This window comes from Streptomyces sp. NBC_00390, assembly GCF_036057275.1.
Lineage (GTDB): Bacteria > Actinomycetota > Actinomycetes > Streptomycetales > Streptomycetaceae > Streptomyces.
This window is the reverse complement of the sequence record NZ_CP107945.1, coordinates 3,837,854-3,951,480: the sequence shown is the minus strand read 5'-3', so window position 1 is coordinate 3,951,480 and position 113,627 is coordinate 3,837,854. Positions and strand designations below refer to the sequence as shown.

Sequence of the window (113,627 nt, the reverse complement as noted above, 5' to 3'; positions counted from 1 at the left end):
GCGTTCACGCCGCGCACCGTCGAGCGGCTGCGCCCTTATGTCCACTCGCTCGCCTCCGAGCTGGTGAGCGCGCTGGTCGCGGAGGGCGGCGGCGACCTGCTGACCGCGGTCGCCGAGCCGCTGCCGGTCGCCGTCATCGCGGAGATGCTCGGCATCCCGGAGTCCGACCGCGGGCAGCTGCGGCCCTGGTCGGCGGACATCTGCGGAATGTACGAGCTGAACCCCTCGCAGGAGACGGCGTCCGCGGCCGTCCGGGCGTCCGTCGAATTCTCCTCCTACCTGCGGGAGTTGATAGCGGCCCGCCGCAAGGATCCGGGTGAGGACCTGATCTCGGGTCTGATCGCCGCGTATGACGCGGGCGACCGGCTCAGCGAGCAGGAGATGATCTCGACCTGTGTCCTCCTCCTGAACGCGGGCCACGAGGCGACGGTGAACACCACGGTCAACGGCTGGTGGGCGCTCTTCCGCCACCCAGACCAGCTCGCGGCCCTGCGCGCCGACCGCTCGCTGTTGTCCACAGCTGTGGAGGAGCTGATGCGCTACGACACCCCGCTCCAGCTCTTCGAGCGCTGGGTCCTCGACGACGTGGAGATCGACGGCACCACGATCCCGCGCGGCTCCGAGGTCGCCCTCCTCTTCGGTTCGGCCAATCGTGACGCGGACGTCTTCGCCCATCCCGACACCCTCGACCTGTCCCGCGAGGACAACCCGCACATCTCCTTCAGCGCGGGCATCCACTACTGCATCGGCGCTCCCCTCGCCCGCATCGAACTCGCAACGTCCCTGGCGGCGCTGCTGGACCAGGCCCCGGCGCTGCGCCTCGCGGTGGAGCCCGAGCGCAGTGCGAACTTCGTGATCCGCGGTCTGAAGGAGCTGCTCGTCGAGGTCTGAGCCCGGCGGGATCCGGCCTGATCCTCAAGACAGGGCCGTGGTCCACACCGCGGCGCAGGCCGCGGGTCCGCGCAGGCGGGCAACGGCCCATGGCGGCGCCCGGTGATGGCCCAGGTTCCGTGGGAAGCGCAACCCCGGACCGGGCTCGGCGACGGCCGCGGGAAGCACGCCCCAAGGCCGTGCGGGACGATGCTTCCGGGGTGCCCCGCGCCCTCACGACGTCAGTCCTTGACACCGTCGGCCCGGGCGCCCCACGCCCTCACGCCGCCGGCAGCGTCAGCCCCCACGCCCCCTGCCGCATCGTCCAGGTCCGGGTCCGGACCGGACCCGTGATCAGGGCGTCCGCGCGGTAGCGGAAGTCCGCGCCGGAGACCGTGACCGTCAGGGCCCGGGCGCGCAGTGGTACGGACCCGGCGTCGTGCTGCACGGTCACCTCGGCCCGGCCGCCGTCCGTCCGGACCGTCACGCCCTCCACCGGCTGGTCCAGATCGGTCAGCAGCACCCCGTCGGCCTCCACGCGCAGCCGGTGCCGGCAGGGAGGGGGCGCGGGCGGGGCGGGCCGGACCAGGGTGCGGACCAGTGAGCGGCAGGCGGTCCACACCGACGCGCCGTGCCCCTCGGCGTCGTCCCGCGCCGGATCCCGCACCGCGGGGATGGCGAGATCGCCCAGCACCACGCCGTCGCTCTCGTCGACCAGCAGATCCAGCCGCCGTACGGCCCCGTCCAGCACCGCCCTCGCCGCCGCGACAGGCCCGGCGGGCACGCCCAGCGAGTGCGCGAGCTGCACGGACGCGCCCACCGGCACCAGTGCCAGCGCGTCGTCGCCGAGGCGGCGGTCCCGGTGAAGCAGGGTCACGGCCCGCAGCAGCGCCCGGTCGTCACCCACCACGACGGGCCGTCGCGGCCCCCTGCGGGCGAGTGCCCGGGCGAACTCTTCGTGGCTCGCGGGGAGGCAAATTTTCGCCTCCGACCCGCCGCACAGCACATCCTTCGCAATTCGCACGGACTCGCCGTCAATTCGGCGGGCGACCGGGTCGATGACCACCAGCAGCTGGTCGTGATCCGACACCTCGGTCCTTCCTCGGGTAGCATCTTTGTGCAAGAGCCCCTTGCGCTATTGCGCCAGGGGCTTCGTCTATTCCGGGGCAACCGGTCCGAAGACTCAGGCACGGCTCAGGCCCCCTGACCTTGGTCTTGCCCCGCCCGGAAGGGGTGTACGCCTGTGCCCGCACTTGTGCTGCTCGGTGCTCAGTGGGGTGACGAAGGCAAGGGAAAGGCCACCGATCTCCTTGGTGGGTCCGTTGATTATGTGGTGCGCTATCAGGGTGGCAACAACGCCGGCCACACGGTTGTCGTAGGTGACCAGAAGTATGCGCTGCATCTCCTCCCTTCCGGAATCCTCTCGCCGGGGTGCACCCCGGTCATCGGCAACGGTGTCGTGGTGGATCCGGCGGTTCTGCTCTCCGAGCTGAGCGGGCTGAACGACCGCGGTGTCGACACGTCCAAGCTCCTGATCAGCGGAAACGCCCATTTGATCACGCCGTACAACGTCACCCTCGACAAGGTGACGGAGCGGTTCCTTGGTAAGCGCAAGATCGGCACGACCGGCCGCGGCATCGGACCGACCTACGCGGACAAGATCAACCGCGTCGGCATCCGCGTCCAGGACCTGTACGACGAGTCGATCCTGACCCAGAAGGTCGAGGCGGCGCTGGAGGCGAAGAACCAGCTCCTCGCCAAGGTCTTCAACCGCCGGGCGATCGAGGCGGACAAGATCGTCGAGGAGATGCTCCAGTACGCGGAGCAGATCAAGCCGTACGTCGCCGACACCACGCTGATCCTGAACAACGCCATCGACGAGGGCAAGGTCGTCCTCTTCGAGGGTGGTCAGGGCACGCTGCTCGACGTCGACCACGGCACGTATCCCTTCGTCACCTCCTCCAACCCGACCGCGGGCGGCGCCTGCACGGGCGCGGGTGTGGGCCCGACGAAGATCAGCCGGGTCATCGGCATCCTCAAGGCGTACACGACCCGCGTCGGCGCGGGCCCGTTCCCGACCGAGCTGTTCGACGAGGACGGCGAGGCGCTGCGCCGCATCGGTCACGAGCGCGGTGTCACCACCGGCCGCGACCGCCGCTGCGGCTGGTTCGACGCGGTCATCGCGCGCTACGCGACCCGGGTCAACGGTCTGACCGACTTCTTCCTCACCAAGCTGGACGTGCTGACCGGCTGGGAGCAGATCCCGGTCTGCGTCGCCTACGAGATCGACGGCAAGCGGGTCGAGGAACTTCCGTACTCCCAGACCGACTTCCACCACGCGAAGCCGATCTACGAGTACCTGCCGGGCTGGTCCGAGGACATCACCAAGGCGAAGACCTTCGACGACCTGCCGAAGAACGCGCAGGACTATGTGAAGGCGCTGGAGGAGATGTCGGGCGCCCCGATCTCGGCGATCGGCGTCGGCCCCGGCCGGACCGAGACGATCGAGATCAACTCGTTCCTGTAGTACCGCTGGTACGGCTCACCGGCAGGGGCGTCCCGCATGGTGCGGGGCGCCCCTGCCGTCTGCCCTCGAGCGAGGCGGGTGCCGCGGCCGGTCTGTCCGGATCCTGCCCGGCGGGGCCGTTCAGGGGTGCTCGAAGGCCTGCAGTACGCCGCCGACGGCGAAGCACAGCGCTCCGGTGAGCGTCCCCCAGTCGGCCACGGTCGCGCTCACCAGGTTGCCGGTGCCCGGCACGGTGAAGTCCGCCAGCGCCGCCACCATGAAGAGCGCGGATCCCAGCTGGTTGACCGCGACGATCCACCAGCCGAGGTCGTGCACGCGCAGGCTCGCCCGCCCGTGGCTCACCTCGGCCAGGGCCAGCTGCCCCGAGATCAGGAACAGCACGCAGCCGATGACGTCGGGTGCCCAGACCAGCCGGTTCGTCTGCCGGGAGGTGAGTCCTTCCAGGAACGAGTCGAGCAGGTTGACGGCGAACACGAGCGTCCCGGCGAACAGCAGGAACGTGCCGAGCCAGTCGATCCGCATCGGTTCGTAGCTCCACCACCGCCACGGGACGGGCTCCAGTGTGTCGGAACCGCTGCGCCGGCGAGGAGCGTTGACGGCCTGGAGCAGGGAGGCGTAGCCGCCGGTGTTGAAGAACAGCCCTCCCGCGAAGTAGATCGACACGCCTGCCGTCGGGCTGCTCGACGTGAGTGCGTACGCGGCGCCGAGCGCGAACAGCGAGCCGCCGATCGTGAACGCCACGGCGGCGATGGTGTTGAGCCTGCCCAGTCGTTTCAGGGACCGAGTGTCCGCCGGATGCCGTACGGCTTTCGCGTCCTCGGCGGCCCGTACGGTGAGCGCACCGAGTTTGCGCACCGCGCGCGACTCCCAGACCGCGATGTCACCCTCGGCGTTGCGCCAGGTCAGCTTGGTGGTGAACGGCCCTGCGCCTTCGGCGAGCTCCTCGGTGCGACCCACGCGCGCCAGCGTAGAGCGCTCCGGGCGGGAGGCGATGGAGGACCTGCTCGGGGCCGTGTCACCGGCGCCTCGTAGGCTCCCGCCCATGAGCGACGGGGAATCCGGCAGACGGGTCATCGACGGGCGCTTCGAGCTGGAGGCGCGGCTCGGTGGCGGCGGTATGGGCATGGTGTGGCGAGCACGCGATCTGGTGCTGGACCGGGCCGTGGCCCTCAAGGAGGTGCGGCCGCCCGATCCCGGGCTCGCCGAGTACGACCCGGAGGCCGCGGCGATGCTGCGGGCCCGCGTGCTGCGGGAGGCGCGGGCGCTCGCCCGGGTCGACCATCCCAACGTCGTGACCATCCACCACGTGGTGGACGGCGGCGAGTACACCTACCCGTGGCTCGTCATGGAGCTGGTGACCGGCGGATCGCTCCAGGACCGGCTGGACAAGGGGCCGATGGCGCCCGCGGAGGCCGCCAGGGTCGGGCGGGACGTGCTGGCCGCGCTGCGGGCCGCGCACGACGTCGGCATCCAGCACCGTGACGTGAAGCCCGCCAACGTCCTGATGCGCCCCGACGGGCGCCCCGTCCTCACCGACTTCGGCATCGCCGCCATCCGGGAGTCGACCGCGCTGACCGCGACCGGGTCCATCATCGGCACGCCCGACTACATGGCCCCCGAGCGCATCTCCGGCCAGGACGGGGGGCCTGACGCGGACCTGTGGTCGCTGGCGATGATGCTGTACGTCGCGGTCGAAGGGCATCATCCGCTGCGCAGGGGGACGACCCTGGCGACCCTGGCCGCCGTCCTCAGTGAGGAGCTTCCGCCGCCCCGCCAGGCGGGTCCCCTCGCCGGGGTCCTGGCCGCCGTGCTCACCAAGGACCCGGCCGCGCGGCCGGACCCGGAGACGGTCGACCGGATGCTCGCGGATGCGGCACAGGGCAGGGACAGCGCCCCGGGCGCCGCCGGCGCCACCACGTCGTACCGGCTGACGCCCCCGCCCGGACCGGCGACCGCGCCGTCCGCACCGGCCGGGTTCGGCCCGCCGACGGGCTTCGGTCCGCCCATGGGCTTCGGTCCGGCGGCTCCGCACGATGCCGTGCCGGGCCCCATGGGGTCGCCGACCCCCTACCCGGCAGGCCCCACGCGGCAGACGCCGCCGCCCGGACCTGCGCGGCGCCGCATCACGATCGCGTCGTCGGTGGTCGGGACCGTGCTCGCCGGCGTCCTGGTGTGGACCCTGCTGCCGGACGGCGGTGAGAAGGACCGCGACACCGCGTCGAGCCCGCCGGGCTCGTCGTCGACCGGGACGAAGACCCCGACGCAGGAGGCGCCCACGGCCACCCGGTCGGCGTCGGCACCGGCGTCGCAGGCCGACGCGAAGACCGATCTGCTGACCCCGGACGGCATCCGGACGGCGGTGAAGGAGATCAAAGCCGCGACGGGCACGAACCGCGCGTGCGCCTTCAACGTCTACGAGGACCACGTGTCCGCGGAGATCATGGTCAAGGGCAGCGACAAGAAGTACGACAGCTACACCTACCGCCCGGGCAAGGGCGTGGAGAAGGGCATCATCAGCAGCTCGATCATCGGCGGCGATCGCCCGTTCAGCCTGGACGACTTCGACTGGGATGTCGTCCCCGCCCTGCTGAAGCGGGCCGAGAAGGACCTGAACGTGAAGAAGCCGACCATGCGTTACATCTTGGTCAATCCCGCCGACGACACCTTCGGTGATCCGCTGAACCTGGCCGTCTATCACACCGACGACTACGTCTCCGGCTACCTGGAGGCCGACCTCAAGGGCAAGGTGACCCGGGTCATGCCGGCCGAGAACTGACCGGCCCGTCGGCTACGCCTGGGCGGCGTGGCCGACGAAGACCGCCCAGGCCTCGGGGGCCACGGTGAAGACCGGGCCCTCGGGGACCTTGGAGTCGCGGATGTGGACGGTGTGGGGGCAGGCGGCGACTTCGATGCAGCTCCCGCCGCTGTCGTCGCTGTACGAGGACTTGTGCCAGCCGATGGCGACCTCGATGCACTCGCCGCCGCTACTGTCGCTGTAGCTGGACTTGAACCAGCGCAGGGTGCTGCTCATCTCTGCTCTCCCGCCAACTGCTCGATGAGGCCCAGTGATTCACGCCGATCCAGGGCCTGTGCCCGGATCCTCGCATACCGCTGCGTCAACGCACTCACCTTTGCGGGGTCCTTGATCAGCAGGCTCTCGCCCTGCATCTCCAGGTAGACCAAGCGGTCGTGCTCCGGGGTCTCCACCAGTTCCATCCCACCTCGAGCGCCCGCATACTCGCCGCTCAAGCCCGCATCCAGCGGCAGCACCTGCAACGTCACGTTACGCTGCCGCGCACACCCCGCAAGGTGCCGCATCTGGCCACGCATGATCTCCTCGCTCCCGATCGTCCGCCGCAGCACCGACTCCTCCAGTACCACCTCGATCAGCGCCACCGGCTCCCGCTCGAACAGCGCCCGGCGGGCCATCCGTGCCTCCACCAGCTCCTCCACCCGGTGCTCGGGCAGCGGCGGGTAGCCACCGCCGATCAGCGCCCGCGCGTACTCCTCCGTCTGGAAGAGTCCGTGCACGACCAGCGTGGCGTACAAGTGCAGACCCAGCGCCTTCTGTTCCAGCAGCGCGTAGTTCTTGAACTGGGCCGGGTACTTGTCCAGCCGTACGTACTCCCGCGCCTGCTCGAACAGGCCCAGCCCGTCCCCGAGGGCCGCCTCCAGCTGCACCAGCATCGCGTCGCTCGCCGGCTGCGCACACGTCTCCATCGCGCTCACCGCCGACGCCGTGAAGCCGATCCGGTCGCCCAACTGCTCCTGTGTCCAGCCCTTTCTGGCCCGCATCCTGCGTGCCATGCCGGCAACCAGCCGCGTCGTCGGACCCGCCGATTCCTTGTTCTCCGAACGCGCCATTTCCGATCACCTCCCGACTCGACCGGACTCAACCGGTCACAACCCGTCCCTGCCGAACTCGACCCGGAACTACTGGCGTTGCCGCAGGTCAACCTCTGTGTGACGGCATGCCGTGCGCCATGGAAAACGCTAAGGGGAGATCGCCAGACTGGACGGGTGGATACACAAAGTCGCGAGGCGAACCTCGACTGGATTCCCGATTCCGGATTCCGACTCCGAAAGGCCGGAGTGCAATTCGACGCCGTCCGGGTCACGGGTGACGACGGCCACCGACTCGTCGACCTGATGGACCACATGACCGGCGGCGAGCCCGGCCCGGTCGTCGTCGATGTGAGCGGCCGCCGCTGTGCGTACTTCCTGCTCCCGCCGGGCAGCACCACCCGCCGCTCCTGGCCGCGCGGCGCGCTCTGCTACAACTCGGCCAACGGGTACGAGAGTTACGTTCCGGTCCCAGCCCTGCGCGGGCGCACCTGGCCGCTGCTGTGGCGCTTCCCACCCGTCATGGCCGACCGCTTCGTCCATCCCGTCCTGCTGCGCAGCGCCGTGATCACGCTGCTCGGCTGAGTCCCCCGGACGCGGTGGTCACTGGCGGTAGTACTCCCCGGGTTCGCCGTCCGCGCTCATCCCGTACACGAGCAGCCGCTCCTTGCCCTCGAAGCGGTCGACGCGCAGATACTGCGATGTCGGACTCTCCACGCACTCGGAGTCCGACGCCGCCTCGTCCAAGGTGGAGGGCCCCGCGACGAGGTAGGTGCCGACGCCCGCCAGGACGGCCGTGCCCGCGCAGTGGAACGAGCCGCCGGTCGGTTCTCCGGTCTCCTCGTCCGTCCGCGGGTTCGTGTTGTCGAACCGTACGAGCGGCGCGCCGACAGGGCCCTGCGTGATCGTCACACGGCGGTCGAACAGCTCGGCCTGCCCGGGTCCCCATTCGGGACCCGACTCGTCCTCCTGCCACACGCCGACGAACGTCGCCGGCACGATGTCGGGACCGCTCTTCGACTTGCGGAAGGTCGACGTCACCGTTCCGGACCGCCACTCCAGCACGTCGGGGGAGCGGACCGTGAGCGTCTGGTGCGCGGCCGGGGTGCACTGCTTCTCGGGCACGCTCACCGTCACATCGCTCTCGCCGAAGACGATCCGGTCGCTGTCCGCGGAGACGAGCACGGACCGGCCCATGCACAGGCGTTCGCCGGTGACCATCACGTACACCGCGGCCTTCTCACCGGACTTGCCCTGCGTGATCTCGATGCGTCCGGTCGCGTACGGCGCCTGGGCGGTGCCGTCGAGCACCCCTTCCCACGCGCCGAGGAACACCGCGGGCACGTTCCCGGCCTTGGACTTGGTGGTACTGCCGCCGGAGGACGACGGGGTACGCGCCGCGTTGTTGCTGCCGTCGTCGCGCTTGGCGCCCTCCGGCCAGAACACGGCCGCGGCAACGCCTCCCGCGGCGAGTACGGCCGTCGCCACGGCCGAGGCCACCACCGCCGTACGCCGCCGGCGGCGCGGAGCCGGTGCGCCGGGTTCGTCGGCCGGCGTGGCGTCGTCCCGGCCCGGTACGGGCGTGTCCGCGTCCAGCAGCTGTGCCGCGCTGCGCCCGAGCCCGGCCAGCACCCCCGCGGGCAGCCAGGTGTCCCCGGCCCCCGGGTCCGTCGCGGCGAGCACGGAGGCGGACGGGCGGCGCTGCGGGTCCTTGTCGAGGCAGGCCCGGACGAGCGGGCCGAGCTCGGGCGGCAGGCCGGTGAGGTTCGGCTCGTCGTGCGCGATACGGAACATCATGGCGTGCGCGCCGCTGTCCGCGGACCCGAACGGCGCCGTCCCGGTCGCCGCGTACGCCAGCACCGCACCCAGGCAGAAGATGTCCGACGCGGGCGTCACCCTCTCGCCCCGCACCTGCTCGGGCGACATGAAACCGGGCGATCCGACGACCGCGCCCGTGCCGGTCAGCCCGCCGTCGGTGACGGTGTCCACGGCGCGTGCGATGCCGAAGTCGATGATCCGCGGCCCGTCCACGGTGAGCAGGATGTTGGAGGGTTTGAGGTCCCGGTGGACCAGGCCCGCGGCGTGGATGTGCGCGAGTGCGTCGGAGAGCCGGTGCGCGAGCGCCTGCACGGTGACGGGCGGCAGCGGCCCGAACTCCTCGCCGACCACGGTCCGCAGCGACGGCCCCGGCACGTAGGTGATGGCCACCCAGGGCGCATCGGCCGAGGTGTCGGACGCGATCACGGGAGCGGTCCCGGCCCCGCCGACCCGCTCCAGCGAGGCCACCTCGCGCGCGAACCGGCGCCGGAACTCGTCCTGTTCGGCGAGCTGTGCGTGCACGAGTTTCACGGCGACGGTACGCCCGCCCTCGGACCGTGCGAGATACACCCGTCCCATGCCGCCTGAGCCGAGCCGGCCGATGAGGCGGAACGGGCCGATGCGGGAAGGGTCTTCGGGAGTAAGCGCATCCACTCGGTGATCCTCGCACGATCCCGTTGTCGTGTGCGCGACGTTGCGGGCCGGGGCCGTGATCGTGTCCGGGCCCTCCGGTGAGCCCGGTGGGAGCGGACTCCGGACCCTCGCTCGGGATCCTCGCTCGGATCCTTGCTTCCGGGTGAACACGGCGGCCCGGCGGCACGTATAGACGTAGGACCAGTCGGACGACCTTGGGGCCGCAGATGAGGCACGCACGGCGCAACCTCCAGCGGCTCGCGCGGCTGGCGGCCATCGGCGGACTCGTCTCGGGCGGGCTGATGGTCTCCAGTGCCGTGGCGAGTGAACCGTCCCCGGGGGCGGGCGCCACGGCCGAGGCGGCGCAGGTCGTCTCGCGGCTCGGGACGTCGCGCACCGCGGGCAACTGGATCGGGGCCGACGGCCGGCCGGTCGTCGCGGTGACCGACGAGGACGCTGCGGCGGAGGTGCGGGAGGCCGGTGCGAAGCCCAAGGTCGTGCGCTACAGCATGGACCGGCTCCGCTCGGCGACCGAGGCCCTCGGCGAGGCGCCGAAGGTCACCGGGACCGCCTGGCATGTGGACTACGCGACCAACCGGGTCGTGGTGCAGGCCGACAGCACCGTCTCCGCCGCGGACTGGTCGAGCCTGACCGGCCTTGCCGAACGGATCGGCGGCTCCGTCCAGATGGAGCGGACCGCGGGCACCTTCACCACCAGGGTGAACGGGGCCTCCCCGATCTTCGCGGGCAACAGCCGCTGCTCGGCGGGGTTCAATGTGACCGACGGACAGCAGTCGTTCATCCTGACGGCCGGACACTGCGGCCCCGTCGGCACCACGTGGTTCGTGGACCGCCAGGGCGACGCCGGACCGCTCGGCACGACCACCGTCTCCAGCTTCCCGGGCAACGACTTCTCCCTCGTACGGTACGAGGGCGGCGAGCCCTTCGGCGGAGCCCAGCCGGACGTCGTGGAGATCGGCGAGGGCCGGGGCGTACGGATCACCGCCGCCGCCGATCCCGTGGTCGGGCAGCGGGTCTTCCGCAGCGGCAGCACGTCGGGCTTCCGCTCCGGGGAGGTGACCGCGCTGAATGCGACGGTCAACTACCCCGAGGGCACGGTCACCGGCCTGATCCAGACCACGGTCTGTGCCGAGCCCGGGGACAGCGGGGGCCCGCTCTTCGCCCAGGGCCTGGCGCTGGGCGTGACCTCCGGGGGCAACGGGGACTGCACGAGCGGGGGTGTCACCTACTTCGAGCCGGCGACCAAGGCGCTGGCCGACCTCGGGGTGAGCCTGGCGGGCAGTGCATCGGCCGCTCAGGACGGCGCCGGTGCGGGTGCGCAGGCGCAGGTGCCGCCGCCGGCCGCCGCCGAAGCCGGTGCGCCGGGAGCGGCCGGTACGCCCGCGTCGCCGGGCGGGGAGAGCGGATCGGTCACCGTGGACTCGATCGCCGCCGGTCTCGGGCCCTTGGGCGCCCTCGGTCCAGGGATCGGGGTCATGGTCGCGAGCCTGATCCTCCTGGTGGCCAGCCGCTGGATCCAGTCTGCGCAAGGACGCAGGAACTACCGCGACCACTACTCCCAGTTGTGGGCCTGAGGCAGGATCATCCGGTCTTCCTGTAGGTGAGCGGTTCGCCGCCCGAGCCGACCAGCTCACGGACGATCGTCGTGCCGTCGGGCATCGCCAGACGGCTCCACTGGCCCGGCGAACAGCTCACCGGATCCCCGAACGTGACCTGGGTCGGACCCAGTTCGAGGGGCGGGCCCGAGGCGCGGAGCGTGGCGGACCAGCGGCACTCGTAATTGGGGCCGGAGCCGCTCAAGGTCATCACCTGCTCGCCCGTCGAGCCCTGCGTGATCGTCATGCTGCGGGTGTTGGTGCCGTCGGCCGTGTCGAACGTGGCCTCCCAGCTGCCGAGGTACTCGGCCGGCACCGTGCCCGAGGCTGCGGAGGGGGACGACGAGGGCGAGGGGCCGTCCGTGGCCGGGGTTCCGGACGGGGTCGCGCTCTTGGCGGTGGCGGTCGGCTCGGGGCCGGCCTTGGTGCCGTGGTCGTCCTTGGACATGAACGCGTACACCGCGGTGCCCGCGCCGACCGCGACCACCAGGGCGACGGCTATCAGCGCGAGCGTGCCGCCGCGCGAACTGCCGGGCTGCGGCGGGGGAGCGGGGGCCGGGAGAGGAGTGAAGGCGGGTGTCGCGTACTGCGGGTACGGCTGTTGCGGGTAGCCGTACGCGGGCTGCGGCGCCGGGGCAGGCAGGGGCGGCGGCGGAGGTGACGGCATCGGCGTCGGGGGTGTCGAGGGCGCCGTGATCGTCGGCTGGTGCGGAGGCGCGGGTGCGGGTGCCGGGGCGGGCAGTGGTGTCCGTGGCTGCTCGAACTCCAGCAACTGCACCGCATGACGGCCCAGTTGGGCTGTCAGCGCCCCCGGCAGCCACGGCTCGGTGTCCGCGCCGTCCGTCGTACGCTCCAGGATCTGCGGCAGCGCCGGCCGGGCCCCGGGATCCTTGTGGAGACAGTCCCGCACCAGCTCGCGCAGGCCCTCGGGAAGCCCGTCCAGGTCCGGTTCCTCCTGCGCGATACGGAACAGCTGCGCATGCACACCGCTGTCCGCCGCGCCGAACGGCAGCCGCCCGGTCGCCGCGTACGCGAGGACCGACCCGAGGCAGAAGATGTCGCAGGCGGGGGTGACCCGGTCGCCGCGCACCTGCTCCGGGGACATGAAGCCGGGGGAGCCGACGAGTGCGCCGGTGCGGGTGAGGCCGCCGTCGGTGACCGTCTCCAGGGCGCGGGCTATGCCGAAGTCGATGACGCGCGGACCGTCGATGGTGACCAGGACGTTGGACGGCTTGAGGTCGCGGTGGATGAGCCCGGCCGCATGGATGTCGGTGAGCGCGTACGCGAGGCCCGAGGCCAGGAAGCGGACCGAGCGTTCGGGCAGCGGGCCGTGCGGTCCGCAGACGACGGTGTGCAGCGCGGGCCCCGCGACATAGCCCGTGGCGACCCAGGGGACGCGCGCCTCGGTGTCCGCGTCCAGCACGGGCGCGGTCCACTCCCCGCCGACGCGCAGGGCGGAGCGCACCTCGAGGCGGAAGCGGCTGCGGAACTCCTCCTGCTGGGCCAGTTCCTGCCGTACGAGCTTCACGGCGACGGTCCGGCCGCGGTCCGAGCGGGCGAGATACACCTGTCCCATGCCGCCCGCGCCGAGCCGGGCCAGGAGCCGGTAGTCGCCGATGTGCTGCGGATCCCCAGCTGACAGCTGCTCCATCGCCGTGCGGTCCTCCCCCGTACCCGATGTTCGACGGACCGAGGATAGTGCCACCCGCAGGGGCCATTCAGGTCAGAATCCGACCTGTTCGCCGCCTACGGTCGGTCTCATAAACGCGACCGGATCCGCGCCGACCCTTTCCGGGTGGCCTCCGCCCGGCCGGATCCCGCGCGGTGGCGCGGATGCTGCCCGACCGGAGCCGATCCTTTCCGGGTGGCCTCCGCCCGGCCGGATCCCGCGCGGTGGCACGGATGCTGCCCGACCGGGCACGTCCCGCAGGGGATGCCGCCCGGTCGGCCGGGCACGTCCCGCAGGCCCCGATGCCGCCAGGCCGGCGCGCCCTGCCCGGTGGACGGCCGCCCGGCCCGGTCAGGCGGTGTCGGTCTCCGTGGGCCCGCCGACCCCTTCCGCCTCGATCGCCGCCATCGCCTGCGAGAGCTGCTCCAGTGCGTGTGCCGTCTCGGCGAACTCCTCGGGGCCGAGGGCCTCCAGCAGCCGGTGCGCCAGCCGTGCATGCCCCGGGTCGATCTTCTGGATCGCTTCCCGGCCGAGTTCGGTGGCGTGCAGCAGCTTGGCGCGGCGGTGGGCCGGGTTGGGGCGGTACTCGGCCAGTCCCTGCTCGGCCAGCACATCGGCGACGCGCTGCACGCTCTGGCGGGTGATCCCCATCGTGCGGGCGATCCCGGCGACGGACTGCGGCTCGCGCACCACCGCTCCGAGCACCTGCCAGCGCGCCGCCGTCAGTCCGGCCTCACGGGCCAGGCCGTCCGAGACGGTGAGGAACTGGCCGTTCAGGCGGAAGACGCCGAGCGCCGTGCGCGTCAGCAGCTCCTGGGGATCATGCGGGTCTCGCGTGCTCATGACGACAGGATCTCGTACGCCGACGCGTCCGAGTCGCGGAACAGCCGGTACCAGGCGTCCAGCTTCTCGCCCTCGTACACGCCGAGCCTGGCGAAGACCTCGCGGGCGAACGCGACGGGTTCGGTCGGGCCGGCGGTGATCAGATCGCCGTCGGTGACGGCGTCCGCGTCGCGGTAGTGCTCACCGCCCTTGTAGCCGGTGGCGTCGAGGTAGAACGGGACGGCGCTGGTGTGGGCGCGGTCGTCGAGCAGCCCCTCACGGGCGATCCCGGCCGTCGCACCGCAGATCGCGGCGACCGGCACGGCCGCGTCGAGGAAGGCGCGCGCCTTGGCCGCGAAGGGCGCGAGGTCGTCCCCGGTGTCCCACAGGTGCGCGCCGGCGAGGATCAGCATCCGGCTGTCGGCAGGGTCGAGCTCGTCGAGTGCCAGATCGGGCTGGATACGCAGGCCCCCCATGGTGGTCACCGGCTCGGTGGTGGGGCCGACGGTCCGCACGGTGAAGCCGTTCTGGGTGAGGTGGGCGGTGATGTGGCCCGTCTCCCAGTCGGCGAAGGTGTCGTACACGGCGAGATGAACGGTGGTGCTGGTCATGGAGCCCTCCGGACGGGTGCGGTGTTCCGATGACAGAAGACTGTCATGACGACAGTATGCTGTCAAGTGGTGGGATGGGTGTCTCCGCCCGCACGACACATCGCCGATGAAAGAGGCAGAGGGCATACAAAGTGGCCATGTCGGTCTCCATCCGCGCGTCCTTACCCTGGCGCGCATGACCCCTCAGCCCCTCACCTCCCCCGATCCGCAGGCCGGCGCCGCCGTCAAGGCCGCCGACCGCGCGCATGTCTTCCACTCGTGGTCCGCCCAGGGCCTGATCGACCCGCTCGCCGTCGCCGGTGCCGAGGGGGCGTACTTCTGGGACTACGACGGGAACCGCTACCTCGACTTCACCAGCGGACTCGTCTACACGAACATCGGCTACCAGCACCCGAAGGTCGTCGCCGCGATCCAGGAGCAGGCCGGAAAGCTCGCCACCTTCGCGCCCGCGTTCGCCGTCGAGTCGCGCTCCGAGGCCGCACGCCTCATCGCCGAGCGCACCCCCGGCGACCTGGACAAGATCTTCTTCACCAACGGCGGCGCCGAGGCGATCGAGAACGCCGTCCGGATGGCCCGGCTGCACACGGGCCGCCCCAAGGTGCTCTCGGCCTACCGCTCGTACCACGGCGGCACCGCCACCGCGATCAACGTCACCGGCGACCCGCGCCGCTGGGCCAACGACAACGGCACCGCTGGTGTCGTGCACTTCTGGGCGCCGTTCCTGTACCGCTCACCGTTCTACTCCGAGACCGAGGAGCAGGAGTGCGCCCGCGCGCTGACGCACCTCGAGGACACCATCGCCTTCGAGGGGCCGCAGACCATCGCGGCGATCGTCCTGGAGACGATCCCGGGCACGGCCGGCATCATGACGCCGCCGCCCGGCTATCTCGCGGGGGTCCGCGAGATCTGTGACCGGTACGGCATCGTCTTCGTGCTCGACGAGGTCATGTCGGGCTTCGGCCGTACGGGCAAGTGGTTCGCCGCCGAGCACTTCGACGTCACCCCGGACCTGATGACCTTCGCCAAGGGCGTCAACTCCGGTTATGTGCCGCTCGGTGGTGTCGCGATCTCCGCCGAGATCGCCGAGACCTTCGACAAGCGCCCCTACCCGGGCGGACTGACCTACTCCGGCCACCCGCTGGCCTGCGCGGCCGCGGTCGCCACCATCCAGGTGATGGAGGAGGAGAAGGTCGTCGAGAACGCGGCCCATCTGGGCGAGACGGTGCTCGGCCCGGGCCTGCGTGAACTCGCGGAGCGCCACCCGTCGGTGGGCGAGGTGCGCGGCACGGGTGTGTTCTGGGCGCTGGACCTGGTCCGCGACCGCGAGACGCGCGAGCCGCTGGTGCCGTACAACGCGTCGGGTGAGGCGGCGGCGCCGATGGCCGCCTTCGCGGCGGCCTGCAAGAAGAACGGCCTGTGGCCGTTCGTGAACATGAACCGCACGCATGCGGTCCCGGCGTGCAACGTGACGGAGGCGGAGGCCAAGGAGGGCCTGGCGGTCCTCGACGCGGCGCTCTCGGTCGCGGACACGTACGTGGCGTAGCCGGGGGCGCTGCGCTCAGGACGCTCGCGCCCCGGTCGCCGACGGGCCGGTCTTCCGCTCACGAGCGGAAGACCGGCCCGTCCGGCGTTCTGCGACGCTCCCCCACGCCCCGCGGGTGTGGGAGGCACCTCGCCTCGGAGTCGTCCGGGGTACGGGGCGGGCCGACTCGGCCCGCCGGTGACGGAGGCGCCGCAGAGCGGCGGCGCCGACGCACGTGTGCCGTGCCCGGACGGACCGGGCACGGCACACGGCCGCGCATCGGACGCTTCAGCGACCGCTCATCGGACGCCTCAGCGACCGCTCGCCGGCGGCCGGATCGGCAGCACTACTTGCTGAGGATGTTCCTCGGCGCGCCGGTGAGGGCCTTCTCGCTCTTGAACCGGGTTACCGCGAGCTCCGACGGTTCGGTGAGCTCGACCCAGTCCTCGTCCCAGACGAACTGCTGCCCCTCGACGTCACCGTGCGTCTCCCACACCTCGCCGTCGGTGGTGAGCACCTTGGCGAAGGCCGAGTTGCCCTGGGAGGTGATGGACGCGGCACACGGGTTCTCGGGGAAGTTGTCGTTGGGCGGTCCGTCGCTGATGTTCTCCCAGACGTACGGTCCCTCGGCCTCGAAGTCGAGGCCGTCGCCGTCCTCATCGAGGTCCGGGGCCCCGTTGCCGTTCCAGTCCATGGCGCCCTCGTGGAGCCGCTGGCCGACGAAGTACTGCCCGCCGGTGAGCACCACGCTGAACTCTTCGGCGTTGCTGGGAGCGTAGCTGTCGATGTCGGAGCACGGTCCGGCGTCGCCTGTCGCACCGGTGGGTCCGGTGGGCCCGGTCGGGCCCGTCGGTCCGGTGTCGCCGGGGCCGCCGCCGGGTCCGGTGGGTCCGGTCGGTCCGGTGTCGCCGGTGTCACCGGTGGGTCCGGTCGGTCCGGTCGGTCCGGTGGGGCCCTTCTTGGCGGGCTTTTCGGGCTTGCACTTGTCTCCGCTCTCCACCACCAGGTGGCCCTGGCGGTCGTACCACCTGTCACACCTGTCGTCCTTCGACGTGGGTGCCACGGTCACCGCGGCCGCCGTCCGCTGGGCCGGCGCTGCCGCCGTCGCAGGGGTGCTGAGGCCCACCATCACGAGGGCCAGCGACGCGAGCGCGCCGCCGGTGAGCACTTTGCCCCGCTGGGGGAGCGGACCGAGGCCGGACCCGTTCCTTCTGTCAGGACTCATGGTGTGTCCTACTTTCTTTGTGTGTGCTGTGCGAACTGGTCACTCGAGGTAGATCCAGGGCCGAGGCCGTTCCGGGCCTACCTCCGGCATGATCCGTTCGCGTTCGCAAGCAGTACGGGAGGCGCGCACGGTGATCAACACAACGGCCGAGCGCGGTCGGTCCGATGGGGCTAAGCAGCGGCGCGCCGCCCGGCATGACGATGTCTTGCCTGTCGGCGCGCTCGGGTGCGGTTCGACCGACCGTGAACAGCGGTCGGCGTTCAGGCCTGTTCGAGGCAGCCGACTATCGGACTGTGTGACCGCGTGAACCTTTCCCGGCCTTGCGGGCACCAGGGGTTTACACATTCCCCGCCTCACCGGAGCTGATGTGACGCGACCATCGGCCGGCCGGCCTCACACCCCCCGTTCCACCTCCAGGAACCGCCTCTTGCGCGGCCCCCGGTACAGCAGTGCCTCCCACCCCAGCCGCCCCAACGCCTCGGCGCACGCCGTCAGTTCTGCGTCCTCCGAGTGGGCTGCCCCGCTGCCCGCCGGTCCCAGCCAGTCCACGTACACCGTGTGGGGGCGCTCGCCTGCCCGGACCCGGTAGCCCGTCGCCGTACGGCGCCCGTCCGCATCCATGCCCGAGGGCGCAAAGCCCGACGCCTCCAGCGCCAGGGCCACCGCGCGGACCGTCCGGTGCAGTTCCCAGGCGGCCGGGACGGCGGCCGGGTCCGCCGCGTCCGTGTTGGTCAGGCGGCGGATCTGCAGCATGCCCTCGAACGCCGTCCGCACCTCCGCGGCCCGGCCCGTCCCGGCGAGCGCCGGTCCGTCACCGGTGGCCGGCTCGAACCCGTCCGTCATTCCGGCCTCAGCTCCTCGTGCCGCCGCTGGTGAACGTATGCCCCGCACCCCGTGGCGCGGCCCTGGCCTATCGTGTCCGGGACCCGGAAAAAGGAGAAGGCCACCATGCCCGGCAACGGCGGCAGTACCTCTGTCACCCGCAGCACACTGCGACAGCAGATCGCGGACGCGCTGCGGGACGAGGTGCTGGCGGGGCGGCTGAAGCCCGGGCAGGCCTTCACCGTCAAGCAGATCGCCGACCAGTACGGCGTCTCGGCGACCCCGGTCCGTGAGGCGCTCGTCGACCTCTCCGCTCAGGGACTGCTCGATTCCGACCAGCACCGGGGCTTCAAGGTGCACCAGTTCTCGGTCGCCGACTACCGCAGCATGGTCGAGGCCCGCGCGCTGGTCGTCGACGGAGCCTTCCGCAGAGCCTCCGGGCGGGGCACCCTCATGGACGCGCAGGCCATGCTGTCGGTGCGCCGCCGGGCCGAGGAGGCCGCCAGGGCGGCGCGCGCCGGGGATCTGGACATCCTCATCGGCTACGACATCCGCTTCTGGCGCGAACTCAGTCAGATCGTGGAAAATCCGTACATCATCGACTTTCTGCACAAACTGTGCGTTCAGGCCTGGGTGTTCGCCGTGCCGTATCTGCGCGCCGACCCGCGGCTGCGGGACTGGCTGTGGGCCGGACACGAGGACGTCGTGCACGCGGTCGCCCGGGGTGACGAGAAATCCGTTCGCGCGGAGATCCGCGCGTACAACGACCATGCGCTCGCGTGGGCGGACCGGCTGGAACGGTGAGCTGAGGGCATGAGTATCGACGGGGGCACGAGCGCGGCGGTGAGCGCGGGCTTCGGCGTGGACGTACGTACGGACCTGGGCGCAAGCGTGGATCTGAGCGTCGTCGTACCGGCGTACAACGAAGAGGGGCGGCTGCGGCCGACCCTGGAGGCGATCTGTGCCTATCTGCGCGCCGATCCGGAGCGCTGGGGCAGCTGGGAGCTGATCGTCGTCGACGACGGCTCGACCGACTCCACCGCGAAGATCGCCCAGGAGGCGGCCGCCGACGAACCGCGTATCCAGCTGATCACCGGCGGGACCAACCGCGGCAAGGGCCATGCGCTGCGCCGCGGCGTGCTCGCCTCCTACGGCCGCCGTGTGCTGTTCACCGACGCCGATCTCGCGACGCCCATCGACGAACTCGCCCGCCTCGACGAGCGGCTCGCGGCGAGTGCCGGCGACGCGGCGATCGGCTCGCGCGCCCACCCGGAGTCGCGGATCGAGGTGCACCAGCGCCGTACCCGCGAATGGCTCGGCAGGATGGGCAACCGCCTGATACGGGCCGTCGCGGTGTCCGGCATCCAGGACACCCAGTGCGGCTTCAAGCTCTTCGACGGCGACAAGGCGCGGGCCGCGTTCGCCGACTCACGGCTCGACGGGTGGGGAATCGACGTCGAGATCCTCCGCTTCTTCCGGCGAGCGGGCTGGCAGGTCACCGAGGTCCCGGTCCGCTGGTCGCACGTGTCCGGCTCCAAGGTCCGGCCCGCGGACTACGGCAAGGTGCTGCTGGAACTGCTGCGGCTGCGCTCCCGGGCCGTGCGCCGCGTGGACGTCGCCGTCGCCGCGCTCTTCCTGCTCGCGTCCGTCGTGCTCTACAAGGACCTGTGGGCGGACCTCGGCGACGCCTACCTGCGTGACGCCGGCCAGGACCAGAACCAGTGGGAGTGGTTCTTCGCGGTCACCGCCGACAATGTCGTCCACCTGCGCAACCCGCTGTTCACCACGCTGCAGAACAACCCCGACGGCGTGAACCTGATGGCGAACACCGTCATGCTCGGCCTGTCCGTGCCGCTCACGCCCGTCACCCTGCTGCTCGGGCCGGCGGTCACCTGGGCACTCGTGCTCACCCTCGGCCTGACCGCGACCGCCGTCTCCTGGTACCGGCTGATCGCCCGGCGACTGGTGGCGAACCGGTGGGCGGCCGCGCTCGGCGGGGCGTTCGCGGCCTTCGCGCCGCCGATGGTCTCGCACGGCAACGCGCACCCCAACTTTCTCGTCCTGTTCATGATCCCGTTGATCGTCGACCGGACGCTGCGGCTGTGCGAGGGCCGCAACGTCGTACGCGACGGCGTGCTGCTCGGCCTGTTCGCGACGTACCAGATCTTCCTCGGCGAGGAGCCGCTGCTGCTGGCCGCCGTGGGCATGCTGCTGTTCGCGCTGTCGTACGCGCTGGCGCGGCGCGATGTGGCCCGGGCCTCCTGGCGGCCGCTGCTGCGCGGCATCGGCATCGCGCTGCTGGTGTGTGTGCCGCTGGTGGCGTTCCCGCTGGGCTGGCAGTTCTTCGGGCCGCAGAGCTACAAGAGCGTGCTGCACGGTGACAACGCCGGCAACAGCCCGCTCGCCTTCCTGCAGCTCTCGGGGCGCGCGCTGATGGGCTCGGACGCCGGGGCCGACCCGCTCGCCATGAACCGCACCGAGCAGAACGCCTTCTACGGCTGGCCCCTGATCGCGCTCGCGACGGCGATCGTGATCCGCCTGTGGCGGCTCGCGCTCGTCAAGGCGCTGGCGTTCACGGCGGTCGCGGCCGCGCTGCTGTCGCTCGGGCCGAAGTTCCGCATCCCGTACACGGACATCGTCCTGACCGGGCCCTGGCGGGGACTCGCCCATCAGCCGCTGTTCGAGTCGGTCATCGAGTCGCGGGTGGCGATGATCTGCGCGCCGGTGCTCGGTGTCCTGCTGGCGCTGGCGGCCGACCGCCTCGCGGCGCCGCGGGAGCGGCTGATGCGGGCGGCCGGGTTCGCGGTGCTGGCGGCGGCGCTGATACCGGTGGTGCCGACGCCGTACCCGGTACGGGAGCGGATCGAAATACCGGCCTTCATCGAGCACGGCGCCTACCGCCGGTACCTCGCCGCCGGCGAGTCCCTGGTCGCCGTGCCGCTGCCGAGCCCGGGCAGCGCGGAGGCATTGCACTGGCAGTCGTCCACGGGTCTGGACTTCAAGGTCGCGGGCGGGTACTTCAACGGGCCGTGGGGCCCGGACCGTATCGGCATCTACGGGGCGACCCCGCGCCACACCTCCAACCTCCTGGGCGAGGTACGCAACACCGGCCGGGTGCCGGAGATCGGCCCCAACTGGCAGGCGCAGGCCCGGGCGGACCTGGCGGCGTGGAAGGCGGGCGTGGTGGTGCTGGCGCCGCAGTACAACGACGGGCCGCTCTACGACGCCGTGTCGAAGCTGATCGGGCGGCCCGGTGAGCGAGTGGCAGGCGTGTGGGTATGGGACGTGGGTGCACCGAACCCGCCACGCGGCTGAGCTGGGCCGACCGGCGCTCTTCGCGGAATGTACCTGGCGCACTACGCTGTCCCGACCATCGCACGCTGTACCCCGTACCTGTTGGAGAGCGAGCCTGTCTTGGCCTGTGACCTTTGGTTGGTCCCCCTCGTCGATGTGCTGTGCCACAGCCCCGACAACCCCTTCGCCGAAGAGATCGCTTCCTACGACCAGGCGCTGACCGCTGCGGGTCTGCCGACGGTCCCCGTCTTCGCCTATATGCCGGGTCTGTCGGGTGATGTCGCCCCGGTGGCCGGGTTCGACTACGACGCGCTGCACTTCCTGCGGCGTGCCTATCTGCTCCAGCTGTGCGGTCTTGCGGTCACTCCGGTCGACGAACTGGGCGGCGACTACGAGCAGTTGCTGGAAATGTTCGAGACGACCGCCCAGCAGTCGCACCTGGTGTGGCACTACGACCATGCGGGCGCGTACGTCCCCGTGGACTTCGCGAACCCCCTGTTCAACGACGAACTGCTCGCGGGCGGCGGCCCGCTCGGCTCCACCCAGGGCCTGCTGCGCGAGCTGGAGTTCGTCGCCCCCTCGATCGGCATCGACCCGGTCAACCCCCCGGCCGCACCCGAACCGCCGACCCGGCCGACCTCGCTCGAGGAGCCGGCCGGCCCGATCCCGTACGACGAGAGCCCGTTCGCGCGGGAACGGCATGTGTGGCTCGGGCTGCACGCGGCGGCGACGCGGAGCCTGGGACAGGGCTCCATGATCATTTTCAGCTGATCGCGCCCGCGTCAACGGGCCGGCCGTATGCGGCGGGGGATGCGCCACCGGCCGGAAAGGGCGCCGGTAAAGGCGCCGCGGCTCCGGTTCCTTGCCTCGTTGTCGCCGTCTCTTCACCTCCGTCTGGTAGCACATGACGTATGTCACAGACGAACACCCCCACCGCGGGGGAGACCGCGGACGAACTTCCCAGGCCGGAGCGTTTCGCGGACGTCAAGGGCTGGTTCTGGTCCGTCGACCAGCTGCTCTTCGACTGGTTCCTGACCCGTCAGCGTGAGACGGACCAGAAGGGCGATCTGCTCGAACTCGGTGCGTACCTGGGCAAGAGCGCGATCTTTGTCGGCAGTTATCTGAGGGAGGGAGAGGAGTTCACGGTCTGCGACCTGTGGGACTCGCCGGCACCGGACGACTCCAACAGCGCGGAGATGGACCGCTCGTACGCGACGCTGACGCGGCGCGCCTTCGAGGCGAACTACCTTTCCTTCCACGACGAGCTGCCGCTCCTGGTGCAGGCCCCGACCTCGGTGATCACCTCCAGGGTCCGCGCGGGCAGCTGCCGCTTCGTGCACGTCGACGCCTCGCATCTGTACGAGCACGTCCACGGCGACATCGCGGCCGCGCGCGAGCTGCTGGTGCCCGACGGCATCGTGGCCTTCGACGACTTCCGGGCCGAGCACTGCCCGGGTGTCGCCGCGGCGGTGTGGGGCGCGGTCGCCACCGACGGCCTCAAGCCGATCGTGATCTCGGGCACCAAGCTGTACGGGACATGGGGCGACCCGACCGCGGCCCGTGAGGAACTGCTCGCGTGGCTGGAGACGCGGACGGACATGTGGCACGGGGTGGAGGAGGTGGCCGGTCTGCCGCTCATCCGTATCAAGGGCCCGAAGGCCCAGCCTCCGACCCCGCCCGTCTCGCGCCACGAACCGCTCGCGAAGCGGGCGTCGAAGAAGCCCGGACCGAAGGCGGAGCCGGCGGCCGCCACTGTCCCGCGGCCGGCCCCGCGCCCCCGCCCCTCGGCGGCCCGCCGCCTGGCGAAGGACCTGCTCCCCCCGATCCTGACCCGCGCGCTGACGTCGTCACGCCGTAGCTGAAGGCCGCGCAGGCCCCAGGACCTGCCCGGTCCGGGTGGGGCGGGCGGGGAGGCTCCCCACTCGCCCCACCAGAACCACGGACCTCCCGCCGGCCCTGTCCGTGGCATGACCTACTCTGCGATCAGGTGCCCAGCGACTTGCTGCTCGGCGACTCCATGTCGGTGCGCGTGACGGTCAGCGGGGTGCCGGCCCTGACCGTCGCGGCCCCCGCGTGCCCGGATCCGCGCGTCCTACGTCAACGGCAGCTCCGGCGACACGGTGAACTCCACCACCCACGGCGCCTGGAAGTACATCTACTTCTCCAACTGACCCGCCTCGACCGGACCGGCCCCGGAGTTGCGCTCAGCGCGGCTCCGGAGGCCGCCTGTTGGGAGGCGGTCCGTGGCCGGTGCTCAGCGCGGCGGCTCCGGGGGCCGCTGCCTCGGCATGTTCGGGCGCGTGCCCGGCGGCAGCGGGAAGCGGCCCTGGATGACGCCAGGCGTCGGCGCCGCCGCGTCCGGGCGGGACGGCCCGCCCAGGGAATGCATCACCCGTGGCGCCGGGCCCGCGCGGAAGTCGACCATCCAGTCCACCGTCTCCGAGCGCACCAGCTCCGAGACGTCCTCCGAGAAGCGCCGCAGCACGCCCAGGCAGCGCTCCGCCGCCTCGCTCGCCGTGCCCTCCGTGGGGCCCAGCACCTCGCGCACGCTCTCCGACGCCCAGTCGAACTGCAGCTGCTGCAGCCGCCGCTGCACCGCCTGCGCCGTCGCGACGCTGCGCATCCAGCCCGAGGTGAGCCCGAAGTACCGGTCGCAGCCCAGGCACGCGGCGCCGACCAGCAGCGACAGATAGCCCCAGCCCACGGCCCCGTCGACGGCCCCTGCCAGATCCAGCAGCGGCAGTGCCGCACCCGCGATCGCGCCCAGTGCCGTGCCGAGACGCAGCAACCGCGCGTGGCGCCGCTTGCGGGTCCGGTCCGCGAGATACCAGTCCGCCGTGCGCAGCGCGTCCGCCTCGACCCACCGGTACAGCTCGTCCAGCCGCTCCGCCGGCTCGCCCCAGTCGCCGAGTGGGAACGCGCGCCCGGTCAGGTCACCCAGCGGCGCTTCGCCGCCCTCCTCCCGGGCAGACCCCCCGGGCTGCATCTCCGGCTGGCTCACCGGTGCACTCCTCTGCGCTCTGGTACGGACACGTCCTCAAAAGATGGTGACGTTACACCCTGTGACGTACGGTGCGCTCGTGCGTTCTGGTGTGCATGCCCTTCCTACCGCCGAATGGTGGGCTGTGGGCCGGAAAACCGGGTATTTCCGCCCGCATGAGGGTCTTGATCAGGTAGAGGAGCCCAGCGCCACTCACTCGAAAGAGTTGGTCGCCGTCGGGTGGGGCAGGTGCCCCGGCGACCACGTAGGCTCGGCTTACCGAACATTCGTCGTCGACATGCCAGGAGTGACCGTGATTCCCGGTGGTGGCCAGCCCAATATGCAGCAGTTGCTCCAGCAGGCCCAGAAGATGCAGCAGGACCTCGCCCGCGCCCAGGAGGAGCTCGCGCAGACCGAGGTCGAGGGCCAGGCGGGCGGCGGCCTGGTGAAGGCCACCGTCACCGGCTCCGGCGAGCTGCGCGGCCTCGTGATCGACCCCAAGGCCGTCGACCCGGAGGACACCGAGACGCTGGCGGACCTCGTCGTCGCCGCCGTACAGGCCGCGAACGAGAACGCGCAGCAGCTTCAGCAGACCAAGCTCGGCCCGCTCGCACAGGGACTCGGCGGCATGCCGGGACTCGGTTTCTAGCAGCAGCTCCCGCGGCTGCTCTTCTAAGCCTCACATCCACCAACTACCGTTAGCACCAAGCACTCTCGGGAGAGGCGTTCCGTTGTACGAAGGCGTGGTTCAGGACCTCATCGACGAACTGGGCAGGCTGCCCGGCGTCGGTCCCAAGAGCGCGCAGCGGATCGCCTTCCATGTCCTGCAGGCCGAGCCCACCGATGTGCGCCGTCTCGCGCACGCGCTGCTCGAGGTCAAGGACAAAGTGCGCTTCTGTGCGGTGTGCGGCAATGTCGCCCAGCAGGAGCAGTGCACCATCTGCCGTGACCCGCGCCGCGACCTGTCGGTCATCTGTGTCGTGGAGGAGCCGAAGGACGTCGTCGCGATCGAGCGGACCCGCGAGTTCCGGGGCCGCTACCACATCCTCGGCGGCGCGATCAGCCCGATCGAGGGCGTCGGCCCCGATGACCTGCGCATCCGTGAGCTGCTGGCCCGCCTCGCGGACGGTGCGGTCACGGAGCTGATCCTGGCCACGGACCCGAATCTGGAGGGCGAGGCGACCGCCACGTACCTCGCACGCATGGTGAAGCCGATGGGACTCAAGGTCACGCGGCTGGCCAGCGGTCTGCCCGTGGGGGGAGACTTGGAATACGCCGACGAGGTCACGCTCGGGCGTGCCTTCGAGGGGAGACGACTGCTCGATGTCTGACGCCATGCTGCACGCCGTAGGCCAGGACCCGGACGACTTCGCGGTCCAGATCGCCGATTCGATCGAGTCGTTCATCGTTGCGACCACCGAAGTGGCGAAGGGCGACGAGCCCGACAGTGCGGTGCCGTTCCTGCTGCTGGAAGTCTCCCAACTCCTGTTGACCGGCGGCCGACTTGGCGCGCACGAGGACATCGTTCCGGACGAGCGGTACGAGCCGGACGCCGGGCCGGATGTGGACGTCGACGACCTGCGCGAGCGGTTCGCCGTCCTGCTCGATCCGGTGGACGTCTTCTCCGAGGTCTTCGACCCGTACGAGCCGCGCAAGGCGCCGGTCCCCAGCCGGATCTCCGACAGCCTCGCGGACATCGTCACCGACCTGCGGCACGGCCTGGCCCACTACCGGGCGGGCCGCACCACCGAGGCGCTGTGGTGGTGGCAGTTCTCGTACTTCTCCAACTGGGGACCGACCGCGTCCGCGACCTTGCGCGCCCTGCTGTCCCTGGTCGCCCATGTCCGCCTCGACCAGCCGCTTCAGGAGCTGGACGGCCTGGACACGGACGAGGACCTCCCCGAGGACGCGCTGGCGGAGGAGGCCGGCAAGGTCATGGTGGAGGAGATCGCGGCCCCGCTGGGCCTGCGTACGGCACGCTGATCCGGTCGTCACGCTGATCCGGTCGTAGCGGCAGGTCGTAGCGGAACAGAGACCGTCCGAACCGTCCCGCCTCTGTCGGCACGCTGATACTTTTCGGCCACCGTCGAGGTACGAGCCGGGGAGCGGACGCAGTGGCACAGGGGTGGGCGGGTGCGCGCCTGCGGGCAGGCGTGGCGGCGGGCGCGGTGGTGCTGACGGCCGGGCTGGTGGGCGGATGCTCCCCGGACGGCAAGAATGCGGCGGCGCAGTCCCCGGCCCCAGGTTCCACGTCCTCGACGGTTTCCGCCTCACCCTCCGGCTCGCCCTCGGCATCCGCGTCGCCGTCCCCTGCCGGCTCGCCCTCGGCGACCCCTGCGACGCCCGTGCGGACGTCCGCCGTGCCCACCCGGCCCGCGCGGCCGGTCCCGGCGACGTTCCTGTCGATGTACGCCACGACCGCCGGCGGCCGGCTCCAGGTGCCCCGCGGCGGGGCCGCCCAGGAGTTCACGATCACGGTCCGCAACGGCAACGCCCGGACGTACGGAGCACTGGTCGTCGCGTTCCAGATGGAGATCGCCATCAGCTCCGAGGGCCCCGCGGCGCCGCAGAACGGCATGGTGCTCGAGCGTCGCGATCCGGCCACCGGTGCCTGGCGCGCGGTCGAGCTGCGGGTGGCCAACGACGCGCTGCCGCCCTCGCTGCACAAGGGCGGCGCCCCGCTCGCCAAGGACGCCGTCCGTACCGAGCGCTACCGCATCAGGGCCACGAAGGGCGGCCCGGCCGTGTCCATGCCCTTGATGATCACGGCGGTCGACACGACGGCCGGGCAGGGGACGTCCTATGACCGTGCGTTTGCGGCCCGCACGTCGCTGACGGTCTCCACGCGTCAGGGCTGACACCCGGGGCTCCTGTCGTGTGAGCCGGGCCACACCTTCGCGTACCCCGTGCCGGTGGGGGCAGGAGTCGGTCCGAGCGGCCGTGAGCGACGCTTCTGGATCACAAAGTGAGCGGGACATCTCAGGATGTGACATCACAGAGGCGAAGCGCGGCCGCTCGTTAGACTGAGCCGACCGCAGTGAAGACTGCACAAGAAACCGAGCGAGGAGCGCACGTGGGCCTTGTCGTGCAGAAGTACGGAGGCTCCTCCGTTGCCGATGCCGAAGGCATCAAGCGTGTCGCCAAGCGAATCGTCGATGCCAAGAAGAACGGCCATCAAGTGGTCGTCGTGGTTTCGGCGATGGGCGACACGACGGACGAGCTGATCGATCTCGCCGAGCAGGTATCTCCCATGCCTGCCGGTCGCGAATTCGACATGCTGCTGACCGCCGGAGAGCGGATCTCCATGGCGCTGCTGGCCATGGCGATCAAAAACCTGGGCCACGAGGCCCAGTCGTTCACCGGCAGCCAGGCAGGCGTCATCACCGACTCGGTCCACAACAAAGCGCGCATCATCGATGTCACGCCGGGCCGGATCCGTACCGCGCTGGACCAGGGCAACATCGCCATCGTCGCCGGTTTCCAGGGGGTGTCCGCGGACAGCAAGGACATCACCACCCTCGGCCGCGGCGGCTCGGACACGACCGCCGTCGCCCTCGCCGCGGCGCTGGATGCCGAGGTCTGTGAGATCTACACCGACGTCGACGGCGTCTTCACCGCCGACCCGCGCGTCGTGAAGAAGGCGAAGAAGATCGACTGGATCTCCTTCGAGGACATGCTGGAGCTCGCCGCCTCCGGCTCCAAGGTGCTGCTGCACCGCTGCGTCGAGTACGCACGCCGATACAACATCCCGATCCACGTGCGCTCGTCCTTCTCCGGGCTGCGCGGCACCTGGGTCAGCAACGAGCCGCAGGGAGACCAGCAGGTGGAGCACGCCATCATCTCCGGAGTCGCCCACGACGTCTCCGAGGCCAAGATCACGGTCGTCGGGGTGCCGGACAAGCCGGGCGAGGCCGCGGCCATCTTCCGGACGATCGCCGACGCCGAGATCAACATCGACATGGTCGTCCAGAACGTCTCGGCGGCCACCACGGCGCTGACGGACATCTCCTTCACCCTGCCCAAGACGGACGGGGCCAAGGCCATCGACGCCCTGGAGAAGGCGAAGAGCGCGATCGGCTTCGACTCGCTGCGCTACGACGACCAGATCGGCAAGATCTCCCTGGTCGGCGCGGGCATGAAGACCAACCCCGGCGTCACCGCCTCGTTCTTCGAAGCGCTGTCGGACGCGGGCGTGAACATCGAGCTGATCTCCACCTCGGAGATCCGTATCTCGGTGGTCACCCGCGGCGACGACGTCAACGAGGCCGTGCGCGCCGTGCACACCGCCTTCGGTCTCGACAGCGACTCCGACGAGGCTGTCGTCTACGGCGGCACCGGGCGATGATCCACAAGCCGACGCTCGCGGTCGTCGGAGCGACCGGAGCAGTCGGTGCGGTGATGCTCCAGATCCTGTCGCAGCACGCCGACATCTGGGGCGAGATACGACTCGTCGCCTCGCCGCGCTCGGCCGGCCGCAAGCTGGCCGTGCGCGGCGAGGAGTGCGAGGTCGTGGCGCTGGGCGAGGACGCCTTCGATGGCGTCGACGTGGCGCTCTTCCTGGTGCCCGGCGAGGTGTCCGGGCAGTGGGCACCGGTCGCCGTGGCCAAGGGCGCGGTCGTCGTCGACAGCTCGCCCGCCTTCCGGCTGGACCCGGACGTTCCGCTGGTCGTTCCGGAGGTCAATCCGCATGCCGTACGGGTCAGGCCGCGCGGCATCGTCGCGAGCCCCCACGACACCACGCTCACCCTGCTCCCGGCGCTGGGGGCGCTGCACGCGGAGTTCGGGCTGCGTGAGCTCGTCGTCTCCTCCTACCAGGCCGCCAGCGGCGCGGGGCGCGACGCCGTGGCCGCGCTGCGCACGCAGCTGTCCATGGTCGCCGGGACCGAGCTGGGCGCGGGCCCCGGCGACGTACGCCGCGCTCTGAGCGACGAGGACCTCGGGCCGCTGCCCGCGCCGCTCGCGCTCAACGTGGTGCCGTGGTCCGGCACGCCCGAGGAGGGCGGCTGGTCCTCCGAGGAGCTGGGACTGCGGGCCGAGACCCGCAAGATCCTCGGCCTGTCCGGGCTGCGGGTGACGGCGACATGTGTCCGCGTCCCCGTGATCACGACACACTCGCTGTCGGTGCATGCCCGCTTCGAGCACGAGGTCACCGTGGAAAGGGCGCACGAGATCCTGGCGACCTCGCCCGGCGTGGTGCTCTACGACGACCCCGGCGCGGGCGACTTCCCGACACCGGCCGATGTGGTGGGGACCGATCCCACCTGGGTGGGGCGGGTACGGCGGTCGCCGGACGACCCCTGTGCCCTGGAGCTGTTCGTGTGCGGTGACAACCTGCGCAAGGGGGCCGCGCTGAACTCGGTGCAGATCGCAGAAGCGGTGGCCGCGGAGCGGGCCGCGGCCGGCTGACAGACGTGCGGCGTGACCTGACGGCCGGGCTTTGTAGGATCTGAGGGCACCCTGTGATCCAAGGTCCAAGGTCTGTACCACTTGAACTGGAGCGTCAGGATGTTCGATTATCGCATTCCCCCTTGCTGCAACCGGTAGTCGGGCGGGAAGCGTCTATGCGGTTGCCTCGATGCGGTGCCGCGACACATGGGGCATTTGGGGCATCGGGGAAGAACGAGTGCGCATGAGGGCAGACGGTGCACCGCCAAAAGCGGTGGCGTACGCGTACAACCCTGGCGGGGGGAAGCGTGTCCAACAGGCGTGGCAGAGGTACTCGACATTGCAAGGGTGGTCCCGGTCCGCGGCGCTTCGATGCGTCCGGCCCGCAGGACCCGCCCGCCCGGCGGCCTGCCGGTGATCGCACCCATGCCCGCTCCGCGGACCACCCGCGTCCCGACACCGCGGCAGGGCGCTGACGACGCCATGACTGCCGGTACCACGGTCGATCACCTCACCGAGACCTACCGCGCCCACTACCGGTCGCTGCTGGGTCTCGCCGCCCTGCTCCTGGACGACACGGCCTCCTGCGAGGACGTGGTGCAGGAAGCCTTCATCCGCGTGCATTCCGCGCGCAAGCGCGTGCGCGATCCGGAGAAGACCCTTGCCTATCTGCGGCAGACCGTGGTCAACCTCTCCCGCTCCGCGCTGCGCCGCCGCATCCTCGGCCTGAAGCTGCTCTCCAAGCCGATGCCGGACATGGCGAGCGCGGAGGAGGGTGCGTACGACCAGCTGGAGCGGGACGCATTGATCAAGGCGATGCGCGGGCTGCAGCGGCGACAGCGTGAGGTGCTGGTGCTGCGGTACTTCGCCGACATGACCGAGGCGCAGGTCGCCGAGACCCTGGGAATCTCGCTGGGTTCGGTGAAGGCGTACGGCTCACGAGGCATCGCGGCGCTGCGCGTCGCCATGGAGGCCACGGCATGAGCGGGCACAGGCGCAGCTTTGAGCGGTACGGGCCGGACGGGCCGTTTGACGACCGGACTGGGAACGAGATTGTGAACAACGGGCCGGATACAGAGCCGGGCAACGGCCTCGGCGGAGATCGAAGCGGCGGTTCGGGCGCGGGGCGGGGCGGCTCGGGAGCGGGCTTCGGCGGCCCGGGCGACCTGGGAGACCCGGGCGATGGCCTGGGCGGTGAGGAAGCCGCTCTGCGGCGTCTGCTGCACGGCGTGGTCGAGGACATCGAGCCGTCCGACGGAGCCCTCGACCATCTGCGCCGGGCGGTCCCCGCACGGCGCGCCCGCAAGCGGCAGGCGCTCGTCGGCATGGCGGCCGCGGCGCTGCTGGTCGGCACCGCGGTACCCGCCTTCGTCCATGTGGCGGGCTCCGGTGCCGGTGACAGCGCCAACCCCGTCAACGCCGGGCACGGCGAGCAGGCCCACGGCGGCACCGGCGACGATCCGGACGCAGGCGACGCCGGCAAGGGGACCGAGGGTCCCTCCGCCGGCGGCGAGGGCAACGAACAGGGCGAGGGCAACGGCACGACCGAGCCGGGCGAGCAGCCCAGCGGTGCCGGAGACGGAGCATCGGGCGCGGCCCAGTCGCCGGGCGCCGGCGCCGGGAGCGCCCCGGTCTGCGACTCCACCCACCTCGTGGTCATCTCGGCGCAGACGAACGCACCGGACGGCGAGGGCAAGGTGTACGGCACCTTCCGCGTCGCGAACAACTCGCAGAGCGAGTGCGCGGTCAGCACCAGCGATGTCACCTTCTCGGTGTCCGGTGCCGCCGACCCGACCAAGATCACGATGGCTCGCCATGTCACCGGCGATGCGGCAGGCGCACTGCCCGACCCCTCCCAGGAACTGCCGACAGTGGTGCTGAAGCCGTCCGCGGCCTACGAGGTGAAGTTCGGGTGGGTGCCGTCCGACAGCTGCCCCACCACCGACCCCTCGCCCGACCCCTCGCCCTCGGACGGCACACCGGGTGACAGCAGCGGCACGGGCACGTCGGACCAGACCACGACGCAGCTGTTCGCGGACGGCGGCGTGCAGGACGGAAGTGTCACGGTGTCGCATCCCGCCCAGGGCGGTGCGGCAACTGCCACGACCACGGTCACGAACGCCTGCGCAGGCACGATCTACCACACCGGACTGCTGCCGGGGCAGTGACGAGGCACCACGGGTGAGGGGGCGGGACCGCGACCGCGGTCCCGCCCCCTCACGGCTGTCCGGCACGGGCGGGTGTGCACACGGACGGGTCGGACGGCCGGTGGACAGCCGCCGGTGTGCAGACGCCGGTGTCAGGCGGTCTCCGGCTCCAGGCCGAGCTCCCGGTCCCTGGCCGCCTCCGCCTCGCGCCGCGCCAGCCGGAACCACATGAAGAGCACGAAGCCGGCGAACGCGAACCACTCGCCGGTGTACCCGAGGTTCTGGAACGCCTTCAGATCCAGCCCGCTGTTCTGCGGCGCGGCCGCCGGGACGGCCGTCAGGCCCCGGTCCGCCTCGGTGAGCGTGATCCATGCGTCGTACACGTCGTCCGGCACCATGTTCACCAGCGAGGCCGCGCTGATCATGCCCAGCTGGCCGCTCGGCAGCCCGCCCGTCGCGCGCACCCCGTCGGTCCCCACGGTCTCGGACGCCTGCAGCGCGCCGGTGACCGTGACCCGGCCCGTGGGCGCGGCCGGAGCCTTGCCGCCCTCGGCGAGCCAGCCGCGCACCACGGGCAGCGTCCGGCCGCTGTCGGTCCTGAGCAACGTCAGCACGTACGAGCCGCGCCGGCCGTCCAACTGCCGCTCAGGCACGAGGAACTGCTTCCCGTACGTCCCGCCGGCCGTCGCCGGCCGGCCCGACGTCTCCTTGTCGACGGGCAAGAGCTCCTCGATGGGCGCGGCCCGCTCCTCTTGCACCGCACCGGTCTGCTGCTCGGCCGCTCGGTGGCTGTCGACGCGGTCCTCGAACCTGCCGAGCTGCCATGACCCCATGAAGATGCAGAAGGGGATCGCCAGCACGACGAAGACATTGATCCCCCACCAGCGAGGGGTCAGCAGGAAGCGGTACACCCCTCCACGGTACGGAACCCGCCCGTCCCGGCCGGGTGCGGGGTCCGCGAGGAGCCGGTCGGCCGTCCGTCCGCCGCCTGCCCGGCCCGTCCGGAACGCGGTCGATGTCCTGTCTGCTGCCGACCGGGGCCGGGGCCCGGCCGAGCGGCACCCGGGCTCTTGCCTCAGCCCAGATGCCGCTCGGCGAACTCGATCTCCAGCCGCACCTGCTTGATGCGCTCCTCCACCACCAGCGAGCCGTGTCCCGCGTCGTACCGATACACCTCGTGGACCGCGCCGCGCGCAGCGAGGCGGTCCACATAGTTCTCGACCTGACGGATCGGACAGCGCGGGTCGTTCACCCCCGCCGAGATGTAGACCGGTGCGCGGACCGCGTCGACATACGTCAGCGGGGACGAGGCCGTCCACCGCTCGGGAACCTCCTCCGGAGTGCCGCCGAGGAGCGTACGGTCCATGGACTTCAGCGCCTCCATCTCGTCGTGGTACGCCGTGACATAGTCCGCGACCGGGACCGCGGCCAGACCCAGCGCCCAGGCATCGGGCTGGGTGCCGAGCCCGAGCAGCGTCAGATACCCGCCCCAGGAGCCGCCCGCCAGGATCAGCCGGGCCGGATCCGCGAGACCGGACGCCACCGCCCACTCGCGGACCGCCGCGATGTCCTCCAGCTCGATCAGCCCGACCCGGTGCTTGAGGGCGTCCGTCCACTCCCTGCCGTAACCGGTCGAGCCGCGGTAGTTGACCCGTACCACCGCGTACCCGTGGTCGATCCAGGCCGCCGGGCCGGCGGCGAAGGTGTCGCTGTCGTGCCAGGTCGGGCCGCCGTGGATCTCGAAGACCGTCGGCAGCGGACCGGTCGCCCCCGCCGGTTTCTGCACCAGTGCGTGGATACGGCCCCCCGGCCCCTCCACCCAGGCGTCCTCGACGGGGACCGACTCGGGAGCCGTCATGCCCGGAGGGTCGAGGACGACACCGCCCGCGGTCGAGCGCACCTGCGGCGGCAGGGCCGCCGACGACCACAGGTACTCCACCGAACCGTCGGGGCGGGCGGTCGCGCCCGAGACCGAACCTGCCGGCGTCCCGATACGCGTCAGCTCGTGCGCCGCCAGGTCGTAACGCCACAGCTCGCCGCGCGCCTCGACGCTGTGCGCCACCAGCAGCCCGGAGCCGTCCGGATACCACTCGGCGTTCACGTCACCGGGCAGATCGATCGCCAGGTCGCTCTCCTCACCCGAGGCGATGTCCCAGATCATCGGCTCCCAGCGGCCCCTGCGCTGATGCCCGACGAGCAGCCGGGTGTCCCCGTCGACCGGTGCGAAGCCGAGGACCTCGAGCCCGAGCTCCACCGTGCCGTTCTTGGTGTCGTCGAGCTCGGCGACCGTCGTCCCGTCCAGCCGCAGCACACGCAGGGCGGAGTGCATCGCGTCCCCGTGCTCGGTGTGCTCGATCGCGAGGAGCGTGCTGTCGTGCGACAGATCTCCGACCCCGGCCGACTCCCGGTGCCGGTAGATCTCGGCCGGTGCCTCGCCCGCCCGTACGACATGGATGGTGCTGCCGTCCTCGTCGGTGGAGCGGCCGATCACCGAGGTGATGCCGTCCCGGCCGATGGCCAGACCTCCGGGATAGGAAGGTTCGAGGCCGGGGGCCGCCGGCTCGTCGTCCCCGCCGCCGAAGGGCTGGCGCATCCAGATGCCGAACTCGTCCCCGTCGGTGTCCGCGAACCACCAGATCGCCTTGCCGTCGGGGGTGAGCACGCCGTCCGTCGTGCCGTTCGGCCGGTCGGTCACCTGGCGCCGGCTGCCACTGGCCCGGTCCCATGCGTACAACTCGTACGTCCCGGTGGCGTTGGAGACGAAAAGGGCGCGGTCGGGCGCGTCCTCGGCCCAGTCGGGCAGTGAGACGCGCGGTGCCCGGAAGCGCCTCTCCCAGTCGGGTACCGCGGCCTCGGCGGTCAGGTCGGACGGGTGGGGCGTAGTGATGGCTGCGTCGCTCATGCCCCCAATGAAACCGGAAAATGTCCAGGCCAGCCGCAGCCTGTGGACAACTTCGTCGGCACACGCTCCGGGCCGATTGTCGGTGGCCGGGTGCACACTCGCCGTATGACCGTACTGCGCAAGACAGTTGAGACGTATTGGTCGGCCGCGGAGTCCCGGGACTGGGCGGCCTTCGCGGCGACCCTCTCGGAGGGTGTGGTGTACGAGCTGCCGCAGACGCGTGAGCGGATCCGCGGCCGGGAGCGGTATGTCCGGTTCAACCAGGAGTATCCGGGTGACTGGCACATCAGGACCGAGCGCGTGGTCGCCGACGGGGACCAGGTCGTCACCTGGGTCCATGTGACGGTGGGCCTGGAGGAGATGTATGCGATCGTGTTCTTCACCGGTGACGACGAGGGCCGGATCACCTCGGTCACCGACTTCTGGCCCGAGCCGTACGAGCCGCCGGCGGGCCGCGAGCATCTGGCCGAGCGTTACTGACCGGCCTTGGCCGCCGAGGGTGAGGGCGACGGCGATACGGCAGGATCACCGACCCAGGGGAGGCTCATGAACACCGCACAGCCCCAGCCGCCGGCGTCCACGCCCGGCTGGACATCCGTCACGGCGTACGAGAACGTGCCGGGCTGTCTCCACCCCCTGGCCGCCCTGCGCGCTTGACTGCGTGACCGCGGCATCGACTGGATGCCCTTCGCGGCCGACGACATCCGGTGGGGCCTCGCCTGCGGGCCGGGCCCCGACGGTCGCTGGCGGGGCTGGTTCACTGTGAGTGTCCGCGACGACGCCCTGCGGGCCCTCGGACTCCACCCGGATCAGCCGACCGCGCAGGTCATCGGAGCCCCGCCGCCGGGCTGGTGGCATGCGACCGCCGAACGGGCCGCGTCCGGGCGGTGGTTCATGTGACCGGACGGGCGGCGGTGCAGGAGACCGAGCGCCGGCTAACGGGGTGCGTCCTCGTCGGCGCGGCACACGGCGACCGCCGCCGAGTAGCCGGCGTCGGTCGGCAGATCGGCGATCAACCAGCCCTCGTGCGAGGCGGGTTGCGGTCCCGCGCCCACGTAGTTCAGCGACAGGTCCTCGTTCAGGCCGACGCCCATGGCCTTCAGCAGGGCCTCCTTGCGGGTCCAGCACCGGTTGAAGGCCTCGGCGTGCCCGGCGGCGGGCACCGCGGCCAGCTCGGCGCGCTCCTGGGGGTGCAGCTGCTGAGCCACATCTGCGGCCGTGGCCGCTTCCGGAACCGCCTCGACATCTATCCCCACAGGCACCGACGCGAGAGCGATCATCACCATGCCCGTGGTGTGCGACAGCGAGAAGTGCACAGCCCTGTCCGGCACATGGGGCCGCCCGTGCGGTCCGCCGCAGTGCGCGCACGGTTCACGGAGCAGGGTGACCGCCTCCGGGGCCAGCCCGAGCCGCTGTCCGAGCAGCCGGCGCAGGGTCACATGGGCGACCGCGTACGCATCCCGGTCGCCGGGCCGGCGGAACCCGGCCAGCCGTGCGGACTCCTCGGCATCCAGGAGCCGGCGGTGCGCGGCGGCGTCCCGGGCGTGGTCGGGCACCCGGCCGGACCACAGCAGCTCCAGCCCCGGGAGCAACCGTGAAGCGTCACCGATGGGCATGTCGAGCGGCATCTCGTCCTCCGGCGGCGTCGGCCTGGGCAATATGCATCGACCGTACTCCACCGGAGCGGGGCCGGCCCGGAGCGGGCCGGGCCCCAACCAGCCGGTACGGCTCAGATGTTGACCCCGAAGTCCTGCGCGATGCCGCGCAGGCCCGAGGCGTAGCCCTGGCCGACTGCGCGGAACTTCCACTCCGCGCCGCTGCGGTACAGCTCGCCGAAGACCATCGCGGTCTCGGTCGAGGCGTCCTCGCTCAGGTCGTAGCGGGCGAGCTCGGAGCCGCCTGCCTGGTTCACCACGCGGATGAACGCGTTGCGTACCTGGCCGAAGGACTGCTGACGGGTCTCACCGTCATAGATGGAGACCGGGAAGACGATCTTGTCGACGTCGGCCGGGACGGCGGCCAGGTTGACCTTGATCTGCTCGTCGTCCCCCTCGCCCTCACCCGTGATGTTGTCGCCGGTGTGCTCGACCGAGCCGTCCGGGCTCTTGAGGTTGTTGAAGAAGACGAAGTTGCCGTCGCCGGCGACCTTGCCCTCGGCGTTGGTCAGCAGGGCGCTGGCGTCGAGGTCGAAGTCGGTGCCGGTGGTGGTCCGGACGTCCCAACCCAGGCCCACGGTGACCGCGGTCAGGCCCGGGGCCTCCTTGCTGAGTGAAACATTGCCGCCCTTGGACAGGCTGACACCCATGGAAATCCCCTGCGCAATCCGGCGCGGGCCGCGCCATTTGACGATTCCTTTGCCCAACGGGGCAACGATCGACCTGCCACCGTGGTTCCCCGTCCGGCGTCAGGAACGCCCGTTCCGCCCAGCCCGCTCACTGAGCCGGGCGCGCATCTGCTGCGCAAGCGCGGTGGCGGCGGCCGTGAGGAAGACGAAGGAGTAGAGGATCTGCATCATCGTCACCACGCGTGAGATCTGGCCCGACGGCGTGATGTCGCCGTAGCCGACGGTCGCCAGCGTGACGATGGTGAAGTACAGCCCGTCGGTGCGCGTGTACAGCCCGTTGAACTGGCCGGGATGCGAGGCCAGGGCGTAGTACGTACTCGCGAACACCATCACGGTGAGACACATCAGCAGCGGAATGACCATGCCCGGACGGGTGTCGGGGCGTTCGAGCAGTACGTCGCTGACCTCCTTGAGCAGCAGGGCCGCGATGGTCACGAGCGCCAGGACGAAGAGCGTCCAGCTGAGGACGGGCCGGTCCGGTCCGAGCCTGTCGATGGGGAGCAGGTAGTACGCCGTGGTCATGGCGGCCATGAGGCCGAGGCCGAGCACCCAGCGTCCTGTTGTCCCGATCCGCAGCACCCAGCGCCCCACCGTCCCCGGGTCGGATCTGCGGTCCGCCACCTGTGCCTCCCGCCGGAGTACCGCGCTCTGCCGCCGCTGCTGTGGCCCTCCTACGATCGACCCACCCGGCCGCCGGCCGCCACCAGGCGGCGTCCGAACGGCTCACTCGTGGCCGATGGGCGGCTGCGATGCGGCCTCCGGACGTGTCGCCAGCTCTCTGACGATCAACGCCACCACGACACCGAGGACGATCAGCGGCATCTGGCTGTGGGCGTCGGAGCCCATCAGCAGCACCGTCAGGACGGCGCTGCTCACCGGCAGCCCGGTGACCGCTGCCGTCGCCGTCGCCGTGCCGATGGTGAAGCCGGCGGTGGTACCGAGTCCCGGGAGCCCCGAACAGGCGATGCCGACCGCGCTGCCGAGCATGAGGGCCGGGAAGATCGGGCCGCCGCGCAGGGCCCCCAGGCTGATCCCCCAGGCCAGGCCCTTGCATGCGACCAGGGCGACGAGCGCTCCGACGGACCAGGCGTGCGGATGCGCGGCGAGATCGGCGATGGTGGCCTGCCCGGACAGCGCCGCTTCCTCGGGGGAACGGCCGGTGATCAGGGCGTACGCGGCGATGCACACGCCGACCGCGAACGCGCACAGGACGGTGCGTACGGCGGTCTGCCGACCGGTCCATCCGGCGGTGAGACGCCCGAGCCGCCGGCCCATCGTGATGATCAGCGCGATCAGCACCGCCATGGGGATCCCCCACAGGAAGTCCCCCGCGTCCGGATTGGCGTCCGGCGGTACCTCGGGCAGCCTGAGGGCGCCGATCGACAGGCCCGTCCAGCTGCCGAAGCCGGTGAACACCAGCCCACCGACCCCGGAGGCGATCAGGCACGGCAGCACGAGGGCGACCAGTTGCGGCCCGCCCAGGCCGGCGGCCTCGATCACCAGCAGGACGGCGACGACCGGGCCGCCCAGGATCGTCGAAATGGCCGTGGTCGACCCGGCGGTCGCGAGGATCAGCGCGCTCTGAGGCTCCGCCGTCCGTTTCGCCGACCGCACGGCGAGCAGCGCGAGTCCGCTGCCCAAGGCCATCAGCGGCGCCTCGGGGCCGAGGACGACTCCCAGCGGAAGCGTCGCGAGCGCCGCCAGCGCGACGCCCGGCAGCGCGCTCGGACCGAGAGGCGGGCCGCCGATCCCCAGCACCGGCAGGTGCCCGCCCCCGCCCGGCAGCCGGGTGATGACGGGCGCGAGGATCAGCCCCGCCAGCAGCAGCGCGGGCAGCGGCCACCACCAGGGTGCCCGGCCGTACCCGAGATCCTCCGGGAGGGTGTGCCAGACCCAGTGCTGCAGCACGTGCTGCAGGCTCACGAAGAAGAAGGCGGCCAGCGCGACGGGCACGCCCACCAGGACGCACAGCACGAGCAGCCGTACGTAGCTGGAGGTGAGCAGCAGCCCCCGCAGGGTCGGTGGTCCGGCCTTGTCCGCCCCAGCCCCTGGTGCCTGGGCGGATGTGCCGGACATCGGGTCTCCTCTCATCTGACCGCCGTCAGTCAACGGCCCGCCGGGCTGCTCGCCGGCCGGACGCCGCCGGTCTCCGGCCTCTCGTCACCCGAACGGCCTACGTCACCTGGTGGGGGGCGGACCGCGGCCGGAGTCTCGGAACCAGGCAGTGCCGAGCGCCGGCCCTACGGCCGGCGGAGGAGAGGTGGCCGGACATGAGCAGCCAGGAATCGCAGAAGGCCATGGGCAACCCGTTGGCGGGCGGTCCCACCGGACAGACCAGCGGCCCCACGGGGACCACACGCCGAGCAGCACCTGACGGCAACAGCGGCTGGGTGAGCGGTGGCGTGGTGTTCGCCGGAGTCCTGATGCTCTGCAGCGGTGTGTTGGCCGCGATCCAGGGCATCGCGGCGATCGCCGAGGACGACGTGTACGCCCGCATCGGCGACTACGTGTTCAAGATGAACCTCACCGGGTGGGGCTGGCTCCATCTGATTCTCGGGATCATCGTCGCCGTGGTCGGCGGAGGGCTGCTGAGCAACCAGCCCTGGGCGCGGGTGGTCGGCATCGTCGTGGCGTCGCTGAGCCTCATCGCCCAGTTCCTGTTCCTGCCGTACCTGCCGATCTGGTCGGTGGTCGTGATGGCGATCGACGTGTTCATCATCTGGGCACTCGCGTCCTACCACGCCGGCAACCGCGCGGCCACGGCCTGAGCCCCGAGGGGCATTGCTCAAGAGGCCTCGACGGCAGCCTTGATGCGCCGCCCGAAGGCATCGGCGTCCTTGCGGGCGGCGCTCAGGGCGAGCCCGACGATGAGCTTGCCGATCCCGTGGCCCTCGAGAACGTTGTGGATACGGACCCGGGTCCTGCCGTCGGGCAGGGCCTCGAGGTCGTAGCCGCCTTCTCGCGCGGTCACGCTGTTCTTCGAGATCTCGTTCCAGCGGATCAGCCGCGGCGGCTCGAACGCGCTGATGCGGAACTCGCGCTTGGTCGTCATCCCGGCGTCCTTGACCGTGCTACGGAAGACGGTGCCCACCGTGGTCGGGCCGTCCGGTGTCCGGGTGATCTCCAGGACCCGGGGACTGAACTTCGGGTCGTTGCGGCCGTCGGCGAGAAAGGCGAACACCTCCTCGACGGGCCTGTCGATGTCGACCGTTGCCTCGAACTGTCCGGCCATGTCTGTGTCCGCTTCTCCGTCGGGGCGCCGCAGCGGCTGGGGTGCGTGCATCGTGTCAGAAAGGCGGACGGGGATCGGGCAAACCCGCCGCTGTCCGTCCTGGCGGGACGATGCTCCCGTCAGACGACCGGCCCTGACGCCTGCGGCCCCGATGCCTGCGGCCCTGCCGCATGCAGGTCGGGCCGCCTGCGGATACGTGCCGCGAGCACGGCGACGTCGTCCTCGGCGTGACGGACGTCGAGGTGCGTGAGCACCTCGCCGAGTATCTGCTCCGCCCCGGCCCCGGGAGGCACCCGGAGCCCGGCGAGCCGGGCCAGGGAGACATCGATGTCCTCATCACGCCGCTCGACCAGGCCGTCGGTGAACAGCAGCAGCGTCTCGTCGGGCGTGACGGTGCGGGTGGACAGCTCGTAGCCGCCGAGTCCCGTGCCCAGCGGGGGCCCCACCGGCACATCCAGGATCTCGGCGGTGCCGTCCGCCGAGAAGATCGCGGGGGGCAGATGGCCGGCGCTCGCGAAGGCCGCGACCTCGCGAGCCGGATCGACCCGTACGAGCAGACAGGTCGCGGGTCGCCGCTCTGCCTCCTCGGACACGGTGGTGTCCAGCTGGCGCAGGACCCGGTGGGGCTGCAGATCGGTGGAGGCGACATAGCGCAGCGCGGTGCGGTAGGCGTTCATGTCGACCGCGGCGTCCAGACCGTGGCCCATGACATCACCCATGACGAGCAGGGTGCGTCCGAAGTGCAGCCGGACCGTCTCGAACCAGTCGCCGCCGACCACGATGCTGCTGCTGCCGGAGGGCAGGTAGCGCGTGGCGATCTCCAGATTCGGGTGGGGCCGCCCGGGCTCGGCGAGCAGTGCACGCTGCAGCCGCAGCGCGGTGCGCCGGACCGTGGCATGGCGCCGGGCGTGTCCGATGTGCACGGAGGCCAGCTGCGCGGCGTGACGGACGACGGCCGCCTCGTGATCGCTGAAGCCGCTGCCGGCCCGGACCACGACGAGCACCCCGTACACACGGTCGCCGGTCAGCAGGGGTACCGATACGGCACCCAGCAGATGCTGCCCCGCCACCACCGACGTGCTGGTGACCGGCCCTCTCCGGTCCGGGGCCCGTACGGAACCGGATCCGGCGCTGCCCGAGCTCCGCGGCCGGGCATCCTCGGCGAACAGTGCCTCCAGGAGCTCGCGCCTGCCCGCCGTCGCAGCGCGGGTGAGGGCCGCCGGGGAGAAGGCGTCCACGGAAACCGCTTCCTCGCCGAGCAGATCCACGGCTGCGGCGTCACACAGGTCCGGGTGGAGAAATCCGACCAGCTGCTCGCAGGTGGTGCGCTCGTCGAGCGTGGTGCCGATCAGCTGTGATGCCCGCTCCATCGCCCGCAGCCGGGTGGCCAGGGCCTGCCCGACAGCGCTGTCCAGGTCTTCCTGCTCGCGCTGCACACCATCCATCACACGTCGCACCCCCACCCGCAGGCAACCCAAGTGAGACGCTCCGCCATGCGGGACCGCGGTCCGGTCGGGGCAAGGGCAGTGATCGCCCAGCCGGCCGTGGTCTCGACCTGGCAGGGGCATGAACCGTGGTGATGCCGCACGGCCCGGGTGGCCCGCGGCGGTCTCCGCAGGCCACCCGGGCACTCTCGGGGCCGGGACCCTCCGGTCCTCGGCTCGCAGGCGTTCCGGCCCAGGGGTCAGGCCTTGATGTTGACGACCTTCATGTTGTACGGGTAGCCGGAGGAGCCGCAGTTGAGCGTCGCCGCCTTCTCCATGCCACGCGTGCGGTAGCCGGGGGTGCCCTTGTAGGGGCCCCTGGCGCCGCCCGGCCCGCCGCACCAGGCCTCGATGTTCCAGGTGCCGTTGCCCGAGCGGCACATACCAACGGCCTGGTGGTCGTTGGTGTGCGACACCCATGCGGTGCAGCCGGTCGGGCCGACGGCGGCCTGCGCCGACGGCGCGATACCGAACGTCATGCCCGCGGCCAGCAGGCCTATCGCCGACGCGCTCGTGCCGAACTTCTTCAGTGTGCTGGTCATGCACGCTCCCCGTATCGAACGGATCTTTCAATACGCGAAGGTAGTCAGGAGCGATCATGGAGCGCGTCCTACCCAAAGACGAGCGGGATCGGACGTCAAGGAGTATTGACATTTCCCAACTTCCCGTCTAGTCCGGGTAGTTGTGAACCAGTGCGCGATTCTCGCCGTTCCGGTGTCGTCCGGCAGGAAGCTGTGGGCGATGTGTTCAGTCGGTGCCGAATTCCATCGCGGCGCGGTCGAGCATCTCCTCGTCGCCGGAGACCTCGCCGCGCGAGGCAATGGCCTCGGCACCGCCCTGCGGCATCGCGCCGATCAGTCCGGTCGAGGCCGCCTGGGCGGCACCGACGAGCGCGGCCTGGCCGGTGCCGACCATGCCGAGGCCCGCGTACTGCTCGAGCCTGGCGCGTGAGTCGGCGATGTCGAGGTTGCGCATGGTGAGCTGGCCGATCCGGTCCACAGGGCCGAACGCCGAGTCCTCGGTGCGCTCCATCGACAGCTTGTCCGGGTGGTAGCTGAAGGCCGGGCCGGTGGTGTCGAGGATCGAGTAGTCCTCACCGCGCCGCAGCCGCAGCGTGACCTCGCCGGTGACCGCTGAGCCGACCCAGCGCTGCAGCGACTCGCGCACCATCAGCGCCTGCGGGTCGAGCCAGCGGCCCTCGTACATCAGCCGGCCGAGGCGCCGTCCCTCGTTGTGGTACTGGGCGAGGGTGTCCTCGTTGTGGATCGCGTTGACGAGGCGTTCGTACGCCGCGTGAAGCAGTGCCATGCCGGGCGCCTCGTAGATGCCGCGGCTCTTCGCCTCGATGATCCGGTTCTCGATCTGGTCCGACATGCCCATGCCGTGGCGGCCGCCGATCGCGTTCGCCCCCATCACCAGGTCGACCGGGGAGGCGAACTCGTCGCCGTTGATCGTCACCGGGCGGCCCTGGTCGAAGCCGATCGTCACGTCCTCGGCGGGAATCTCCACCTCGGGGTCCCAGAACCGCACACCCATGATCGGGTCCACGGTCTCGACACCCGTGTCCAGGTGCTCCAGGGTCTTGGCCTCGTGGGTGGCGCCCCAGATGTTGGCGTCGGTCGAGTACGCCTTCTCGGTGCTGTCGCGGTAGGGCAGCCCGTGGGCGAGCAGCCACTCCGACATCTCCTTGCGGCCGCCGAGTTCGGAGACGAAGTCCGCGTCCAGCCAAGGCTTGTAGATGCGCAGGTGGGGGTTGGCGAGCAGGCCGTAGCGGTAGAACCGCTCGATGTCATTGCCCTTGAACGTCGAGCCGTCGCCCCAGATCTGTACGTCGTCCTCGAGCATCGCCCGAACCAGCAGGGTGCCGGTGACGGCACGGCCGAGCGGCGTGGTGTTGAAGTAGGCGCGCCCGCCCGAGCGGACGTGGAAGGCGCCGCAGGCGAGTGCGGCGAGGCCCTCCTCGACCAGGGCCGCCCGGCAGTCGACCAGGCGCGCGATCTCGGCGCCGTAGGTCTTTGCGCGGCCGGGCACCGAAGCGATGTCGGGCTCGTCGTACTGGCCGATGTCGGCGGTGTAGGTGCACGGGACGGCACCCTTGTCGCGCATCCATGCGACGGCGACCGAGGTGTCGAGGCCGCCGGAGAAGGCGATGCCGACGCGCTCGCCGGTGGGCAGTGAAGTGAGAACCTTGGACATAGAAAGAGTATGCATAACAATGCATGGCCATGCAACGCCTGAGCTCCTCCGTCCACCGGCCCGCGCGGGAGCCGGCGCAGACGCCTCGCGCCTCGGCCGCCCGGGGTGAACCGGCGTGGTGATCAGCACGCCGCCGGCGAGCGTGCCGATCGACAAGGCTCCCGCGGTGAGTGCCGAGACCGCGCGCCCCGCAGCTCATCGGCTGTGATGACCGGCTGGTGAGCGGTCATGGCCACGGTGCGTTGCTCCGGACGTGAGGTCCGTCTCCGTCCTGTGCATCGGGCAGGCGAACGGCTCAGACCTCGGCCGTCCGCTCGCGGATCTCTTCGGGCGTGAGCCGGCCAACTGCCGTGGACGCTGCTGACGTTCGTTCAACTCCGACTGAGGGCTTGCAGTGGAACACCGGGGTTGGATGCCTCGAGTGGAGTTCTGTGGACGCCGGTGAGCTCGTCGCCCTCGACGCGGATGCCGGTCTCTTCCCGAACCTCGAGGGCTGCATCTTCGTGCGGGCTTCAACGAGTTCGAGGACTCCGCCCGGCGCTCCCAGGTCCCGTTGCCCGCTCGGCGGATCGCCAGAGCCTCGGGTGACCTGGGCCGCGCAGGGCTACCTCCACGAGGGAGAGGGCAGAGTCGCCTGGAGCAGGTCACACCAATCGCTCCTCGAGTAAGGGCCGTTCGCTCGTAATCGGGTCGAGGATGCGCGCCCGCCCTGGCACGCTGGCGGGATGCTGCTCAAGCTGACGGGGTCCAGTTGTTCGGGTAAGACGACGCTTGCCTATGCGGCGGCCGACCGGCTTCGTCAGGTGGCTGTGCACGACTTCGATGAACTCGGGGTGCCGGCGGACGCCGATCTGCGCTGGCGCCATCGCATGACCGAGATGTGGGTGCGGCGCGCACTGGAGTATCAGGATCGTGGAATCGACCTCCTGCTCACCGGGCAGTCCCCGTTGGGCGAAGTCCTGGCCGCGCCTTCCGCGCCGCTGCTGGACGGCATCGCCGTGTGCCTGGTCGACGTGGCCGACGAGGCCCGGCGGGACCGGCTCACCCGACGGGATCCCGGCCGGTGGGACGCTCAGGCGGTGGACGCCTTCCTCGGCTGGGCCGCATGGCACCGCAAGCACGCCCTCGACCCCCGTCATCGGCCCGACGTCATCATGGAGGACAGCTGGCCAGACATGGTCTGGCAGCGCTGGAGCGGGTGGAATGCCGAGGCCCCCTGTTGGCGCACGCAACTGCTCGACACCACGGATCAGCCGGTCGCGGACTCCGTGGACCGGATCGAGCAGTGGATCGATGAGCAACGTTACGCGCACCGGTCCGGACGGCTTGCCCTGAGCCGCGGGTGGGCCGGCTGACTGGTCCGGCTGCGGGCGGAGAGCGTACGCCGAAACCCACTGGCGCCGGCTGTGCGGCCGGGGGGATCATCCGCGGTCATGGGTGTCGTGCTGGTTCTTGGGGTGTCCGGTTCGGGGAAGTCGACGCTCGCGGTCGAGCTCGGCAGGCGAGACACGGACTTGCACCATCCTCCGCACGCCCAGGTGCCGGTGTTGTTATGGGGTGTTGTCGGCGCAGACGGCGTAGGGGGTGGCGGTGATGTCTTGTGTGGTGGGGTTGGTGAGGGAGACTTGCCAGGTGTCGTTGACCGGTTTGCTGGTGAGGTTGCTGGGTGCGGGGCCGGTGAGTTCGAATCCGCCGCCGGTGATGACGCTGCCGACGGGGCAGGCAGCTGTCGAAGCGGGGACTACTGCGACAGCCACCCCGAAGGGCTGGGTCCCGACGGGGACGGTGGCGGTGACCGTGTTCGTGCCCGTGTCGATCACCGACACACTGCTCGCGCTTTGGTTGGTGACGTAGGCGAAGGTGCCGGGAGCGGCTGCTGCGGGCGTGGCCGCCGCGACCGGGAGGGCCAGGCCGGCCAGCACCACAGCCACCGCGGCAACGCGGGCCCGTACCCGTACCCACCACAAACCCTCACGCCTACGGCGCGGGACCGCAGCCGACTCCCGCGGCACCTCAGCGACGGCAACACCCGACATCAAAACCTCCTCAGCACACCGCACCGCACTACTCGATCCGACCCCGACCGGAATCCCTGACAGGAAAACGACACGACAATCCGCAACCGAACGGCACAGCTCGCCCACACCGCGGCATCGGCGAACCGTGCCGACGCTAACCCCGGCGAACAGCAGCGGGGCTGCGCGGGGATCATGCTGCGGCCCCGCTGTCGACGGGCATCTCGGCCAGTCGCCACTCCAGCATCCCGTCGGTCAGCCGGACCGCCTTGCGGCCGTGGGCGTGCAGCAGGCGCACGGCGTCGTGGGCCAGGACGCAGTAGGCCCCGCGGCAGTAGGCGACCACCTCGGCGCCGTCCGGCAACTCCGCGATCCGCTCGGCCAGTTCATCGAGCGGGATGGACAGGGCTCCGGGGATGTGCCCGGCGTCGTACTCCTCGGCCGGGCGGACGTCGAGGACGACGACTTCCCCCGCCTCGGCGCGGGCCAGCAGTTCTTCGCGGTCGACCTCCTCCGCGTCGTCGGTGCCGAGGTAGGCGGCACGGGCGGGCTCGACACCGGCCTGATGGGTCTGGGCGACCTGGCGCAGCAGGGCGTAAAGGGTGGCGACGTCGTCCCCGGCAAGGCGGTAGTGGATGCGTACGCCGTCGCGGCGGGTGGCCACGAGCCCGGCCTGCTTGAGGGTCTGCAGGTGGGCCGAGACGGTGGTCAGGTTCAGTCCGGCCGCCTTGGCGAGCGCGTCGACGGGACGCTCGCCCTGCGCCAGCAGATCGAGCAGCTCCAGGCGCTTTCCACTGCTCAACGCCTTGCCGGTCCGGGCGAAGGCGTCGTACAGCGCGGCTTTGCGCGCAGGATCTCCCATGGCATCCTCCATCATTCCATGGAATATTGTAGCTAAGGGTGGGCGCTGGAGCGACCTGCACCTTCCGTGACACCTGGAGGACCTGATGGGCTTCGCCGACGATCACCTGATGCCGCTGGTCGATGAGGGGCTGGGCAACAGCGCCTACCTCGTCGACCTCGGCGACGGACGGGCCCTGGCCGTGGACGCGAGCCGCGACCTGCGCGCCCTGCGGGCGGCCGCCGACCGGCGCGGCCTCACGGTCGCGTACGCCGCCGACACCCATCTGCACGCCGACTTCCTCTCCGGGGCCGTGCAGCTCGCGCACGACGACGGCGCCGCCGTGCTTGCCTCCGCCGCCGGCAACCGCGCCTTCGCACACACCGCGTTCGCCGATGGCGACGAGACCGACCTGGGCGGCCTCACCTTGCGGGCGCTGGCCACCCCCGGCCACACCGACGAGCACCTGTCCTTCCTCCTCCTGGACGGCTCCCGCGAGCTTGGAGTCTTCACCGGTGGTTCCCTGATCGTCGGCTCCGCCGCCCGCACCGACCTCCTCGGCGCCGACCGCGCCGAGGAGTTGGCCCGCGCCCAGTACCGCTCGCTGCGGCGTTTGGCCGATCTGCCGGACGCGACAGCCGTGTGGCCGACGCACGGCGCCGGGTCCTTCTGCTCCGCCCCGCCTGGTGCCGAGCGCACCACCACCATCGCCGCGCAGAAACGGGCCAACCCCCTGCTCGCCGCACCGGACGAAGACACCTTCGTACGGCAGCTGCTCGACAGCCTCGGCTCCTACCCCGCCTACTTCGACCGCCTGGGTGAGGCGAACCGTCTCGGCCCCGCCCTCCTTCGCTCGGCCCCCACTCTTGCCGCGCTCTCCCCAGACCAGGTGCGCCACCTGATCGGCGAGGGCGCCCAGATCATCGACGTCCGCCCCGTCGCAGAGTTCGCCGCCGGCCACATCCCCGGTGCCGTCTCCATCCCTTTGCGGGACCAGTTCGCCACCTGGCTGGGCTGGCTGCTGCCCGACGAAACCCCGCTCGTCTTCGTCACCCGCCCCGGCCAGGACCTGTCCGAACTCACCTGGCAGGCCCTGAAGATCGGCTACGAACGGCTGGCAGGACACCTCGATGGCGGCATGGCCGCCTGGACCGCAGGCAACAGGGCGCAGGAGCGCATCGAGCTGCTCACCGCCGACAAGATCGTTGAGCGCCCCGTGCTCGACATCCGCCAGCGGGCCGAGCACATCGCCGGACACATCCCCGGCGCGGTGCACATCGAACTCGGCGACCTCACCGAACGCAGCGCCGAGGCACCCCGGCGCCCCGTCGTGGCGTGCGGCCACGGTGAACGTGCCATGACGGCTGCAAGCCTCCTGCAGCGCGCCGGCCACAAGGATCTCGCTGTCCTCGACGGCGGGCCGGCCGACTGGTCCAAGGCCACCGGCCGTCTTCTGGAGGAGACCGCGTGACCGCCCACGCCACCGGCGAGCCCCGTCCCGCAATACGCCTCGGACTGCGGGCCAACCTGGCTCAGTTCACCCTGCTCGTCCTGATCAACGCCCTGGTCGGCGGTATGCTCGGCCAGGAACGCACCGTCCTGCCGCTGCTGGCCGACGACGTCTTCCACCTCTCCGCATACACCTCCGCCCTCACCTACATCGTGGCGTTCGGCGCGACGAAGGCCGTCACCAACTTCTTCGCCGGCACCTGGTCGGACCGCTTCGGCCGCAAACCGGTCCTGATCGCCGGATGGCTGATCGCCCTGCCCGTACCGGCGATGCTCGCCTGGGGCCCAACCTGGGGCTGGATCATCGCCGCCAACGTCCTGCTCGGCATCAACCAAGGCTTGACCTGGTCGACCACCGTCATCATGAAGATCGACCTGGTCGGCCCCGAACGGCGCGGTCTGGCCATGGGCTTCAACGAAGCCGCCGGCTACGTGGCCGTCGCCGCCACCGCCATGGCCACCGGCGCCATCGCCGACCATGCGGGACTTCGCCCCGAGCCCTTCCTCCTGGGAGCCGCCTACGTCGTCCTGGCCTTGGGCCTGTCCACTCTCGCCGTACGCGAGACCCGCGACCACGCCCGCTTCGAAGCCGCCCGCCACACCACCCCGGCGGGCAGCGCCCACGACGGTGACCTGACCACCGGCCAGATCGCACGGCTCACCAGCCTGCGCGACAAGGCCCTGTCCGCCGCCAGCCAGGCCGGCATGGTCAACAACCTCAACGACGCCCTCGCCTGGGGCATCTTCCCCCTCCTCTTCGCCACCCATGGCCTGTCCATCGCGCAGATCGGCATCCTCGCCGCCCTCTACCCCGCCGTCTGGGGCGCCGGCCAAATGCTCACCGGCTGGTGGTCCGACCACATCGGCCGCAAACACCTCATCACCGCCGGGATGCTGCTCCAAGCCGCCGCCATTGCCCTCGTCGCCGCCGGCACCACGTTCAGCGTATGGGCCACCGCCCAAGTCCTCCTCGGCATCGGCACCGCGCTCGTCTATCCCACCCTCCTCGCCGTCATCGGCGACGTCGCCCACCCCGCCTGGCGCGCCCGGGCCGTCGGCGTCTACCGGCTGTGGCGAGACGGCGGCTTCGCCGTCGGAGCCCTCCTCGCCGGCGTCCTCGCCGACGTCTACGGACTGACCACCGCGATCTGGGCCATCGCCGCCCTCACCGCCGCCTCCGGCCTGCTGGTGGCGGTCCGCATGTACGAGACACACCCCCGAGGAGGGCCCGGCCGAGGTGCCGATGCTCTCTAGTCCCGAACCTGCGAAGTCCGGGTCTAGTCGCGGCGCCGCTGTGGACGGCTACCGGTACCGCGCAAGGTGACGCCCTCTTTGAGCAGAGCGAGACGAATGGTGGCCGGACTGACCCCTTCTCGATTCGCGATGGTCTGAAGGGACAGCTGCTCGGTCTCGTACCAGAGGCGCCATCGATTGACCCGGGCAGCAGTGCCCTGCGTCTTCTGGAAGCGCGGAGGCCCCGAGGAACGGGTCAGGACCGGTTTCCCGTGAAGGAAAACCGGCCCTGACCTGGTGTTTCAGCTGTCGGGGTGGCGGGATTTGAACCCACGACCTCTTCGTCCCGAACGAAGCGCGCTGCCAAGCTGCGCTACACCCCGATGCCCCCGCTGTCGCGGCGACATCGATTACTTTAGCCCACCCGCGGCCGGAGACGAAATCCGGTTTTGCGAGGCCCAGCGGCCGGTCACGGCCGCTCAGTCGCGGGGGGTCAGCGTCAGCAGGGTTGCCTCCGGTGGGCAGGCGAAACGCACCGGCGTGTAGCGGTTCGTGCCGCAGCCCGCCGAGACGTGGAGGTACGACACGTTGCCGGCGGCCCAGTGGGTGGACAGGCCCTTCACACGTTCCGTGTCCAGGTCGCAGTTGGTGACCAGGGCGCCGTAGAAGGGGATGCAGAGCTGGCCGCCGTGGGTGTGGCCCGCCAGGATCAGCGGGTAGCCGTCCGCGGTGAAGGCGTCGAGCGTGCGCAGATACGGGGCGTGGACCACGGCCAGCGACAGGTCGGCGTCCTGTTCGGGGCCGCCCGCGACCTGCTCGTAGCGGTCGCGCCTGATGTGCGGGTCGTCGAGGCCGGTGAAGGCGATCTCGTAGCCGTCCAGCTTCAGCCGGCCGCGTGTGTTCGTCAGGTCGGTCCAGCCCGCCGCGTCGAACGCGTCACGCATCCCCTCCCACGGGTTGTGCACCACACCGACCGCCGGTGCGTTGCCGTTGAGGCCGTGGCGGCCCTGGGCCTTCTCGAGGAGATAGCGGGCCGGGTTGCGCAGCTTGGGGCCGTAGTAGTCGTTCGACCCGAAGACGTAGACGCCGGGGTACTCCATCAGCGGACCGAGCGCGTCCAGCACCTCCGGCACACCCTCCGGGTCGGAGAGGTTGTCGCCGGTGTTGACGACGAAGTCCGGGCGCAGACCCGCCAGCGACTGGAGCCATGCGCGCTTCTTGCGCTGGCCGCAGACCATGTGGATGTCGGAGACCTGCAGTACGCGCAGCGGTCGCATGCCCTGCGGCAGGACGGGGACGGTGATGCGCCGCAGGCGGAACGACCGGGCCTCGATCCCGGCGGCGTAGGCGATGCCGGCCGCGCCGACTGCCGTGATTCCTGCGGTGATTTTCAGGGGGAGCCCGTAGCGTGCGCGCATACGCCCATCGTTGCAGACCTGTCAGGGGCTGTGGACCGGTGGGACGTCGTCGGCTGCGGACGCGGGCGAGGGCAGCACCGGCAGAGTGAGCAGCAGGCCGAGCGAGATCCATACGTATGTGTTGCCGCCCACAAAACCCTCGATGCCGGACGAGTCCTTGCTCCACAGCCACACCACACTGCTGCACAGCACCACATAGAGGGTGACGCTCCACCGCAGCAGCCGGCGGCGGGCCGGGGAGCCGGCCGCCGAGCGCAGGCCCGCGTCGACGAGGATGGCGAGGGCCGGGACCAGCCAGACCAGGTGGTGCACCCAGGTGACCGGGCTGATCAGGCATGCGGTGATGCCTGTCAGCGCGAACCCGGCCGCGTCGTTGCCTGCCGCCACCGCCCCGCGGGCCCGCCACGCCCAGGCGCACAGCAGCACGATCACGCCGATCGCCCACACCGCACGGCTCGGGGCGGCGGGCTCGGTGATGCGGGCCAGGACGCCCTGCCAGGACTGGTTGGAGACATAGGCGAGCGACCCGACGCGGTCGGTGTTCCACATCGCCTCGGTCCAGTAGATACGGGAGGCGTCCGGCGCCGCCCACAGGGCGAACAGTGTGGCGGCGACCGCGGTGACCGTGGCGGTGACGGCGGCGCGGGTGCGGCGGGTGAGAAGCAGATAGCCGATGAAGATCGCCGGGGTGAGTTTGATCGCGGCGGCAAGGCCGATACCGATGCCCGCATACCGGGTGTACCGGGCGAATCGTGCGTGGCTGGTCGAGAGCAGCCTGGCGTCCGCGAGTACGAGCACCAGCAGCAGCAGATTCACCTGGCCGAAGCTGATGGTGTCGCGGACCGGTTCGAGCAGGGCGAGCAGACAGCCCGCGACGGCGAACGCGAACCACCTGTGCCTGCTGTGCCTGCGCAGCGTCGCCCCCGCCGACCAGTGCAGAATCGCCGCCGCCGCACCTGCGTTGAGCAGCACACTGATCGCGACCGCGCTGGGCCAGTCGACCAGCGTCATCGGAAGCATGGCCACAGCGGCGAACGGCGGATACGTGAAGCCGTAGTGCGTGCCGGGCACGAGGTAGTCGTAGATACGGCCGGTCCGGCTCCAGTGGTCGACCGTCCCGTAGTAGACGCCCAGGTCGAACCAGTCCCGGTGCAGCGGCACCGTCGCGAGGAACACGCCGACCACCGTCGCCAGCCCCGCCACCGTGAGCACGCGCCCGCGCGTGGTCGTCGGTCCTCGCCGGGCGAGCTGGGCGAGGGGCCGCAGCGTCGTCGGGGGTGGCTGGGTCATGCGGTACTCCCAAGGGGGCGGCGTGAGGAGCGTCGGACGATCCGGTGGGCGCACCACAGCGCTGCCACGGCGAGCAGCCCGCCCGATACGGCCTGCGTCAACTGCGCCCCGTCCGGGGCGAATCCACTGGGCAGCACGGCGAGGGCGAGTACGCCGCTGGCCGCGGCGGCAGAGCGGCGTACGGAACGGACCGGTCCTGCTGCGGCTATCAGGAACAGCCCCCACAGCACGTACCAGGGACGGATCGCGGGTCCGAGGAGCGCCACCGCCGTCAGGCTCAGGCCGAGCGCGTACACGGGGCGCAGCGCGTGGTGCCTGCGCCACGCGAGCAGGGTCGCGAGCGCGGTGGCGGCGAGACCGAGCAGATGCCAGGTGGGCGCGGCCAGGGGAGCAAGTGCGCTGCCCGCGTCCTTCAGGAGGGTGGTGGTCATCCGGCCGAGGGTGCTGGTGAGGGACCAGTTCCCGGGCGATACGGGGGTGTCGAGGGCGGACAGCCAGCCGTATCCCGTGCCGGTGAGGGCGGTCGTGGCCGTGGTGGTGGCGGCGCACACGCCGAGGACGGCGAGGCCGGCCGTCAGCCGAGGGAAGCGGGCCCGCAGCGTCAGCAGGGTCCGGGGCGTTCGCAGAGTCGTCGGCGCCGGCGGCATCCGCGAGGCCCGAACGGGCCGCAGCGGTGCAAGCCGTAGAAGTAGAAGTCGCAGAAGCCGCAGCAGGCGCCGGGCCGACAGCGTGCGCAGCGGCGGGCCGCTCAGCGCGCTACGCCGGTCTCGCGCAGATCCCGGCGTTGTGCGCGGCCAGGATGCGGGTACGCCCGCGGTGCCGATGCTCCGGGCCCAGATCAGCGCCACCGCCACCAGCCCCAGCGCCGCCGGCGCCTTCACCAGCGCCGCGAGGGTGACCAGCACGGTGGCGGGCACCGGCCGCCCGCCCAGTGCGGCCACCAGGCCGGTGCCCAGCAACCCGAGCATGACCGCGTCGTTGTGCGCGCCGGCCACCAGATGCAGCAGTACGAGCGGATTCAGCGCCCCGAGCCACAGTGCCGCCGCCGGGTCGGCCCCGCAGTGCCGGGCCAGCCGGGGCAGTGCGGCGGCCATCAGACCCAGTCCGAGCAGTGCGACAAGCCGCATGCCGAACACGCCCGTGGACATCTGCGCCCTGGTGACACCCGCAACGGCGGACGCGCAGGCGAGAAAGACCGGGCCGTACGGCGTCGGGGTGTCCCGCCACAGCGGCGCGACCTCGGCGGTGAGCGGGCCGCCGAGACGGGAGGGCCCGTACGCGTACACATCGAGCTGGGCGTCGACCATGGCGCCCTGCGCGACATAGCTGTACACGTCCCGGCTGAACAGCGGCGGGGCCACCACGAGCGGGGCCGCCCACAGGGCGAGGGTCAGCAGCAGGGTGCGGGGGGACGGGGGGCGCGGGCCGCGCACCGCCCGGCCCAGCATCCACCAGGCCGCTATCAGGAGTACGAGTCCGAAGTACACGCCGACCAGGCCCAGCGCCGCGCGCCCCGAGCCCGGGTCGAGCACCTCCCGCACCGGCAGCGCTCCGGCGCTCGCGCCGCCCGCGGCGAGTGCCGCGGAGCCCACCAGTCCCACCAGTTGGCAGTGGCGGGGCTCGACCGGCAGACGGAGGCGGATGGACGGCATCTGCGCAGGCTGTCAACGGGCGATGACCGGGAGGCGACGCGGCCGTCGCCGTACGGCGGCCGATGTATGTCCGCCGCCTTACCAAATGCGGATCCGGCAGAGCCGTACGTGGTCAGGGCGTTGTCCGTACGCCGTTCATCACACCCCCGCGCACCCGGAAACACGCGGGCGCGCTGCCTGCCGCACCTGACTCGCTGGGCCGCACGACCGTCCTCGTCGCCGCCGTGCTTCTCGCGACGATCACCCACAGGAGGCGCTGGTCTTCACGGAAGTGACGTTGTGTCTGCCCGGAGCACCCCGGCGGTCCTGTCGCGGGCGGCAGCCCTACGGAAGTTCGCAGGCATCCGGGGTCTGGCGCGCGCCGCGGGAGCAGTGCGGGGCACCAGGCGGCCGCGCTGTCCGCGCCATGGACGCGCGAGTCGGTGCAGGAGTTCCGTCATGACCGCCCCGGCGGCGCGGGTATCTGTTGCGCACATCGTCGAGTTCGGTGACTCATTCGGCCGAAGGCCGCCCGGATTGCCAGGACCGGTCATGGCAGTTGCGGGCCGGAAAGGCGCGGGCGGTGCCGCGGACGCGCACGCCGACCTCGTCGCCGACGGCGGGCGGGACCGTGGCCGGGTCGAAGATCCGGGCGGCCACCGGGGTGCCGTCGCCGAGCCGCATGCCGAGCATCGCGTCGTGGCCGTAGAAGTCGCGTTGTACGACCGTCGCGGTGACCGTGCCGGGAACCCCAGGCGGGGCGAGAGTGATCTGCTCGGGGCGCAGCAGTACGCGCATCGGGCCGACGGCCGGACCGCCGGCGACCAACGTCACCGGTACCGTGCCCAGCGGGGTGCGGGCCCGGGATCCGTCCACCGTGGCGGGCAGCCACACAGCCTCACCGACAAAGCCGGCCACCCACGGGTCCACCGGTGAGCCGTAGACGAGCTCCGGTGGTCCGCTCTGGACGATCCGGCCGTCCCGCATGACAGCGACCTCGTCGGCCATCGACAAGGCTTCCGCCTGGTCATGCGTGACCAGGACCGCTGTGGCGCCGTCGGCGCGCAGCGCCTGCCACACGTCCTGGCGCAGTTCGGCCCGGAGCCCGGCGTCGAGCGCGTTGAACGGCTCGTCGAGCAGCACGACCCGTGGCCGTGGCGCGAGTGCGCGGGCGACGGCGACGCGCTGCTGCTGACCGCCGGAGAGGCGGTGCGGCATCCGGTCCTGGAGGCCGGCCAGGCCCACGAGGTTCAGCACGGCGTCGGCCCGCCCGGCGCGCCGGGCGGCCCGGTCGAGTCCGTAGGCCACGTTGTCGCGGACGGACAGATGCGGGAAGAGGGCACCCTCCTGGGGGACCACCGCGATCCGCCGCCGCTCGGGCGGAGTCGCAGCGTCCGGGGCGGCGACACGGTGGCCTCCGACGTGGATCTCGCCCACGTCCAATGTCTCGAAGCCGGCGATGCAGCGCAGCAGGGTCGTCTTGCCCGAGCCGGAGGGGCCGAGCACGGCGATCAGCATTCCGGAGCGCACGGTGAGGTTCACACCGGTCAGCGCGTGGACGCGTCCATAGGCTTTGCGGACGTCGACCATACGCAGCTCCGCCATGTCAGCTGCCTCCTCCCCGGGTGAGGACGCCGGTGCGCGCCGACAACCACCAGGCGGGTACGGCGGAGACGAGCACCAGCAGGGCCGCGTAGGGCGCGGCTGCGGCGTACGCGGCGACCGACGTCCGGGTCCACAGCTCGGTGGCGAGTGTGTCCATTCCGGTCGGGCGCAGCAGCAGCGTGGCGGGCAGCTCCTTCATGCAGGTGAGGAAGACCAGGACCAGCCCGGCGCCGATGCCCGGTGCGGCCAGCGGCATGGTCACCGTGCGCAGTACGTACAACCGGCGGCGGCCGAGCGAGCGGGCCACCTCCTCCAGGGCGGGCGGTGCCTGCACTGCGGCACTGCCGACCGCGGCGACCGCGAGCGGCAGGAAGAGTGCCGCGTACGCCAGCGCGAGGAGCCACACGCTCTGGTAGAGCGGGTACACCACGTTGATCCCGAAGAAGACGAGCGAAAGCCCGATGACGACGCCCGGCAGTGCGTGCGACACATAGGCCAGACGGTCCAGGGCGACGGCGACCAGCCCGGGCGCGCGGGCGGTCAGCAGCCCCAGTGGCAGCGCCAGCAGCATGGTCAGGCCCGCGCCGGCCAGGGCGAACCACAGCGAGTTGCCCGCCGCTGCGGCGATCCCGCCCGTCGATCCGGGCCGCGAGACGCCCTCACCGGACCACCGCAGCAGGCTTGCCGCCGGGACCCCCAGCGCCAGTGCCGCCACGCCGGTGAGCCCCAGCACGGCAGTCCAACGCAACCGCCCCAGCCGCAGCTGCACGGGGGGCCGTCCCCCTCCGCCGCCGAGCCGCGCATAGCGGGCCCCGTGGCGCCGGGTCAGCTGCTCGCCCATCAGGATGAGCGCGGTGAGCGCACACAGAGCGGTGGCGAGGACCAGCGCGCCGGTGCGGTCGTATCCCAGGGTGATCGAGGCGAAGACGGCCCGCGTGAGGACGTCCACCCGTACCAGGGATACGGCACCGAAGTCGGAGAGCACGTAGAGAGCGACGAGCAGCGCACCCGCCGTGATCGCCGGCCGCACCTGACGCATGGTCACGCCGGTGAACGTGCGCCACGGCCCGCGCCCGAGCGACCGCGCGACCTCTTCCTGCGCCGGGTCCGCGCCCGACAGCGCGGCCGCGACGGGCAGGTAGACGTACGGGTACGAGCACAGCGTCAGTACCAGCGCGGCCGGCCAGAAACCCTCGAATCCACTGACCGTGGAGACCCAGGCGAACCCGGCGACATAGGTGGGCACGGCGAGTGGCAGGGTGGCGAGCACCCCGAAGAGCCGTCGCCCGGGCAGGTCGGTCCGGGTGACGAGGAACGCCGAGGCCACGCCGACCACCGTGCATCCTGCGGTGACCACGGCCGCCAGCGCCATGCTCCGGGCGGCGAGTTCCGCCGTGCGTGCCGTGAACAGTTCGTCGGCGATCCGGTCCCAGCCCGCTTGGCCGACTCGAGCGCCCAGGTAGGCCAGGGGGATGAGGGCGACGCCTGCCGCGAGGGACGCAGCGACTGCCAGCGCCGGGCGCGGCACGAGCCGCCGCACCCCACGGAGGGCGAGGGTCGGCGTGGTACTCAGGCCAGCCCCGAATCCTTGATCATTTTGATCGTGGTCTCCAGATCGGCGAGATCGTCGAGGTCGATGTCCGGCGCCGCGAGGGAGGACAGTTCGGGCAGGCCGGGTGCGGTGTCGACGCCGGCCACCAGCGGATACTCGTAGGTCTCTTCCGCGAAGTAGGTCTGCGCCCCGGTGCCCAGCAGGTAGTCGACGAATTCCCGCGCGTCGGGGTCGTCGCCGGCCTTCTTCAGCACGCCGACCCCGGAGACATTGACCAGGGAGCCGATGTCTTTGTCGGGGAAGAAGTGGTTCTGCGCCTTGAGGTCATCGACGCTGGTGCCCTTTTCCTTGGCCAGCTCGTACACGTAGTAGTGGTTGACCAGCCCGGCGGCGAGCGTGCCCTTGTCGACATCGGCGACGATCGGCGCGTTTCCTTCCCTGATCTGCGCGTCGTTGGCCTTCAGTCCGTCGAGGAAGTCCTGTGTCCTCTCGTCGCCGTACTTCACTCGCATCGCGGTGATGAAGGCCTGGAACGAGCCGTTGGTCGGCGCGATGCCGACCTTGCCCTTCCATTCGGGCTCGGTCACCTCGAACACCGACTTCGGCAGGTCGGCCCGGGGAACCTCGTCCACGTTGTAGACCATCACGCGCGCGCGGCCGGTCACCCCGACCCACTGCCCGCCCTCGGCCCGGTAGGCCGATGGCACCTTGTCCAGGACCTGGTCGGGCAGCGTCGCGAACAGCCCGTGCTCGGTCACGGCTCCCAGTGCCCCGGCGTCCTGCGCCAGAAAGACGTCCGCCGGGCTCCGGCCGCCCTCTTCCTGCAGTTGGGCGGCCATTTGCGCGGTCTCGCCGTACCGCACGTCGACAGTGATACCGCTGGCCTTCTCGAAGTCCTCGATCACCGGCTTGACGAGTTCCTCGCTCCGCCCGCTGTACACGGTGATCTTCTTGTCGGCGCGCGGGGTGGCCGTCGGCTGCTCGCTCCCGTCGGCTTCCTCGCCGCATCCCGCGGTGCCCAGGGCCAGCAGACCGACGCTCGCCGACGCCAGCACGAGCCTCACCCTCATACCGGGCGTACGTACCATCCCCACTCCTCCGTTGCCGGCGGGCCGGTCTTCAGGCGGGCGACCCGACCGATGTTAGGTCAGGCTAACCTCGCTTAAGTCAGGCTAACCTAAGACAAAGGGGATGTGCGAGATTTGCCGGTTGACCGGGTGGTGTCACCGCTGGTCCGACCCGAGCGGCAAGGGCGCGCAGAGCTACGGGGTCTTGGAGGGCGCACCTGCGACATGGCACCGAGACGTGCGGCCGGCACTCGCGAGTGGACGTACCCGGGCTGCCCTGCGCAGGTCGGGGGCGCGGCGAGTCAGCCCTCCGGCTGCTCGATCAACTGGGCGAGGTAGAGCGGCTCGCCCAGTTTCTCGATCAGGTCCAGCTGGGTGTCGAGGTAGTCGATGTGGTCTTCCTCGTCGGCGAGAATCGACTCGAAGAGGTTCGCCGAGGTGATGTCACCCTTGGCCCGCATGACCTCGACGCCGCGCTTGAGGCGGTCGATCGCTTCGACCTCGACCTCGCGGTCCGCCTGGAGCATCTCGGTCACTGCCTGGCCCACCCGCACATGGAAGAGCCGCTGGTAGTTCGGCAGGCCGTCCAGCAGGAGAATCCGGTCGGTCAGGATCTCGGCGTGCTTCATCTCGTCGAACGACTCGTGCCGGGTGTGCGCTGCAAGCCTGGTCCAGCCGAAGCTCTCCTGCATCTTGGCGTGCAGGAAGTACTGATTGATCGCGGTCAGCTCGGCGGTCAGCTGCTCGTTGAGGAACTCCAAGATTTCGGGGTCGCCCTGCATGGTTCGCCTCCCACGTTCCTGGCCGGGTGGCACAGAGAGGCGCCGCACCGGCGGCTGCATACCTATAGGCATGGTTTCACCAGACGCGCCCCTCATCCAGGAAGGTCATGCTTACCTGTCTTTCATCCGATATGTGCAGCAGTCCTCTTTTGAGGCAGCGCGCCTCGATGATGTCCACCCGCCCGAAGCCGAAGTACCTGCCCTTCGTGCCCGGTTCGTCGATGATCACGGCGTTGAGCAGGAACCGCAGGACGGCGTTCATGCGAGTGCGGTGGGTTCCTCGCGCCGATCGAGGTCCACGGCTATGGCTGTGGTCGTCTCGCCGTCGAGGTGCCGGGAGAAAATCTCGCGCACGATCTCGGCCTCTGCGGCAATGATGGCTGTGCCGCTCCTGTCGTAGCCGTACCGCCGCTTGCGGGTGTGCGGCTTGCCGTCCTGGGCGCGGTCGGTCAGTGCGTCTTTGAGTCGTCGGGAGGTGTCGTCGCTGGACCTGCAAGCGTGCGCATCCTCGATGCGCAGAAAGAACCGGTCGTCGGGGTCGGCAAGATCCCGTTGGTTCGCCTGGCCGTGCAGGGTGGCGGATGTCTTCGGACCGCGCGGCATCGAGCAGGGCGTTGCACCCCTTCCGCTGCCTGTTGCGCTGCCACGCCGACCGGTCTTGTCCACGAAGACCAGGCGCTGATCGACCGTCACACCGAGCCGCTGCGCGATGTCAGTGCAGATACGCTCTTGTCGGCCGACACCGGTTTGATCGTCGTCGTTCACGTGCGACATCCGGCAGTAGATCGCCGCCGCGGTTCCCCTGTCCAGTCGGTACGACTGCGCTTGTCTCGCTGAGACCCGGCAATCCGGGCCGGCCTGCGGAGCCGTTCCGAGTAATTGTTGACCTGCGAATACTCGTTGACCGGGTCCATGAGAAAAGGCTATGAAGAAGTCATGACAACGCTCAAGTCCAAGCTGCAGGAAGACCTCACCGAGGCGATCAGGGCGCGCGACGAACTGCGCTCCTCCACGCTCCGGCTGACCCTCGCCGCGATCACGAAGGAGGAGGTCTCGGGCAAGACCGCCCGCGAGCTCTCCGACGACGAGGTGCAGAAGGTGATCGCCAAGGAGGCGAAGAAGCGCCGCGAGGCCGCCGATGCGTTCGCCCAGGGCGGTCGGACCGAGCAGGCCGAGCGGGAGAAGGCGGAGGGCGTCATCCTCGACACCTACCTGCCGCAGCAGCTGACGGACGACGAGCTCCACCAGATCGTGGCCCAGGCCGTCGAGGAGGCCAAGGCGGCCGGCGCCGAGGGGCCGCGGGCCATGGGCGCCGTCATGAAGATCGTGAACCCGAAGGTGGCGGGCCGCGCCGAGGGCGGCCGGGTCGCCGCCGTGGTGAAGCAGCTGCTCGCGGGCTGAGGCCCGAAGACGGCTCACGCGGAGACTGCTCACGCGGAGACTGATACGGAGCGGGCCCGGTCCGAGATCTCGGACCGGGCCCGCTCCGTCGTTCCCGCACCCGCGCTGCGGCGCGCACTACCTCACCGTCACGGCCAAGGGGTGGCCGTCGCGCCGCCGTTCGCCGGGCCGCCGTTCGTCTGGCCGCGGTTGTTCCCGCCGCCGATCAGGTCCGGAGGGATCGAGACACCGGGCCAGGGCGTCTGCCCGCCGGGACCGGGATCGCCGGGCTTCTCCCTGTCGTCCCGGTCTCTGTCCCTGTCCCTGTCTTCCTTGTCTTCCTTCTCCTCGCCACGGGGCACCGAGACCGGGTTGAAGCTCGGGGTCTCGGAGGCGTCGAGCGCCCCCGACATCGCGATCTTCCAGATCGGGCCGGGCAGGCAGCCGCCGCAGACCTTGTCGTAGTACTGGCCACCGATGGTGATCCGGAACATCGAGGTCTTCTCGCCGATGTCGTCACCCACCCACACGGCGGTGGAGAGGTTGGGCGTGTACCCGACGAACCAGGCGTCCTTGCGGTCGTTCGTGGTGCCGGTCTTGCCCGCGTTGTCGCGGTCACTCAGACCGGCCGCCGTGCCGGTGCCGTCCTCGACCACGCCCTTGAGCATCTGGTTGATGGTGTCCGCGGTCTGCTCGCTCATCGCCTGCGAGCACGAGGTCTTCGGCACCGGCAGGCTCTTGCCGTTCGGGTCCGCGATGGACTCGATGGCGACGGGCGAGCAGTAGGTGCCGCGGTTGGCGAACGTGGCGTAGGTGGCGGCCATGGAGAGCGGCGTGCTCTCCTCGGCGCCCAGGGTGATCGACGGGTCCTCGCCGATCTTCTTGCCGTCGCCCGTCTTGTAGCCCATCTTCTTCGCCATCTCGACCGTCTCGCACAGCCCGGCCATCTGCTCCAGTGATGCGAAGTAGGTGTTGATGGACTTCCCGAGCGCGCTGGTCATGTCCCAGCTGCCGGCCTCCGACTGCAGCTCGTTCTGCACGGGCCAGGTGCCGCTACCGGCGGGGGACCCCGAGCAGTTGGTGAACGAGTTCATCGGCAGGGTGATCTTCCAGGGCGTGGCGAAGGTCTGGGCCGGGCTGAGGCCCTTCTCCAGCGCCGCTGCGGCGGTGATCGGCTTGAACGTCGAGCCGACCTGGAAGCCGTAGGTGGTGCCGCCCATCTTGTTGTCGACGGCCAGATTCAGCACGGTCTCGTGCCGCTTCTGGTCCAGGCCGTACGGGCGGGACTGGCCCATCGACAGGATCTTGCCGCTGCCGGGCTGAACCTGCACCACGGACGCCGCGACCTTGTCGTCCTTGTTGACCTTGGAGGTGGCTGCCTCGTTGGCGGCCTTCTGCGCCCGCGGGTCGAGCGTGGTCCTGATGGTCAGACCGCCGAGGTTCCACAGTTTCTGGCGCTCCTCCTCCGTCTTCCCGAAGGCGGGGTCGGAGAGGATCGTCTTGCGCACGTAGTCGCAGAAGAAGCCGGCACCGCTGACGGCGGTGATGCAGCCGTTCTTCGGCTTGCTGACCTTCAGCTTGATCGGGGCTTCCTTGGCCCGGTCCGCCTCCTCCTGGGAGACGTCACGGGTGTCGGCCATGCGCTGAAGCACCGTGTTGCGGCGCTTGACGGCCTCTTCCGTGTCGTTGACCGGGTCGTAGCGGCTCGGCGACTGGACGATGCCGGCCAGCAGGGCGGCCTCCTCCAGCTTGAGGTCCTTGGCCGACTTGGAGAAGTAGCGGTGGGACGCCGCCTCGATGCCGTAGGCCTGCTGGCCGAAGAAGGTGATGTTGAGGTAGTTCTCCAGGATCTTCTTCTTGCCCAGCTCCTCCTCGACCTGGATCGCGTACTTGAGCTCGCGGATCTTGCGGCCGATGGTCTGCTGGGTGGCCTGGGCGACCTTGTCCGGGTCGTCTCCGGCCTCCTCGACGAAGACGTTCTTCACGTACTGCTGGGTGAGCGTGGAGGCGCCCTCGGTCACGCCGCCCGTCTGCGCGTTCTTGTTGACCGCGCGCAGCACACCCTTGAGGTCGACCGCTCCGTGCTCGTAGAAGCGGGAGTCCTCGATGGCGACGATCGCCTTCTGCATGTACGGCGAGATGTCCTTGAGCGGCACGACCGTACGGTCGCGGGAGTAGACCGTGGCGATCTGCCCGCCCTGGGAGTCGAGGATGGTGGTGCGCTGACTCAGCGGCGGAGTCTTGAGGTTGGCGGGGATCTCGTCGAATCCCTCGACCGTTCCCTTGGCCGCGAGTCCCAGCGCGCCGATGGCGGGCAGCGCGATGCCGGCCAGCACCGCTCCTGAGAGCACACTGACACCGAGGAACTTGGCGGCCTGCTGGGTCCCGGTCAGACCTCCGCCCGCGCGCTTGTTTGCCATGAGGGCAGCCTACGTTCTCATTCGCCGGACACGCGTATATGCCTTGGCCTAAGCTGCTCCCAACTGTCACAGCAGTGCGGTTTCGCATCAAGTACCTGAGACAACTTCCGCTGTACCCGAATCCGGTGGAGTTGTGTCCGAATCCGCCGTTTGTGTCATTCGGCGTCCGATGTGACCCAACTGAAGTATCCCGATTTGCCGGGATTGCTACGTATGCCCTCAGGTCACTCCCCTGGGTGATCTGCCGCGTACGCATAGTCCGTTCGGGCCATTCAAGATTGGGCCCCACGGGGGTGTTGCGCCGTCCCCACCTTCCGTAACGTCCTCAACTGGCAGCGGTGAATATGCCGCTGCCGCCGTGGGGGAGCCTCGATTCGGGAGAGGACGGCGCCGGCATGGGCTGGGTAACCGACTGGAGTGCGCAGGCAGCCTGCCGCACTACCGATCCGGATGAACTGTTCGTACAAGGGGCTGCACAGAACAGGGCCAAGGCGGTGTGCACCGGGTGTCCGGTGCGGACCGAGTGCCTGGCCGATGCGCTCGACAATCGCGTCGAGTTCGGAGTCTGGGGAGGCATGACCGAGCGGGAACGGCGCGCACTGCTGCGCAGGCGCCCCACGGTCACCTCCTGGCGCAGACTGCTCGAAACCGCGCGGACCGAGTACGAACGCAGCGCGGGCATTCTGCCGGTGGGTCTCGACGACGACGAGACCTACGAGACGTACGCCGCGGTCGGATAGCCCCGGGCGGCTCCCCGGGTCGCTTCAGGCCCGAGCCGCCAGGTGGATCGCCGTCCGGTGTGACCCCGCGGGGCCGGCCCCGCGGGGCAGAATCCATGCCCACGCAGCTCCGGTCGCCCGCGCTGCCGACGCCGTTCCGAGCCGCCTCTACACGGCTCCGACCGGTGTACGCCCCCCGGTCGCGAGCCGGTCGCCGATGGCCCGGAGCCCCGCAAGATCATGAACATCGCCGGGCAGAGCGGCCACTTCGGCGACGGCCACCTCGGGGTGGAGGGCGGTGAAGCGGTCACGCGTGCGCTGCTCGCGCGCGAGCACCTGCATCCTTTCGGCATGCAGACGCAACAGGCCCGCGGTCAGTTGCTGCGAGGTCTGCTGGTCGTGCGTCATCTGCTGATCGTCCGTCAACTGCGCTTCAGGGTCTGCTTCGGCGTGCGATTCGGGGGCTGGGTCAGTGCCGGGGGTGTGATGCGCGGCCGGGGATCCGGGAGAGGGAGAGGCGGCCGTGGCGTCACGAACACCAGTCTTCCCGGACGTTTGATCCACAATGCCGGCCTCGTCAAGATTTTCCGCGGCGGCAAGTGCCCGCTCGGCGGAGAGCTTTGAGGCTCCGCTGCCGTGCACCCGGTTGAGCACCAGACCGGCGAGCGGCATGTTCTCCGCCGCGAGCCGCTGCACGAAGTACGCCGCCTCTCGCAGCGCATCCCGCTCCGGGGCCGCGACCACCACGAACGCGGTGCCGGGCGCCTGCAGCAGCCGGTACGTGGCGTCCGCGCGGGTACGGAACCCGCCGAACATGGTGTCCATGGCTGCCACGAACGTCTGCACATCACGCAGGAGCTGACCGCCGAGCAGCTTGCCGAGCGTCCCGGTCATCATCGACATGCCGACGTTGAGGAACTTCATCCCCGCCCGGCCGCCCATCTTCGCCGGGGCCATCAGCAGCTTGATGAACTTCCCGTCCAGGAAGGACCCGAGGCGCTTCGGCGCGTCCAGGAAGTCCAGTGCCGAGCGGGACGGCGGGGTGTCGACGATGATCAGGTCCCACTCGTCCCTGGCGCGCAGCTGCCCCAGCTTCTCCATCGCCATGTACTCCTGCGTGCCCGCGAAACCGGCCGACAGGGACTGGTAGAAGGGGTTCCCCAGAATCGCGCGGGCCCGCTCCGGGTCCGCGTGCGCCTCGACGATCTCGTCGAAGGTGCGTTTCATGTCGAGCATCATGGCGTGCAGTTCTCCCGTCCGCTGCCCACCGCCCTCGCTCGATTCGCCGGGAGATGCCCCTGCCCTGTCCTCGATGCCCTTGACCCTGCGCGGGGTGTTGTCGAGCGAATCGATGCCCATGGACTGCGCGAGCCGGCGGGCCGGGTCGATGGTGAGCACGACCACCTTGCGGCCGCGCTCCGCCGCCCGTACCCCGAGGGCCGCCGCGGTCGTCGTCTTGCCGACACCTCCGGCACCGCAGCACACGATGATGCGGGTGGCCGGATCGTCGATGAGCGGATCGACCTCGAGCGGGGCCGATGCGTCCAGGGTCATGAGCCGGCACCTTGCTTTCGCAGTTCCTTCGCCAGTCCGTACAGGCCCGCCAGATCGATTCCCTCGCTGAGCAGGGGGAGTTCGTACGCCGGCAGATCCAGTGCGTTCAGCGTCCTGCGCTGTTCGCGTTCGAGCTCGACGCGCTGGGCGTGCTCGGCCGCCTGCTCCAGGAGCGGGGTGACCAGCTTCGCGGCGCCGCCGATGCCTGCCGCCGTGAGCGCCTTGGTGATGGACTCGCGCCGGCCGTTCGACGCGTCGCGTACCGTCTCCTCGTCGAGGAGGTGGGGCCGCACCATGTTCACGATCACATTGCCGACGGGGAGGGCGGCGCCGCGCAGTTCGGCGACACCGTCGGCGGTCTCCTGGACCGGCATCTCCTCGAGCAGGGTGACCAGATGCACCGCGGTCTCGGCGGACTTGAGGACGCGCATCACCGCCTGGGCCTGATTGTGTATCGGGCCGATCCTGGCCAGGCCGGCGACTTCGTCGTTGACGTTCAGGAAACGGGTGATGCGGCCGGTCGGCGGCGCGTCCATCACCACGTAGTCGTAGACGTAACGACCCTGCCTGTCCCGGCGGCGTACGGCCTCGCAGGCCTTGCCCGTCAGCAGCACGTCGCGCACGCCCGGCGCGATGGTCGTCGCGAAGTCGATCGCGCCGAGCTTCTTGAGCGCGCGGCCCGCGCCGCCGAGCTTGTAGAACATCTGGAGGTAGTCGAGAAGCGCACGCTCGGCGTCGATGGCCAGCGCGTACACCTCGCCGCCGCCCGAGGCGACGGCGATCTTTCGTTCCTCGTACGGAAGGGCTTCCGTCTCGAAGAGTTGGGCGATGCCCTGCCTTCCCTCGACCTCCACGAGGAGGGTGCGCTTTCCCTCGGTCGCGAGGGCGAGCGCGAGGGCCGCGGCCACCGTGGTCTTACCGGTACCGCCCTTGCCGCTGACGACCTGGAGCCTGCTCACGTATTCGAGCCTAACCAGTCGCCCGGCGTCCTACGCACGAGGCTGCCTGCGGGCTGCGTCACGGGACGGCACACGGGTGCGGCTACAGTCGGCTCCATGACCAAGTGGGAATACGCGACCGTGCCCCTTCTCGTGCACGCGACCAAGCAGATTCTGGACACCTGGGGCGAGGACGGCTGGGAGCTCGTCCAGGTCGTTCCCGGGCCGAACAACCCCGAGCAGCTGGTGGCCTATCTGAAGCGGGAGAAGACCTCGTGAGCGGCGTCATCGACCGCAAGCTCGCCGAGCTCGGGCTGACGCTGCCGGAGGTCGTGCCGCCGCTGGCCGCCTACCAGCCGGCCGTGGTGTCGGGTGCGTACGTCTACACCGCGGGCCAGCTCCCGATGGTGGAGGGCAAGCTTCCGGTCACCGGCAAGGTGGGCGCCGAGGTCACCGCGGACGAGGCCAAGCAACTGGCCCGTACCTGCGCGCTGAACGCGCTGGCCGCCGTGAAGTCGGTCGTCGGCGACCTGGACCGGATCGCCCGGGTCGTGAAGGTGGTCGGATTCGTCGCGTCCGCCCCGGACTTCATCGGCCAGCCCGGTGTCATCAACGGCGCGAGCGAACTGCTGGGCGAAGTGCTCGGCGACAAGGGCGTGCACGCCCGCAGCGCGGTGGGCGTCGCGGTGCTGCCGCTGGACGCGCCGGTCGAGATCGAGATCCAGGTGGAGCTCGTCCAGGACTGAGCCCCTGGGTGAGTCCTGGACCGAACCACCGGTCAGTCCGTACGGCCCCGTGGCCTGCCGCTCGCGGTGGGTGCGGGGCCTTGTGCGTGCCGCCGGGAACCCCCGCAGGGCGGTTTGATGTGATCACGCTCATCGGGGCTCTGTCCGGTCGGGCACAAGACGCATGTCCAGGGGGCGCGGGCGCATCCGTCTCCGGTGGGTCCGGGCCTGCCGGCACGCCAGGTCGCGTGGATCCGGGCGGCCGGTGACCTGGCCACCCCTCGAACATCGGCGCGAGAGCGCATAGGCTCCCGCCATGTCCAATGGTCAGTGGTACCCGCCGGAATGGCCCGACCGGATCCGTGCCCTCGCCGACGGCACGCTCGCCGTCGTCGCCCCCAAGCGGGCCGCGACCGTGATGCTGCTGCGCGACACAGCGGACGGTGCCGTCGTCCACATGCTGCGCCGCCGTACCTCCATGGCCTTCGCCGGAGGTGCGTACGCCTATCCCGGTGGCGGCGTGGACCCGCGGGACGACCGGCCGGTGCGCTGGGCGGGCCCCTCGCTCGAGAGCTGGGCGGACCGCCTGGGCACCGACCGCGCATCGGCACAGGCCATCGTGTGCGCGGCGGTACGGGAGACGTACGAGGAGGCGGGGGTCCTGCTCGCCGGCAGCACCGAGGACACGGTCGTCGGCGACACGACGGGCGACGACTGGGAGGCGGACCGGCAGGCGCTGGTGGACCGGGAGCTGTCCTTCGCGGACTTCCTGGACCGGCGCGGCCTGGTGCTGCGCTCGGACCTGCTCGGCGCCTGGGCGCGGTGGATCACGCCGGAGTTCGAGCCGCGGCGCTACGACACCTGGTTCTTCGTGGCCGCCCTGCCCGAGGGGCAGCGGACCCGCAACGCGTCGACGGAGGCGGACCGTATGGTCTGGATCCGCCCGGCCGAGGCGGCCGCGGGCTACGACAAGGGCGATCTGCTGATGATGCCGCCGACGATCGCGACCCTGCGGACGCTTCAGCCGTACGGGACAGCCGCTGCGGCCCTCGCGGCGGCTGCTGCCCGTGACCTCACGCCCGTGCTGGCCGAGGCGCGGCTGGAGGGCGGCGAGCTGATCCTCAGCTGGCCGGGCCACGATGAATTCACCAAGCACATCCCGACGGGAGACCCGCGATGACGCACGCGCCTGCGGGGCCGGTCCGGCCGGCCGGACCGGCGGCCACGTCTGCCGAGGTGCGCGCCGGCCTGCCCGCCGTACCTGCCGGAGGTTCCCGATGAGCGACGCTCAGAGCCTGCCCGGGCAGCCCCGTGGGGGCGTGCTCTCCGGGCCTGCCACCACGCGCGCCGTCAACGTCCTCGCGCCGAACCCGTCCGCCATGACGCTCGACGGCACCAACACATGGATCGTCTCGGAGCCCGGCTCGGACCTTGCGGTGGTCATCGACCCCGGGCCGCTGGACGACACTCATCTCCGGGCCGTCATCGACACCGCCGAGAAGGCGGGCAAGCGGGTGGCCCTGACCCTTCTCACGCACGGCCACCCCGACCACGCCGAGGGCGCGGCGCGCTTCGCCGAGCTGACCCGCACCCATGTCCGCGCCCTCGACCCCGCGCTGCGGCTCGGTGACGAGGGGCTCGCCGCCGGTGACGTGATCCGGGTCGGCGGGCTGGAGATGCGCGTGGTGCCCACACCGGGCCACACCGCCGACTCGCTCTGCTTCCATCTGCCCGCCGACCGGGCCGTTCTGACCGGCGACACGATCCTCGGGCGCGGCACGACGGTCGTCGCGCACCCCGACGGGCGCCTCGGCGACTATCTGGACTCCCTGCGGCGGCTGCGCTCGCTCACGGTCGACGACGGCGTGCACACGGTGCTGCCGGGCCACGGGCCGGTGCTGGACGACGCCCAGGGGGCGGTCGAGTTCTATCTGGCGCACCGCGCCAACCGGCTCGCCCAGGTGGAGACGGCCGTCGAGAACGGCTACGGCACTGCGGCCGAGGTGGTGGCCCATGTGTACGCGGACGTGGACCGGTCCCTGTGGCCCGCCGCGGAGCTGTCGGTCCTGGCGCAGCTCGAGTATCTGGCCGATCACGGTCTGATCGGGGGGAACTAGCCAGGCACCCCCGAGCGTCCTGGGGTCGCGGACGATGCTTTACGCTCCGCTTACTTTGCGACGTCGGTCCCTGGGGGGAAGCCGTGTTTGTCCTGTTCATCGTGCTCGCCATAGCCGCCGCGGTGATGTTCTTCGTCGCCCGCGGCAATGACAACAGAGGTCTCAAGCTCGGCGCGCTCGGCGCACTCATAGCCGGCCTGTTCGCCGGGATCGCCAGCTGTGTGCATGTCGTCAGCGCTTACGAGGTCGGGGTCCCCGTGACCTTCGGCAAGGTCGGCGTACCCATGAACTCCGGCGTGAACCTCACCTCGCCGTTCACCAACGTCACCACCTTCTCCACCCGCCCTGTGGACCTCAATCTGTCCGACGACGACATCGTGGAGGTGCGCTCCTCGCAGGGTGGCGTGATGTACGCGGAGGCCACCGTGAAGTGGGCGGTGACCCCTGCCAAGGCCGTGGAGCTCTACAAGCTCGCAGGCACCGAGGACGCGATCCAGCAGCGGCTGGTCTACCCGGACAGCAGGGAGATCATCCGGAACGTCTTCGCCCGGCACACCAGCGAAGAGGGCTACGCATCGGCCCGCGAGAAGATCAACAGCGAGATCAGTACGCTGATCAAGGAGCGGCTCGCACCGCGCGGCATCGACGTCACCACGGTCAACCTGCGCAATGTGAAGCCGTCGGACCGGCTGCAGGACCAGATCGACCGCAAGATCCAGCAGCAGCAGGCGACCGAACGGGCGACCGAGGCGGCCCGTACCGCGAAGGCGGAGGCCGAGCGCCGCCGGATCGAGGCGGAGGGCATCGCCCGCGCCAACAAGATCCTCAGCGACTCGCTGAGCGACAAGGTGCTCGCCAACCAGTGCATCGACGCCTTCAAGGAGGCGGCCGCGAAGAACCCGGTCTATGCGGTGCCCTGCGGATCCGGCACCGGCAATCCGCTGATCGTGGACGGCACGAAGAACTGACGCGAGGGACCGGGCCCGGCATCACGTCCGTCCGGGGCCGGCGTCCCGTACGCAACGTGGAGGGGCCGCCCGCAGAGTGTGCGGGCGGCCCCTTGCGTATGCGTGCCGGGCGGTGCCTAGCGCGAGCGCTTGGCGAGACGCTCCACGTCCAGCAGGATCACGGCCCGGGCCTCCAGCCGCAGCCAGCCGCGCTGCGCGAAGTCGGCGAGTGCCTTGTTCACGGTCTCGCGGGAGGCGCCGACCAGCTGGGCGAGCTCTTCCTGGGTCAGGTCGTGGACGACATGGATGCCCTCCTCCGACTGCACGCCGAAGCGGCGCGACAGGTCGAGGAGCGCCCGCGCCACACGGCCCGGTACGTCGGAGAAGACCAGGTCGGACATCTGGTCGTTGGTCTTGCGCAGCCTGCGTGCGACCGCGCGCAGCAGCGCGGTGGCCACCTCCGGACGGGCGTTCAGCCAGGGCTGAAGGTCGCCGTGGCCGAGGCCGAGGAGCTTGACCTCGGTCAGCGCCGTGGCGGTGGCGGTCCGCGGGCCGGGGTCGAAGAGGGAAAGCTCGCCGATCAGCTCGCCCGGGCCGAGGACGGCGAGCATGTTCTCGCGGCCGTCGGGGGACGTGCGGTGGAGCTTGACCTTGCCCTCGGTCACCACGTACAGGCGGTCGCCCGGGTCGCCCTCGTGGAAGAGCGCGTCGCCACGGGCGAGCGTCACTTCACTCATCGAGGCGCGGAGCTCCGCGGCCTGCTCGTCATCGAGCGCCGCGAAGAGCGGGGCGCGCCGCAGAACGTCGTCCACGAATCTCTCCTTGTCGACCTGCTCAGGGGACGTTGTCCCCATGATGCCGGACCGGGCTGTGGTGTTCCGGGACACTGTGCACCGCGGCGGCAGCCCCGGGGAACGGACCCCGGTAGTAAACAATCGTGCGATCAATCACAACAAGTTTGACGCACTAACGCGCCAGTCCCTACGGCAGGGGCCCGATCGGGTCGCGATATCCGGTGGCTGGGGCGGATGTCGGTGCCGCCCTTTAGGCTGGCCGGGTGTCCAATTCGCCGGTGAGAGCGCAGGCAGAGGGGGCTGACGGCATGTCCGGAAAGCAAGATTCCGCTGTGGGCGAACAACTGTCCCCCAGTCCGGGCAAGAGGAAGAAATCGGATGAACCGGAATCGCGTCTGGCGATGGTCCGCCGGGCTCGCCGCATCAACCGCGAGCTCGCCGAGGTCTTCCCGTACGCCCATCCGGAGCTGGACTTCAGGAACCCCTTCGAGCTGCTGATCGCGACGGTCCTGTCCGCGCAGACGACCGATCTGCGGGTGAACCAGACGACTCCGGCGCTCTTCGCCAAGTACCCCACGCCCGAGGATCTGGCCGCCGCGGTGCCCGAGGACGTCGAGGAGCTGATCCGCCCCACCGGCTTCTTCCGGGCCAAGACCAAGTCGATCATGGGCCTCTCCGCTGCCATCAGGGACGACTTCGGGGGCGAGGTCCCCGGCCGGCTGAAGGACCTGGTCACCCTGCCGGGCGTCGGCCGCAAGACCGCCTTCGTCGTCCTCGGCAACGCGTTCGGGGTGCCCGGTATCACCGTGGACACCCATTTCCAGCGGCTCGTCCGCCGCTGGAAATGGACCGACCAGGAAGACCCGGTGAAGATCGAGGCCGAGATCGCCGCGATCTTCCCCAAGAGCGAATGGACCATGCTCTCGCACCGGGTGATCTTCCACGGCCGCCGTATCTGCCACGCCCGCAAGCCCGCCTGTGGCGCCTGCCCGATCACACACCTGTGCCCCTCGTACGGAGAGGGCGAGACGGACCCGGAGAAGGCCAGGAAGCTGCTCAAGTACGAGATGGGCGGCTACCCCGGCCAGCGCCTGAGCCCGCCCCCGGACTACCCGGGCAAACCGGCCCCCGCCCTGGGCCCGACCGGGTGAGCCGTCCGCGTACGGAACGATCCATGCGCCCGGGGGCGTTGTGAACGAGGGGGTACCCATGACGCGCACTGGAGAAGAGACGTACGTGAACAGAGGCGTGAGCGACGGCGAGGTGACGGTCACCACGGAGGGCCTCCCCTCCTGGCTCGACCCCGTTGTGCGCGCCGCGGACACCGTCCAGCCGGAGCAGCTCAGCCGCTTCCTGCCGCCGGAGAGCGGCCACGGCCGCCAGTCCGCCGTCCTCGTCCTGTTCGGCGAGGGCACCCAGGGCCCGGAGCTGCTGCTCATGGAGCGGGCGGGGAGCCTGCGCTCCCACGCAGGGCAGCCCTCGTTCCCCGGTGGCGCCCTCGACCCGGAGGACGGCGACCCGGCCACCACCGGACCGCTGCGGGCCGCGCTGCGGGAGGCCGAGGAGGAGACCGGCCTGGACCCGGCCGGAGTCCAGACCTTCGGCGTGCTGCCCAAGCTCTACATCCCGGTGAGCAGTTTCGTTGTCACACCCGTACTGGCTTGGTGGCGTACCCCGAGCCCGGTCGGAGCGGTCGATCCCGCCGAGACCGCACGTGTCTTCACCGTGCCCGTGGCGGATCTCACGGATCCGGCCAACCGCGCGACGGCCATCCACCCGAGTGGTCACCGCGGGCCCGCATTCATGGTCGAAGGCGCTCTGGTCTGGGGTTTCACGGCCGGCGTGATCGACAGGCTCCTTCATTTCGCCGGCTGGGAACGATCATGGGACCGCACGAAGCAGGTCCCACTGGACTGGCGCTCATGACAGGCTGGCGGTCGGGCCCTGTGCCCGGGACCCACCGGCCGGACGGAGCACCCGGCGATGAAACTGCGAGGCTTTAGACGGTGAACGTGCTGGACATCCTGTTGCTGGTCGCCGCCGTCTGGTTTGCGATCGTCGGCTATCGCCAGGGCTTCGTCGTCGGCATCCTGTCGGTGATCGGCTTTCTCGGGGGCGGACTCGTCGCCGTCTATCTGCTCCCGGTGATCTGGGACGCGGCGACGGACGGCTCCGAGGTGTCCACCACGGCCGCGATAGTCGCCATTGTCATCGTGATCGTCTGCGCCTCGATCGGCCAGGCCTTCACCACCCACCTCGGCAGCAGACTGCGCCGCCACATCACCTGGTCACCGGCGCGTGCGCTGGACGCCACCGGCGGCGCGCTGGTCAACGTCGTCGCCATGCTGCTGGTCGCCTGGCTGATCGGCTCCGCCCTCGCCGGGACCTCCTTGCCCACACTGGGCAAGGAGGTGCGCAACTCCAAGGTGCTGCTCGGAGTCTCCCGGGTGATGCCCGATCAGGCCAACACCTGGTTCACGGACTTCTCCTCCGTACTGGCGCAGAACGGCTTCCCGCAGGTCTTCAGCCCGTTCGCCAACGAGCCCATCACCGAGGTCCGAGCGCCGGATCCGGCGCTCGTCGGCAGCCCCGTCGCCGCCCGCGCCAAGCAGTCGATCGTCAAGGTCGTCGGTACCGCCCCGAGTTGCGGCAAGGTGCTCGAAGGCACCGGCTTCGTGTTCGACAAGCGCCGCGTGATGACCAACGCGCATGTCGTCGGCGGTGTCGACGAACCGACCGTCCAGATAGGCGGCGAGGGGAAGCTGTACGACGCCAAGGTCGTGCTCTACGACTGGGAGCGCGACATCGCGGTGCTGGACGTCCCCGATCTCAAGGCGCGCCCGCTCCAGTTCACCGAATCCGATGCCCGCACCGGTGACAGCGCGATCGTCGCGGGGTTCCCCGAGAACGGCTCGTACGACGTCCGCTCCGCCCGCGTCCGCGGCCGTATCAACGCCAACGGCCCGGACATCTACCGCCGGGGCACCGTCCGCCGCGACGTCTACTCGCTGTACGCGACCGTCCGCCAGGGCAACTCCGGCGGACCGCTGCTCACCACGGACGGCAAGGTCTACGGAGTCATCTTCGCCAGGTCGCTGGACGACGCCGACACCGGGTACGCCCTGACGGTCGACGAGATCCGCAAGGACATCGCCCAAGGCCGTGCCGCCAACCAGCAGGTGGACAGCCAGGGCTGCGCGCTGTGACGGGTTGCGCCATCCGCAGGAACGGTTGTCCTACGAACAGCCAAATGCCTGGCGCATAGGCCAATTGGCCGCCCCCGGCACGGTTACGGACCATGGGGGCCGGGCACACGTCGGGGTATGGGCTGGACGCACGACTACGGTGACGCAGCACGCAACCGCCGCTCGGCCAATGGGCCGATCACCCACGAGAGGGGTGGCCCTCAGGGGGAGGGCCATGAGCATCCGGGGCAGGGGATCGGTATTCCTCGGATCCTCCGCCGCCGGGCACGCTGGGTATCAGCGCGCCTGCGGCATCCCCGGGGCTGACGACCGAGGCTGAGGTCCCCGTACCCGGCGGGCAGTCCACCGCAGGTGTGTCCACCCACCCGGTCTCGCTGCCCGGTGGGTGTTCTCCACCGGTGTTCTCTACCGGTCGGGCTCGGGGTCCTTCAGCCAGTTGATCAGCTCGGTGGAGAACGCCACCGGGTCCTCCTCGTGAGGGAAGTGCCCGAGTCCGTCGAACAGCCGCCAGCGGTAGGGCGCTTCGACGTACTCCCCGGATCCCGCCGCGCTGCGCGTGCGCATCGCCGGGTCCAGGGAGCCGTGCAGATGCAGTGTCGGCACGCGCACCGGACGCTTCATACGCCGGTTGAACTGGATGCCGTCCGGCCGGGCCAGTGAGCGGACCATCCAGCGGTACGGCTCGATGGAGCAGTGCGCCGTGGACGGAATGCACATCGCCCGCCGGTAGACGTCCACGGCCTCGTCCTCGAGCGGACGCGGACCGGTCCACTCCTGGAGCAGGTCGCCCACCAGCGCCGCGTCGTCCGCGACCAACTGACGCTCCGGCAGCCACGGGCGCTGGAAGCCCCAGATGTGCGAACCGGCGCGGCTCTGGGCGAAGTCGGAGAGCATGGCCGAGCGCCACCGGCGCGGATGCGGCATCGAGGAGACGGCAAGCCGGCGCACCAGCTTGGGCCGCATCACGGCCGCCGTCCACGCCAGATAGCCGCCGAGGTCGTGCCCGACCAGCGCAGCGTCCGGCTCGCCGAGCGAGCGCACCACACCGGTGATGTCGAGCGCGAGGTTCGCGGGGTCGTAGCCGCGCGGCGTACGGTCGCTGCCGCCCACGCCGCGTAGATCCATGGCGACCGCACGGAACCCGGCGTCGGCGAGCGCGGTGAGCTGATGCCGCCAGGTCCACCAGAACTGCGGGAAGCCATGGAGCAGCATCACCAGTGGCCCGTCGCCCATCTCCGCGATATGGAAGCGGGCGCCATTGGCTGCCACGTCGCGGTGGGTCCAGGGACCATCGAGGCGTACGGGGCTGCCCGAACTGCTGAAGCCACCGGTGATGTCGTCGGTCATGCCGAGACCTTGACCTCGGCCTTGTCGAGCGCCGGCCGGGAGGCGGGCCGCGGGTGCGGCTTGACGTTCTGCAGCATCGCGGCCGTCTCCTTGGCCGACGCGATGGACTTCTCCGGCGGCTTGACCTTCTTGAACTTGGCGACGGCAAGCAGCGCGAGCAGCCCCGCGAGCAGCAGGAACGCGACGCCGACGATCAGGAACGACCAGGCCAGGCCCAGACCCAGGTTGTGGATCCCGTATGCCGCGGCGAAACTCAGGACCGGCAGCGAGAAGAGCGCGAGCACTCCCGCGATGGACATGGCCGCGCCGCCGACCGCACTGCGCTTGACGTCCTGTCGCAGCTCCGCCTTGGCGAGCGCGATCTCGTCGTGCACCAGGGCGGACATCTCGGCGGTCGCCGCGGCGACCAGCTGGCCGAGACTGCGGTCGGCGCCGACAGCGTTCGCTGTGGTGTTGCCGGGGTCGCTCATCGCTGACTCCCTCTCGTCTTGTCAGGCTCTACAGCTCTACAGCTCTACAGCTCTACGGTGCTACGTCTGCGGGCCTCACGGATTCTGCGGGCTCCACAGGTCTTCTGCGCGTCCGATGTCAGATCATGCCGGACTGCCGCCTCCATCGCGCGACGCCCCCGCCACTTGTGCCCTTCTGCGGTGTTCTGCGGCCTTCGCCTCGTAGATCGCGGCCATCCTCAGGTGGTACTCGGGATTGTCCTGTTCGTACACATCGGGGATGCCGTCCAGATCCTCGTCGCGCTCCTCCTCCGCGAACAGCGCCAGGTAGGTGCGGTCCCGGAGCTTCAGCAGGATGCAGGCGAGTACGGCGGCGATCAGCGAGCCCATCAGGACCGATGCCTTGATCTCTTCCGTCAGCGTCGCGTCGCCCTCGAAGGCGAGCTCGCCGATGAGCAGTGAGACGGTGAAGCCGATCCCGGCGAGAGAGGCGAGGGCGAGCACATCGGGCCAGGCCAGGTCGGGGTTGAGCTCCGCCTTGGTGAAGCGGGCGGCGAGCCAGGTGCCACCGAAGATGCCGATCGTCTTGCCGACCACGAGGCCGAGTACGACGCCGAGCGTTTCGGGCCGGGTGAAGACCTGGCCGAGCGCGTCGCCGCCGATCGAGACCCCGGCAGAGAACAGCGCGAAGAGCGGCACGGCAAGGCCGGCCGAGAGAGGGCGTACGAGGTGCTCGATGTGCTCGCCGGGGGAGTGCTGCTCCCCTTCCCGCCGGGTGCAGCGCAGCATCAGGCCCATCGCGACGCCGGCGATGGTCGCGTGGACGCCGCTGTTGTACATCAGCCCCCAGACGACGAGGGCGAGGGGCACATAGATGTACCAGCCGCGCACTTCCTTGCGCAGCAGCAGCCAGAAGAGGGCGAGTCCGGCGAACGCGCCGCCGAGGGCGGCGAAGTTCAGGTCGGCGGTGAAGAAGACCGCGATGATCAGGATGGCGAAGAGGTCGTCGACGACGGCGAGGGTGAGCAGGAACGCGCGCAGCGCGGACGGCAGTGAAGTGCCGATCACGGCCAGGACGGCGAGTGCGAAGGCGATGTCGGTGGCGGTCGGTACGGCCCAGCCCTTGGTGGAGCCGCCGCCGACGGCGGTGACCAGGAGGTAGACCATCGCGGGCATGGCCATCCCGCAGACGGCGGCGATGACGGGCAGCGCGGCGGTGCGCCGGTCCCGCAGTTCACCGGCGACGAGCTCACGCTTGAGCTCGATCCCGGCGACGAAGAAGAACACAGCCAGCAGTCCGTCGGCGGCCCAGTGCTCGACGGACAGGTTCAGCCCGAGGGAGGCGGGTCCTATGTGGAAGTCGCTGACGGCTGTGTAGCTGCTGCTGAGAGGTGTGTTGGCCCAGATCAGCGCGGTGATGGCGGCGACAAGGAGCAGAACGCCACCGACGGTCTCGGTGCGGAGGGCGTCCGCGAGGTAGTTGCGCTCGGGGAGGGAGAGCCGTCCGAGAAAGGTGCGCCGTTCGGGAGCGGGGGCGGCCACGTGAAAGAACCTCCGGTCGGTGGGCAGGGCTCAGCACATGCCGACCAGACTTCCCGGCGCACCCGGTGTTCTTTGTCGCACTATTGATGCGGCCTTTACTCTACCCGAGTGCACAGAGGGTGTATCCGGCATTGCTCACTTTAGGCATATGGGGGATATGAGGCGCGCGGCGGAACCCCAAAGGGGTGGGTCCGGCCGCTGTGCGGCCGGACCCACCCCTTTGGGGAGACTTCTCAGTCCTCGCTGGGCGCGCTCGGCAGGCGTGACTGGATCAGGTCCATCACGGAAGAGTCCGTGAGTGTCGTGACATCGCCGAGCTGACGGTTCTCCGCGACATCCCGCAGCAGTCGGCGCATGATCTTGCCGGAGCGGGTCTTCGGCAGCTCGGCAACCGGGAGGACCCGCTTGGGCTTGGCGATCGGGCCGAGTGTCGCGCCCACGTGGTTGCGCAGCTCCGCGACGAGGCCCTCGTCCTCGCTTGCCGTGCCCCGCAGGATCACGAACGCCACGATGGCCTGGCCGGTCGTCTCGTCCGTCGCGCCCACGACCGCGGCCTCGGCGACCGAGGGGTGCGACACGAGCGCGGACTCGACCTCGGTGGTGGAGATGTTGTGTCCGGACACCAGCATCACGTCATCGACGCGTCCCAGCAGCCAGATGTCGCCGTCGTCGTCCCTCTTCGCGCCGTCACCCGCGAAGTACTTGCCTTCGAAGCGCGACCAGTACGTGTCGATGTAGCGCTGGTCGTCACCCCAGATGGTGCGGAGCATCGACGGCCACGGCTCGGTGAGGACGAGGTAGCCACCGCCGCCGTTGGGCACCTCGTTGGCCTCGTCGTCCACGACCGTGGCCGAGATGCCGGGCAGCGGCCGCTGCGCCGAGCCGGGCTTGGTCTCGGTGACCCCCGGCAGCGGCGAGATCATCATCGCGCCGGTCTCGGTCTGCCACCAGGTGTCCACGATGGGGGTCTTGCCGGCGCCGATGTGCTCCCGGTACCAGATCCACGCCTCGGGGTTGATGGGCTCGCCGACCGACCCGAGGACCCGCAGACTGCTCAGGTCGAACTTGGCGGGGATGTCGTCGCCCCACTTCATGAACGTCCGGATCGCGGTGGGCGCCGTGTAGAGGATCGTGACGCCGTACTTCTGCACGATCTCCCAGAACCGGCCCTGGTGCGGGGTGTCGGGCGTGCCCTCGTACATGACCTGGGTCGCGCCGTTGGCCAGCGGACCGTAGACGATGTACGAGTGGCCGGTCACCCAGCCGATGTCGGCGGTGCACCAGTAGACGTCCGTCTCGGGCTTCAGGTCGAAGACGGCGTGGTGGGTGTAGGCCGCCTGGGTGAGGTATCCGCCCGAGGTGTGCAGGATGCCCTTCGGCTTACCCGTCGTGCCGGAGGTGTAGAGGATGAAGAGCGGGTGCTCCGCCTCGAACGCCTCGGGGGTGTGCTCGGCGGACTGGCGGCCCACGATGTCGTGCCACCACACGTCGCGGCCCTCGGTGAAGGCGGTGTCCTGGCCCGTGCGCCGTACGACGAGGACATGCTCGACCTGCGGGCACCGGGAGACGGCGTCGTCGATGGCCGGCTTGAGGGCGCTGGGCTTGCCGCGGCGGTAGCCGCCGTCCGCTGTGATGACCAGCTTGGCGTCGGCGTCCTGGATCCGGGAGGCGACGGCGTCGGCGGAGAAGCCGCCGAACACCACGGAGTGCGCGGCACCGATCCGGGCGCACGCCAGCATCGCGACCGCGGCCTCGGGGATCATCGGCATGTATACGGCGACCCGGTCGCCCTTGCGTACACCCAGCTCGGTCAGGGCATTGGCTGCCTTGGCGACCTCGTCCTTCAGCTCGGCGTAGGTGACGGCGCGGCTGTCGCCGGGCTCGCCCTCGAAGAGGATGGCGACCCGGTCGCCGTTGCCCGCCTCGACATGGCGGTCCACGCAGTTGTACGCGACGTTCAGCGTGCCGTCGGCGAACCACTTCGCGAAGGGCGGGGTGGTCCAGTCGAGGGTCTCGGTCGGCTCGGTGGCCCAGCTGAGCCGTCGCGCCTGCTCGGCCCAGAAGCCAAGCCTGTCCGCCGCGGCCTGCTCGTACGCCTCAGCGGTCACATTGGCGTGCGCGGCCAGCTCGGCCGGCGGCGCGAACCGCCGCTCTTCCTTCAAGAGGTTGGCCAGGCTTTCGTTGCTCACGACATCTCCCTTTCCCAGGGCGTCTTCTGTGCGTATGTGTCCCAGGCCATAGCTCATCAGCCGGAGGGCCGGGTGACAAGAGCCTTCCGGATATTGGTTTAGACCTCTGGGTGGCCCCTCCTTCCCGAGCGGAGGGAAGGAGGGGCCACACGCTTTCACGGACGCCGCACGCCGGAGGTTCAGCCACGCGGTCCCGCCCCCGGCCCACGGGAGGCCGGCGAGCCGGGGCCAGGGGCCTCAGGCGCGGGACTTGTGCAGCGAGGAGGGGGCGGGACGCACCCGGTCGAACACCTCGTCGATCTCGTGCTCGTCGCTGCTCGCCAGGAGATACGCCTGGGCCTCGCCCACATGGAAGTACATGCCGTGCAGCTGCAGCGTCCCCTCGGCGAGCCGCCGCGCAACCGATTCGTGGTGCCGCAGATGCTCCAGCTGCTGGACGACATTGGTCAGACACAGCTGCTCGACCGCGTCGGTGGGCAGCCGGCCGGAGATCCTGGCCCATGGACGGTGCTTGCTCCGCATCCGCTCCAGGCTCGGCTGCCCATGGCGCAGCCAGCGTCCCAAGGGCGTACGGGCGCCGCCGGCCGGTCCGCTGAGCAGGGCCTGCATCGCCCCGCAGCCGGAGTGCCCGCAGATGGTGATCGAGTCCACCCCGAGCACGTCGACCGCGTACTCGATCGCTGCCGCCACCGAGTCGTCGCCGGACTCCTTGCCGGGCGCGGGAACCAGATTGCCGACGTTGCGCACGGTGAACAGATCACCGGGCCCGCTCGCCGTGATCATGCTGGTGACCAGCCGGGAGTCGGCGCAGGTGAGGAAGAGCTGCGACGGCCGCTGCCCCTCCCGCGCCAGTCGCGCCAGCTCGTCGCGCACCAGGGGGGCCGTGTTGCGCTGGAACGAGCTGAGGCCGCTGGCCAAGTGATGCGTCTCGGGCTGCTGCGGCCGGTCCTCGCAGTGGTGATTGCGCCAGGGCGTCCATGGCCGGCAGCAGCCGTGCGTCTCGGATGCCGGCTCGCTGATCCTGGCCCCCGCCCGCCCGGTGAATTCCACGCTCCCGCCCTGTGCGGCATGCGCGGTCTGCCAGTCGTGGAGCGCTTCGTACGCCGCGTGGTCCATAAAGGAACCGTCCAGCTCCACGACGCACTGCGCGTCGTGGGGCACCTGTCCCAGCATCCGGCTCAGCCTCGGCACCGCGAGAAATGTCAGCTGACCGCGCACCCGCACCCGGTGGACACCTTCGTGGAACTCCAGGGTGATCCGGGTCCGGGTCAGTCGGTGCAGCGCGACGATGACCGCCACCGCGATCCCGATCACCACACCTTCCAGCACGCCGGTCACCACGACCGCGCCCAACGTCGCCGCGTACACCAGCATTTCGCGATTGCGCCTGACGGTGCGCATATGCGTGATGCTCACCATCTGGATGCCGACCACCATCACCAGGGCCGCCAGCGCGGCGAGCGGAATGAGATCGAGCACGGACACCAGCAGCAGCGCGGCGACGGCGACCCACAGCCCGTGCAGCATCGCCGAGTGGCGGCTCACCGCGCCGGCGGCGACGTTGGCGGCGCTGCGGACCGCCACCCCGGTGATGGGCAGCCCGCCGAGTGCGCCGGAGACGACGTTCGCCGCCCCCTGACCGGCCAGCTCCCGGTCGAGCCGGGCCCGCGGAATGCGGACGTCCGGCGTCTTGCGCGCGGCCACCAGCTTGTCCACGGCGACCGCGGACAGAAGCGACTCCACGCTGCCCACCAAGGTGATGGTGAGCACGGCGGCCAGGAGCCCGAGCGTCGGGCCCTCCGGCAGCGCGGGCAGGGCATGGCTGCTCCAGGAGGGCAGATCCACTCGCGGCAGGCTCAGCCCGGCGAGAACGGTCAGCGCGGTCGCGAAGGCCACCGCGGCCAGTGCGGCCGGTACCTTCCGGATGATCTTCCCGGGGCGCCCGGGGATCCGAGGCCACAGCAGCAGCACGGCGACGGTCAGGGCGCTGGCGTACAGCGCGGACGGATGCACGTCGTCCAACTGGGCGGGCAGACCCCGGATGTTGTCGACCGCCGAGCTCTGCGGGGTGCCGCCCAGGACGATGTGGAGTTGGGCGAGGGCGATGGTGGCACCGATGCCTGCCAGCATGCCGTGCACGATCGCAGGGCTGACGGCGAGCGCGGAACGGGCCACCCGCAGGGCGGCCAGGCCCATTTGGCACAGCCCGGCGAGGACCGTGATGGCGCACGTGGTGCGCCAGCCGTAGTGCTGGATCAGCTCGGCGGTGACGACCGTCAGCCCGGCCGCCGGGCCGCTGACCTGGAGGGGGGATCCGCCCAGCCGGCCGACGACGATACCGCCCACCGCGGCGGCCACGAGTCCGGCCTGGAGCGGTGCGCCGGTGGCCAGTGCGATGCCGAGGGAGAGCGGCAGCGCGATCAGGAACACGGAGATGGAGGCGGACAGGTCGGCGCCCGCGATCCGGAAGCGGCGGCCTCCGCCGGGCGGTGGGTGGTGCGGCTCCCGTGAGCGGGACGCGGTGTCGGGTCGTCCTGGGCCGGACGGCCCTTCTTCGGGTGTGCGGGTGGGGACGCAGGCAGACATGGTTCCCGTCTCCTCCGGGGCAGCGCGGTCGCGGAATGTGGGGACGCGGCCGTGGGTCACGGCGTGCAGTGGCGGGATTCTCAACACTCGGTAAATGGATCGTAATGCAGAGTAAAGACTCAGGCATGATTTTCAGGGCAAATGGGGTGATCATTCACCCGATTCAGCGATTAATCATTTGATAACGCCGCGCCGCTCTCGCTTGTCGCGCCCGCGATGCGACTTTGTCGGCTCCACAACCAACCGGAGTCAGACAGTCGTATGGGCATAAGGAAGAGGGTGGACGAATGCTGGCCGCCACAAAGAGGATCACCGTCGGGGCCGTGGCCGCGACGACGTTGATCGCAGGGTTCGCCGGGTGTTCCGGCTCGGGCGGCCAGCAGGGGTCGGGCGCCCCCGGAGCGAAGAAGGAAGGGGCCGCAGCCCTCAAGGGTGCTGTGCGTCTCATCGGTGACGGCTCCACCGCCTTCACCGGCGTGCAGTCCAATCTGCTCCGGCCCAAGCGCCTGAAGCCCGGTCAGCAGCCTCCGCAGTTCGTGGTGTTCTCCTGGGACGGCGCCGGGGAGGACAGCCAGAAGCTCTTCTCGCACTTCCGCGAGGTCGGCAAGAAGTACGGGGCGACCATGACGTACTTCCTCAGCGGTCTCTATCTGCTGCCCGAGGGCAAGGCCACCCTCTACGACCCGCCCCAGCACGCCCCCGGCAGCTCGGACATCGGCTTCAACGACCTCGAGGGGATCAAGGACACCGTCCGGGAACTGCGCGGTGCCTGGCTGGACGGCAACGAGGTGGGCACCCACTTCAACGGGCACTTCTGCGGCAACGACGGCGGAGTGGGCACCTGGTCGGTGGAGGAGTGGAAGAGTGAGATCAGCCAGGCCAAGTCCTTTGTCAGGAACTGGAAGACCAACTCGGGCCTCACCGCCCTGGAGCCGCTGCCGTTCGACTACGAAAGGGAGCTCATCGGCGCGCGAACCCCGTGCCTCGAGGGCCGCGAGAACTTCCTGCGCGCCGCGAGGGACCTCGGCTTCCGCTATGACACCAGCGGCATCAGCAGCCAGGTCTGGCCCACGAAGGAGAGGGGCCTGTGGAATTTTTCGCTCCAGATGGTCCCGGTGCCTGGCCGTGCCTTCGAGACGCTGGCGATGGACTACAACTTCATGGTCAACCAGTCCGGCGCGTCGACCCAGGGCGACCCCGCCAAGCACGACTACTGGGGCAACCAGATGAGGGACGGACTGATCCAGGCCTTCGGCCGCGCCTACGGGGGCAACCGCGCTCCGCTGATCATCGGCAACCACTTCGAGTCCTGGAACGGCGGCGCCTATATGCGAGCCGTCGAGCAGACGATCGCGACGGTGTGTGTGATGCGGGACGTCAAGTGCGTGTCGTTCCGTCAGCTCGCCGACTGGCTGGATGCCCAGGACCCGAAGGTTCTGGGCAAGCTGCGCCGGCTCGGTGTCGGCGAGGCCCCGGGCGGCGGCTGGGGCGGTTATCTGACCGTTCTGTCGGCAGTGCCTGCCGGTGCCCCCGCTGTGGAGCGGCCGCGCGAAGAGGCCGGCCGGGACTGACCCCGGCCCCGCACGGCTTCCGGCGGTGCGGCAGTGGAACGAGCCCGGCCTGTGCGCACAGGCCGGGCCCGGCCGGAAGGCCGGCCGTCAGCTGGGCTGGGACACCGGCGCGTGGTCGCCCAGTACGAACCCGGGATCCACCTGCGCGGCCAGGTCGGCGCCCGTCTTCGCGTTTCCCCAGCTCTCCGCGTTCCGCAGATGGAAGTGGACCATCTGACGCATGTAGCGCTCCGGATCGCGGTCCGTGTACGAGTCCTCCGCGGCGCTCTGCAGTTTCTGCAGCGCCATGCGGTTGACGGCCTCCAGCAGTTCGAAGTGGGGCGGCCTCCCCTTCTCCATCGCGCGCACCCAGTCGGAGTGCCCGAAGGTGACGAGGAGGTCATCACCGACCTCGTCGTGCAGGAAGTCCACGTCGTCCTGCCCCTGCACCTTGTTGCCGACAACCTTCAGGCCGATTCCGTAGTCCCGCGCGTAGTCCTTGTACTGGCGGTAGACGGAGACTCCCTTGCGGGTCGGCTCGGCCACCAGGAACGTCATGTCGAAGCGGGTGAACATGCCGGACGCGAAGGAGTCCGAGCCCGCCGTCATGTCGACGACCACGTACTCGTCGTCGCCGTCCACCAAGTGGTTGAGGCAGAGTTCGACCGCGCCGACCTTGGAGTGGTAGCAGGAAACCCCGAGATCGGACTCGGTGAAGGAACCGGTCGCCATCAGCCGGATGTCGCCGTCGTCGAGTCGGACGGTGCGGGCACACGCCTCGTACACCGGGTTGTCCTCGACGATCCGAAGCAGCCGCGAGCCTCTCCCGGGCGGGGTTGTCTTGATCATCGTGTCGATGGAGGCGATCCGCGGATTCGTGCCGCGCAAGTAGTCCTTGATCAGCGGCAGCTGCGCCCCCATCGCGGGCAGCGCCGCCGCCTGCGCCTCGTCGAGGCCGAGCGCGGCCCCCAGGTGTTGGTTGATGTCGGCGTCCACCGCGACGACAGGAGCTTCATTGGCGGCCAGGTGGCGGATGAAGAGCGAGGACAGCGTCGTCTTTCCGCTGCCGCCCTTCCCTACGAAAGCGATCTTCATGTTCACCTAGCGTAGTGCGGTCACTGCACGTTGTGCTCGTCGTGCGTGAGGAATACCACTCCAACGTGGGGGGCGCGCCGAGGGCGCGTTAGCCTCGCTACCTATGAGTACGAATGCCTCGCCGGCCGACCCTCTCGCCGCTCTGGGCGCCCTGCCGGGCGTCGGCGACTCCGTGGACTCCGTACGCAAGGCCGTCGACCGGGTCTACGGGCACCGGGTCATGCGACGCCGCAGCAACGAGATCACCGCGGAGGCGGCGCTGCGCGGGGCCCGCGCCTCAGCCGCTCTGTCCGGGGCGGACTGGGCGCTGGAGGAAGTGCGCCGCCGCACCGACTTCAGCGCGGACCCCGAGACACGCACGGTCGGCGCGGCGCTGCGGCTGACTTCGGAGGCGGGCCAGCTGCTGTCCATCTGGCGGCAGTCACCGCTGCGCGTACTGGCGAGGCTGCATCTGGTCGCTGCGAGCGGTTCGCGGGACGACGAGACGGTGGGCCGTCCGCGGCTGGCCGGTGAAACGGTCGACGAGCCCCTGATCGAGGCGCCGTTGCCCGACGCGAACGAGGTGGCGGGCCGTCTGGAGGGCCTGTCGGATCTGATCATCGCGGGCAGCAGCGCTCCGGCGCTGGTGACGGCGGCCGTGGTGCACGGTGAGCTGCTGGCGCTCCGTCCGTTCGGCTCCTGCAACGGACTGGTCGCACGGACGGCCCAGCGGATCGTGCTGATCGGAAGCGGGCTCGACCCGAAGTCGATCTGTCCGGCGGAGGTCGGCCATGCGGAGCAGGGGCGTGCGGCGTATCTCGCGGCCTTCGAGGGCTACTTGTCGGGGACGCCGGACGGCATGGCCGCCTGGATCTCCCACTGCGGACGCGCCGTGGAACTCGGTGTCAGGGAGTCGACGGCCGTGTGTGAGGCCCTGCAGCGCGGCGCGGCCTGAGGCCGCGCGCCGCGGGCCCGGCCGGACCCGTCCCCTGCGCGAAAGTACCCGGAAAGGGTTGCGGCGGTACCAATGGTGGTACCGCCGCTGGCATGTCCGCCGAGTTACCATGCGTCCTCGAAATGTTGCCCATCAGGTCGGGGAACTTTGCCCGTCACCTGGTGCGGCTGGCCCGTAATCGACGGGTCGACGTCGCGTGGGTGCTCCGTTTCCATGCTTCGGTCCGTGGGGCCATGATGCGTTCTAAGGTGATCCTTTCGGATGTCCTTGGTCTCGCGGGCCGTTGACTCCTTTGTACTCCAGCACGGGGTGAAGCGGAAGTGCTGGCCCTACTTCTTTACTTTTAGGTTCAAATACGGGCGGACTAGGCAATTGCGCGTGCAGCGGCAGCCGCACTGCGCCGGCGGCTGGCGTACCAGACCAGCCCGGCCGTTGCCGCCGCCGCTCCCACCGCCGCCACGGCGACCAGCGCGGGACGCGCCGGAACGGAGAACGCGGGCAGTCGCTGCTTGAGCCGAACGGGACGGTTGAAGGCGAGAATCGGCCAGCCTCGCGAGATCGCCTCGCGGCGCAGCGCCCGGTCCGGATTGACGGCGTGCGGATGGCCGACCGACGACAGCATCGGCACGTCGGTGACCGAGTCGCTGTACGCGTAGCAGCGGGAGAGGTCGTACCCCTCGGACGCGGCGAGCTGTCTGACGGCCTCCGCCTTCGTCGGTCCGTACGCGTAGTACTCCACCTCGCCGGTGAAGCAGCCGTCGTCTCCCACCACCATGCGGGTGGCCACGACCCGGTCGGCACCGAGCAGCTCCCCGATCGGCTCGACCACCTCGGCGCCGGACGTGGAGACGATGACCACGTCCCGGCCCGCGGTGTGATGCTCCTCGATGAGCGAGGCCGCCTCGTCGTAGATGATCGGGTCGATGAGGTCGTGCAGTGTCTCGGCGACGATCTCCTTGACGTGCTGGACGTTCCAGCCCTTGCAGAGCGCGGAGAGGTACTTGCGCATCCGCTCCATCTGGTCGTGGTCTGCACCGCCCGCGAGAAAGACGAACTGGGTATAGGCGGTGCGCAGTACGGCGCGCCGGTTGATCAGCCCGCCTTGGTAGAAGGACTTGCTGAAGGTCAGAGTCGATGACTTCGCAATGACCGTCTTGTCCAGGTCGAAGAAGGCTGCTGTGCGCGGCAAGGAGTGGTTTTCCACGAGCCTGAGCATAGGTGCCCGCCATTCGGCGTACGCTGTGGCGCGTGGGTTTGCCTGAGAAGGCTCTCGGGTACACCATGGAAGTCACGGATCGTTCGCGACCGTGCTAACCCGGTCCGGCTCCTCCCCCCCCGAGTCGGCCGGAGAGACGACCCCCGCTCTCCCCCCCGGCGGGGGTCGTCGCATGTCCGGGTGGGTTTTTGCCGTGTCGTCGGCTCCGCTTCCGGTCTCTCGCCGCTTTTGTCGGCCTCGAACGCACCGGACGCCCGCATCCCGATTTCGTCACCCTGTGTAGTCATTCAGCTGCTCTCCGGGAGACTTCGAGACGGCCCGGATCGCGTGCCGGGCAGGCCTTGGGAGCCAGGCAAGGGCGGGCTTGTCGGTCACCGGTATGGGTGGCCGGGATATTCACATGTGGCTAGTTGTCCACAGTTTTTCAGCAAGATCCACATGATTTTTCAGGGCGCTGCACGCTCATTCCCGCCGCGTAGTTCGCGGACCGAAGGAATCACGGATCTCGTCGGAGTGCGGGACCGCAGTGGGAAGGGGATGGAGAACGTGGCTGGATCCCTCACATCGAGCCGTACGCCGGTCGCCGAAGGGCGGCGGGACAGGCCCTTGATCGTGACCGGGGACACGGAGCTGCTCGATGATCTGCTGCGGCTGTGCGCGGCGGCCGGAGCCGAGCCCGAAGTGCACCACTGCCTGCCGGAGCGCAGGGGCAGTTGGGAGGGCGCACCGCTGATTCTCGTCGGCGACGACGCGGCCGCGCGCTGTCGGGGAGCCACCCGCAGACGCGGCGTGCTTCTGGTCGGCCATGACCAGGACGACCCCGGCGTATGGCGTCGGGCGGTCGAGATCGGCGCCGACTGCGTGCTGCGGCTGCCTGAAGCGGAGAGCTGGCTCGTCGACCGGATCGCCGATGTCGTCGAGGGAGTGGGGCGGCAGGCGCTGACCGTCGGCGTGATCGGCGGGCGAGGCGGCGCCGGGGCGTCGACGCTGGCCTGTGCGCTTGCCGTGACCGCCGCACGCAGCGGCCGGCGCACCATGCTGGTCGACGGCGATCCGCTCGGTGGCGGGCTCGATGTGCTGCTCGGCGGCGAGCAGGCCGAGGGCAGACGGTGGCCCGACTTCGCCACCTCCAAGGGGAGGGTCGCGGGCGGGGCGCTGGAGGAGTCGCTCCCCGAGCTTCATTCCCTGCGCGTGCTCAGCTGGGACCGCGGCGACTCGGTCGTCGTCCCGCCAGAGGCGATGCGGTCTGTGCTTGCGGCCGCGCGTCGGCGAGGCGGGGTGGTGGTCGTGGACCTCCCGCGCCGGGTCGACGAGGGAGTGGCGGAGGCGCTGGCCCAGCTGGATCTGGGGCTGCTGGTGGTGCCGGGCGAGCTCCGTGCGGTCGCCGCGGCGAACCGGGTGGCGTCGATGGTGGGCATGGTGCTCCCGGACCTGCGCGCGGTGGTTCGCGGGCCGTACGCCGCGGGACTGGACGAGCAGTGGGTGGCGGGTGCCCTCGGGCTGCCGCTCGCCGGTGAGCTGCCCTTGGAGGCGGGGCTGCCGGCCGCTCAGGACGGTGGAGCCCCGCCGGGTCACGGGCGCGGTCCGCTCGCCAGGTTCTGCACGGCCTTCTGGGAGCGGGCGCTGGCCGGCGGCGGTGTCTCATGAGCGCGGGACTGCTCGACGCCGTACGGCAGCGGCTCGCGGAGAGCGGGGCGGAGCCGACCCCGGCTCGGGTGGCGGCCGCGCTGCGGGCGCAGGGGCGGCTCTTGAGCGACACCGAAGTGCTGGGCGGCACCGAGAAGTTGCGGTGCGAGCTGGTGGGCACGGGCCCGTTGGAGCCATTGCTGGCCGACCCGTCCGTGACCGATGTGCTGGTGTCCGCGCCCGACCGGGTGTGGGTGGACCGGGGCCGGGGCCTTGAGCTCACCGGGGTGACATTCACGGACGCCGCGTCGGTACGGCGGCTGGCGCAACGGCTCGCGGCCGTGGCCGGGCGGCGCCTCGACGACGCCCGGCCGTGGGTGGACGCCCGGCTGCCGGACGGGACGCGCATGCACGCGGTGATCCCGCCGGTGGCCGTCGGCTCGACATGTCTGTCGCTGCGGGTTGTGCGGCCCAGGGCGTTCACGGTGGGCGAGCTCGTCGCGGCCGGGACGGTGCCGCCGGGCGGTGACCGGGTGCTGCGGGCGCTGATGGAGGCCCGGTTGTCGTTCCTGATCAGCGGCGGTACGGGCTCGGGCAAGACGACGCTGCTGTCCAGCCTGCTGGGGCTGGTCGGGGAGCGGGAGCGCATCGTGCTGGCCGAGGACTCGGCGGAGCTCAGGCCTGACCATCCCCATGTGGTGAGGCTGGAGTCGCGCACAGCCAACCAGGAGGGCGCCGGGAGGGTGACCTTGCAGGACCTGGTGCGCCAGGCGCTGCGCATGCGGCCCGACCGGCTTGTCGTCGGGGAGGTGCGCGGGGCGGAGGTCACCGAGCTGCTTGCCGCGCTCAACACCGGCCACGAGGGCGGCTGTGGCACCGTGCACGCCAATGCGGCGGCCGATGTGCCGGCCCGGCTGGAGGCGCTGGGGACGGCGGCCGGGCTCGACCGGGCAGCGCTGCACAGCCAGTTGGCGGCGGCCCTCTCGGTGGTGATCCATCTCGGTCGGGACGGCGGAGGGCGTCGCCGGATCGACGAGATCCGTGTACTGGAGCGGGATGCGGCGGGTCTCGTGGTCACGGTGCCCGCGCTGCGGTGGGGCGCGGAGGGGTTCGGCTTCGGGCGGGGCTGGGAACAGCTGCGCCTGCTGGTCGGGGATGCACTGTGAGGGGCATCGGCGCGGCGGGTGTCGAGGAGATGTGCGCGGCGGCGGTGTGCGCAGGGGCGGCAGTCTGGCTCGTGACCGGCCAGGACCAGGGGTTGCGGCGGGCGCGGCTGCTGTTCGCGGGCGGCGCAGGGGTACCGGCGCCCTCCCGGTTGTCATGGGAGCGGCTGCTGGTCGGAGTGAGGCAGCGCCGGGAGTGGCTGTGTGTGCCTGCCGCACTGGTGCTCGCCGTCCTGGCCGGGTCCGTACTTCCACTGATCGCCGGAGTGTCGGCCGTGCCCCTGGTGCGGCGCCGATTGCGGGCCGGGGCGCGCAGGAAGGAGGCGGAGCGGCGCGCAGCAGGGGTCATCGCACTGTGCGCGGCGGTGGTGGGCGAGCTGCGGGCCGGGCTGCAGCCGGGCCAGGCGCTGCTGCCCGCAGTCCGGTCGACACCGGTGCTGGGCGGTGCGGAGTCCGCCGTCCTGGCGGCGGCCCGGTTCGGAGGAGATGTGCCGCAGGCGTTGCGTGAGGCGGCGCGGCAGCCGGGGGCGGACGGGTTGGCGGGAGTCGCGGCCTGCTGGCGGGTGGCGGTGGACGGTGGCGCGGGGCTGGCAGCCGGGCTCGACCGGCTGGAGGCGGCCCTGCGGGCTGAGCAGGATCAACGGGAGGACCTGCGTGCCCAGTTGGCCGGAGCCTGGTCGACCATCGTGCTTCTGGCGCTGCTCCCGGTGGCCGGCCTGGCGATGGGGGCGGCGCTCGGCGCCGATCCCTTGAAGGTGCTCTTCCACACTCCGGCCGGCATCGCGTGCCTGGTGATCGGCGGACTGCTGGAGGCGGCGGGGCTGTGCTGGGCAGCGCGGATCGTACGAGCCGGGGAGGAGGTGTGACCGGGGAAGTCGTGCACAGGCTGGGGATCGCGGTGTCGGTGCTGTCAGCGGCGATCTGCCTTGCCTCCGTGATGGCGGCGCAGCGACGCGAACGCCGGTTGCGCAAGAGGGTGGAGGCACTGCTGTCGACGCAGTGCGCGAACCGGCGTGGATGGCGGCCGCAGTACAGGAAGTGGGCCAGGTGCTGGGCAGGACCCGCAGGCGCCGCGATCACAGGGTTCGTTCTGGTCGGCGGGGTGATCGGCGCATCGGTGGGGGTCGCCGGGGCCTACGGGGTGTGGCAATGGCAGCGGCGCCGCGAGCGGACCGCCGGTGCAGCGGCCGGTACGGGGACGGACGCAGGTGCGCGGGATGCGGGAGCCTCACGTCAACTGCCGCTCGCCGCAGATCTGCTGGCCGCCTGCATCTCGGCCGGAGCCGGTCCGCGCGAGGCGGCGGAGGCTGTCGGGGAGTCGCTGGGCGGCCCGGTGGGCGAGAGGCTGGAGCGGGCGGCTGCGGAGCTGCGCCTCGGTGGCGAACCGGCCCAGGCCTGGGGGTGGTTCGGCCGGATACCGGGTGCCGGGCCCTTGGCCCGCTGTCTGGAGCGGGCCGACTCCACGGGCGCACCCGCGGCGGAACCCGTGGCACGGCTGGCGGAGCGCTTCCGGGCGGACCGGGCCCGGGCGGTGGCCGCCCGTGGCCGAAAGGCCCAGGTGCTGATCACCGCGCCCGTGGGGCTGTGCTTCCTGCCCGCCTTCCTGGCGGTCGGAGTGGCGCCGGTGGTGATCGGCCTGGCGGGCGGGCTGCTGCAGGGCAACTGAGCAACTGACCAATGGACATTCAACAGTTGGAGGACCGGCATGTGGAACGCAATGCGAATGCACCTGCACCGACTCACGCGCAGGATGCGTACGGACAGGGGGATGACGACTTCCGAGTACGCCATGGGGACGATCGCGGCCTGCGCCTTCGCGGCCGTCCTGTACAAGATCGTCACCAGTGAGACTGTCTCGGGCGCGCTCGAGTCGGTGATCGGCAAGGCGCTCAATGCGCAGTTCTGACCCCCGCGACAAAGGGTCGGTGACGGCGGAGGCGGCGGTGGCGGTGCCGGCCCTGGTGCTGTTCGCGATGGCGCTGATCTGGGCGCTGACGGCCGTGTGTGCACAGATCCAGTGCGTGGACGCGGCGCGGGCCGGAGCTCGTGCGGCCGCACGGTCCGAGCCGGAGGCGGCGGCCGTCGCCGCCGCCCGGTCCGCGGCCCCGAGCGGGGCGAGGGTCAGTCTGGCGAGGGCCGAGGACCTGTGGCGGGTGCGTGTCGAGGCGGACACTCCGGGGCCGGGCGCGCTGGACATGACGCTCAGCGCCGAGGCGGTTGCGCCGGCCGAGGACGCCGTACCCGAGGACGCCGGGGCTCGGAACGCCGTCGCCGAGGGCACCTCGCGGCGGGGGTCCGTGGGGGCGGCGCCGTGAACCGGGACCGGGGCTCGGCCACGGTGTGGGTGGCCATGGCGACAACGACCTTGTGCGTGGTTTTCGCAGTCGTGCTGGCCATGGGGCAGGCGGTGGTCGCCCGGCACCGCGCGGGAGCCGCCGCGGACTTGGCGGCGCTTGCCGCGGCCGACCACGCGCTGCACGGCGCGGCGATGGCGTGCGGGAAGGCAGCGGCACTGGCCAGGGCCCAGGGCGCGGAGGTGGTGCGGTGCGCCGTGGCGGGCGAGATCGCCGATGTGACGGCGCGGGCCCGCTTCGGCCCGTACGCACCGGCGGTCAGGTCTCGGGCGGGCCCGCCGGCCCTGGCCGACCAGGGCGGGAGCGACGGCGCCGCCGGCACGCCGTCCCGCCGCCCGCCCGGGAGTGCTGCCGCTAGGGAGTCCGGTCCGGCGGGAGATCCGCCGGCCTGGTCGCGGGCGCAGGGGTCGCGGAGCCGTCAGGGGCTGCCGGGTCCGTGGGCGCTTCAGGCTTCCGCTCCGGGGCTCCCCGGAGCAGTTCCGTGAGCAGCCGGACCGCGCCTCGTTTGTGCAGGGGGTCATTGCCGTTGCCGCACTTGGGGGACTGCACACAGGACGGGCAGCCCGCCTCGCACTCGCAGGACGCAATCGCCTCGCGGGTGGCGGCCAGCCATTCGCGAGCCGTATGGAAGGCGCGTTCCGAGAAGCCCGCGCCACCCGGATGGCCGTCGTAGACGAAGACCGTCGGCAGCAGTGTGTCGGGATGCAGCGGGACCGAGACCCCGCCGATGTCCCAGCGGTCGCAGGTGGCGAACAGCGGCAGCATGCCGATCGAGGCGTGCTCGGCAGCGTGCAGGGCGCCGCCCAGCTGCTCCGGATTGATCCGGGCGGCGTCCAACTGGTCCTCGGTGACCGTCCACCACACGGCCCGGGTGCGCAGCGTGCGCGGCGGCAGGTCGAGCTTGGACTCGCCGAGCACCTCGCCGGTGATGAGCTTGCGGCGCAGGAAAGAGACGACCTGGTTGGTGACTTCCACGGAGCCGTAGCAAAGGCGCCCGTCGCCCCATGGGATCTCGATGTCGGTCTCGAGCACGGAGATGGAGGTGGTGTCGCGGGCGGTGGTGGAGTACGGCGGACTGGCCTCCTCGACCAAGGCGGCCGAATCCTCCAGGTCCAGGCGGATCACCAGGTACGTACGGCCCTGGTGGAGGTGGACGGCGCCGTCGTGGACGGCGGTGTGGGCGGCCGACTCGTCGACCGTACCGAGGAGCCTTCCGGTGGCGGCCTCGACGATCTGGACCGGGCGCCCGCCGGCGCCACGGATGTCGGTCAGATCGGCGGCCCGTTCCCGGCGGGTCCAGTGCCAGCCGGAGGCGCGCCGGCGCAGCAGCTTCGCGGCTTCGAGCTGGGGCATCAGGCCGGCGGCGGCAGGGCCGAAGAGCTCCAGGTCGGGCTCCGTGAGCGGGAGTTCGGCGGCCGCGGCGCACAGATGGGGGGCAAGGACGTAGGGATTGTCCGGGTCGAGCACGGTGGACTCCACCGGCTGCTGGAACAGCGCCTCGGGGTGGTGGACGAGGAAGGTGTCCAGCGGGTCGTCACGGGCCACCAGGACGGCCAGGGCGCCCTGGCCCGAGCGTCCTGCCCGGCCTGCCTGCTGCCACAGCGAGGCCCGGGTTCCGGGGTAGCCGGCGATGACGACGGCATCCAGACCGGACACGTCCACGCCGAGTTCGAGTGCAGTGGTGGCGGCCAGGCCGAGAAGCTCGCCGGAGTGCAGAGCCCTTTCCAGGGCGCGGCGCTCCTCGGGCAAGTAGCCGCCGCGGTAGGCGGCGACGCGCTGGGGCAGGGAGCGGTCGACCTCTGCCAGCCGCTCCTTGGTGATCACGGAGATGAGCTCGGCGCCGCGCCGGGAGCGTACGAACGCGACGGTGCGTACCCCCTGCACGGTCAGGTCGGTGAGCAGGTCGGCGGTCTCGGCCGTCGCGGTACGGCGGACCGGTGCGCCCTTCTCACCGTGCAGTTCGGTGAGCGGCGGCTCCCAGAGGGCGAAGACGAGTTCGCCGCGGGGTGAAGCGTCGTCGGCGACCTCCTGGACGGGCAGACCGGTGAGCCTGCCCGCCGCCCGCGAGGGTTCCGCGGCGGTGGCGGAGGCGAGCAGGAAGACGGGGCTCGCGCCGTAGCGGGCACATACGCGGCGCAGGCGGCGCAGCACTTGGGCGACATGGGAGCCGAAGACGCCCCGGTAGGTGTGGCACTCGTCGATGACGACATAGCGCAGGGAGCGCAGGAAGGAGGACCAGCGGGGGTGGGAAGGGAGTATCCCGCGGTGCAGCATGTCCGGGTTGGTGAGGACGTAGGTAGCGTACTGGCGCACCCATTCGCGTTCCTCGACCGGCGTGTCGCCGTCGTAGACGGCGGGGCGGACGCGGTTGCCGAGGGGGGCGGCCAGCTCCTTGACGGCGCGGCACTGATCGGCGGCGAGGGCCTTGGTCGGAGCGAGATACAGGGCGGTGGCGCCCCGGCCGTTGGCTGCCTCGGACCCGTCGAGGAGGGTGCTGAGGACAGGGGCGAGATAGGCCAGGGACTTGCCGGACGCGGTGCCGGTGGCGATCACGACCGACTCGCCGTCCAGGGCGTGCTCGGCTGCGGTGGCCTGGTGGGCCCACGGGTGCTCGACGCCGGCCTGCTGGATGGCGCTGATCACTTCGGAGCGGATGCGGTCGGGCCAGACGGCATGCCTGCCCGGTCGCGGGGGCAAGTGCTCCGTATGAGTGATGCGCGCAGCCCGGTTCGCTCCCGCGGCGAGCCGGTCGAGGACCGTACTGGGGGAGGGGCGTGTCGTCCCGCTCTCGGGAGGCCGACTGGGACGGTGATTCTTGGCCATCGGCACCGAGTGTGTCACTGGCGTGACGGACAATGGTCCCAAGGCGTCGTGCATGGCTGCTGGTAAGTGATTGAATGCCATTGCGGCTGGCGATCGTCCTCCGGCTCCGTCGGGGAGACCTGAAGGGCGGCCGCCCGATAGCAAGGTGCTGGAGGATCCGTGGACCTGTCCCTGTCGACTCGCAATGTGTCCGGCCCTGGTGGCGACCGTACGGTTGTCGAGGTTGGTGGCGAGATTGATGTGTATACCGCGCCCAAGCTGCGCGAGCAGTTGGTCGAGTTGGTGAACGACGGCAGCTACCACCTGGTTGTCGATATGGAGGGCGTGGATTTCCTCGACTCCACCGGTCTCGGCGTGCTTGTGGGTGGCCTCAAGCGCGTCCGCGCGCACGAAGGCTCGCTGCGCCTGGTCTGCAACCAGGAGCGCATTCTCAAGATCTTCCGGATCACGGGCCTGACCAAGGTGTTCCCCATCCACACCACGGTCGACGAAGCCGTCGCCGCGACCGACTGACGTCGGCCGGAGGCTGCCGGAAGCAGGAAGGGGGACCGGGCATCCAGCCCGGGCCCCAGATGTGCACGCTCGTACGTCCGAGGGGGATCTTGCATGGCCACCGTTGAGCTCCGCTTCAGCGCCCAGCCTGAGCATGTCAGGACGGCCCGTCTTGTGGCCGCTGCTGTGGCTCGCCGGGCCGGGGTCGACGAGGCGGTGCTGGACGAGGTCCGGCTCGCGGTGGGCGAGGCATGCAGCCGCGCGGTGGGGCTGCATCGCAGTCATGGCATCACCGCCCCCGTCCGGGTCGTGCTGTCCGAAGAGGAGAAGGTTTTCTCCATCGAGGTCGGCGACGAGGTCCCGAGCGCGGTGGGCGGCGCCGCTGACGTCCCTGGCGTGCGGGCCACCGCGGTGGAGGAGGACTCGGACGAGGGCGAGGATCACATGGGCCTCGCTGTCATCAGCGGCCTCGTCGACGACGTGGAGGTCTCGTCGTCCGACGACGGCGGAGTGATCCGGATGAGCTGGCCCGCGACACCGGGTGCCGCGATGTCCTGACGGTGGCCGTCCGTGCCCGGGTGGCGACGCGCTGGACACGACTGACCCGCGCCTGGGTCGGGCCTGCTGACCCCCTGACGCCCCCTCCGGGCCCCAAGCCCGGACGGAGCCTGCCCCTTGTCCGCGGCTGCTGTGATGTGGCTGTGTGGCCCTCCGTGCCCCTGCCTCGCGCTCTGCGCCGCCCTGTCCGGGGCCGTGGCGCTTGATGGGCCCGACTTCTGACGGACCTGACCTCTCCGGCTGACGCCCCCGATGGGCGGGCCCCCGTCCCCCTGCGCCGCGTGGGCGTCGTGCATCAGGTTGATCCTCGCCCTGCCACGGCGAGGTGCCGCATCGCCCGCATCGCACTGCCGGCCCACCCCTGCTCGGCGGGCCGGACTGGTCGGGCATCGGCATGCCCCCACGTGCGCCGTGTCGCGCGTGCCGTCCGTCCGCGGTGTCCCGGTGGCACCGACGGTCCCTGCGCCGCTACGAATCCGCGGCGACCGTCCTGACCCTGCCCTGAGGCGGCCGGACCCGCCCCGTGCCACGACACGCCGGAGCGGGCCGGCCCGTCCCCGGCCCCGAGACGCCCTCGCCACCGCCTCCACGGCCCACGACGACCGGCGTCCTTCGGACGTTCGGCCGTGGCCTCACCCGTCCGGCCGATCGGGGGCCCGGCGTTCCGTTGTCGCCCGACCGGCCTATTGATCTTCTGATTCTTCAGTCATTCCGCAGCGGGCGGGGCGCCGCTGAGCAGGACCCCTGTCGCATTTCCTAGATCGTCGATCAAGCGTCAATGCTTTTGCCCCATTACCGCTTTCGGGGGGAGTTTCGAGGCGCGATCATTTGCTGAGTAGCAAGTCAAGGTCAATTACATTTACCGCGCCCTGTTTTGATCAGGTTCCGCTCCCTACAATCCGTCCACATCTTGAGCTCTGAACGTCAAGGAGGACGAATGGCGGGGCTCTTCAACCCAGAGCTGATCGATCACCCAACTTCTCTCGCTGCCGCGGTACTCACGGACGACAACCGTTTGATCGTGTTTGTCATCGCGGCCGTCGCGCTGGCGGCGCTGGTCGTCGCCCAGCTGCTGGTGCGCCAGGTGCTGGCCGCCGGCGAGGGCACGGATTCCATGAAGAAGATCGCGGCCGCGGTCCAGGAAGGCGCGAATGCCTATCTGGCACGGCAGTTGCGCACGCTCGGCGTCTTCGCCGTCGTGGTGTTCTTCCTGCTGTTGCTGCTTCCGGCCGACAACTGGTCGCAGCGGGCAGGGCGTTCGGTGTTCTTCCTGGTGGGCGCCCTCTTCTCGGCGGCCACCGGATACATCGGCATGCGTCTTGCCGTAAGAAGCAATGTGCGTGTGGCCGCGGCCGCGCGTGAAGCGACACCCGCGGAGGGAGAGCCGGAAAAGGATCTGACGGCCGTCGCACACAAGGCCATGAAGATCGCTTTCCGTACGGGAGGCGTGGTCGGCATGTTCACGGTGGGCCTCGGCCTGCTCGGTGCCTCCTGTGTGGTTCTTGTCTACGCGGCCGACGCCCCCAAGGTGCTCGAGGGCTTCGGCCTCGGCGCCGCGCTTATTGCCATGTTCATGCGTGTCGGCGGCGGCATCTTCACCAAGGCGGCCGACGTCGGCGCCGACCTCGTCGGAAAGGTGGAACAGGGCATCCCCGAGGACGACCCGCGCAACGCCGCGACCATCGCCGACAACGTGGGCGACAACGTGGGCGACTGCGCGGGCATGGCCGCCGACCTCTTCGAGTCGTACGCCGTGACCCTGGTCGCGGCGCTCATCCTCGGCACGGCGGCCTTCGGTGATGCCGGACTCGCCTTCCCGCTGATCGTCCCGGCGATCGGCGTGGTCACCGCGATGATCGGTATCTTCGCGGTCGCCCCGCGGCGCGCCGACCGCAGCGGAATGACGGCCATCAACCGCGGATTCTTCATCTCCGCGGCGATCTCGCTCGCCCTGGTCGCGCTCGCGGCGTTTATCTATCTGCCGTCCTCGTACGCCGAGTTGGACGGTGTCTCCGATGCCGCGGTCCGGGCGCACGACGGAGACCCGCGCATTTTCGCGCTTGTCGCCGTCGCCATCGGCATCGTGCTGGCCGCGCTGATCCAGCAGCTGACCGGGTACTTCACCGAGACCAACCGGCGTCCTGTCCGCGACATCGGCAAGTCCTCGCTCACCGGACCCGCGACCGTCGTGCTCGCCGGTATCTCCATCGGCCTCGAATCCGCCGTCTATACCGCGCTGTTGATCGGCCTCGGCGTCTACGGCGCGTTCCTGCTCGGTGGTACGTCGATCATTCTGGCGCTCTTCGCGGTGGCGCTGGCCGGTACCGGCCTGCTCACCACCGTCGGCGTCATCGTCGCCATGGACACCTTCGGCCCGGTCTCCGACAACGCCCAGGGCATCGCCGAGATGTCCGGCGACGTCACGGGTGCCGGCGCCCAGGTCCTCACCGACCTGGACGCGGTCGGCAACACCACCAAGGCCATCACCAAGGGCATCGCCATCGCCACCGCCGTTCTCGCGGCAGCGGCACTCTTCGGCTCGTACCGCGACGCCATCGCGACCGCGGCCCGGGAAGTCGGCGAGAAGGTCGGCGACGGCGCACCGATGAACCTGGTGATGGACATCTCCCAGCCCAACAACCTGGTGGGACTGATCCTCGGCGCCGCGGTCGTCTTCCTCTTCTCCGGGCTCGCCATCAACGCGGTGTCCCGCTCCGCGGGCGCGGTGGTCTACGAGGTGCGGCGGCAGTTCCGCGAGCACCCCGGGATCATGGACTACTCCGAGAAGCCGGAGTACGGGCGCGTCGTCGACATCTGCACCAAGGATGCCCTGCGCGAACTGACCACACCCGGCCTGCTCGCCGTACTGACCCCGATCGCGATCGGCTTCTCGCTCGGAGTCGGGGCGCTCGGCTCGTTCCTCGCCGGCGCGATCGGCACCGGCACACTCATGGCTGTCTTCCTCGCCAACTCCGGTGGCGCGTGGGACAACGCCAAGAAGCTGGTCGAGGACGGTCACCACGGCGGCAAGGGAAGCGAGGCGCACGCCGCGACGGTCATCGGTGACACGGTGGGTGACCCGTTCAAGGACACCGCGGGTCCTGCCATCAACCCCCTGCTGAAGGTGATGAACCTCGTGGCGCTGCTGATCGCCCCCGCGGTCGTCCAGTTCAGCTACGGGGACGACGCCAGCGCGGGCGTACGGGCGGTGGTCGCGGTTGTTGCGATCCTGATCATCGTCGGCTCCGTGTACGTCTCCAAGCGGCGCGGTATCGCAGTGGGTGACGAAGGCAACTCCGCGGAGCGGAACGCCAAGTCGCCCGATCCTGCGGTGGTTTCCTGACGTCGGCTCAAAGGGCGGGCGGGCAGCGCGGATCGACGCGTCTGCCCGCCCGTTCGCCCGTCCGGGTGAGCCTTGTCTCCCTTGGTGCAAATGGCTTCAATAGCCCATGCACCGGACGTACTGCATGCGGCTGTCGCCCGCTTGGCGTGTATCTTCCGGGGCCGAGAGCCTTGGAAGGGACCGATCCGGTGAACAAGAAGCTTGCAGCCGCACTGTCCGGCGGTGCGGTACTGGTACTGGCGCTGTCGGGCTGCACGGGCGACGGCGACGACAAGGTGGATGCCTGGGCCAAGACGTTCTGCGACCAGGCCCAGCCGCAGTTCCAGAAGAGGGCCGCGGCCCAGCAGTCCATCGCCGCGACGGCCGCCGACGGCAAGCCGGCCGACATCCAGGCCGCCGACTCCAAGGCATTCCAGGACTTCGCCCAAGTGGGCAAGGCGCTCGCGGCGGCGGCCAGGGACGCAGGCGCGCCTCCGATCGAGAACGGTGAGCAGCTCCAGCAGGACGTGGCCAAGGAGTTCGACGCGGCGGCCAAGGCGTATCTCGAGCTGAAGAAGAAGGTCGACGCCCTCGACGCCAAGGACCAGCAGAAGTTCGCCGACGGTCTGGCGGAGGTCGCGGACGGTCTGAAGAGGATCGGCCGCATGGACACCGCCGCGCTGGACAAGCTGACGAAGAGCGAGGTCGGCCAGGCAGTGGCACAGCAGCCGGGCTGCAAGAGCGTCAAGACGTCCAGCCCCGCAGCGGGCGCCTCCTCCGCCCCGTCGCCGGGCAAGACCGAGGCCGCCCCGTCCCCCTCGGCATCCCGGTCCGGGAAGGCTTCCGCGAAGGAGTCACCCAAGGCGTCCGCCAAGTCGTAACCAGCGCACCGGCAGGCGCACACCACGAGCAGACCACACGGCCCGGGCCCGGGCCTGAGTACCGGGCCCGGGCCGTGCGGCGCTTGTCAGTGGCTACGGCCACAATGGGCGGGTGAGTACGACCAGACTTCCCGCGCCCGACCACTCGCCCCAACTCCGCGAAGCTCTGCTCGCCGCCGCATTCACCGCCGACGGGCTGCTCGATCTGCTCGGCGCTCCCGCCTATGCCGCGCTGGCCCGCAGCGAGACCGTGCCCGCCCTGCGCGCCACCCGCGGCGACAGCGCCCTGGAGACGCTCGTACGGCTGTTTCTCCTCCAGCGCCCCGTGCCGTACGAGCGCGCGCGGGCGGCGCTGCCGCTGGAGGTGTGTCTCGCCGACGGCTGGACGGTGCGGGACGGTGACGAGATCCGGGCCACCGTGGACGTCCGGCCGTACGGCGGCCCGGAAGGCCAGGACTGGTTCATCGTGTCCGACCTCGGCTGCGCGGTCGGCGGCGCGGGCGGCGCGAGCGGTCAGGGAGAAGGCGTCGTCCTCGGGGTCGGCGGTGCCTCCACCACGCTCGCCGGCATCACCGTGCGTACGCCCGTGACAGCCGCGCTCGACCTGGGCACCGGTTCCGGCATCCAGGCGCTCCATGCCACCCAGCATGCGACGCGGGTGACGGCCACCGATCTCAACCCGCGCGCGCTGGACTTCACCCGGCTCACGCTCGCGCTCTCCGGCGCGCAGCCGGCCGATCTGCGCGAGGGCTCGCTCTTCGAGCCTGTCGGGGACGACATGTACGACCTGATCGTGTCGAACCCGCCCTTCGTGATCTCTCCCGGTGCCCGGCTGACCTACCGGGACGGCGGGATGGGCGGGGACGATCTGTGCCGCACGCTCGTTCAGCAGGCAGGCGCGAGGCTGAACGACGGTGGGTATGCGCAGTTCCTCGCCAACTGGCAGCACATGGCGGGGGAGGACTGGCAGGAGCGGCTGCGCTCGTGGGTGCCGCGCGGCTGTGACGCATGGATCGTGCAGCGCGAGGTGCAGGACGTGACGCAGTACGCCGAACTGTGGCTGCGCGACAGCGGGGACCACCGCGCCGACCCTGCGCAGTACGCGGCGCGGTACGACGCATGGCTGGACGACTTCGAGCGGCGCAAGACCAAGGCGGTCGGCTTCGGGTGGATCACGCTGCGCAAGTCCGGCTCCGATCAGCCGTCGATCGTCGCCGAGGAGTGGCCGCATCCCGTCGAGCAGCCGCTCGGGCCGAGCGTGCGCGCGCACTTCGACCGGCAGGACTATCTGCGCACGCATGATGACGCGGACCTGCTCGCCGGGCGCTTCCGGCTGGCCCCGGAGGTCGTTCAGGAGCAGGTCGGGCTGCCGGGCGCGGAGGACCCCGAGCATGTGGTCCTGCGGCAGAACCGCGGTATGCGCCGCGCCACCAAGGTCGACACGGTCGCGGCCGGGTTCGCGGGGGTGTGCGACGGGACGCTGACCGCCGGGCGGATTCTCGACGCGATCGCCCAGTTGATCGACGAGGACCCGGTGCTGCTGCGTGACCGTACGCCGCAGGCGCTACGACTGTTGGTGGAGGAGGGGTTCCTGGAACCGGCCGCTCCATGAGGGGATTCCGGCCAATGTTCGGTTTCTGGCCGCTTCGCCCGTCTGCTTCCCGGTGACTGGACGCCCGGTAGTGGTCACCGCCTGCGACCGGGCGGGTGAACCCACAGGGCGTTCACCCCGAATTCGCGCCGATGACGCGCGGAGGTGCCAGCCTCGCTCCGGGCGGACCGTCGGCACCAGGGAAGGACCGGTACGGGCATGGAGAGCGGGCCAGCGATCTTCGCCGGGACGGCATTCACGCTGTTCGGAGCCGGGCTGCTGCTGTGGACGGGTGCACGCCTGAAGCACCGTGCGCCGGTCGCGCACGGAGTGAGTCCTGCCACCGCCGTCGCCTTCGCCGCTCTGTTCGGAACGCTCTTCCTTTCTCTCGGGGTGTGGTGCTTCGGCCGCCTGTGACGTGGGCGCCAGGGAGGCGACGTGCCGGTCCGGGCGGCAGGAATGGCTTGACTCGGGTTACCGTTCGAGTGGCCGTTGCGGGCTTTTGCCGTTTGACACGGGGGCGGGTTGTACCGTCACACTCCGCAGCGACAGCAGCGCCACAGCAGCGCCGTACGCCGTGCCGTACTGCCGTGAGTGCCCACCAGCGTCGACACGGAGAGAAGAGCGAAGTTGTCCCCGACCAGCGAGACCGCACAGGGCGGCCGCCGACTCGTGATCGTCGAGTCGCCTGCCAAGGCGAAGACGATCAAGGGCTATCTCGGCCCCGGCTATGTCGTCGAGGCGAGCGTCGGGCACATCCGCGACCTGCCGAACGGCGCCGCCGAGGTGCCGGATAAGTACACCGGTGAGGTGCGCCGCCTCGGCGTCGACGTCGAGCGCGACTTCCAGCCCATCTATGTCGTCAACGCCGACAAGAAGGCGCAGGTCAGGAAGCTCAAGGAGCAGCTCGCCGAATCCGACGAGCTCTACCTCGCCACCGATGAGGACCGCGAGGGCGAGGCCATCGCGTGGCACCTCCTCGAGGTCCTCAAGCCCAAGGTGCCCGTCCACCGCATGGTCTTCCACGAGATCACCAAGGACGCGATCCGCGAGGCTGTCGCCAACCCGCGCGAGCTCAACCAGCGCATGGTGGACGCCCAGGAGACCCGCCGGATCCTCGACCGTCTCTACGGCTACGAGGTCTCGCCCGTCCTGTGGAAGAAGGTCATGCCGCGGCTGTCCGCCGGGCGTGTCCAGTCCGTGGCGACCCGGCTCGTCGTCGAGCGCGAGCGCGAGCGCATCGCCTTCCGCTCCGCCGAGTACTGGGACCTGACCGGCACCTTCGCGACCGGCCGGGCCGGCGACGTGTCCGACCCCTCCACGCTCACCGCCCGCCTGAACACGGTCGACGGGCAGCGCGTCGCCCAGGGCCGCGACTTCGGCCCGGACGGCCGGCTCAAGTCCGGCCAGGTGCTCCACCTCGACGAGGCGAGCGCCCGCTCCCTGGCCGCCGCGCTCGCCGACACGTCGTTCGCCGTGCGCTCGGTCGAGTCCAAGCCGTACCGCCGCTCTCCGTACGCCCCATTCCGTACGACGACGCTGCAGCAGGAGGCCTCCCGGAAGCTCGGCTTCGGGGCCAAGGCCACCATGCAGGTCGCGCAGAAGCTGTACGAGAACGGCTTCATCACCTATATGCGTACGGACTCCACGACGCTCTCCGACACCGCCGTCTCGGCGGCGCGGGCGCAGGTGACCCAGCTGTACGGAGCCGACTACCTGCCCGAGAAGCCCCGTGTCTACGCCGGCAAGGTCAAGAACGCGCAGGAGGCGCACGAGGCGATCCGCCCCTCGGGTGATCGTTTCCGCACGCCCGCCGAGACCGGCCTGACCGGCGACCAGTTCAGGCTGTACGAGCTGATCTGGAAGCGGACCGTCGCCTCCCAGATGAAGGACGCCGTCGGCAACAGCGTCACCGTCCGCATCGGCGGCCGGGCGACCGACGGCCGCGACGCCGAGTTCACCGCGTCCGGCAAGACGATCACCTTCCACGGCTTCATGAAGGCCTACGTCGAAGGCGCCGACGACCCCAACGCCGAACTCGACGACCGCGAGCGGCGTCTGCCGCAGGTCACCGAGGGCGACGCGCTGTCCGCCGAGGAGATCTCCGCCGACGGGCACGCCACCAAGCCGCCCGCCCGCTACACCGAGGCCTCGCTGGTCAAGGAGCTCGAAGAGCGCGAGATCGGCCGCCCGTCGACCTACGCCTCGATCATCGGCACCATCCTCGACCGCGGCTATGTCTTCAAGAAGGGCACGGCACTCGTCCCGTCCTTCCTGTCCTTCGCCGTGGTCAATCTGCTGGAGAAGCACTTCGGCCGGCTGGTCGACTACAGCTTCACCGCCAAGATGGAGGACGACCTCGACCGCATCGCCCGCGGTGAGGCGCAGGCCGTGCCGTGGCTGAAGCGCTTCTACTTCGGCGAGGGAGACGCGGCCGGTGCCGCCTCCGAGGCGGGCAACGGTGACGGCGACCACCTCGGCGGCCTCAAGGAGCTGGTGACCGACCTCGGCGCGATCGACGCCCGGGAGATCTCCAGCTTCCCCGTGGGCAGCGGGATCGTGCTGCGTGTCGGCCGCTACGGCCCGTACATCGAGCGCGGTGAGAAGGACGCGGAAGGCCACCAGCGGGCAGACGTCCCCGCCGACCTGGCGCCGGACGAGCTCACCGTGGAGTTCGCGGAGGAGCTGCTGGCCAAGCCGAGCGGCGACTTCGAGCTGGGCACCGACCCGGTCAGCGGCAATCAGATCGTCGCGAAGGACGGGCGCTACGGCCCGTACGTCACGGAGATCCTGCCCGAGGGCACCCCGAAGACCGGCAAGAACGCGGTCAAGCCGCGCACCGCCTCGCTCTTCAAGAACATGACGCCGGACACGGTCACGCTCGAGGACGCGCTGAAGCTGATGTCCCTGCCGCGGGTGGTCGGCACCGACGCGGAAGGCGTCGAGATCACCGCGCAGAACGGCCGCTACGGCCCGTATCTGAAGAAGGGCACGGACTCGCGCTCGCTGGAGACCGAGGACCAGCTCTTCACCATCACGCTGGACGAGGCCCTGGCGATCTACGCGCAGCCGAAGCAGCGCGGCCGGGCAGCCGCCAAGCCGCCGCTGAAGGAGCTGGGCACCGACCCGGTCAGCGAGCGCCCTGTGGTCGTCAAGGACGGCCGCTTCGGCCCGTACGTCACCGACGGCGAGACGAACGCGACGCTGCGGACCGGCGACAGCGTCGAGGACATCACGCCGGAGCGCGGATACGAACTGCTGGCTGAGAAGCGCGCCAAGGGGCCCGCCAAGAAGACGGCGAAGAAGGCTCCGGCGAAGAAGACGGCGGCCAAGAAGACCGCTGCGAAGAAGACCACCACGGCGAAGAAGACGGCTGCGAAGAAGACGACCACGGCCAAGACGGCGTCCGCGAAGACCACGGCCGCCGCTGCCAAGAAGACGGCCGCTTCCGCGAAGGCGTCGACGGAGGAATAGGGCACGCTGGTCTGCCCGCGATGCCCGGGGGAGGGGATGTTTCCCGCTCTTTGCCCAAAGCGCCCGCGGGCAGCGCCCGTATGTTCGGACAGGCCTCCGGGGAGCGAGTGGCTCCGGATAGGCTGGGCGGATGACGCGAGCCGAGCAGCCAGCCGAGCAGCAGGCGGTCATGGGTACCGCTTCAGAGACTGCTTCAGACTCCGATGCCCTTGCCGCAGACTCACGTGAACGTGCCGTTCGCGCCCTGCTGCGCCACCCGCCGCTGAGGCGGCTGTGGAACGCCCAGGTGGTCGGCGGTGTCGGCGACGCACTCGCCGTACTTGTGCTCCTGCTGCTGTCGCTCCAGGCGGCGGTGGCGGCGGGCTCGTTCGGCGACGGATACCGCGGGGCGGCGTTCGCCGTGGCGGCGGTCTTCGGCGCACGGGTGCTGGCGACGCTGTTGTTCGGAGCCGTACTGCTCGGCCCGATGACCACGCTGACGGCGCCGAACGGGCCGCTCGACCGGCGCTGGACCATGATCGGCGCGGACGGTGTGCGGCTGGTCCTTCTCGTCGTCGCGCCTCTGTGGATCGACTGGATGCCCGACAAGGCGCTGGCGATGCTGCTGGTCACCGTCTTCGTCACGGGCGTCGCCGAGCGTTTTTGGACCGTGGCCCGCGAAGGCGCGGCCCCGGCGCTGCTGCCCGCGCCGCCGCCGGAGGGCGCTGCGGTAAGGCCGCTCCCGGACCACCTCGGCGCGCTGCGCCGGCTGTGGCTGCGCACCAGCTTCGCCGTGATCCCGGTCGCCGCCGTGGCGCTGCTGGTCGCCACTCTGGTCGGCGAAGCGCTCGGCTCGGGCATCGAGTGGTTCTCGGTGCATCAGGCGGCCCTCGGGTCGTATCTCGCGGCCGGTCTGTTCGCCGCGTCCGTGTCGACGCTGTACTTCCTGGAGCTGCCGGGCGGGCAGACGCCCCGGCCGCGTTCGCCGCTCGAAGGGCTGCGCCGGCCCGCCACCGGGAACGGCCTGGACAAGGGGCGCACCGGCGCCATACCTCTGTTCGTCATCGCCTGCGCCGCCGTCACGGGCGCAATCGCGTCCGCCGCGGCTGTCGCGGTTCTCCACGTCGTGGACCTCGGCGCCGGCCCCGCGGCCTTCGCCCTGCTGATCCTCGCGCTGATCGGCGGCACCGGGCTCGGTATCCGCAGCGGCAGGTCCGTGCTGCCGGCGCTCTCCCGGCGCCGGCTGCTCCCTCTCGCCGTTGCCGTCACCGGCATCGCGCTGCTGGCGATGGGGCTCGTGCCGGACACCGCCACCGTGCTGTTCCTCGCGGCGCTCGCGGGTCTCAGCGCCGGGGTCGCCGCGAACACCGGGCACATCCTCATCGACCAGGAGACCGAGGACTTCCGGCGGGCCCGGATCACCGACCACCTCCAGGCGGTCGTACGCGTGGCCATCGCGCTCGCCGCCCTCGCCGCCCCGCTGCTGTCCGCGGCGATCGGACCGCACCGGCTGGCCTCCGGAGACTTCGTCTTCGCCCACGGCGGCGCCGCGTTCACGCTGATGCTCGTCGGCGCGCTGCTGCTGCCCGTCGCGGTGATCGTCCTCGCGAAGACGGACGACCGGGCGGGTGTGCCGCTGCGCCGCGACCTCGGCGACGCCCTGCGGCGCGGCGCGGACCCCGAGCAGGCGCCCGCGACGAACGGTTTCTTCATCGCCCTCGAAGGCGGCGACGGCGCCGGCAAGTCCACCCAGGTCGAACTGCTCGCCGAGTGGATCCGCGCCAAGGGCCACGAGGTGGTCGTCACCCGCGAGCCGGGCGCGACGCCGGTCGGCAAGCGGCTGCGCTCGATCCTGCTCGACGTCTCGTCCGCCGGACTGTCCAACCGCGCCGAGGCGCTGCTGTACGCCGCCGACCGCGCCGAGCACGTCGACTCGCTGGTCCGCCCGGCCCTCGAGCGCGGCGCGATCGTCATCTCCGACCGTTACATCGACTCCTCGGTCGCCTACCAGGGGGCGGGCCGTGATCTGTCGCCGACCGAGATCGCCCGTATCTCGCGGTGGGCGACGGACGGACTCGTACCGAACCTGACCGTGCTGCTCGACGTCTCCCCCGAGACTGCGCGCGAGCGCTTCACCGAGGCGCCGGACCGGCTCGAGTCCGAGCCTGTGGAGTTCCACCAGCGGGTACGCGCCGGGTTCCTGACGCTGGCCGCGGGTGACCCCGGCCGCTATCTGGTGGTCGACGCCGGCCAGGAGCCGGAGGCGGTCGCCACCGTCGTACGGCACCGGCTCGACCAGCTGCTGCCCCTGTCCGAGGCCGAGATCACGGCCCGGGAAGAGGCGCGCAAGGCTGCCGAGGAGGCAGCCCGCCGCAAGGCCGAGGAAGAGGCCGCGCGCAAGGCGGAGGAGGAGCGCCTGGAGCGCGAGCGCCAGGAGCAACTGGCCAGGCTGCGTGCCGAGGAGGAGGAGCGCAAGCGCCGCGAGCTGGAGGAGGCCCGGCAGCGCGAGGCCGAACGGCAGGCGGAGGAGGCCAGGCGGCGGGCGGAGGAGGCGCGCCTGCGCGCCGACGAGGAACGCCGCCGGCGCGAGGCCGAGGAGAAGGCCCGCCGTGAGGAAGAAGACCGCCGCCGCAGGCAGGCGGAGGAGGAGGCCCGGCTGCGGGCCGAGGCGGAGGAGCGCCGCCTGGAGAAGCAGCGCAAGGCGGAGGAGGCGCTGCTGAGGGCGGAGGAGGCGCGCAGGGCCGCCGAGGCGGCGTCTGCGGCGACCCCGGCGTCCGCGACAGAGATCACGGTTCCGACGCCGGTCGTCACGCCGGACGAGGTGACCCAGGAGGTGCCGGCGCCGAGCGTCGCCGAGACGACGGTGCTCCCCAAGGTCCCGGACGAGGCCGAGACGACCGTGCTCCCGCCGGTCCGGGACTCCGGTGCACCCGCCGCGGCCGACGAGACCGCGGTCCTGCCCCCGGTCCGGGACGGCGCCGCGCCCGGCGACAACCCTGCGGACCGGGTTCCGCCGGGGATCTTCCGGGACGAGCCCCCGAACGACAGCACCCGTGAACTCCCCCAGGTCGCCCCGGACACCGGCCGCCCCCGCCGCCGCTCGGACTGGGCGGAGGAAACCCCCCTGGACGACCTCCCCACCCTGGCGGACGAACTCCTCGGACCGCGCACGGAAGGCGACGAGGACGACCGTGGGGGCCGCCGCCGCTGACGTCCCTGCGGGGCGCTGCTGAACGCGGTCGCTGTTCCCCGGCCCCGCCCTGCCGTCAGGGCGGGGCCGCTGGTGCCTTGCCGCCCGGGGGCGGCCGGACGTCCTGACCGGGGCCAGGCCGTCGACTTTCGGAGGCACGGTTGCGTCGGTGCACGGCCGGCGGCACGCCCGGGAACTCCTCCCGCGCCGCGAAGCCGGCGTATCGCGGGGTGCGGGGCCGCCCCTCCCCGCCAGATGAGTCCCGGGGCGGGGGAGAAGGCCCGAACCCACCCGCCCCGCACATGACTGTCGGTCCCCTCCCCCACAATGGGAGACCGCGGTACGGAAGGGCGGTGACGGCACATGGCCGTATGGGACGACATGGTCGGCCAGGAGCGTGTCCAGGAGCAGCTCTCCGCCGCAGCGCGCGATGCCGATACCCGCGTCACGGCGGAGTCCCGCCAGGACGGCACCTCGAAGCCCGCCCCCACCGCGTCGAAGATGACGCACGCCTGGCTGTTCACCGGGCCACCCGGCTCCGGCCGCGCCACCGCCGCTCGTGCGTTCGCCGCCGCGCTGCAGTGCACCAGCCCCGACCGGGCCCTCGGCGGCGTCCCCGGCTGCGGGTTCTGCGACGGCTGCCACACCACGCTCGTCGGCACCCACGCCGACGTCCAGGTGATCCGTACGGACCTGCTCTCCATCGGCGTCGGACAGACCCGTGACCTCGTGCGCCGGGCACAGCTCTCGCCGGCCGGCGGCCGCTGGCAGGTGATCATCATGGAGGACGCGGACCGTCTCACCGAGGGCGCGGGCAACGTCCTGCTGAAGGCGGTGGAGGAGCCCGCGCCCCGCACGGTCTGGCTCCTGTGCGCGCCGTCCCTGGAGGACGTGCTGCCCACCATCCGTTCCCGCTGCCGCCACCTCACCCTGCGTACGCCCTCGGTCGCCGCCGTGGCCGACGTGCTGATGCGGCGCGACGGCATCGAGCCCGACGTCGCCGCCTCCGCGGCCCGTGCCACCCAGGGGCACATCGGCCGTGCCCGTCGGCTTGCGACCGACGAGCGGGCCCGCGCCCGCCGTGCCGCAGTCCTGAAGCTGCCGCTGCGCGTCGACGACATCGGCGGCTGCCTCAAGGCCGCCCAGGAGCTGATCGACGCCGCGGCCGAGGACGCCAACCAGGTCGCGGAGGAGATCGACGCCAAGGAGACCGACGACCTCAAGGCGGCGCTCGGCGCGTCGGCCGGCGGGCGGATGCCGCGCGGGACGGCCGGCGCGATGAAGGAACTGGAGGACAAGCAGAAGCGCCGCAAGACGCGTACGCAGCGGGACAGCCTCGATCTTGCCCTCAGCGACCTGACCGGGTTCTACCGCGACGTGCTGGCCCTCCAGCTGGGCTCCAGCGTCGAGCTCGCCAACAGTGACGTACGGGACTCCCTCGACCGCATCGCCCGCGCCTCCACCCCGGAGAGCACGCTGCGCCGGATAGAAGCCGTGGTCGAGTGCCGCCAGGCTCTGGAGAGCAATGTGGCGCAACTGCTCGCGGTCGAGGCCATGACGATGGCGCTGCGCGCCGGCTGACGGCGTGCGCCGGCGGCACTCGGGCGAATTACGGGATCACCCGTACGATGACAAATGGGCATTGGCGCCCCGTTGCCGTTACGCTCCGGGAGATGGACACCAGGCGCCTGTTGCGCACCACTGCCATCGCGCTGGCCACGGTCGGCCTGCTCGCCTCCGGCTGCACGGGCGAAAGCTCGTCGCCCCGGGTCTCCGGAGGAGACTCCGGGGCGTCCGCTTCTCCCGCCGGCGCGTCCCCCGCGCTCGAGCCGTACTACACGCAGAAGCTGAAGTGGCGGGCGTGCGGTGTCCCCGGCTTCGAGTGCGCCACGATGAAGGCTCCGCTGGACTACGCCGAGTCGGCGGGCGAGACCATCGATCTGGCGGTGGCCCGCAAGAAGGCCACGGGACCCGGCAAGCGCCTCGGCTCGCTCCTCGTCAACCCGGGCGGCCCCGGCGGTTCCGCCATCGGCTATCTCCAGGCGTACGCGGGCATCGGCTACCCCGCCCCGGTCCGCGCCCAGTACGACATGGTGGCCATCGACCCGCGCGGTGTCGCCCGCAGCGAACCGGTGGAATGCCTCACCGGCAAGGAGATGGACACCTATACGCAGACCGACCAGACCCCTGACGACACCACCGAGCAGAAGCGTCTGGCAGAGGCGTACAAGAAGTTCGCCGCGGGCTGCAAGAAGCGTTCCGGCAAGGTCCTGCCCCATGTCTCGACCATCGAGGCCGCCCGTGACATGGACGTCCTGCGTGGCGTGCTGGGTGACGAGAAGCTGTCGTACGTGGGGGCCTCGTACGGCACCTTCCTCGGCGCTACCTACGCCGAGCTGTTCCCGGACCGGGCAGGCCGCCTCGTCCTCGACGGCGCGATGGACCCGGCCCTCGCGGCGCGCGAGGTGAACCGTGACCAGACCGCCGGTTTCGAGACCGCGTTCCGCTCCTTCGCCGCCGACTGCATCGAGCAGCCGGACTGCCCGCTGGGCAACAAGTCGGTCGACGACGCCTCCACCCGCCTCAAGGACTTCTTCAAGAAGCTTGACGAGAAGCCCGTTCCGGCGGGCGGAGGCCGCATGCTCGGGGAGGCGCTGGCCACCACGGGGGTGTTCACGGCGATGTACGACGAGTCACTGTGGCCGCAGCTGCGCGAGGCCCTGAACAGTGCCCAGGCGGGGGACGGTGCGCCGCTGCTCGCGATGGCCGACACCTACTACGAACGTGAATCCGACGGCTCGTACGCGAACCTGATGTCCGCCAATGCGGCCGTGAACTGCCTGGACCTTCCGCCGGCCTTCACCGCACCCGACGGTGTGCAGTCCGCCGTGAAGGAGTTCGAGAAGGCTTCCCCGGTGTTCGGCCAGAGCTTCGCCTGGGCCTCCCTGAACTGCGGCTACTGGCCCGTCCCGGCCACCGGCAAGCCCCACCGCATCGAGGCGAAGGGCGCCGCGCCGATTGTGGTCGTCGGCACCACCCGGGACCCGGCCACGCCGTACAAGTGGGCGCAGAGCCTGGCGGAGCAACTGTCGTCAGGGACGCTGCTGACGTACGACGGCGACGGCCACACGGCGTACGGCCGTGGCAGCGACTGCATCGACACGGCGATCAACACCTTCCTCCTGGAGGGCAAGCCCCCGGCGGACGGCAAGCGCTGCTGACAGCCTGATCGGGTGCCCCCGGGAGGTGGTGCGGGGCACCCGGAAGAACCCTGTAGACTTGGCGCCGCTGCTGGTGAGAACGTCCTCGCGAGGACGTTCTGTCTGTAGCATGCCGCCTTAGCTCAGTTGGCCAGAGCAACGCACTCGTAATGCGTAGGTCTCGGGTTCGAATCCCGAAGGCGGCTCGTAAAAGCCCAGGTCAGAGGCTCCAAGGCCCTTCGCGAGAGATCGCGGAGGGCCTTTTGTGTGCCTGATGGGAACACTCTGGGAACATTGGATGCGATGTCTATTCGTTTATGTGCCGTTTCGCTCCGAGTGGCACGTTTGCGCTGGCCGATGATCTGGGTTTCGCGAGGCCGAAGCCGACGCAGCGCAGCGGTGAAGGCGCCGTTAAGCCCGGTGGCATCGGCGAGATCTGGCAGCAACGGCCGCCCGGCGCGCACAACGGGCAGTCGGGACTCGAGGGCCTCACCTCACCCGGGAGGCGACCATGTACTTCACAGACCGAACCGACGCGGGCCGGCGACTCGCCGCCCGGCTGAACCACCTCAAGGGCCAAGACCTGGTGGTCGTGGGACTTCCCCGCGGCGGCGTCCCGGTCGCTGCGCAGATCGCAGAGGCCCTGGGCGCTCCGCTCGACGTCTGCCTCGTACGCAAGCTGGGGGTGCCCTTCCAGCCGGAGCTGGCCATGGGCGCCATCGGCGAGGAAGGCGTGCGCGTCGTCAATGAACCGGTGGTGCGGGGCATGGGTGTGACGGACCGTGATCTGGCGGCGGTGGAGGAACACGAGCGCGGCGTCCTGGAGCAGCGCGCCCGCCGCTATCGGGGCGAGCGGCAGCCGGCCCGGTACGAGGGACGGACGGTTCTGGTGGTGGACGACGGTCTGGCGACCGGCTCCACGGCACTGGCGGCCTGCCGGATTGCGCGCGCCCGCGGCGCGTCGCGGATCGTGCTGGCGGTTCCCGTGGCGCCGCACGACTGGTCGGCCCGCCTCGGAGGCGAGGCGGACGAAGGCGTCTGTCTGCACACCCCCCGGCAGTTCCACGCGATCGGTGAGTTCTACGCGGACTTCGGGCATACGAGCGACGAGGAGGTCATCGCCTGCCTGGAGCACAACCGCGTGGCGCACGCCACGTCCGACGCGCCGCCGGCCGCGGGCAGCGCCTCTTCGGAGCACGATTCCCTGCCCTATGACAGGTCGGTCCGGATACCGGCCGGACGCGCTGCGCTCGACGGGCGGCTCACGGTGCCCCGCGGTGCCCCCGGGGTCGTCCTCTTCGCCCACGGCAGCGGCAGCAGCAGGAAGAGCCCGCGCAACCGCTTCGTCGCCACCGGGCTGAACCGCGCCGGTCTGGGCACCCTTCTGTTCGATCTGCTCACCGAGGCCGAGGCGGTGAACCGGGACAACGTGTTCGACACGGCGCTGCTAGCCCGCCGCCTGACCCAGGCGACCGAATGGCTGCGTGAGCAGCCCGACACCCAGGGCATGGAGTTCGGCTACTTCGGTGCCAGCACAGGCGCCGCCGCCGCGCTGTGGGCCGCGGCGGAGCCCGCAGCGGACGTCACGGCAGTCGTCTCCCGCGGAGGCAGGCCGGACCTGGCCGGCCCCAGGCTGCCGGAGGTGACGGCTCCGACGCTGCTCATCGTCGGGGGCCGCGACCACCTGGTGCTGGACCTCAACCGGCAGGCCGCGGCGCGCCTGAGCTGCGAGCGTCAGCTGGCCATCGTCCCCGGTGCCACTCATCTCTTCGAGGAACCCGGCACCCTGGAATCGGTCACCGAGCTGGCCACGGACTGGTTCAGCAGGCACCTGGCCTAGTGCTTCGTTTCCTCTGCCGATCTTGCCTGGTCGGGGGCATGGTGGTCGGTATGAAGCTCGGGTAGGTGGAACGGCTCCGGGGTGAGTTATCGGAGTTCGTTGCGGATGTGTTTGCTGGCGACGGTGGCCCTCTTCGGCGGCGCCGTGCTGGGCGGCTGCTGGGACGTGTTCGCTCTGGTGCCCGGCCCCTGTGCGATGGGCCTCGAGGTTTCCTTCGTACGCGACACCTTGCTGCGCATCGTCGTGGCCGGTACCGCGAGCGCCGTCGTGGGCGCCGGGGCGGCCGGTTCTGGTGGGCGCGGCGCCGAATCCCCGGGACGCCGCCGGTGTCCGTGCCCGTTTCCCGTCGGCAGCGCGCTGTGCTCGGGCTGGCCGCTCTTCTGGCCGTCACTGTGGTGACTACGGGACTGGCGGTCCCTACGACCCACGGCCCAACCCCCCTCCGCCGTCCCGCCGACGGGCGCCGGTGGCGCCGCTGCCCCTGCCTGCAAGACGGTTGACGAGGTCATGGGCGCCGGGGACTCCATCAGCAGCGCGGACA

99 protein-coding genes, 2 tRNA genes and 2 pseudogenes (1 of these 103 cut by a window edge) are annotated in these 113,627 nt (G+C 70.7%); 57 read left to right on the top strand and 46 right to left on the bottom strand.

Annotated features, from left to right (window positions below; translation table 11 throughout):
- A protein-coding gene (locus OHS70_RS17105; RefSeq protein ID WP_328398430.1) for a cytochrome P450 crosses the window boundary here: on the top strand, nucleotides 1-891 show its 3' portion. It extends 315 nt beyond the left edge of the window; only the last 891 of its 1,206 coding nucleotides appear in the window; its start codon lies beyond the left edge, outside the window; its stop codon occupies nucleotides 889-891.
- 259 nt (nucleotides 892-1,150) lie between these two features.
- On the opposite strand, the gene OHS70_RS17100 is transcribed toward OHS70_RS17105, so the two are convergent.
- The gene (locus tag OHS70_RS17100; RefSeq protein ID WP_328398428.1) at nucleotides 1,151-1,960 is read right to left on the bottom strand and encodes a diacylglycerol kinase; all 810 of its coding nucleotides are present in this window, start codon (nucleotides 1,958-1,960) and stop codon (nucleotides 1,151-1,153) included.
- Between the two features lie 153 nt (nucleotides 1,961-2,113).
- Between OHS70_RS17100 and OHS70_RS17095 the strand changes: the two genes are divergently transcribed.
- Nucleotides 2,114-3,397, top strand: a complete 1,284-nt coding sequence (locus OHS70_RS17095; protein WP_328398425.1) for an adenylosuccinate synthase — start codon at nucleotides 2,114-2,116, stop codon at nucleotides 3,395-3,397.
- Nucleotides 3,398-3,517: 120 nt separating this feature from the next.
- On the opposite strand, the gene OHS70_RS17090 is transcribed toward OHS70_RS17095, so the two are convergent.
- A complete protein-coding gene (locus tag OHS70_RS17090; RefSeq protein ID WP_328398423.1) occupies nucleotides 3,518-4,354 on the bottom strand; it encodes a hypothetical protein in 837 nt (278 codons plus the stop codon).
- Between the two features lie 85 nt (nucleotides 4,355-4,439).
- Between OHS70_RS17090 and OHS70_RS17085 the strand changes: the two genes are divergently transcribed.
- Nucleotides 4,440-6,173, top strand: a complete 1,734-nt coding sequence (locus tag OHS70_RS17085) for a serine/threonine-protein kinase (RefSeq protein ID WP_328398421.1) — start codon at nucleotides 4,440-4,442, stop codon at nucleotides 6,171-6,173.
- A gap of 12 nt (nucleotides 6,174-6,185) precedes the next feature.
- Here OHS70_RS17085 and OHS70_RS17080 read toward each other — a convergent pair whose 3' ends face one another.
- Nucleotides 6,186-6,428 carry a DUF397 domain-containing protein gene (locus tag OHS70_RS17080; RefSeq protein WP_328398419.1) on the bottom strand — a complete coding sequence of 81 codons (243 nt, stop codon included), beginning with the start codon at nucleotides 6,426-6,428 and terminating at the stop codon, nucleotides 6,186-6,188.
- Nucleotides 6,425-7,261 (bottom strand): helix-turn-helix domain-containing protein, encoded by an 837-nt coding sequence (locus tag OHS70_RS17075; RefSeq protein ID WP_328398417.1) that lies wholly within the window; start codon nucleotides 7,259-7,261, stop codon nucleotides 6,425-6,427. The genes OHS70_RS17080 and OHS70_RS17075 overlap by 4 nt, the downstream gene beginning before the upstream one ends.
- Before the next feature lie 156 nt (nucleotides 7,262-7,417).
- Here OHS70_RS17075 and OHS70_RS17070 point away from each other — a divergent pair, with 156 nt between their 5' ends.
- Entirely contained in the window at nucleotides 7,418-7,825 is a 408-nt protein-coding gene (locus OHS70_RS17070; protein ID WP_328398415.1) for a hypothetical protein, read from the top strand.
- Nucleotides 7,826-7,843: 18 nt separating this feature from the next.
- Here OHS70_RS17070 and OHS70_RS17065 read toward each other — a convergent pair whose 3' ends face one another.
- Nucleotides 7,844-9,712, bottom strand: coding sequence for a serine/threonine-protein kinase (locus tag OHS70_RS17065; protein WP_328398413.1), 1,869 nt, complete (start codon nucleotides 9,710-9,712; stop codon nucleotides 7,844-7,846).
- A gap of 206 nt (nucleotides 9,713-9,918) precedes the next feature.
- On the opposite strand from OHS70_RS17065, the gene OHS70_RS17060 reads away from it, so the two are divergent.
- Nucleotides 9,919-11,286, top strand: coding sequence for a S1 family peptidase (locus tag OHS70_RS17060; RefSeq protein WP_328398411.1), 1,368 nt, complete (start codon nucleotides 9,919-9,921; stop codon nucleotides 11,284-11,286).
- 7 nt (nucleotides 11,287-11,293) lie between these two features.
- On the opposite strand, the gene OHS70_RS17055 is transcribed toward OHS70_RS17060, so the two are convergent.
- From OHS70_RS17055 to OHS70_RS17045, 3 genes are all read right to left on the bottom strand, one after another.
- On the bottom strand, nucleotides 11,294-12,958 hold the full coding sequence (locus OHS70_RS17055) for a serine/threonine-protein kinase (protein WP_328398409.1): 1,665 nt from the start codon (nucleotides 12,956-12,958) through the stop codon (nucleotides 11,294-11,296).
- Between the two features lie 369 nt (nucleotides 12,959-13,327).
- Nucleotides 13,328-13,819 (bottom strand): MarR family winged helix-turn-helix transcriptional regulator, encoded by a 492-nt coding sequence (locus OHS70_RS17050; protein WP_328398407.1) that lies wholly within the window; start codon nucleotides 13,817-13,819, stop codon nucleotides 13,328-13,330.
- On the bottom strand, nucleotides 13,816-14,409 hold the full coding sequence (locus tag OHS70_RS17045; RefSeq protein ID WP_328398405.1) for a type 1 glutamine amidotransferase family protein: 594 nt from the start codon (nucleotides 14,407-14,409) through the stop codon (nucleotides 13,816-13,818). Before OHS70_RS17045 ends, OHS70_RS17050 begins: the two co-directional genes overlap by 4 nt.
- Before the next feature lie 175 nt (nucleotides 14,410-14,584).
- Between OHS70_RS17045 and OHS70_RS17040 the strand changes: the two genes are divergently transcribed.
- Nucleotides 14,585-15,952, top strand: a complete 1,368-nt coding sequence (locus OHS70_RS17040; protein WP_328398403.1) for an aspartate aminotransferase family protein — start codon at nucleotides 14,585-14,587, stop codon at nucleotides 15,950-15,952.
- Between the two features lie 325 nt (nucleotides 15,953-16,277).
- Here OHS70_RS17040 and OHS70_RS17035 read toward each other — a convergent pair whose 3' ends face one another.
- Together OHS70_RS17035 and OHS70_RS17030 are read right to left on the bottom strand one after the other, a co-directional pair.
- Nucleotides 16,278-17,156: a hypothetical protein gene (locus OHS70_RS17035; protein WP_328398401.1), complete on the bottom strand. Its 879-nt coding sequence runs from the start codon at nucleotides 17,154-17,156 to the stop codon at nucleotides 16,278-16,280.
- A 393-nt stretch (nucleotides 17,157-17,549) separates the two neighbouring features.
- The gene (locus OHS70_RS17030) at nucleotides 17,550-17,999 is read right to left on the bottom strand and encodes a hypothetical protein (protein ID WP_328398399.1); all 450 of its coding nucleotides are present in this window, start codon (nucleotides 17,997-17,999) and stop codon (nucleotides 17,550-17,552) included.
- A gap of 105 nt (nucleotides 18,000-18,104) precedes the next feature.
- Here OHS70_RS17030 and OHS70_RS17025 point away from each other — a divergent pair, with 105 nt between their 5' ends.
- The 4 genes from OHS70_RS17025 to OHS70_RS17010 all read left to right on the top strand — a co-directional run bounded on the left by OHS70_RS17025 (nucleotide 18,105) and on the right by OHS70_RS17010 (nucleotide 23,134).
- Nucleotides 18,105-18,782, top strand: a complete 678-nt coding sequence (locus OHS70_RS17025; RefSeq protein ID WP_328398397.1) for a GntR family transcriptional regulator — start codon at nucleotides 18,105-18,107, stop codon at nucleotides 18,780-18,782.
- 9 nt (nucleotides 18,783-18,791) lie between these two features.
- Entirely contained in the window at nucleotides 18,792-21,293 is a 2,502-nt protein-coding gene (locus tag OHS70_RS17020; protein WP_328398395.1) for a dolichyl-phosphate beta-glucosyltransferase, read from the top strand.
- Nucleotides 21,294-21,392: 99 nt separating this feature from the next.
- The gene (locus OHS70_RS17015; RefSeq protein ID WP_328398393.1) at nucleotides 21,393-22,043 is read left to right on the top strand and encodes a hypothetical protein; all 651 of its coding nucleotides are present in this window, start codon (nucleotides 21,393-21,395) and stop codon (nucleotides 22,041-22,043) included.
- Between the two features lie 140 nt (nucleotides 22,044-22,183).
- Nucleotides 22,184-23,134 carry a class I SAM-dependent methyltransferase gene (locus tag OHS70_RS17010; RefSeq protein WP_328398391.1) on the top strand — a complete coding sequence of 317 codons (951 nt, stop codon included), beginning with the start codon at nucleotides 22,184-22,186 and terminating at the stop codon, nucleotides 23,132-23,134.
- Nucleotides 23,135-23,526: 392 nt separating this feature from the next.
- On the opposite strand, the gene OHS70_RS17005 is transcribed toward OHS70_RS17010, so the two are convergent.
- Nucleotides 23,527-24,273, bottom strand: coding sequence for an SLATT domain-containing protein (locus OHS70_RS17005; protein WP_328398389.1), 747 nt, complete (start codon nucleotides 24,271-24,273; stop codon nucleotides 23,527-23,529).
- Between the two features lie 292 nt (nucleotides 24,274-24,565).
- On the opposite strand from OHS70_RS17005, the gene OHS70_RS17000 reads away from it, so the two are divergent.
- From OHS70_RS17000 to OHS70_RS16965, 8 genes are all read left to right on the top strand, one after another.
- Nucleotides 24,566-24,901, top strand: a complete 336-nt coding sequence (locus tag OHS70_RS17000; RefSeq protein ID WP_328398387.1) for a YbaB/EbfC family nucleoid-associated protein — start codon at nucleotides 24,566-24,568, stop codon at nucleotides 24,899-24,901.
- A gap of 82 nt (nucleotides 24,902-24,983) precedes the next feature.
- Nucleotides 24,984-25,583, top strand: a complete 600-nt coding sequence (gene recR / locus OHS70_RS16995) for a recombination mediator RecR (RefSeq protein WP_328398385.1) — start codon at nucleotides 24,984-24,986, stop codon at nucleotides 25,581-25,583.
- The gene (locus OHS70_RS16990; RefSeq protein WP_328398383.1) at nucleotides 25,576-26,235 is read left to right on the top strand and encodes a DUF5063 domain-containing protein; all 660 of its coding nucleotides are present in this window, start codon (nucleotides 25,576-25,578) and stop codon (nucleotides 26,233-26,235) included. The genes recR and OHS70_RS16990 overlap by 8 nt, the downstream gene beginning before the upstream one ends.
- 131 nt (nucleotides 26,236-26,366) lie before the next feature.
- Nucleotides 26,367-27,110 (top strand): hypothetical protein, encoded by a 744-nt coding sequence (locus tag OHS70_RS16985; protein ID WP_328398381.1) that lies wholly within the window; start codon nucleotides 26,367-26,369, stop codon nucleotides 27,108-27,110.
- Between the two features lie 215 nt (nucleotides 27,111-27,325).
- Entirely contained in the window at nucleotides 27,326-28,597 is a 1,272-nt protein-coding gene (locus OHS70_RS16980) for an aspartate kinase (RefSeq protein ID WP_328398379.1), read from the top strand.
- On the top strand, nucleotides 28,594-29,658 hold the full coding sequence (locus OHS70_RS16975) for an aspartate-semialdehyde dehydrogenase (protein ID WP_328398377.1): 1,065 nt from the start codon (nucleotides 28,594-28,596) through the stop codon (nucleotides 29,656-29,658). Before OHS70_RS16980 ends, OHS70_RS16975 begins: the two co-directional genes overlap by 4 nt.
- Before the next feature lie 300 nt (nucleotides 29,659-29,958).
- The gene (locus OHS70_RS16970) at nucleotides 29,959-30,621 is read left to right on the top strand and encodes a SigE family RNA polymerase sigma factor (protein ID WP_328398375.1); all 663 of its coding nucleotides are present in this window, start codon (nucleotides 29,959-29,961) and stop codon (nucleotides 30,619-30,621) included.
- Nucleotides 30,618-31,805, top strand: a complete 1,188-nt coding sequence (locus tag OHS70_RS16965; protein ID WP_328398373.1) for a hypothetical protein — start codon at nucleotides 30,618-30,620, stop codon at nucleotides 31,803-31,805. Before OHS70_RS16970 ends, OHS70_RS16965 begins: the two co-directional genes overlap by 4 nt.
- Nucleotides 31,806-31,936: 131 nt before the next feature.
- On the opposite strand, the gene OHS70_RS16960 is transcribed toward OHS70_RS16965, so the two are convergent.
- A complete protein-coding gene (locus OHS70_RS16960; protein WP_328398371.1) occupies nucleotides 31,937-32,695 on the bottom strand; it encodes an SURF1 family protein in 759 nt (252 codons plus the stop codon).
- Nucleotides 32,696-32,859: 164 nt separating this feature from the next.
- Nucleotides 32,860-34,686 carry a S9 family peptidase gene (locus OHS70_RS16955; protein WP_328398369.1) on the bottom strand — a complete coding sequence of 609 codons (1,827 nt, stop codon included), beginning with the start codon at nucleotides 34,684-34,686 and terminating at the stop codon, nucleotides 32,860-32,862.
- A 105-nt stretch (nucleotides 34,687-34,791) separates the two neighbouring features.
- Between OHS70_RS16955 and OHS70_RS16950 the strand changes: the two genes are divergently transcribed.
- Both OHS70_RS16950 and OHS70_RS16945 read left to right on the top strand, forming a co-directional pair.
- Nucleotides 34,792-35,166, top strand: coding sequence for a nuclear transport factor 2 family protein (locus OHS70_RS16950; protein ID WP_328398367.1), 375 nt, complete (start codon nucleotides 34,792-34,794; stop codon nucleotides 35,164-35,166).
- A 201-nt stretch (nucleotides 35,167-35,367) separates the two neighbouring features.
- Nucleotides 35,368-35,586 (top strand): hypothetical protein, encoded by a 219-nt coding sequence (locus tag OHS70_RS16945; protein WP_328398365.1) that lies wholly within the window; start codon nucleotides 35,368-35,370, stop codon nucleotides 35,584-35,586.
- A 35-nt stretch (nucleotides 35,587-35,621) separates the two neighbouring features.
- On the opposite strand, the gene OHS70_RS16940 is transcribed toward OHS70_RS16945, so the two are convergent.
- From OHS70_RS16940 to OHS70_RS16925, 4 genes are all read right to left on the bottom strand, one after another.
- Nucleotides 35,622-36,314 carry a 4'-phosphopantetheinyl transferase family protein gene (locus OHS70_RS16940; RefSeq protein ID WP_328398363.1) on the bottom strand — a complete coding sequence of 231 codons (693 nt, stop codon included), beginning with the start codon at nucleotides 36,312-36,314 and terminating at the stop codon, nucleotides 35,622-35,624.
- Nucleotides 36,315-36,415: 101 nt separating this feature from the next.
- Nucleotides 36,416-36,991: a TerD family protein gene (locus OHS70_RS16935; protein WP_328398361.1), complete on the bottom strand. Its 576-nt coding sequence runs from the start codon at nucleotides 36,989-36,991 to the stop codon at nucleotides 36,416-36,418.
- Nucleotides 36,992-37,090: 99 nt separating this feature from the next.
- Entirely contained in the window at nucleotides 37,091-37,561 is a 471-nt protein-coding gene (locus tag OHS70_RS16930; RefSeq protein ID WP_328405676.1) for a potassium channel family protein, read from the bottom strand.
- A gap of 192 nt (nucleotides 37,562-37,753) precedes the next feature.
- Nucleotides 37,754-39,106 (bottom strand): chloride channel protein, encoded by a 1,353-nt coding sequence (locus tag OHS70_RS16925; protein WP_328398359.1) that lies wholly within the window; start codon nucleotides 39,104-39,106, stop codon nucleotides 37,754-37,756.
- Between the two features lie 194 nt (nucleotides 39,107-39,300).
- Here OHS70_RS16925 and OHS70_RS16920 point away from each other — a divergent pair, with 194 nt between their 5' ends.
- Nucleotides 39,301-39,798, top strand: a complete 498-nt coding sequence (locus OHS70_RS16920) for a DUF7144 family membrane protein (protein WP_328398357.1) — start codon at nucleotides 39,301-39,303, stop codon at nucleotides 39,796-39,798.
- A 17-nt stretch (nucleotides 39,799-39,815) separates the two neighbouring features.
- On the opposite strand, the gene OHS70_RS16915 is transcribed toward OHS70_RS16920, so the two are convergent.
- From OHS70_RS16915 to OHS70_RS16895, 5 genes and pseudogenes are all read right to left on the bottom strand, one after another.
- Nucleotides 39,816-40,262: an SRPBCC family protein gene (locus OHS70_RS16915; RefSeq protein ID WP_328398355.1), complete on the bottom strand. Its 447-nt coding sequence runs from the start codon at nucleotides 40,260-40,262 to the stop codon at nucleotides 39,816-39,818.
- 119 nt (nucleotides 40,263-40,381) lie between these two features.
- Nucleotides 40,382-41,707 carry a PP2C family protein-serine/threonine phosphatase gene (locus OHS70_RS16910; RefSeq protein ID WP_328398353.1) on the bottom strand — a complete coding sequence of 442 codons (1,326 nt, stop codon included), beginning with the start codon at nucleotides 41,705-41,707 and terminating at the stop codon, nucleotides 40,382-40,384.
- A gap of 239 nt (nucleotides 41,708-41,946) precedes the next feature.
- Nucleotides 41,947-42,288: a hypothetical protein gene (locus OHS70_RS16905; RefSeq protein ID WP_328398351.1), complete on the bottom strand. Its 342-nt coding sequence runs from the start codon at nucleotides 42,286-42,288 to the stop codon at nucleotides 41,947-41,949.
- A 205-nt stretch (nucleotides 42,289-42,493) separates the two neighbouring features.
- The gene (gene argG, locus OHS70_RS16900; protein ID WP_328398349.1) at nucleotides 42,494-43,942 is read right to left on the bottom strand and encodes an argininosuccinate synthase; all 1,449 of its coding nucleotides are present in this window, start codon (nucleotides 43,940-43,942) and stop codon (nucleotides 42,494-42,496) included.
- 298 nt (nucleotides 43,943-44,240) lie between these two features.
- Nucleotides 44,241-44,518, bottom strand: a pseudogene (locus tag OHS70_RS16895) (NUDIX domain-containing protein); the annotation flags it as partial.
- Nucleotides 44,519-44,667: 149 nt separating this feature from the next.
- Between OHS70_RS16895 and OHS70_RS16890 the strand changes: the two are divergent.
- Complete coding sequence (locus tag OHS70_RS16890) at nucleotides 44,668-45,297, top strand: hypothetical protein (RefSeq protein WP_328398347.1); 630 nt, start codon at nucleotides 44,668-44,670, stop codon at nucleotides 45,295-45,297.
- 195 nt (nucleotides 45,298-45,492) lie between these two features.
- Here OHS70_RS16890 and OHS70_RS16885 read toward each other — a convergent pair whose 3' ends face one another.
- Both OHS70_RS16885 and OHS70_RS16880 read right to left on the bottom strand, forming a co-directional pair.
- Nucleotides 45,493-45,978, bottom strand: a complete 486-nt coding sequence (locus OHS70_RS16885) for a hypothetical protein (RefSeq protein ID WP_328398345.1) — start codon at nucleotides 45,976-45,978, stop codon at nucleotides 45,493-45,495.
- A 172-nt stretch (nucleotides 45,979-46,150) separates the two neighbouring features.
- The gene (locus tag OHS70_RS16880) at nucleotides 46,151-46,819 is read right to left on the bottom strand and encodes an ArsR/SmtB family transcription factor (RefSeq protein ID WP_328398342.1); all 669 of its coding nucleotides are present in this window, start codon (nucleotides 46,817-46,819) and stop codon (nucleotides 46,151-46,153) included.
- Nucleotides 46,820-46,904: 85 nt separating this feature from the next.
- Here OHS70_RS16880 and OHS70_RS16875 point away from each other — a divergent pair, with 85 nt between their 5' ends.
- Both OHS70_RS16875 and OHS70_RS16870 read left to right on the top strand, forming a co-directional pair.
- Entirely contained in the window at nucleotides 46,905-48,269 is a 1,365-nt protein-coding gene (locus tag OHS70_RS16875; protein WP_328398340.1) for an MBL fold metallo-hydrolase, read from the top strand.
- The gene (locus OHS70_RS16870) at nucleotides 48,266-49,561 is read left to right on the top strand and encodes an MFS transporter (protein ID WP_328398338.1); all 1,296 of its coding nucleotides are present in this window, start codon (nucleotides 48,266-48,268) and stop codon (nucleotides 49,559-49,561) included. The genes OHS70_RS16875 and OHS70_RS16870 overlap by 4 nt, the downstream gene beginning before the upstream one ends.
- A gap of 288 nt (nucleotides 49,562-49,849) precedes the next feature.
- Here the strand turns inward: OHS70_RS16870 and OHS70_RS16865 are convergent.
- The 10 genes from OHS70_RS16865 to OHS70_RS16820 form a co-directional block, all read right to left on the bottom strand.
- A tRNA-Pro gene (locus OHS70_RS16865) sits at nucleotides 49,850-49,923 on the bottom strand.
- Nucleotides 49,924-50,019: 96 nt separating this feature from the next.
- Nucleotides 50,020-50,958: a metallophosphoesterase gene (locus OHS70_RS16860; protein ID WP_328398336.1), complete on the bottom strand. Its 939-nt coding sequence runs from the start codon at nucleotides 50,956-50,958 to the stop codon at nucleotides 50,020-50,022.
- A gap of 21 nt (nucleotides 50,959-50,979) precedes the next feature.
- Nucleotides 50,980-52,248: a glycosyltransferase 87 family protein gene (locus tag OHS70_RS16855; protein ID WP_328398334.1), complete on the bottom strand. Its 1,269-nt coding sequence runs from the start codon at nucleotides 52,246-52,248 to the stop codon at nucleotides 50,980-50,982.
- Nucleotides 52,245-53,900: a polyprenol phosphomannose-dependent alpha 1,6 mannosyltransferase MptB gene (mptB, locus tag OHS70_RS16850; protein WP_328398332.1), complete on the bottom strand. Its 1,656-nt coding sequence runs from the start codon at nucleotides 53,898-53,900 to the stop codon at nucleotides 52,245-52,247. Before mptB ends, OHS70_RS16855 begins: the two co-directional genes overlap by 4 nt.
- Nucleotides 53,901-54,392: 492 nt before the next feature.
- Nucleotides 54,393-55,484 carry an ABC transporter ATP-binding protein gene (locus OHS70_RS16845; RefSeq protein WP_328398330.1) on the bottom strand — a complete coding sequence of 364 codons (1,092 nt, stop codon included), beginning with the start codon at nucleotides 55,482-55,484 and terminating at the stop codon, nucleotides 54,393-54,395.
- Between the two features lies 1 nt (nucleotide 55,485).
- Nucleotides 55,486-57,012 (bottom strand): ABC transporter permease, encoded by a 1,527-nt coding sequence (locus OHS70_RS16840; protein WP_328398328.1) that lies wholly within the window; start codon nucleotides 57,010-57,012, stop codon nucleotides 55,486-55,488.
- Between the two features lie 41 nt (nucleotides 57,013-57,053).
- The gene (locus tag OHS70_RS16835) at nucleotides 57,054-58,124 is read right to left on the bottom strand and encodes an iron ABC transporter substrate-binding protein (RefSeq protein WP_328398326.1); all 1,071 of its coding nucleotides are present in this window, start codon (nucleotides 58,122-58,124) and stop codon (nucleotides 57,054-57,056) included.
- Between the two features lie 281 nt (nucleotides 58,125-58,405).
- The gene (bfr, locus tag OHS70_RS16830; RefSeq protein WP_328398324.1) at nucleotides 58,406-58,885 is read right to left on the bottom strand and encodes a bacterioferritin; all 480 of its coding nucleotides are present in this window, start codon (nucleotides 58,883-58,885) and stop codon (nucleotides 58,406-58,408) included.
- A gap of 76 nt (nucleotides 58,886-58,961) precedes the next feature.
- The gene (locus OHS70_RS16825; protein ID WP_328398322.1) at nucleotides 58,962-59,147 is read right to left on the bottom strand and encodes a hypothetical protein; all 186 of its coding nucleotides are present in this window, start codon (nucleotides 59,145-59,147) and stop codon (nucleotides 58,962-58,964) included.
- A complete protein-coding gene (locus OHS70_RS16820; RefSeq protein ID WP_328398320.1) occupies nucleotides 59,144-59,650 on the bottom strand; it encodes a hypothetical protein in 507 nt (168 codons plus the stop codon). The genes OHS70_RS16825 and OHS70_RS16820 overlap by 4 nt, the downstream gene beginning before the upstream one ends.
- A gap of 171 nt (nucleotides 59,651-59,821) precedes the next feature.
- On the opposite strand from OHS70_RS16820, the gene OHS70_RS16815 reads away from it, so the two are divergent.
- Nucleotides 59,822-60,286, top strand: a complete 465-nt coding sequence (locus tag OHS70_RS16815) for a GatB/YqeY domain-containing protein (RefSeq protein ID WP_328398319.1) — start codon at nucleotides 59,822-59,824, stop codon at nucleotides 60,284-60,286.
- A 128-nt stretch (nucleotides 60,287-60,414) separates the two neighbouring features.
- Here OHS70_RS16815 and OHS70_RS16810 read toward each other — a convergent pair whose 3' ends face one another.
- Nucleotides 60,415-62,685 (bottom strand): transglycosylase domain-containing protein, encoded by a 2,271-nt coding sequence (locus OHS70_RS16810; protein WP_328398317.1) that lies wholly within the window; start codon nucleotides 62,683-62,685, stop codon nucleotides 60,415-60,417.
- A 395-nt stretch (nucleotides 62,686-63,080) separates the two neighbouring features.
- Between OHS70_RS16810 and OHS70_RS16805 the strand changes: the two genes are divergently transcribed.
- Nucleotides 63,081-63,425 carry a WhiB family transcriptional regulator gene (locus OHS70_RS16805; protein WP_177149633.1) on the top strand — a complete coding sequence of 115 codons (345 nt, stop codon included), beginning with the start codon at nucleotides 63,081-63,083 and terminating at the stop codon, nucleotides 63,423-63,425.
- A gap of 147 nt (nucleotides 63,426-63,572) precedes the next feature.
- On the opposite strand, the gene OHS70_RS16800 is transcribed toward OHS70_RS16805, so the two are convergent.
- Both OHS70_RS16800 and OHS70_RS16795 read right to left on the bottom strand, forming a co-directional pair.
- Entirely contained in the window at nucleotides 63,573-64,958 is a 1,386-nt protein-coding gene (locus tag OHS70_RS16800) for an ArsA family ATPase (protein WP_328398315.1), read from the bottom strand.
- Complete coding sequence (locus tag OHS70_RS16795) at nucleotides 64,955-65,917, bottom strand: ArsA family ATPase (protein ID WP_328398313.1); 963 nt, start codon at nucleotides 65,915-65,917, stop codon at nucleotides 64,955-64,957. The genes OHS70_RS16800 and OHS70_RS16795 overlap by 4 nt, the downstream gene beginning before the upstream one ends.
- A 96-nt stretch (nucleotides 65,918-66,013) precedes the next feature.
- Here OHS70_RS16795 and OHS70_RS16790 point away from each other — a divergent pair, with 96 nt between their 5' ends.
- The 5 genes from OHS70_RS16790 (at nucleotide 66,014) to OHS70_RS16770 (ending at nucleotide 69,706) form a co-directional block, all read left to right on the top strand.
- Nucleotides 66,014-66,175, top strand: a complete 162-nt coding sequence (locus tag OHS70_RS16790; protein ID WP_137988514.1) for a DUF4177 domain-containing protein — start codon at nucleotides 66,014-66,016, stop codon at nucleotides 66,173-66,175.
- Nucleotides 66,172-66,642, top strand: a complete 471-nt coding sequence (locus tag OHS70_RS16785) for a RidA family protein (protein ID WP_328398310.1) — start codon at nucleotides 66,172-66,174, stop codon at nucleotides 66,640-66,642. The genes OHS70_RS16790 and OHS70_RS16785 overlap by 4 nt, the downstream gene beginning before the upstream one ends.
- A gap of 295 nt (nucleotides 66,643-66,937) precedes the next feature.
- Nucleotides 66,938-67,801, top strand: coding sequence for an NUDIX hydrolase (locus OHS70_RS16780; protein ID WP_328398308.1), 864 nt, complete (start codon nucleotides 66,938-66,940; stop codon nucleotides 67,799-67,801).
- A gap of 97 nt (nucleotides 67,802-67,898) precedes the next feature.
- A complete protein-coding gene (locus OHS70_RS16775; RefSeq protein WP_328398306.1) occupies nucleotides 67,899-68,738 on the top strand; it encodes an MBL fold metallo-hydrolase in 840 nt (279 codons plus the stop codon).
- A gap of 83 nt (nucleotides 68,739-68,821) precedes the next feature.
- Nucleotides 68,822-69,706 carry a prohibitin family protein gene (locus OHS70_RS16770; RefSeq protein ID WP_328398304.1) on the top strand — a complete coding sequence of 295 codons (885 nt, stop codon included), beginning with the start codon at nucleotides 68,822-68,824 and terminating at the stop codon, nucleotides 69,704-69,706.
- Nucleotides 69,707-69,822: 116 nt separating this feature from the next.
- Here OHS70_RS16770 and OHS70_RS16765 read toward each other — a convergent pair whose 3' ends face one another.
- Nucleotides 69,823-70,497 carry a Crp/Fnr family transcriptional regulator gene (locus OHS70_RS16765; protein ID WP_017947815.1) on the bottom strand — a complete coding sequence of 225 codons (675 nt, stop codon included), beginning with the start codon at nucleotides 70,495-70,497 and terminating at the stop codon, nucleotides 69,823-69,825.
- Nucleotides 70,498-70,787: 290 nt separating this feature from the next.
- On the opposite strand from OHS70_RS16765, the gene nth reads away from it, so the two are divergent.
- The 4 genes from nth to OHS70_RS16745 all read left to right on the top strand — a co-directional run bounded on the left by nth (nucleotide 70,788) and on the right by OHS70_RS16745 (nucleotide 73,991).
- Nucleotides 70,788-71,630 carry an endonuclease III gene (gene nth, locus OHS70_RS16760; protein WP_328398264.1) on the top strand — a complete coding sequence of 281 codons (843 nt, stop codon included), beginning with the start codon at nucleotides 70,788-70,790 and terminating at the stop codon, nucleotides 71,628-71,630.
- A gap of 58 nt (nucleotides 71,631-71,688) precedes the next feature.
- The gene (locus OHS70_RS16755; protein ID WP_328398262.1) at nucleotides 71,689-72,405 is read left to right on the top strand and encodes an NUDIX hydrolase; all 717 of its coding nucleotides are present in this window, start codon (nucleotides 71,689-71,691) and stop codon (nucleotides 72,403-72,405) included.
- 80 nt (nucleotides 72,406-72,485) lie between these two features.
- The gene (locus tag OHS70_RS16750; protein WP_328398260.1) at nucleotides 72,486-73,685 is read left to right on the top strand and encodes a MarP family serine protease; all 1,200 of its coding nucleotides are present in this window, start codon (nucleotides 72,486-72,488) and stop codon (nucleotides 73,683-73,685) included.
- 117 nt (nucleotides 73,686-73,802) lie between these two features.
- Nucleotides 73,803-73,991, top strand: coding sequence for a hypothetical protein (locus OHS70_RS16745; protein WP_328398258.1), 189 nt, complete (start codon nucleotides 73,803-73,805; stop codon nucleotides 73,989-73,991).
- Nucleotides 73,992-74,090: 99 nt separating this feature from the next.
- On the opposite strand, the gene OHS70_RS16740 is transcribed toward OHS70_RS16745, so the two are convergent.
- The 5 genes from OHS70_RS16740 to OHS70_RS16720 form a co-directional block, all read right to left on the bottom strand.
- Nucleotides 74,091-75,032 carry an alpha/beta fold hydrolase gene (locus OHS70_RS16740; protein WP_328398256.1) on the bottom strand — a complete coding sequence of 314 codons (942 nt, stop codon included), beginning with the start codon at nucleotides 75,030-75,032 and terminating at the stop codon, nucleotides 74,091-74,093.
- Nucleotides 75,029-75,502: a phage holin family protein gene (locus OHS70_RS16735; RefSeq protein WP_328398254.1), complete on the bottom strand. Its 474-nt coding sequence runs from the start codon at nucleotides 75,500-75,502 to the stop codon at nucleotides 75,029-75,031. Before OHS70_RS16735 ends, OHS70_RS16740 begins: the two co-directional genes overlap by 4 nt.
- A 123-nt stretch (nucleotides 75,503-75,625) precedes the next feature.
- Nucleotides 75,626-77,023: a Na+/H+ antiporter NhaA gene (gene nhaA, locus OHS70_RS16730; protein ID WP_328398252.1), complete on the bottom strand. Its 1,398-nt coding sequence runs from the start codon at nucleotides 77,021-77,023 to the stop codon at nucleotides 75,626-75,628.
- Nucleotides 77,024-77,256: 233 nt separating this feature from the next.
- Nucleotides 77,257-79,212, bottom strand: coding sequence for an acetate--CoA ligase (gene acs / locus OHS70_RS16725; RefSeq protein ID WP_328398250.1), 1,956 nt, complete (start codon nucleotides 79,210-79,212; stop codon nucleotides 77,257-77,259).
- 237 nt (nucleotides 79,213-79,449) lie between these two features.
- Nucleotides 79,450-81,798 (bottom strand): SulP family inorganic anion transporter, encoded by a 2,349-nt coding sequence (locus tag OHS70_RS16720; RefSeq protein ID WP_328398248.1) that lies wholly within the window; start codon nucleotides 81,796-81,798, stop codon nucleotides 79,450-79,452.
- 287 nt (nucleotides 81,799-82,085) lie between these two features.
- Here OHS70_RS16720 and OHS70_RS16715 point away from each other — a divergent pair, with 287 nt between their 5' ends.
- Nucleotides 82,086-83,369 carry a hypothetical protein gene (locus OHS70_RS16715; protein ID WP_328398246.1) on the top strand — a complete coding sequence of 428 codons (1,284 nt, stop codon included), beginning with the start codon at nucleotides 82,086-82,088 and terminating at the stop codon, nucleotides 83,367-83,369.
- Between the two features lie 87 nt (nucleotides 83,370-83,456).
- Here OHS70_RS16715 and OHS70_RS16710 read toward each other — a convergent pair whose 3' ends face one another.
- Nucleotides 83,457-84,443, bottom strand: coding sequence for an ATP-binding protein (locus OHS70_RS16710; RefSeq protein WP_328398244.1), 987 nt, complete (start codon nucleotides 84,441-84,443; stop codon nucleotides 83,457-83,459).
- A gap of 103 nt (nucleotides 84,444-84,546) precedes the next feature.
- On the opposite strand from OHS70_RS16710, the gene OHS70_RS16705 reads away from it, so the two are divergent.
- A complete protein-coding gene (locus tag OHS70_RS16705; protein ID WP_328398242.1) occupies nucleotides 84,547-85,377 on the top strand; it encodes an oxidoreductase in 831 nt (276 codons plus the stop codon).
- A gap of 364 nt (nucleotides 85,378-85,741) precedes the next feature.
- Here OHS70_RS16705 and OHS70_RS16700 read toward each other — a convergent pair whose 3' ends face one another.
- Nucleotides 85,742-86,593, bottom strand: coding sequence for an HAD family hydrolase (locus tag OHS70_RS16700; RefSeq protein WP_328398240.1), 852 nt, complete (start codon nucleotides 86,591-86,593; stop codon nucleotides 85,742-85,744).
- A 537-nt stretch (nucleotides 86,594-87,130) separates the two neighbouring features.
- Between OHS70_RS16700 and ssd the strand changes: the two genes are divergently transcribed.
- The 7 genes and pseudogenes from ssd to OHS70_RS16665 all read left to right on the top strand — a co-directional run.
- The gene (gene ssd, locus OHS70_RS16695) at nucleotides 87,131-88,240 is read left to right on the top strand and encodes a septum site-determining protein Ssd (protein WP_443062610.1); all 1,110 of its coding nucleotides are present in this window, start codon (nucleotides 87,131-87,133) and stop codon (nucleotides 88,238-88,240) included.
- On the top strand, nucleotides 88,237-89,385 hold the full coding sequence (locus OHS70_RS16690; RefSeq protein WP_328398236.1) for a TadA family conjugal transfer-associated ATPase: 1,149 nt from the start codon (nucleotides 88,237-88,239) through the stop codon (nucleotides 89,383-89,385). Before ssd ends, OHS70_RS16690 begins: the two co-directional genes overlap by 4 nt.
- Nucleotides 89,386-89,414: 29 nt before the next feature.
- Nucleotides 89,415-90,248, top strand: coding sequence for a type II secretion system F family protein (locus OHS70_RS16685; RefSeq protein ID WP_328405674.1), 834 nt, complete (start codon nucleotides 89,415-89,417; stop codon nucleotides 90,246-90,248).
- Entirely contained in the window at nucleotides 90,245-91,048 is an 804-nt protein-coding gene (locus OHS70_RS16680) for a type II secretion system F family protein (RefSeq protein ID WP_328398234.1), read from the top strand. The genes OHS70_RS16685 and OHS70_RS16680 overlap by 4 nt, the downstream gene beginning before the upstream one ends.
- Before the next feature lie 39 nt (nucleotides 91,049-91,087).
- On the top strand, nucleotides 91,088-91,288 hold the full coding sequence (locus tag OHS70_RS16675) for a DUF4244 domain-containing protein (RefSeq protein WP_328398232.1): 201 nt from the start codon (nucleotides 91,088-91,090) through the stop codon (nucleotides 91,286-91,288).
- Nucleotides 91,275-91,697: a TadE family type IV pilus minor pilin gene (locus tag OHS70_RS16670; protein WP_328398230.1), complete on the top strand. Its 423-nt coding sequence runs from the start codon at nucleotides 91,275-91,277 to the stop codon at nucleotides 91,695-91,697. Before OHS70_RS16675 ends, OHS70_RS16670 begins: the two co-directional genes overlap by 14 nt.
- A gap of 35 nt (nucleotides 91,698-91,732) precedes the next feature.
- Nucleotides 91,733-91,954 (top strand): annotated as a pseudogene (locus tag OHS70_RS16665) (Rv3654c family TadE-like protein); the annotation flags it as partial.
- Between the two features lie 136 nt (nucleotides 91,955-92,090).
- On the opposite strand, the gene OHS70_RS16660 reads toward OHS70_RS16665, so the two are convergent.
- A complete protein-coding gene (locus OHS70_RS16660) occupies nucleotides 92,091-94,640 on the bottom strand; it encodes a DEAD/DEAH box helicase (RefSeq protein WP_328398228.1) in 2,550 nt (849 codons plus the stop codon).
- A gap of 78 nt (nucleotides 94,641-94,718) precedes the next feature.
- Here OHS70_RS16660 and OHS70_RS16655 point away from each other — a divergent pair, with 78 nt between their 5' ends.
- The 13 genes from OHS70_RS16655 to OHS70_RS16595 all read left to right on the top strand — a co-directional run bounded on the left by OHS70_RS16655 (nucleotide 94,719) and on the right by OHS70_RS16595 (nucleotide 113,485).
- Entirely contained in the window at nucleotides 94,719-95,072 is a 354-nt protein-coding gene (locus OHS70_RS16655; protein WP_003967428.1) for an STAS domain-containing protein, read from the top strand.
- Nucleotides 95,073-95,165: 93 nt separating this feature from the next.
- The gene (locus tag OHS70_RS16650) at nucleotides 95,166-95,609 is read left to right on the top strand and encodes an ATP-binding protein (protein WP_328398226.1); all 444 of its coding nucleotides are present in this window, start codon (nucleotides 95,166-95,168) and stop codon (nucleotides 95,607-95,609) included.
- Between the two features lie 937 nt (nucleotides 95,610-96,546).
- Nucleotides 96,547-98,952, top strand: coding sequence for a sodium-translocating pyrophosphatase (locus OHS70_RS16645; protein WP_328398224.1), 2,406 nt, complete (start codon nucleotides 96,547-96,549; stop codon nucleotides 98,950-98,952).
- 188 nt (nucleotides 98,953-99,140) lie between these two features.
- Nucleotides 99,141-99,812 (top strand): small secreted protein, encoded by a 672-nt coding sequence (locus OHS70_RS16640; protein WP_328398222.1) that lies wholly within the window; start codon nucleotides 99,141-99,143, stop codon nucleotides 99,810-99,812.
- A 112-nt stretch (nucleotides 99,813-99,924) separates the two neighbouring features.
- Entirely contained in the window at nucleotides 99,925-101,424 is a 1,500-nt protein-coding gene (locus OHS70_RS16635; RefSeq protein ID WP_328398220.1) for a class I SAM-dependent methyltransferase, read from the top strand.
- Nucleotides 101,425-101,622: 198 nt separating this feature from the next.
- Nucleotides 101,623-101,820 (top strand): hypothetical protein, encoded by a 198-nt coding sequence (locus OHS70_RS16630; protein WP_328398218.1) that lies wholly within the window; start codon nucleotides 101,623-101,625, stop codon nucleotides 101,818-101,820.
- A 213-nt stretch (nucleotides 101,821-102,033) separates the two neighbouring features.
- A complete protein-coding gene (gene topA, locus OHS70_RS16625) occupies nucleotides 102,034-104,877 on the top strand; it encodes a type I DNA topoisomerase (protein WP_328405672.1) in 2,844 nt (947 codons plus the stop codon).
- A gap of 130 nt (nucleotides 104,878-105,007) precedes the next feature.
- Entirely contained in the window at nucleotides 105,008-108,067 is a 3,060-nt protein-coding gene (tmk, locus tag OHS70_RS16620) for a dTMP kinase (protein WP_328398216.1), read from the top strand.
- Between the two features lie 342 nt (nucleotides 108,068-108,409).
- Nucleotides 108,410-109,627, top strand: a complete 1,218-nt coding sequence (locus tag OHS70_RS16615) for a DNA polymerase III subunit delta' (protein WP_328398214.1) — start codon at nucleotides 108,410-108,412, stop codon at nucleotides 109,625-109,627.
- Between the two features lie 92 nt (nucleotides 109,628-109,719).
- Entirely contained in the window at nucleotides 109,720-111,267 is a 1,548-nt protein-coding gene (locus OHS70_RS16610) for an alpha/beta hydrolase (RefSeq protein WP_328398212.1), read from the top strand.
- 111 nt (nucleotides 111,268-111,378) lie between these two features.
- Nucleotides 111,379-111,452: transfer RNA gene (locus tag OHS70_RS16605), tRNA-Thr, on the top strand.
- A gap of 305 nt (nucleotides 111,453-111,757) precedes the next feature.
- Nucleotides 111,758-113,086, top strand: coding sequence for a phosphoribosyltransferase family protein (locus OHS70_RS16600; RefSeq protein WP_328398209.1), 1,329 nt, complete (start codon nucleotides 111,758-111,760; stop codon nucleotides 113,084-113,086).
- A 123-nt stretch (nucleotides 113,087-113,209) separates the two neighbouring features.
- Nucleotides 113,210-113,485: a hypothetical protein gene (locus OHS70_RS16595; RefSeq protein WP_328398208.1), complete on the top strand. Its 276-nt coding sequence runs from the start codon at nucleotides 113,210-113,212 to the stop codon at nucleotides 113,483-113,485.
- The last annotated feature ends 142 nt before the right edge of the window (nucleotides 113,486-113,627 follow it).

Coding starts and splice junctions, on each gene's coding strand:
- OHS70_RS17025 (WP_328398397.1), top strand. CDS start 18,105: ATGCCCGGCAACGGCGGCAGTACCTCTGTCACCCGCAGCACACTGCGA.
- OHS70_RS16875 (WP_328398340.1), top strand. CDS start 46,905: ATGGGCTTCGCCGACGATCACCTGATGCCGCTGGTCGATGAGGGGCTG.
- OHS70_RS16905 (WP_328398351.1), bottom strand. CDS start 42,288: ATGACCAGCACACTGAAGAAGTTCGGCACGAGCGCGTCGGCGATAGGC.
- OHS70_RS17050 (WP_328398407.1), bottom strand. CDS start 13,819: ATGAGCACGCGAGACCCGCATGATCCCCAGGAGCTGCTGACGCGCACG.
- OHS70_RS16925 (WP_328398359.1), bottom strand. CDS start 39,106: ATGTCCGGCACATCCGCCCAGGCACCAGGGGCTGGGGCGGACAAGGCC.
- OHS70_RS16615 (WP_328398214.1), top strand. CDS start 108,410: ATGGCCGTATGGGACGACATGGTCGGCCAGGAGCGTGTCCAGGAGCAG.
- OHS70_RS16975 (WP_328398377.1), top strand. CDS start 28,594: ATGATCCACAAGCCGACGCTCGCGGTCGTCGGAGCGACCGGAGCAGTC.
- OHS70_RS16610 (WP_328398212.1), top strand. CDS start 109,720: ATGGACACCAGGCGCCTGTTGCGCACCACTGCCATCGCGCTGGCCACG.
- OHS70_RS16705 (WP_328398242.1), top strand. CDS start 84,547: ATGAGTACGAATGCCTCGCCGGCCGACCCTCTCGCCGCTCTGGGCGCC.
- OHS70_RS16845 (WP_328398330.1), bottom strand. CDS start 55,484: ATGGCGGAGCTGCGTATGGTCGACGTCCGCAAAGCCTATGGACGCGTC.
- OHS70_RS17075 (WP_328398417.1), bottom strand. CDS start 7,261: ATGGCGCGTTCGGAGAACAAGGAATCGGCGGGTCCGACGACGCGGCTG.
- OHS70_RS16915 (WP_328398355.1), bottom strand. CDS start 40,262: ATGGCCGGACAGTTCGAGGCAACGGTCGACATCGACAGGCCCGTCGAG.
- OHS70_RS17045 (WP_328398405.1), bottom strand. CDS start 14,409: ATGACCAGCACCACCGTTCATCTCGCCGTGTACGACACCTTCGCCGAC.
- OHS70_RS17055 (WP_328398409.1), bottom strand. CDS start 12,958: ATGGAGCAGCTGTCAGCTGGGGATCCGCAGCACATCGGCGACTACCGG.
- OHS70_RS16690 (WP_328398236.1), top strand. CDS start 88,237: ATGAGCGCGGGACTGCTCGACGCCGTACGGCAGCGGCTCGCGGAGAGC.
- OHS70_RS17085 (WP_328398421.1), top strand. CDS start 4,440: ATGAGCGACGGGGAATCCGGCAGACGGGTCATCGACGGGCGCTTCGAG.
- mptB (WP_328398332.1), bottom strand. CDS start 53,900: ATGCCGTCCATCCGCCTCCGTCTGCCGGTCGAGCCCCGCCACTGCCAA.
- OHS70_RS16860 (WP_328398336.1), bottom strand. CDS start 50,958: ATGCGCGCACGCTACGGGCTCCCCCTGAAAATCACCGCAGGAATCACG.
- OHS70_RS16755 (WP_328398262.1), top strand. CDS start 71,689: ATGACGCGCACTGGAGAAGAGACGTACGTGAACAGAGGCGTGAGCGAC.
- OHS70_RS16600 (WP_328398209.1), top strand. CDS start 111,758: ATGTACTTCACAGACCGAACCGACGCGGGCCGGCGACTCGCCGCCCGG.
- OHS70_RS16880 (WP_328398342.1), bottom strand. CDS start 46,819: ATGGGAGATCCTGCGCGCAAAGCCGCGCTGTACGACGCCTTCGCCCGG.
- OHS70_RS16930 (WP_328405676.1), bottom strand. CDS start 37,561: ATGGCCGCCATGACCACGGCGTACTACCTGCTCCCCATCGACAGGCTC.
- OHS70_RS16825 (WP_328398322.1), bottom strand. CDS start 59,147: ATGAACGCCGTCCTGCGGTTCCTGCTCAACGCCGTGATCATCGACGAA.
- ssd (WP_443062610.1), top strand. CDS start 87,131: ATGGAGAACGTGGCTGGATCCCTCACATCGAGCCGTACGCCGGTCGCC.
- OHS70_RS16955 (WP_328398369.1), bottom strand. CDS start 34,686: ATGAGCGACGCAGCCATCACTACGCCCCACCCGTCCGACCTGACCGCC.
- OHS70_RS16805 (WP_177149633.1), top strand. CDS start 63,081: ATGGGCTGGGTAACCGACTGGAGTGCGCAGGCAGCCTGCCGCACTACC.
- argG (WP_328398349.1), bottom strand. CDS start 43,942: ATGTCCAAGGTTCTCACTTCACTGCCCACCGGCGAGCGCGTCGGCATC.
- OHS70_RS16965 (WP_328398373.1), top strand. CDS start 30,618: ATGAGCGGGCACAGGCGCAGCTTTGAGCGGTACGGGCCGGACGGGCCG.
- OHS70_RS16945 (WP_328398365.1), top strand. CDS start 35,368: ATGCCCTTCGCGGCCGACGACATCCGGTGGGGCCTCGCCTGCGGGCCG.
- OHS70_RS16790 (WP_137988514.1), top strand. CDS start 66,014: ATGACCAAGTGGGAATACGCGACCGTGCCCCTTCTCGTGCACGCGACC.
- OHS70_RS16670 (WP_328398230.1), top strand. CDS start 91,275: ATGCGCAGTTCTGACCCCCGCGACAAAGGGTCGGTGACGGCGGAGGCG.
- OHS70_RS16835 (WP_328398326.1), bottom strand. CDS start 58,124: ATGGTACGTACGCCCGGTATGAGGGTGAGGCTCGTGCTGGCGTCGGCG.
- OHS70_RS16775 (WP_328398306.1), top strand. CDS start 67,899: ATGAGCGACGCTCAGAGCCTGCCCGGGCAGCCCCGTGGGGGCGTGCTC.
- OHS70_RS16715 (WP_328398246.1), top strand. CDS start 82,086: ATGCTGGCCGCCACAAAGAGGATCACCGTCGGGGCCGTGGCCGCGACG.
- OHS70_RS16935 (WP_328398361.1), bottom strand. CDS start 36,991: ATGGGTGTCAGCCTGTCCAAGGGCGGCAATGTTTCACTCAGCAAGGAG.
- OHS70_RS16745 (WP_328398258.1), top strand. CDS start 73,803: ATGGGCTGGACGCACGACTACGGTGACGCAGCACGCAACCGCCGCTCG.
- OHS70_RS17020 (WP_328398395.1), top strand. CDS start 18,792: ATGAGTATCGACGGGGGCACGAGCGCGGCGGTGAGCGCGGGCTTCGGC.
- OHS70_RS16940 (WP_328398363.1), bottom strand. CDS start 36,314: ATGCCGCTCGACATGCCCATCGGTGACGCTTCACGGTTGCTCCCGGGG.
- OHS70_RS17010 (WP_328398391.1), top strand. CDS start 22,184: ATGTCACAGACGAACACCCCCACCGCGGGGGAGACCGCGGACGAACTT.
- OHS70_RS16800 (WP_328398315.1), bottom strand. CDS start 64,958: ATGACCCTGGACGCATCGGCCCCGCTCGAGGTCGATCCGCTCATCGAC.
- OHS70_RS16815 (WP_328398319.1), top strand. CDS start 59,822: ATGACAACGCTCAAGTCCAAGCTGCAGGAAGACCTCACCGAGGCGATC.
- OHS70_RS16685 (WP_328405674.1), top strand. CDS start 89,415: ATGTGCGCGGCGGCGGTGTGCGCAGGGGCGGCAGTCTGGCTCGTGACC.
- OHS70_RS16735 (WP_328398254.1), bottom strand. CDS start 75,502: ATGAGCGACCCCGGCAACACCACAGCGAACGCTGTCGGCGCCGACCGC.
- OHS70_RS16890 (WP_328398347.1), top strand. CDS start 44,668: ATGCTGCTCAAGCTGACGGGGTCCAGTTGTTCGGGTAAGACGACGCTT.
- bfr (WP_328398324.1), bottom strand. CDS start 58,885: ATGCAGGGCGACCCCGAAATCTTGGAGTTCCTCAACGAGCAGCTGACC.
- OHS70_RS16630 (WP_328398218.1), top strand. CDS start 101,623: ATGGAGAGCGGGCCAGCGATCTTCGCCGGGACGGCATTCACGCTGTTC.
- OHS70_RS16720 (WP_328398248.1), bottom strand. CDS start 81,798: ATGTCTGCCTGCGTCCCCACCCGCACACCCGAAGAAGGGCCGTCCGGC.
- OHS70_RS16700 (WP_328398240.1), bottom strand. CDS start 86,593: ATGCTCAGGCTCGTGGAAAACCACTCCTTGCCGCGCACAGCAGCCTTC.
- nth (WP_328398264.1), top strand. CDS start 70,788: ATGTCCGGAAAGCAAGATTCCGCTGTGGGCGAACAACTGTCCCCCAGT.
- OHS70_RS17040 (WP_328398403.1), top strand. CDS start 14,585: ATGACCCCTCAGCCCCTCACCTCCCCCGATCCGCAGGCCGGCGCCGCC.
- OHS70_RS16780 (WP_328398308.1), top strand. CDS start 66,938: ATGTCCAATGGTCAGTGGTACCCGCCGGAATGGCCCGACCGGATCCGT.
- OHS70_RS16710 (WP_328398244.1), bottom strand. CDS start 84,443: ATGAAGATCGCTTTCGTAGGGAAGGGCGGCAGCGGAAAGACGACGCTG.
- OHS70_RS16810 (WP_328398317.1), bottom strand. CDS start 62,685: ATGGCAAACAAGCGCGCGGGCGGAGGTCTGACCGGGACCCAGCAGGCC.
- OHS70_RS16990 (WP_328398383.1), top strand. CDS start 25,576: ATGTCTGACGCCATGCTGCACGCCGTAGGCCAGGACCCGGACGACTTC.
- tmk (WP_328398216.1), top strand. CDS start 105,008: ATGACGCGAGCCGAGCAGCCAGCCGAGCAGCAGGCGGTCATGGGTACC.
- OHS70_RS16645 (WP_328398224.1), top strand. CDS start 96,547: ATGGCGGGGCTCTTCAACCCAGAGCTGATCGATCACCCAACTTCTCTC.
- OHS70_RS16740 (WP_328398256.1), bottom strand. CDS start 75,032: ATGACCGACGACATCACCGGTGGCTTCAGCAGTTCGGGCAGCCCCGTA.
- OHS70_RS16885 (WP_328398345.1), bottom strand. CDS start 45,978: ATGTCGGGTGTTGCCGTCGCTGAGGTGCCGCGGGAGTCGGCTGCGGTC.
- OHS70_RS16660 (WP_328398228.1), bottom strand. CDS start 94,640: ATGGCATTCAATCACTTACCAGCAGCCATGCACGACGCCTTGGGACCA.
- OHS70_RS16855 (WP_328398334.1), bottom strand. CDS start 52,248: ATGACCCAGCCACCCCCGACGACGCTGCGGCCCCTCGCCCAGCTCGCC.
- OHS70_RS16920 (WP_328398357.1), top strand. CDS start 39,301: ATGAGCAGCCAGGAATCGCAGAAGGCCATGGGCAACCCGTTGGCGGGC.
- OHS70_RS16910 (WP_328398353.1), bottom strand. CDS start 41,707: ATGGATGGTGTGCAGCGCGAGCAGGAAGACCTGGACAGCGCTGTCGGG.
- OHS70_RS16675 (WP_328398232.1), top strand. CDS start 91,088: ATGTGGAACGCAATGCGAATGCACCTGCACCGACTCACGCGCAGGATG.
- OHS70_RS17035 (WP_328398401.1), bottom strand. CDS start 17,156: ATGAGTCCTGACAGAAGGAACGGGTCCGGCCTCGGTCCGCTCCCCCAG.
- OHS70_RS17060 (WP_328398411.1), top strand. CDS start 9,919: ATGAGGCACGCACGGCGCAACCTCCAGCGGCTCGCGCGGCTGGCGGCC.
- OHS70_RS16950 (WP_328398367.1), top strand. CDS start 34,792: ATGACCGTACTGCGCAAGACAGTTGAGACGTATTGGTCGGCCGCGGAG.
- OHS70_RS16650 (WP_328398226.1), top strand. CDS start 95,166: ATGGCCACCGTTGAGCTCCGCTTCAGCGCCCAGCCTGAGCATGTCAGG.
- OHS70_RS17030 (WP_328398399.1), bottom strand. CDS start 17,999: ATGACGGACGGGTTCGAGCCGGCCACCGGTGACGGACCGGCGCTCGCC.
- OHS70_RS17080 (WP_328398419.1), bottom strand. CDS start 6,428: ATGAGCAGCACCCTGCGCTGGTTCAAGTCCAGCTACAGCGACAGTAGC.